The organism is Flavobacterium difficile (assembly GCF_011392115.1).
GTDB lineage: Bacteria > Bacteroidota > Bacteroidia > Flavobacteriales > Flavobacteriaceae > Flavobacterium > Flavobacterium difficile.
In genome coordinates this window covers 57,672-173,014 of record NZ_JAAJBT010000003.1, presented here as the reverse complement: position 1 = coordinate 173,014, position 115,343 = coordinate 57,672, and the positions used below count along the sequence as shown (strand labels likewise).

106 protein-coding genes and 4 tRNA genes (2 of these 110 cut by a window edge) are annotated in these 115,343 nt (G+C 31.9%); 58 read left to right on the top strand and 52 right to left on the bottom strand.

What is annotated here, in order from left to right; all coding sequences use genetic code 11:
• The 4 genes in view from G4D72_RS06860 to mraZ are tightly spaced (each overlapping or abutting the next) and all read right to left on the bottom strand, a layout consistent with a single transcriptional unit that may run on beyond the window.
• Positions 1-285, bottom strand: partial view of a penicillin-binding protein gene (locus G4D72_RS06860; protein ID WP_166076913.1) — the beginning only. 1,707 nt of this gene lie to the left of the window's left edge; 285 of the gene's 1,992 nt are visible here — the first part of the coding sequence; its start codon is at positions 283-285; the stop codon falls past the left edge of the window.
• Positions 276-635: an FtsL-like putative cell division protein gene (locus tag G4D72_RS06855; protein WP_166076912.1), complete on the bottom strand. Its 360-nt coding sequence runs from the start codon at positions 633-635 to the stop codon at positions 276-278. The genes G4D72_RS06860 and G4D72_RS06855 overlap by 10 nt, the downstream gene beginning before the upstream one ends.
• Positions 635-1,543, bottom strand: coding sequence for a 16S rRNA (cytosine(1402)-N(4))-methyltransferase RsmH (gene rsmH / locus G4D72_RS06850; RefSeq protein ID WP_207784877.1), 909 nt, complete (start codon positions 1,541-1,543; stop codon positions 635-637). Before rsmH ends, G4D72_RS06855 begins: the two co-directional genes overlap by 1 nt.
• Positions 1,518-1,988 (bottom strand): division/cell wall cluster transcriptional repressor MraZ, encoded by a 471-nt coding sequence (gene mraZ, locus G4D72_RS06845; protein ID WP_091314867.1) that lies wholly within the window; start codon positions 1,986-1,988, stop codon positions 1,518-1,520. The genes rsmH and mraZ overlap by 26 nt, the downstream gene beginning before the upstream one ends.
• 328 nt (positions 1,989-2,316) lie before the next feature.
• On the opposite strand from mraZ, the gene G4D72_RS06840 reads away from it, so the two are divergent.
• Complete coding sequence (locus tag G4D72_RS06840; RefSeq protein ID WP_166076911.1) at positions 2,317-3,072, top strand: alpha/beta fold hydrolase; 756 nt, start codon at positions 2,317-2,319, stop codon at positions 3,070-3,072.
• Between the two features lie 95 nt (positions 3,073-3,167).
• Positions 3,168-3,785: a ribosome biogenesis GTP-binding protein YihA/YsxC gene (gene yihA, locus G4D72_RS06835; RefSeq protein ID WP_166076910.1), complete on the top strand. Its 618-nt coding sequence runs from the start codon at positions 3,168-3,170 to the stop codon at positions 3,783-3,785.
• Between the two features lie 88 nt (positions 3,786-3,873).
• Here the strand turns inward: yihA and gpmI are convergent, their stop codons facing one another.
• Both gpmI and G4D72_RS06825 read right to left on the bottom strand, forming a co-directional pair.
• The gene (gpmI, locus tag G4D72_RS06830; RefSeq protein WP_166076909.1) at positions 3,874-5,382 is read right to left on the bottom strand and encodes a 2,3-bisphosphoglycerate-independent phosphoglycerate mutase; all 1,509 of its coding nucleotides are present in this window, start codon (positions 5,380-5,382) and stop codon (positions 3,874-3,876) included.
• A gap of 101 nt (positions 5,383-5,483) precedes the next feature.
• Positions 5,484-7,922, bottom strand: coding sequence for a DUF5916 domain-containing protein (locus G4D72_RS06825; RefSeq protein ID WP_166076908.1), 2,439 nt, complete (start codon positions 7,920-7,922; stop codon positions 5,484-5,486).
• 289 nt (positions 7,923-8,211) lie between these two features.
• Between G4D72_RS06825 and G4D72_RS06820 the strand changes: the two genes are divergently transcribed.
• Positions 8,212-8,961 (top strand): murein L,D-transpeptidase catalytic domain family protein, encoded by a 750-nt coding sequence (locus tag G4D72_RS06820; RefSeq protein WP_166076907.1) that lies wholly within the window; start codon positions 8,212-8,214, stop codon positions 8,959-8,961.
• A 62-nt stretch (positions 8,962-9,023) separates the two neighbouring features.
• On the opposite strand, the gene G4D72_RS06815 is transcribed toward G4D72_RS06820, so the two are convergent.
• Positions 9,024-10,745 (bottom strand): L,D-transpeptidase family protein, encoded by a 1,722-nt coding sequence (locus tag G4D72_RS06815; protein WP_166076906.1) that lies wholly within the window; start codon positions 10,743-10,745, stop codon positions 9,024-9,026.
• Between the two features lie 55 nt (positions 10,746-10,800).
• Entirely contained in the window at positions 10,801-11,250 is a 450-nt protein-coding gene (locus G4D72_RS06810) for a GNAT family N-acetyltransferase (RefSeq protein ID WP_166076905.1), read from the bottom strand.
• A gap of 118 nt (positions 11,251-11,368) precedes the next feature.
• On the opposite strand from G4D72_RS06810, the gene G4D72_RS06805 reads away from it, so the two are divergent.
• Both G4D72_RS06805 and G4D72_RS06800 read left to right on the top strand, forming a co-directional pair.
• A tRNA-Gly gene (locus G4D72_RS06805) sits at positions 11,369-11,441 on the top strand.
• A 32-nt stretch (positions 11,442-11,473) separates the two neighbouring features.
• A tRNA-Gly gene (locus G4D72_RS06800) sits at positions 11,474-11,546 on the top strand.
• A 38-nt stretch (positions 11,547-11,584) separates the two neighbouring features.
• On the opposite strand, the gene pepE is transcribed toward G4D72_RS06800, so the two are convergent.
• A complete protein-coding gene (gene pepE, locus G4D72_RS06795; RefSeq protein WP_166076904.1) occupies positions 11,585-12,292 on the bottom strand; it encodes a dipeptidase PepE in 708 nt (235 codons plus the stop codon).
• 120 nt (positions 12,293-12,412) lie between these two features.
• Between pepE and G4D72_RS06790 the strand changes: the two genes are divergently transcribed.
• The 6 genes from G4D72_RS06790 (at position 12,413) to G4D72_RS06765 (ending at position 17,798) form a co-directional block, all read left to right on the top strand.
• On the top strand, positions 12,413-13,108 hold the full coding sequence (locus tag G4D72_RS06790; RefSeq protein ID WP_166076903.1) for a hypothetical protein: 696 nt from the start codon (positions 12,413-12,415) through the stop codon (positions 13,106-13,108).
• Between the two features lies 1 nt (position 13,109).
• Complete coding sequence (locus tag G4D72_RS06785; RefSeq protein WP_166076902.1) at positions 13,110-13,946, top strand: hypothetical protein; 837 nt, start codon at positions 13,110-13,112, stop codon at positions 13,944-13,946.
• A complete protein-coding gene (locus G4D72_RS06780; protein ID WP_166076901.1) occupies positions 13,939-14,442 on the top strand; it encodes a DUF6702 family protein in 504 nt (167 codons plus the stop codon). Before G4D72_RS06785 ends, G4D72_RS06780 begins: the two co-directional genes overlap by 8 nt.
• A gap of 56 nt (positions 14,443-14,498) precedes the next feature.
• On the top strand, positions 14,499-16,772 hold the full coding sequence (locus tag G4D72_RS06775) for a M1 family metallopeptidase (RefSeq protein ID WP_166076900.1): 2,274 nt from the start codon (positions 14,499-14,501) through the stop codon (positions 16,770-16,772).
• A 136-nt stretch (positions 16,773-16,908) separates the two neighbouring features.
• Complete coding sequence (locus G4D72_RS06770) at positions 16,909-17,241, top strand: Sec-independent protein translocase subunit TatA/TatB (protein ID WP_166076899.1); 333 nt, start codon at positions 16,909-16,911, stop codon at positions 17,239-17,241.
• Positions 17,241-17,798, top strand: a complete 558-nt coding sequence (locus G4D72_RS06765) for a phosphatase PAP2 family protein (protein WP_166076898.1) — start codon at positions 17,241-17,243, stop codon at positions 17,796-17,798. Before G4D72_RS06770 ends, G4D72_RS06765 begins: the two co-directional genes overlap by 1 nt.
• A 1-nt stretch (position 17,799) precedes the next feature.
• Here the strand turns inward: G4D72_RS06765 and G4D72_RS06760 are convergent, their stop codons facing one another.
• Positions 17,800-18,441: an O-methyltransferase gene (locus G4D72_RS06760; RefSeq protein WP_166076897.1), complete on the bottom strand. Its 642-nt coding sequence runs from the start codon at positions 18,439-18,441 to the stop codon at positions 17,800-17,802.
• A gap of 157 nt (positions 18,442-18,598) precedes the next feature.
• Between G4D72_RS06760 and rlmN the strand changes: the two genes are divergently transcribed.
• The 6 genes from rlmN (at position 18,599) to dnaG (ending at position 25,573) form a co-directional block, all read left to right on the top strand.
• Positions 18,599-19,639 (top strand): 23S rRNA (adenine(2503)-C(2))-methyltransferase RlmN, encoded by a 1,041-nt coding sequence (gene rlmN, locus G4D72_RS06755; RefSeq protein WP_166076896.1) that lies wholly within the window; start codon positions 18,599-18,601, stop codon positions 19,637-19,639.
• A gap of 197 nt (positions 19,640-19,836) precedes the next feature.
• Positions 19,837-20,817 (top strand): polyprenyl synthetase family protein, encoded by a 981-nt coding sequence (locus tag G4D72_RS06750; protein ID WP_166076895.1) that lies wholly within the window; start codon positions 19,837-19,839, stop codon positions 20,815-20,817.
• A gap of 268 nt (positions 20,818-21,085) precedes the next feature.
• Positions 21,086-21,658 carry an RNA polymerase sigma factor gene (locus G4D72_RS06745; protein WP_166076894.1) on the top strand — a complete coding sequence of 191 codons (573 nt, stop codon included), beginning with the start codon at positions 21,086-21,088 and terminating at the stop codon, positions 21,656-21,658.
• On the top strand, positions 21,645-22,364 hold the full coding sequence (locus G4D72_RS06740) for a hypothetical protein (RefSeq protein WP_166076893.1): 720 nt from the start codon (positions 21,645-21,647) through the stop codon (positions 22,362-22,364). Before G4D72_RS06745 ends, G4D72_RS06740 begins: the two co-directional genes overlap by 14 nt.
• Positions 22,365-22,391: 27 nt before the next feature.
• Positions 22,392-23,435 carry a cell envelope integrity protein TolA gene (locus tag G4D72_RS06735; RefSeq protein WP_166076891.1) on the top strand — a complete coding sequence of 348 codons (1,044 nt, stop codon included), beginning with the start codon at positions 22,392-22,394 and terminating at the stop codon, positions 23,433-23,435.
• A gap of 158 nt (positions 23,436-23,593) precedes the next feature.
• Positions 23,594-25,573 carry a DNA primase gene (gene dnaG / locus G4D72_RS06730; RefSeq protein ID WP_166076890.1) on the top strand — a complete coding sequence of 660 codons (1,980 nt, stop codon included), beginning with the start codon at positions 23,594-23,596 and terminating at the stop codon, positions 25,571-25,573.
• Positions 25,574-25,689: 116 nt separating this feature from the next.
• Here dnaG and G4D72_RS06725 read toward each other — a convergent pair whose 3' ends face one another.
• Entirely contained in the window at positions 25,690-26,319 is a 630-nt protein-coding gene (locus tag G4D72_RS06725; protein ID WP_166076889.1) for a response regulator transcription factor, read from the bottom strand.
• A gap of 76 nt (positions 26,320-26,395) precedes the next feature.
• Positions 26,396-27,208: an NAD(+) synthase gene (gene nadE / locus G4D72_RS06720; RefSeq protein ID WP_166076888.1), complete on the bottom strand. Its 813-nt coding sequence runs from the start codon at positions 27,206-27,208 to the stop codon at positions 26,396-26,398.
• A 79-nt stretch (positions 27,209-27,287) separates the two neighbouring features.
• Between nadE and gldB the strand changes: the two genes are divergently transcribed.
• From gldB to G4D72_RS06670, 10 genes are all read left to right on the top strand, one after another.
• A complete protein-coding gene (gldB, locus tag G4D72_RS06715; protein WP_166076887.1) occupies positions 27,288-28,247 on the top strand; it encodes a gliding motility lipoprotein GldB in 960 nt (319 codons plus the stop codon).
• Between the two features lie 118 nt (positions 28,248-28,365).
• The gene (gldC, locus tag G4D72_RS06710) at positions 28,366-28,698 is read left to right on the top strand and encodes a gliding motility protein GldC (RefSeq protein ID WP_166076886.1); all 333 of its coding nucleotides are present in this window, start codon (positions 28,366-28,368) and stop codon (positions 28,696-28,698) included.
• A gap of 138 nt (positions 28,699-28,836) precedes the next feature.
• Positions 28,837-29,481, top strand: a complete 645-nt coding sequence (locus G4D72_RS06705) for a leucine-rich repeat domain-containing protein (RefSeq protein ID WP_166076885.1) — start codon at positions 28,837-28,839, stop codon at positions 29,479-29,481.
• Between the two features lie 2 nt (positions 29,482-29,483).
• On the top strand, positions 29,484-30,185 hold the full coding sequence (locus tag G4D72_RS06700; protein ID WP_166076884.1) for a TerC family protein: 702 nt from the start codon (positions 29,484-29,486) through the stop codon (positions 30,183-30,185).
• Positions 30,182-30,856: a TetR/AcrR family transcriptional regulator gene (locus tag G4D72_RS06695; protein WP_166076883.1), complete on the top strand. Its 675-nt coding sequence runs from the start codon at positions 30,182-30,184 to the stop codon at positions 30,854-30,856. The genes G4D72_RS06700 and G4D72_RS06695 overlap by 4 nt, the downstream gene beginning before the upstream one ends.
• A 3-nt stretch (positions 30,857-30,859) precedes the next feature.
• Positions 30,860-32,518 carry a peptidase domain-containing ABC transporter gene (locus G4D72_RS06690; RefSeq protein WP_166076882.1) on the top strand — a complete coding sequence of 553 codons (1,659 nt, stop codon included), beginning with the start codon at positions 30,860-30,862 and terminating at the stop codon, positions 32,516-32,518.
• 2 nt (positions 32,519-32,520) lie between these two features.
• The gene (locus G4D72_RS06685) at positions 32,521-33,888 is read left to right on the top strand and encodes an HlyD family secretion protein (protein WP_166076881.1); all 1,368 of its coding nucleotides are present in this window, start codon (positions 32,521-32,523) and stop codon (positions 33,886-33,888) included.
• 4 nt (positions 33,889-33,892) lie between these two features.
• Positions 33,893-35,278: a TolC family protein gene (locus G4D72_RS06680; RefSeq protein WP_166076880.1), complete on the top strand. Its 1,386-nt coding sequence runs from the start codon at positions 33,893-33,895 to the stop codon at positions 35,276-35,278.
• 72 nt (positions 35,279-35,350) lie between these two features.
• The gene (map, locus tag G4D72_RS06675) at positions 35,351-36,169 is read left to right on the top strand and encodes a type I methionyl aminopeptidase (protein WP_166076879.1); all 819 of its coding nucleotides are present in this window, start codon (positions 35,351-35,353) and stop codon (positions 36,167-36,169) included.
• Positions 36,170-36,240: 71 nt separating this feature from the next.
• A complete protein-coding gene (locus G4D72_RS06670) occupies positions 36,241-37,074 on the top strand; it encodes a class I SAM-dependent methyltransferase (protein ID WP_166076878.1) in 834 nt (277 codons plus the stop codon).
• Positions 37,075-37,114: 40 nt separating this feature from the next.
• On the opposite strand, the gene G4D72_RS06665 is transcribed toward G4D72_RS06670, so the two are convergent.
• On the bottom strand, positions 37,115-39,925 hold the full coding sequence (locus tag G4D72_RS06665; RefSeq protein WP_166076877.1) for a M16 family metallopeptidase: 2,811 nt from the start codon (positions 39,923-39,925) through the stop codon (positions 37,115-37,117).
• A gap of 189 nt (positions 39,926-40,114) precedes the next feature.
• Here G4D72_RS06665 and G4D72_RS06660 point away from each other — a divergent pair, with 189 nt between their 5' ends.
• The 3 genes from G4D72_RS06660 to pruA all read left to right on the top strand — a co-directional run bounded on the left by G4D72_RS06660 (position 40,115) and on the right by pruA (position 43,572).
• Positions 40,115-41,356 (top strand): type IX secretion system plug protein, encoded by a 1,242-nt coding sequence (locus G4D72_RS06660; protein ID WP_166076876.1) that lies wholly within the window; start codon positions 40,115-40,117, stop codon positions 41,354-41,356.
• A 74-nt stretch (positions 41,357-41,430) separates the two neighbouring features.
• Entirely contained in the window at positions 41,431-41,817 is a 387-nt protein-coding gene (apaG, locus tag G4D72_RS06655; RefSeq protein ID WP_166076875.1) for a Co2+/Mg2+ efflux protein ApaG, read from the top strand.
• Positions 41,818-41,946: 129 nt separating this feature from the next.
• Positions 41,947-43,572: an L-glutamate gamma-semialdehyde dehydrogenase gene (pruA, locus tag G4D72_RS06650; protein WP_166076874.1), complete on the top strand. Its 1,626-nt coding sequence runs from the start codon at positions 41,947-41,949 to the stop codon at positions 43,570-43,572.
• A gap of 175 nt (positions 43,573-43,747) precedes the next feature.
• Here the strand turns inward: pruA and G4D72_RS06645 are convergent, their stop codons facing one another.
• Both G4D72_RS06645 and sppA read right to left on the bottom strand, forming a co-directional pair.
• Positions 43,748-46,321 (bottom strand): AsmA-like C-terminal region-containing protein, encoded by a 2,574-nt coding sequence (locus G4D72_RS06645; RefSeq protein ID WP_166076873.1) that lies wholly within the window; start codon positions 46,319-46,321, stop codon positions 43,748-43,750.
• A gap of 129 nt (positions 46,322-46,450) precedes the next feature.
• Positions 46,451-48,220, bottom strand: a complete 1,770-nt coding sequence (sppA, locus tag G4D72_RS06640; protein WP_166076872.1) for a signal peptide peptidase SppA — start codon at positions 48,218-48,220, stop codon at positions 46,451-46,453.
• Positions 48,221-48,425: 205 nt separating this feature from the next.
• Here sppA and folK point away from each other — a divergent pair, with 205 nt between their 5' ends.
• Positions 48,426-49,562, top strand: a complete 1,137-nt coding sequence (folK, locus tag G4D72_RS06635) for a 2-amino-4-hydroxy-6-hydroxymethyldihydropteridine diphosphokinase (RefSeq protein ID WP_166076871.1) — start codon at positions 48,426-48,428, stop codon at positions 49,560-49,562.
• 1 nt (position 49,563) lies between these two features.
• On the opposite strand, the gene G4D72_RS13535 is transcribed toward folK, so the two are convergent.
• From G4D72_RS13535 to G4D72_RS06620, 3 genes are read right to left on the bottom strand one after another with little or no spacing between them, the layout of a single operon-like run.
• Positions 49,564-50,415, bottom strand: a complete 852-nt coding sequence (locus G4D72_RS13535; protein WP_317165233.1) for a T9SS type B sorting domain-containing protein — start codon at positions 50,413-50,415, stop codon at positions 49,564-49,566.
• Entirely contained in the window at positions 50,394-51,626 is a 1,233-nt protein-coding gene (locus G4D72_RS13530; protein ID WP_166076869.1) for an Ig-like domain-containing protein, read from the bottom strand. The genes G4D72_RS13535 and G4D72_RS13530 overlap by 22 nt, the downstream gene beginning before the upstream one ends.
• 38 nt (positions 51,627-51,664) lie before the next feature.
• On the bottom strand, positions 51,665-52,198 hold the full coding sequence (locus G4D72_RS06620) for an RNA methyltransferase (RefSeq protein ID WP_166076868.1): 534 nt from the start codon (positions 52,196-52,198) through the stop codon (positions 51,665-51,667).
• Between the two features lie 223 nt (positions 52,199-52,421).
• Between G4D72_RS06620 and mutS the strand changes: the two genes are divergently transcribed.
• From mutS to G4D72_RS06600, 4 genes are all read left to right on the top strand, one after another.
• A complete protein-coding gene (gene mutS, locus G4D72_RS06615) occupies positions 52,422-54,989 on the top strand; it encodes a DNA mismatch repair protein MutS (RefSeq protein ID WP_166077052.1) in 2,568 nt (855 codons plus the stop codon).
• A gap of 145 nt (positions 54,990-55,134) precedes the next feature.
• Positions 55,135-55,207, top strand: a tRNA-Gly gene (locus tag G4D72_RS06610).
• Between the two features lie 41 nt (positions 55,208-55,248).
• Positions 55,249-55,334 (top strand) — tRNA-Leu (locus G4D72_RS06605).
• 124 nt (positions 55,335-55,458) lie between these two features.
• Positions 55,459-55,824, top strand: coding sequence for a DUF1508 domain-containing protein (locus tag G4D72_RS06600; RefSeq protein ID WP_166076867.1), 366 nt, complete (start codon positions 55,459-55,461; stop codon positions 55,822-55,824).
• 229 nt (positions 55,825-56,053) lie between these two features.
• On the opposite strand, the gene G4D72_RS06595 is transcribed toward G4D72_RS06600, so the two are convergent.
• The 5 genes from G4D72_RS06595 to G4D72_RS06575 form a co-directional block, all read right to left on the bottom strand.
• Positions 56,054-56,272, bottom strand: coding sequence for a PG1828 family lipoprotein (locus G4D72_RS06595; RefSeq protein WP_166076866.1), 219 nt, complete (start codon positions 56,270-56,272; stop codon positions 56,054-56,056).
• Between the two features lie 138 nt (positions 56,273-56,410).
• On the bottom strand, positions 56,411-58,573 hold the full coding sequence (locus tag G4D72_RS06590) for a S46 family peptidase (RefSeq protein WP_166076865.1): 2,163 nt from the start codon (positions 58,571-58,573) through the stop codon (positions 56,411-56,413).
• Between the two features lie 33 nt (positions 58,574-58,606).
• Positions 58,607-59,050: a GNAT family N-acetyltransferase gene (locus tag G4D72_RS06585; protein ID WP_166076864.1), complete on the bottom strand. Its 444-nt coding sequence runs from the start codon at positions 59,048-59,050 to the stop codon at positions 58,607-58,609.
• On the bottom strand, positions 59,047-59,814 hold the full coding sequence (locus tag G4D72_RS06580) for a hypothetical protein (RefSeq protein WP_166076863.1): 768 nt from the start codon (positions 59,812-59,814) through the stop codon (positions 59,047-59,049). The genes G4D72_RS06585 and G4D72_RS06580 overlap by 4 nt, the downstream gene beginning before the upstream one ends.
• On the bottom strand, positions 59,811-61,064 hold the full coding sequence (locus tag G4D72_RS06575; RefSeq protein WP_166076862.1) for a 3-deoxy-D-manno-octulosonic acid transferase: 1,254 nt from the start codon (positions 61,062-61,064) through the stop codon (positions 59,811-59,813). Before G4D72_RS06575 ends, G4D72_RS06580 begins: the two co-directional genes overlap by 4 nt.
• Before the next feature lie 97 nt (positions 61,065-61,161).
• On the opposite strand from G4D72_RS06575, the gene G4D72_RS06570 reads away from it, so the two are divergent.
• From G4D72_RS06570 to G4D72_RS06560, 3 genes are all read left to right on the top strand, one after another.
• Positions 61,162-62,292: a DegT/DnrJ/EryC1/StrS family aminotransferase gene (locus G4D72_RS06570; RefSeq protein ID WP_166076861.1), complete on the top strand. Its 1,131-nt coding sequence runs from the start codon at positions 61,162-61,164 to the stop codon at positions 62,290-62,292.
• Between the two features lie 81 nt (positions 62,293-62,373).
• Positions 62,374-63,387 (top strand): UDP-glucose 4-epimerase GalE, encoded by a 1,014-nt coding sequence (gene galE / locus G4D72_RS06565; protein WP_166076860.1) that lies wholly within the window; start codon positions 62,374-62,376, stop codon positions 63,385-63,387.
• Positions 63,388-63,465: 78 nt separating this feature from the next.
• A complete protein-coding gene (locus G4D72_RS06560; RefSeq protein ID WP_166076859.1) occupies positions 63,466-64,359 on the top strand; it encodes a DMT family transporter in 894 nt (297 codons plus the stop codon).
• 66 nt (positions 64,360-64,425) lie between these two features.
• Here the strand turns inward: G4D72_RS06560 and G4D72_RS06555 are convergent, their stop codons facing one another.
• From G4D72_RS06555 to G4D72_RS06540, 4 genes are all read right to left on the bottom strand, one after another.
• Positions 64,426-64,677, bottom strand: a complete 252-nt coding sequence (locus G4D72_RS06555) for a hypothetical protein (protein ID WP_166076858.1) — start codon at positions 64,675-64,677, stop codon at positions 64,426-64,428.
• Positions 64,678-64,761: 84 nt separating this feature from the next.
• Positions 64,762-65,547: an anti-sigma factor gene (locus tag G4D72_RS06550; protein WP_166076857.1), complete on the bottom strand. Its 786-nt coding sequence runs from the start codon at positions 65,545-65,547 to the stop codon at positions 64,762-64,764.
• A 2-nt stretch (positions 65,548-65,549) separates the two neighbouring features.
• The gene (locus G4D72_RS06545; protein ID WP_166076856.1) at positions 65,550-66,080 is read right to left on the bottom strand and encodes an RNA polymerase sigma factor; all 531 of its coding nucleotides are present in this window, start codon (positions 66,078-66,080) and stop codon (positions 65,550-65,552) included.
• A gap of 248 nt (positions 66,081-66,328) precedes the next feature.
• Positions 66,329-66,511 (bottom strand): hypothetical protein, encoded by a 183-nt coding sequence (locus G4D72_RS06540; protein WP_166076855.1) that lies wholly within the window; start codon positions 66,509-66,511, stop codon positions 66,329-66,331.
• 116 nt (positions 66,512-66,627) lie between these two features.
• Here G4D72_RS06540 and G4D72_RS13480 point away from each other — a divergent pair, with 116 nt between their 5' ends.
• The 7 genes from G4D72_RS13480 (at position 66,628) to G4D72_RS06510 (ending at position 72,613) form a co-directional block, all read left to right on the top strand.
• Positions 66,628-66,762 carry a hypothetical protein gene (locus tag G4D72_RS13480; protein WP_262887220.1) on the top strand — a complete coding sequence of 45 codons (135 nt, stop codon included), beginning with the start codon at positions 66,628-66,630 and terminating at the stop codon, positions 66,760-66,762.
• 116 nt (positions 66,763-66,878) lie between these two features.
• Positions 66,879-67,028, top strand: coding sequence for a hypothetical protein (locus tag G4D72_RS06535; RefSeq protein ID WP_166076854.1), 150 nt, complete (start codon positions 66,879-66,881; stop codon positions 67,026-67,028).
• Between the two features lie 313 nt (positions 67,029-67,341).
• A complete protein-coding gene (locus G4D72_RS06530) occupies positions 67,342-67,674 on the top strand; it encodes a hypothetical protein (protein WP_166076852.1) in 333 nt (110 codons plus the stop codon).
• Between the two features lie 154 nt (positions 67,675-67,828).
• The gene (locus G4D72_RS06525) at positions 67,829-68,479 is read left to right on the top strand and encodes a DUF4331 family protein (protein WP_166076851.1); all 651 of its coding nucleotides are present in this window, start codon (positions 67,829-67,831) and stop codon (positions 68,477-68,479) included.
• Between the two features lie 20 nt (positions 68,480-68,499).
• Positions 68,500-69,048, top strand: coding sequence for a DUF4331 family protein (locus G4D72_RS06520; protein ID WP_166076850.1), 549 nt, complete (start codon positions 68,500-68,502; stop codon positions 69,046-69,048).
• Between the two features lie 65 nt (positions 69,049-69,113).
• Positions 69,114-70,406 (top strand): tetratricopeptide repeat protein, encoded by a 1,293-nt coding sequence (locus G4D72_RS06515; protein WP_166076849.1) that lies wholly within the window; start codon positions 69,114-69,116, stop codon positions 70,404-70,406.
• Positions 70,406-72,613 carry a TonB-dependent receptor gene (locus tag G4D72_RS06510; protein ID WP_166076848.1) on the top strand — a complete coding sequence of 736 codons (2,208 nt, stop codon included), beginning with the start codon at positions 70,406-70,408 and terminating at the stop codon, positions 72,611-72,613. The genes G4D72_RS06515 and G4D72_RS06510 overlap by 1 nt, the downstream gene beginning before the upstream one ends.
• Before the next feature lie 67 nt (positions 72,614-72,680).
• On the opposite strand, the gene G4D72_RS06505 is transcribed toward G4D72_RS06510, so the two are convergent.
• The 7 genes from G4D72_RS06505 to fabD all read right to left on the bottom strand — a co-directional run bounded on the left by G4D72_RS06505 (position 72,681) and on the right by fabD (position 78,269).
• The gene (locus G4D72_RS06505) at positions 72,681-73,517 is read right to left on the bottom strand and encodes a hypothetical protein (RefSeq protein ID WP_166076847.1); all 837 of its coding nucleotides are present in this window, start codon (positions 73,515-73,517) and stop codon (positions 72,681-72,683) included.
• 19 nt (positions 73,518-73,536) lie between these two features.
• Entirely contained in the window at positions 73,537-74,376 is an 840-nt protein-coding gene (locus G4D72_RS06500) for a hypothetical protein (protein WP_166076846.1), read from the bottom strand.
• 7 nt (positions 74,377-74,383) lie between these two features.
• Positions 74,384-75,202, bottom strand: coding sequence for a hypothetical protein (locus G4D72_RS06495; protein ID WP_166076845.1), 819 nt, complete (start codon positions 75,200-75,202; stop codon positions 74,384-74,386).
• 216 nt (positions 75,203-75,418) lie between these two features.
• A complete protein-coding gene (locus G4D72_RS06490; protein ID WP_166076844.1) occupies positions 75,419-76,087 on the bottom strand; it encodes a peptidoglycan DD-metalloendopeptidase family protein in 669 nt (222 codons plus the stop codon).
• Between the two features lie 10 nt (positions 76,088-76,097).
• Complete coding sequence (locus G4D72_RS06485; RefSeq protein ID WP_166076843.1) at positions 76,098-76,481, bottom strand: DUF3037 domain-containing protein; 384 nt, start codon at positions 76,479-76,481, stop codon at positions 76,098-76,100.
• Positions 76,459-77,247: a HipA family kinase gene (locus G4D72_RS06480; protein WP_166076842.1), complete on the bottom strand. Its 789-nt coding sequence runs from the start codon at positions 77,245-77,247 to the stop codon at positions 76,459-76,461. Before G4D72_RS06480 ends, G4D72_RS06485 begins: the two co-directional genes overlap by 23 nt.
• Positions 77,248-77,396: 149 nt before the next feature.
• Positions 77,397-78,269: an ACP S-malonyltransferase gene (gene fabD / locus G4D72_RS06475; protein ID WP_166076841.1), complete on the bottom strand. Its 873-nt coding sequence runs from the start codon at positions 78,267-78,269 to the stop codon at positions 77,397-77,399.
• Positions 78,270-78,377: 108 nt separating this feature from the next.
• On the opposite strand from fabD, the gene G4D72_RS06470 reads away from it, so the two are divergent.
• Positions 78,378-80,006 (top strand): hypothetical protein, encoded by a 1,629-nt coding sequence (locus G4D72_RS06470; protein ID WP_166076840.1) that lies wholly within the window; start codon positions 78,378-78,380, stop codon positions 80,004-80,006.
• A 75-nt stretch (positions 80,007-80,081) separates the two neighbouring features.
• On the opposite strand, the gene G4D72_RS06465 is transcribed toward G4D72_RS06470, so the two are convergent.
• The 12 genes from G4D72_RS06465 to G4D72_RS06410 form a co-directional block, all read right to left on the bottom strand.
• Positions 80,082-80,612 (bottom strand): YceI family protein, encoded by a 531-nt coding sequence (locus G4D72_RS06465; RefSeq protein ID WP_166076839.1) that lies wholly within the window; start codon positions 80,610-80,612, stop codon positions 80,082-80,084.
• A 134-nt stretch (positions 80,613-80,746) separates the two neighbouring features.
• Positions 80,747-81,268 (bottom strand): NADPH-dependent FMN reductase, encoded by a 522-nt coding sequence (locus tag G4D72_RS06460; protein ID WP_166076838.1) that lies wholly within the window; start codon positions 81,266-81,268, stop codon positions 80,747-80,749.
• An 11-nt stretch (positions 81,269-81,279) separates the two neighbouring features.
• The gene (locus tag G4D72_RS06455) at positions 81,280-81,489 is read right to left on the bottom strand and encodes a hypothetical protein (protein WP_166076837.1); all 210 of its coding nucleotides are present in this window, start codon (positions 81,487-81,489) and stop codon (positions 81,280-81,282) included.
• A gap of 2 nt (positions 81,490-81,491) precedes the next feature.
• Positions 81,492-81,899, bottom strand: coding sequence for an AtaL-like protein (locus G4D72_RS06450; protein WP_166076836.1), 408 nt, complete (start codon positions 81,897-81,899; stop codon positions 81,492-81,494).
• The gene (locus G4D72_RS06445; protein WP_166076835.1) at positions 81,899-82,126 is read right to left on the bottom strand and encodes a (4Fe-4S)-binding protein; all 228 of its coding nucleotides are present in this window, start codon (positions 82,124-82,126) and stop codon (positions 81,899-81,901) included. The genes G4D72_RS06450 and G4D72_RS06445 overlap by 1 nt, the downstream gene beginning before the upstream one ends.
• A 2-nt stretch (positions 82,127-82,128) precedes the next feature.
• Positions 82,129-82,536: an OsmC family protein gene (locus tag G4D72_RS06440; protein ID WP_166076834.1), complete on the bottom strand. Its 408-nt coding sequence runs from the start codon at positions 82,534-82,536 to the stop codon at positions 82,129-82,131.
• A gap of 54 nt (positions 82,537-82,590) precedes the next feature.
• Positions 82,591-82,875, bottom strand: a complete 285-nt coding sequence (locus G4D72_RS06435; protein WP_166076833.1) for a GNAT family N-acetyltransferase — start codon at positions 82,873-82,875, stop codon at positions 82,591-82,593.
• 56 nt (positions 82,876-82,931) lie between these two features.
• Positions 82,932-83,648, bottom strand: a complete 717-nt coding sequence (locus tag G4D72_RS06430; RefSeq protein ID WP_166076832.1) for a pirin family protein — start codon at positions 83,646-83,648, stop codon at positions 82,932-82,934.
• Positions 83,649-83,768: 120 nt separating this feature from the next.
• Complete coding sequence (locus G4D72_RS06425) at positions 83,769-85,640, bottom strand: peptidase U32 family protein (protein ID WP_166076831.1); 1,872 nt, start codon at positions 85,638-85,640, stop codon at positions 83,769-83,771.
• Between the two features lie 312 nt (positions 85,641-85,952).
• The gene (locus G4D72_RS06420; RefSeq protein WP_166076830.1) at positions 85,953-86,528 is read right to left on the bottom strand and encodes a Crp/Fnr family transcriptional regulator; all 576 of its coding nucleotides are present in this window, start codon (positions 86,526-86,528) and stop codon (positions 85,953-85,955) included.
• Positions 86,528-86,851, bottom strand: coding sequence for a DUF6370 family protein (locus G4D72_RS06415; RefSeq protein WP_166076829.1), 324 nt, complete (start codon positions 86,849-86,851; stop codon positions 86,528-86,530). Before G4D72_RS06415 ends, G4D72_RS06420 begins: the two co-directional genes overlap by 1 nt.
• Complete coding sequence (locus G4D72_RS06410; RefSeq protein ID WP_166076828.1) at positions 86,852-86,998, bottom strand: hypothetical protein; 147 nt, start codon at positions 86,996-86,998, stop codon at positions 86,852-86,854.
• A gap of 272 nt (positions 86,999-87,270) precedes the next feature.
• Between G4D72_RS06410 and G4D72_RS06405 the strand changes: the two genes are divergently transcribed.
• The 8 genes from G4D72_RS06405 (at position 87,271) to G4D72_RS06370 (ending at position 97,213) form a co-directional block, all read left to right on the top strand.
• A complete protein-coding gene (locus G4D72_RS06405; RefSeq protein ID WP_166076827.1) occupies positions 87,271-87,816 on the top strand; it encodes a phage tail protein in 546 nt (181 codons plus the stop codon).
• 23 nt (positions 87,817-87,839) lie between these two features.
• Positions 87,840-88,394 (top strand): phage tail protein, encoded by a 555-nt coding sequence (locus G4D72_RS06400; RefSeq protein WP_166076826.1) that lies wholly within the window; start codon positions 87,840-87,842, stop codon positions 88,392-88,394.
• Between the two features lie 86 nt (positions 88,395-88,480).
• On the top strand, positions 88,481-89,629 hold the full coding sequence (locus G4D72_RS06395) for an ABC transporter substrate-binding protein (protein WP_166076823.1): 1,149 nt from the start codon (positions 88,481-88,483) through the stop codon (positions 89,627-89,629).
• A gap of 3 nt (positions 89,630-89,632) precedes the next feature.
• The gene (locus tag G4D72_RS06390) at positions 89,633-90,565 is read left to right on the top strand and encodes a methionyl-tRNA formyltransferase (protein WP_235922465.1); all 933 of its coding nucleotides are present in this window, start codon (positions 89,633-89,635) and stop codon (positions 90,563-90,565) included.
• Between the two features lie 40 nt (positions 90,566-90,605).
• A complete protein-coding gene (locus G4D72_RS06385) occupies positions 90,606-94,160 on the top strand; it encodes a T9SS type A sorting domain-containing protein (RefSeq protein WP_166076822.1) in 3,555 nt (1,184 codons plus the stop codon).
• A 78-nt stretch (positions 94,161-94,238) separates the two neighbouring features.
• On the top strand, positions 94,239-94,646 hold the full coding sequence (locus tag G4D72_RS06380; protein ID WP_166076821.1) for a hypothetical protein: 408 nt from the start codon (positions 94,239-94,241) through the stop codon (positions 94,644-94,646).
• A gap of 82 nt (positions 94,647-94,728) precedes the next feature.
• Complete coding sequence (locus tag G4D72_RS06375; RefSeq protein ID WP_235922463.1) at positions 94,729-96,474, top strand: tetratricopeptide repeat-containing sensor histidine kinase; 1,746 nt, start codon at positions 94,729-94,731, stop codon at positions 96,472-96,474.
• Positions 96,467-97,213 (top strand): LytR/AlgR family response regulator transcription factor, encoded by a 747-nt coding sequence (locus tag G4D72_RS06370; protein ID WP_166076820.1) that lies wholly within the window; start codon positions 96,467-96,469, stop codon positions 97,211-97,213. The genes G4D72_RS06375 and G4D72_RS06370 overlap by 8 nt, the downstream gene beginning before the upstream one ends.
• 2 nt (positions 97,214-97,215) lie before the next feature.
• Here the strand turns inward: G4D72_RS06370 and G4D72_RS06365 are convergent, their stop codons facing one another.
• Together G4D72_RS06365 and G4D72_RS06360 are read right to left on the bottom strand one after the other, a co-directional pair.
• Complete coding sequence (locus G4D72_RS06365; RefSeq protein ID WP_166076819.1) at positions 97,216-97,833, bottom strand: response regulator transcription factor; 618 nt, start codon at positions 97,831-97,833, stop codon at positions 97,216-97,218.
• Between the two features lie 2 nt (positions 97,834-97,835).
• Positions 97,836-99,827, bottom strand: a complete 1,992-nt coding sequence (locus G4D72_RS06360) for a tetratricopeptide repeat-containing sensor histidine kinase (RefSeq protein ID WP_166076818.1) — start codon at positions 99,825-99,827, stop codon at positions 97,836-97,838.
• Positions 99,828-99,943: 116 nt separating this feature from the next.
• Between G4D72_RS06360 and lnt the strand changes: the two genes are divergently transcribed.
• The 3 genes from lnt to G4D72_RS06345 all read left to right on the top strand — a co-directional run bounded on the left by lnt (position 99,944) and on the right by G4D72_RS06345 (position 110,654).
• Positions 99,944-101,470, top strand: coding sequence for an apolipoprotein N-acyltransferase (gene lnt, locus G4D72_RS06355; RefSeq protein ID WP_166076817.1), 1,527 nt, complete (start codon positions 99,944-99,946; stop codon positions 101,468-101,470).
• Positions 101,471-101,487: 17 nt separating this feature from the next.
• The gene (locus tag G4D72_RS06350; protein WP_166076816.1) at positions 101,488-104,193 is read left to right on the top strand and encodes a LamG-like jellyroll fold domain-containing protein; all 2,706 of its coding nucleotides are present in this window, start codon (positions 101,488-101,490) and stop codon (positions 104,191-104,193) included.
• A 137-nt stretch (positions 104,194-104,330) separates the two neighbouring features.
• Positions 104,331-110,654 carry a LamG-like jellyroll fold domain-containing protein gene (locus G4D72_RS06345; RefSeq protein ID WP_166076815.1) on the top strand — a complete coding sequence of 2,108 codons (6,324 nt, stop codon included), beginning with the start codon at positions 104,331-104,333 and terminating at the stop codon, positions 110,652-110,654.
• Positions 110,655-110,707: 53 nt separating this feature from the next.
• On the opposite strand, the gene purT is transcribed toward G4D72_RS06345, so the two are convergent.
• From purT to G4D72_RS06330, 3 genes are all read right to left on the bottom strand, one after another.
• A complete protein-coding gene (gene purT / locus G4D72_RS06340) occupies positions 110,708-111,874 on the bottom strand; it encodes a formate-dependent phosphoribosylglycinamide formyltransferase (protein ID WP_166076814.1) in 1,167 nt (388 codons plus the stop codon).
• A gap of 231 nt (positions 111,875-112,105) precedes the next feature.
• Complete coding sequence (locus tag G4D72_RS06335) at positions 112,106-113,293, bottom strand: pyridoxal phosphate-dependent aminotransferase (protein ID WP_166076813.1); 1,188 nt, start codon at positions 113,291-113,293, stop codon at positions 112,106-112,108.
• A 60-nt stretch (positions 113,294-113,353) separates the two neighbouring features.
• Positions 113,354-114,451: a fatty acid desaturase family protein gene (locus G4D72_RS06330; RefSeq protein WP_166076812.1), complete on the bottom strand. Its 1,098-nt coding sequence runs from the start codon at positions 114,449-114,451 to the stop codon at positions 113,354-113,356.
• A gap of 108 nt (positions 114,452-114,559) precedes the next feature.
• On the opposite strand from G4D72_RS06330, the gene rsmG reads away from it, so the two are divergent.
• Complete coding sequence (gene rsmG / locus G4D72_RS06325; RefSeq protein WP_166077049.1) at positions 114,560-115,189, top strand: 16S rRNA (guanine(527)-N(7))-methyltransferase RsmG; 630 nt, start codon at positions 114,560-114,562, stop codon at positions 115,187-115,189.
• Between the two features lie 50 nt (positions 115,190-115,239).
• On the opposite strand, the gene G4D72_RS06320 is transcribed toward rsmG, so the two are convergent.
• Positions 115,240-115,343: the 3' end of a T9SS sorting signal type C domain-containing protein gene (locus G4D72_RS06320; RefSeq protein ID WP_166076810.1), read on the bottom strand. 3,577 nt of this gene lie beyond the right edge of the window; 104 of the gene's 3,681 nt are visible here — the last part of the coding sequence; its start codon lies beyond the right edge, outside the window — the gene reads right to left on this strand; its stop codon occupies positions 115,240-115,242.

The following is a 115,343-nucleotide window of genomic DNA, read 5'->3' as shown; positions in this document are numbered from 1 at the left end:
ATATTTTTCAAAATTCTCTTCAGTTGGCGCCACCGCATCGAAACGGATTGAATATTCTGGTATGGAAGTAGCTAATAAACTACCATCTGATGAATAGATATTTCCTTTATTAGCAGGAATATCAAAGTTTTTAACCGTACGTTGTTTGGCTAAGTTTCTATAATATTCACCGCCAACCCACTGAATATTAAATAACTTTACGGCAATGGCAATAGAAAACGCAAAAACACAGACTACCACAAAAGTAAGTCTGTATGAAATTAAGTTATCTTTTTTTACTGCCATATTTTTAATTTATCAAAAAAGCTTTTTTCTTCTGGTTTGCGTATTACAATTTTTTTTGGTGGAACGGATGAAGGTAAAATTTGTCTTGCTTCCATTTTTTTTGAAATGGTCGATTCCATTTTGAGTTTCATTAATTCGGATCGTGTATCTACAAAACGGGATCTTAACTCTTTTACTTCATTAGTTAATTTGGTAATCTTATAATTTTTTTCATCGTATTTATGATTAAAATAAATCATTAACATAGCCAATGAAAATAAGAAAATGATGAATTTCCATGTTTTAAGCGCATCATCATCAATTAAGAATTTCGCTTTCAAAAGGCTATATATACTACTTTCTTTTGCCATTATTTTTTTTCTGCTATTCGTAATTTAGCGCTTCTTGCTCTGTTATTGCTTTCAATTTCTGTGGCAGAAGGCACAATTAATTTTCCTATACTTTTGAAAGGCACTTCAAAATTTCCGAAGAAATCTCGCTCTGGCTCACCTTCAAACATTCCGTTTCTTATGAATCGTTTCACCAATCTATCTTCTAAAGAGTGATAAGAAATTACACTTAATCTTCCTCCAGAAACTAACAATTCTTCTGTTTGTGTTAAGAATTCTTTTAGCACTTCAATTTCTTGATTTACTTCAATACGAATGGCCTGGTAAATTTGAGCTAAAATTTTATTTGCTTTATGTCCGGGTAAAAACCTAGCCAAAACCTCTTTTAATTGTTCTGAATTCTTAATTTTCTTATCGGCTCTAGCGGCTACGATAACATTCGCCATTGCGCCACCATTTTTCAATTCACCAAAATCAACAAAAACGCGTTTTAGTTCTTTTTCTTCATAATCATTAATCACTTCATAAGCAGAAAGCGAATTGTTTTGGTTCATTCTCATGTCTAAAGCTCCATCAAAACGAGTAGAAAAACCTCTATCTGCCACATCAAATTGATGAGAAGAAACTCCGAAATCTCCTAAAATTCCATCTACTTGTTTTATGCCATGAAAGCGTAAAAACCTTTTTATAAATCGGAAATTTTCATTAATCAAAACAAATCTTTCGTCTTCAATTGCGTTAGCTAACGCATCTGTATCTTGATCAAAACCAAACAATTTACCGTTTGGCCCTAAATGTTTCATAATTTCTCTAGAATGCCCTCCGCCACCGAAAGTTACATCTACATATATTCCGTCAGGCTTAATATTTAAACCTTCTACCGTTTCCTTTAAAAGTACTGGATTATGATATTCCATCTTCGTCTTCATTTTGATTACCCATTACTTCTTCTGCTAAATCTGCAAAATCTACCATTGCATTATCTAAAGCTGATTCGTATAAATTTTTATCCCAAATTTCAATAATTGAAACCGCAGACGACAATACAATGTCTTTATCAATCTTAGAAAACAGCACCAAATCCTTTGGAATTAATAACCTGCCTGTTGTATCAATCTCAACCATTTTCACACCAGCAGTAAACGCTCTAATGAAATCATTGTTCTTTTTTACAAAACGGTTCAGCTTATTAATTTTTTGCATGACTTTGTTCCATTCACTCATTGGATACAATTCCAAACAAGGCTGAAAAACAGAGCGCTTCAACACAAAGCCTTCCTCAAGATTGCCTAATTGCTTCTTGAGAGGCGCAGGCACCATTAGCCTTCCTTTTGCATCGACTTTACACTCGTATGTTCCTAAAAATGTATTCAACTTTATCGAATGAATTAATAATGAGACAAATTTAAAAAATATTTTACCACTTTTTACCACAAAATACCACTTTGTTAATAAGTTTTTACTCAAAAAAGGTTGAAAACCCACTTAACATCAGAAAACACACTTATTAACGAAGATTTGAAGTTTTTAACTTCATTTTATACGTTTTGAAAATACTTGTTAATTACATTGATTTTTGGGGAAACAATTTGAAATATAGCCATTTAGGTCAAAAAGAATATAATAATGTGGCATAGTGAACAAATGTGAAAAATTTGTGTATTTTTGTACTTAATGATTATTTGAATTCGATACAGCATTTATGATAAAGAAAGAAAAAAAATACACCTATTTTGAAGCTGGAGAAGGCACACCAATTGTGGTTTTACACGGATTAATGGGTGGTTTAAGTAATTTTGATGGTGTGGCTAATTTTTTTCCAAAAAAAGGATACAAGGTTATTATCCCAGAATTACCAATTTACACACAGAGTTTATTGAAAACAAATGTGAAAGCATTTGCTAAATATGTAAAAGATTTTGTGACTTTCAAAGGCTACGAACGTGTTATTTTGGTTGGAAATTCTTTAGGTGGACATATTGGTTTATATTTTACGAAACAATATCCAGAATTAGTTAGAGGATTAGTAATTACCGGAAGTTCAGGTTTGTATGAAAGCGCAATGGGTGAAAGCTACCCAAAACGTGGTGATTATGAATACATTAGAAAGAAAGCAGAAGATGTGTTTTATGATCCGAAAGTAGCCACGAAAGAAATCATTGACGAAGTATTTGCAACAGTAAACGACAGAATTAAACTATTAAAAACGTTAACGATTGCTAAAAGTGCGATTCGCCATAATATGGCTAAAGATTTACCAAAAATGCACGCTCCAACTTGTATTATTTGGGGAAAACAAGATAAAGTAACGCCACCTGAAGTGGCTGATGAATTCAACAAATTGTTGCCTAATTCCAATTTATATTGGATTGATGAATGTGGTCACGCCGCGATGATGGAAAAACCAGACGAATTTAACGAGTTGTTATACGGTTGGCTAACTGAAAAAAAATTATAGCTCACACCAACCCTCTCCAATAAAAGGAGCAAATGAAAAAAATATTATAATATAAAGTCATTCCTTAAAGAGTGACTTTAAATTTTTTGAATAGTATGAAAATTAATACAGCCGAATTTGTAATTAGTAATTCCGAAGTGGAAAAATGTCCGAAAGACAGAATTCCGGAATATGCTTTTATTGGAAGATCTAATGTTGGTAAATCATCGTTAATTAACATGATTACCAATCATAAAAACTTAGCTAAAACTTCTGGAAAACCTGGAAAAACTCAGTTAATTAATCATTTTTTAATTAACAAAAACTGGCATTTAGTTGACTTACCTGGTTATGGTTATGCGAAAGTATCTAAATCAACCAAAGCGAAGTTTCAACAATTTATAACCGACTATTTTGAAACTAGAGAACAATTAATTTGTGCCTTTGTTTTAGTGGACATTAGGCATGAACCACAAAAAATTGACACTGAATTTATTGAATATTTGGGCGAAAGTGAAATTCCGTTTTGTATTGTTTTTACGAAGGCTGACAAGTTAGGAAAAACACATATTCACAAACATGTGGAAGCCTATAAGAAAAATTTATTAGCGAATAATTGGGAAGAAATGCCTCAATATTTTGTGACTTCAGCCGAAAGCACTTTGGGTAAAGAAGAAATTTTAAATTATATTAACGAAGTGAATCAGAGTTTATTCACGGGTTCTGATTTTTAATTTTGGCTTACAAATTATAAGGATTCCACTTATAAAAAAAACCCTCCAAGCGTTTTGAATTCTTGGAGGGTTTTTACTTTATTTTATATTATTTCACTAACAACGAATGCTGTGTCATTACTTCTGGTTGTGCAATTCCCATTAAATCTAAAATGGTTGGCGCTACATCTCCTAAAACACCAGATTCAATCTTAATTTTATCGTTATCTACTAGTATCACTGGAACCGGATTGGTAGTATGAGCAGTATTTGGTGAACCGTCTGGATTAATCATAGTTTCACAGTTTCCGTGATCAGCTATAACAATAGTTGTATAATTATTCGCTAAAGCAGTTTCTATAATTTCTTTAGCACAAACATCTACCGCTTCACATGCTTTAATGGCTGCTGGCATACTTCCGGTGTGTCCGACCATATCGCCATTGGCAAAATTTAAGCATACAAAATCCACTTCGCCTTTTTGTAATTCTGGCACCAAAGCATCTTTTAATTCAAAAGCACTCATTTCTGGTTGCAAATCGTAAGTAGCTACTTTTGGTGAATTTTTTAAGATTCGTGTTTCGCCAACAAAAGGTTCTTCTCTTCCTCCAGAAAAGAAAAAAGTAACGTGCGGATATTTCTCTGTTTCAGCAATTCGGATTTGTTTTTTTCCTGCTTTAGAAAGCACTTCACCTAAAGTTTCTGTAATATTATCTTTATCGTAAATTACATGAACATTTTTGTAAGTGTCATCGTAATTGGTTAGCGTAACATAATATAAAGGTAATTTGTGCATGTTTTGCTCGTGGAAGTCGGTTTGCGAAAGTGCTTCTGTTAGTTCTCGACCTCTATCGGTTCGGAAATTAAAGAAAATCACCACATCATTTGATTGAATGGTTTGACCATCAACGGCAAATAGCGGTTGAATGAATTCATCAGTTACATTTTCATCGTAACTTTTTTGAATGCTTTCCGCAAGATTAGTCGATTTTTCACCAATTCCGTTAACCAACAAATCGTAAGCTAATTTAACACGTTCCCAACGTTTGTCTCGATCCATAGCGTAATACCTCCCGATAACAGAAGCTAATTTGGCTGGAGTATTTGAAAGAAAATTTTGTAAATCTTGGATGTATTTTTTTCCAGATTTAGGATCTACATCACGACCATCTGTAAAGGCATGAACAAACATATTTTGAACACCATTTTCTTGCGCTGCTTCAATTAATCCGCGCAAATGAGAAGTATGAGAATGCACTCCACCATCTGAAACCAGACCTAAAAAGTGAACGTTTTTATGGCTTTCTTTAGCATAATTAAATGCATCTAGTAAAGCTTTTTCGTTTTTTAAGGTGTGATTTTGAACAGCTAAATTGATTTTAGCTAAATCTTGATATACAATTCTCCCTGCGCCTAAATTCATGTGTCCAACTTCCGAATTTCCCATTTGTCCTTCAGGCAAACCTACATGAAGTCCGTCTGTTCTTAATTCGGCATTTGGATAATTTTTATATAAAGAATCTATAAAAGGTGTATTGGCATTATCTATTGCTGAAACTATTGGGTCTGGCGAATGTCCCCATCCATCCAAAATCATTAAAATTACTTTTTTGTTCATAGCTGTACGAATTAAAGTACGAAGTTAGTCATTTTTTAAGGTTGACTTAAAAAAAAGTATTAACGAAAAGGTTTTCTGGAAATATTTTTATTGAAATTCACTTAAACTTTCGGTTTAAAAACATTTTTTGCCTGATTATAGTCGATAAAATATCGAACACTAATTGAAAAAATATGATTTAACTGTTCGTGATTAAAAACTTGTTTGGCATTGTAACTAAAATCTTTATCAATTTCATTTTCAAAGATTCCAGAAGAATTTCTATACAAAACAGACATTTGACTTCCAGGAGCAAACCACCAACTATATGTCAAGTCGAAATTCCATAAATTAAGATTTTGATTGGCGTTATCTGTATAATTATAAGCCTCTACATATCCATTTTCCAACAACCTGTGATACGAATTATTTTCGGAAAAAGACCAATAATGTCTTAATTTTAGTCCAAAATTCATTTGAGAATTCACAGAATATTTTCCTTCTAAACTAGTTTCTAACGTTTGATTGTCTCTTTTTGCGAAAACAATATCGTTTCCTACACGATCAACTCTACCTAAATCTTGGTATTCGTTGTTAAAATTATTTCTATAAATTAAAGTAAATTTATCATTAAAACGGTATCTTGGACTAACAGAAAATCCCCAATACCACCAACCCTTTGTTTCTGTAAATCCTACATTTGGCTCTACATCAAAGGCAAATTTATTGTTATAATTGGTAGAAATCCACATCCAAGTTCCGTAGTTCTTAGGGAAGATCACATATCTTCCTTCTACTTGTGGGTTATAAAAATTATGTCTTTCAAATGGATTAATATTAATTCCAAAGCCAGCAGCATGATTTTGTTTCGTTGTTAAATTTCCGTTGATGTTAAAATTTTGTTCTTGTAAATAATTCGTTCGCACATCGTATTGTGTGTAAGCATTGAAATTAATACGAAATGAGTTTAATTTATTAGTAGGCTTCAGCGTTCTGTAACTTGCATTTCCAGAAAAAGAATAGTAATTGGTTTGAAAATTAATCCCTAAATCGTTATTATCATAATCATCCGACACGTATTCCCCACCAAAAGAAAATCTTACGTTACCAGATGTTTCGGCAAAATATAAATTCGTAGATATTCCTTTTTTATCCTCTAAATTTTTAAAACTGTTTACGTAACTGTATTTGAAATTACCGTTTGTATTAAAAGTATTTTTTTTATTGTTTAAATTGAATGCTGTTGCCGTTACGTTCGCGTCTCTAAATTCTCCATTTCTAGTAACATTCGTATTGATTAATGATACTGACGAATTTCCGTTGAAACGTTGATCTAATACCAAAACATTGTAATTAGCAAGAGGTTCTACGGTTTCAACTCTTTCATTTCCTGTTACTACATCTCTAATAACAACATCTGTTTTTTTAGTTACTGTATTTAAAAACCCAACACCTAAACCATCTTTAGTTCTTCCTGAAATTTTTACAGCATTAACTAAGTCGATCGCGTTGGGAAGCTCTACCACTTCCTCTGTAGCGGTTAATTTAGGAAATGTACTTGCGCGTTGACCAATTCTTCTGGAATAAAACAAATCGCCTTTGTTAAATAAGTCGGTTCCTTCAGTAAAAAAAGGTCTGTTTTCGTTAAAAACTTGCTCAAATGGTCCGAGATTTAAAATTGTGTTATCAAATTTGGTTTGTCCAAAATCGGGAATCAACACCATATCTAGAGTAAACGCATCGGTTAAACCGTACTTTAAATCTAAACCTCCTTTTAAGGTTCCAAATGTTTTTTCTTTTGCTGGACTATTAAGATAAAAAGAAGAATAGGGAATTAGAAACAAACGAGTTGGAGTATTGATATTTTCGATACCTTCCAAAATTCCAGCTTGTTGTGTAAATGCACCTTTTCGATTGTCAACAGGATTCCAAGTAAATTTCTGACGTAAACGGCGCACTTCTCTAAAAAACTGAATACCCCAAGTTTGTTGGTCTTCTTTAGAAAAACGTAATGCAGCATATGGAATTTTGATTTCCACGTGCCAGCCTTCACTGGAAATTTTTGTTTGACTGTGCCAAATAGCATCCCACGTATCATCTTCACCATTTGGCGTTCGAATTAAATCTAATTGTCCATTTGAAGCTGTTACATTGAAACTATATTCTTGTTGTCCGTCGTTAAAACCATTAATAAAAACACCAAATAAATCTGCTGTTCCTAAATCGTCTCTTTCAGATATTTCTTTTAAAATTTTATTAGGTTCGTTATCATACAAAGTCGCACCAATATAAACGGCATCATTATCATACAACACTTTCACCTCAGTTCTTAATTCTTTTGCTTCTGGTCTTCCGTTATCGGGATCAAACATTACAAAATCTTTTGCAACTGGGGCGTTTTTCCACTCTATATCATTTAAATCACCGTCAATTTTAATGGTCGAGTTTAATTTTACAGCTTGGATTTTTTTCTTAACAAACGCAACATCCTCGTTTTTTTCTTGAGCAAAAGAAAAATGAGATACAGCTATAAAAAAAAAGAAGTATTTAAATAAATTCATTAAGTAGTTTTTACAGAATTGCAAAATTAGACATAACATACCCATATTTGTTTCAAAAAAAAATGTTAAATTTTTAATTATGAAAAAAAATCACAAATTTACAGCATCTTGTTGCAAATGTTGAACGTATTTATTTTAGTGACTTTACGGCCGAAGCACACCACCATTAAGTCAAAATAATCGACGAAACGCAAAAAATAACCGTTAAAAAACATTTTGAAATTTTTTTTTCTCAAAATAACTTCTATATTTGCGCCCTTAGCAACAACATTTAACAAGAAGATTAACAATGAGTTACAAGTTTTTACCTTTAGTTTTTTTAGGATTTATTTTAAATTTATCGAATAATAAAACTACATTTAAGACTACATCTAAATCAGAATCAGTAAATACTGAGATCGCAAAGCCAACAAAAATTGCAGAAAATAAAGTACTTACTTTTGAAGAAAAAACAGCACTAATTTACAATTCTATTGAGGCTGGTTTTTACTCGTTACCAAAGTTAGAAACTTTTACAAAAGCATTTGAAGGATATTCAGCATTAGAAAACCAAGGTAAAATTAAAAATAGCATTTTAACTATTGTCGATTTTAGTTTTTCTTCTACCAAAGAAAGAATGTGGGTAATTGACATGGAACAGAAAAAAATACTTCTACAAACGTTAGTTTCTCACGGTATGAATTCTGGAAAAGAATTTGCTAAATCATTTTCTAATCAAAATGAATCTTTCAAAAGCAGTCTTGGATTTTTCATAACAGGAGAAACCTATACTGGTAAACATGGAATTTCTTTAAAATTAGATGGTCAAGAATTCGGATTAAATGATAATGCGAGAGAAAGAGCAGTTGTTATTCATGGTGCAGAATATGTTTCCAAAAAATTAGCAAATAAACAAGGTTACATTGGAAGAAGTCAGGGTTGTCCTGCAGTTGCTCCAGAAATTGCTCCAAAATTAATCAATACAATTAAAAACAAATCGGTTTTGTTCATTTATCATCCTACAAGAATGTATGTAAACAAATCGAGATTAGTTTCATAAAATATTTTTTTTTGAAATCAAACAACCACTATGAAATAGTTTAAGGACAAGGAAATAATTTATTAATTCTTAACGTTTAACTTATCGAATAAGATTTTGTCTAAGTTATAAATATCTTCTCTAAAGTGTAATCCGTTTTTATCGGACCAACTGGTCCAATACAATTGGTGAATGAAAACAGGTTTTTTAACCTTAATATAATATGTTTCTTTGTCTGCAATTATTTGGTCTATTGCGTCTTTTTCTTCAGCCAATCTTTTTTGATTTTCAATTTCTTCTTCTGGAGTTAATTTTTTCGGCTTGTAATTTTTGTTAGCTTTTAATTTAGCTTCTTTTTCAGCACGTTCCTTTCGAATAATTTCTAAGCTTTTCCAACGACCGTTATCTTGGTCTTCTAACACTTTTTTGGCAAGTTTTACAGGGTTTTCGACTCGAACACAACCCGAACTTAAAGCTCTATATTTTAAATTAAAATAATCTCTATGATTGGTATCATGCAAATAAACCAAATGATGATTAGGGAAATTAAACTTCACTACACCTAACGAATTGTTATAACCTGGTGTTTGAACATACCTGTAGCTTTCTGCTTTTTCAACATCCCATTCTGCAGGGGAAACGACTGTGTTTTTTCCTTTATAGATCGTGATTCTATTTTTATAAAAATAATTTCTATTTGCAGCCGCTTCTACTGACAAATCTTCTTTAATAATTGTGGGTGGAACTGTCCAAGTCGGATTAAAAACAAAATTAGACAACTTAGAAGATAAAATTGGAGTCATACGTTGTGGCCTTCCGCATACAATTTTATGAGTGGCAACAGTATCATTTTCAATTACATAATCTAACTGATAATTTGGCAAATTAATTAAAATATACTCCTCTCCTAAATTTCTAGAAAACCATCTCCAACGCTCTAAATTTGCTAGAATTTGATTTTTTCTTGTTTCCTTATTAGTATTTAAGGCTTTAAGTGTTCCAACTCCAATTACACCATCTGCAAATAAACCATGTCTCTTTTGAAATTTCTTAATACCTTCAAGCATGCTTTTATCAAACTTTTTAGACAACGTATCTTTTCCTTGCAAATCATTCCAATATACCAATCGTCTTTTAATTTCTTTGACCACTCGTGTGGTATCGTTAAATTTAATTTTAAGATTTTTATTTAAGGAATCGAAAGTTTTGTTTGGTAATTTATTGACAAGAACTAAAGCTTCTTTGAGGGAAAGATAAACTGGATGTTTTGGTAATAAATTTTTTAAAGAAGCGGCAACTTTTTTGGAATCAATTGCCTCTTTTAACAACTTTCCGATGGATATTTTCTTGTCAAATAAATCCCAATTTTCATAGACATCATTAGGATTTAGCTTCCCTTTATAATAGTGATTACAAAGTTTTTCATAAGTTTGAGTTAATAGAATATCGTAAGATAATTTTTCTTCAAGCTCTAAAGAATCAAGTCTCAATTCTAATTGAAAAATTTTATTAATGTTATAGTCTTCTGGATATAAACCTTCTTCTTTAGCCTTTTCTATTTGAAAAATCAGATCTTCTCTATTTTCGCGGTCGACCCAAATTTCATGATTTTCAAACAAACTGTAATAACTTTTAATACTATCCGATTTATCAGCTAATAAATCTTCAGGCATCGCATGAATAGTTATTTTTCGGACTGTATCGAAGTAATCTTCGCTTTCTTCAAAAGATTCTTTTCTGCTATTTTTACATGACATAAAAACAACAAACAGTAAAACGATAAACAAGCAAATCTTTCTCATCATATACAAATTTAACAAATTATGCGTGCCTATTAAATTTTATCGACAAGAAACTCTTTTACCCGACAAAAATCTTAAACATAACAAAATGTTTCCCAATATTTGGAATTTCAAAGGCATCTCCAGAAACTAAAAATCCAAAATTTTCATAAAATCGCACCGCATTTTCTCTAGCATTACACCACAAGAGTTGTCCTTTTTTTTCTTCTACAAAAGTACAAACTTCTTTAAGAATATGCTGGCCATAGCCTAAACCTTGATACTCACTTAACACCGCCATTCCTCGTAACTGAAATTGTTGAACTTGCTTAAAATTTTCATTAAATGCCAAGTAAACTGAAGCCACACCAATCAAATTATTTGTATGAAAGAGTCCAAAATGTGTAGTATCTACTGCATCATCTCCAACAAAAAAGCAAGTTTCAATTGGTTTTCCTTGTCTCAAAACTGCACTTCGAACAGGAAAAGTTTCCAAATAAGTAATTTTTTTTACTTTTATTTCATTCATAAACAATTATAAATTAATAAATTAGAAAGTTAAAATTTAAAAAAGATATTTTTTTTATAAAAAAACTTGCATTTAACGAGTTTTTCATATTATATTTGCACTCACCAAAATTAAAAATGCGAAAGTAGCTCAGTTGGTAGAGCGTCAGCCTTCCAAGCTGAATGTCGCGAGTTCGACCCTCGTCTTTCGCTCTAATATTTATTGAATTTTAAAATTCTACCATGCGAAAGTAGCTCAGTTGGTAGAGCGTCAGCCTTCCAAGCTGAATGTCGCGAGTTCGACCCTCGTCTTTCGCTCAAAAGCCTCAATTTTTTTTGAGGCTTTTTTTTTGAACTTATCTCAAATCACTTAAATCAGAACCCGTTTCTAGCTCTACAGGCGCTTTACCTTGCTGAAACAATCTTGCAGATAAATTTCCTTTCAAAGTAATTTTACTATCTACAACTTCCAACCAACTTCCTTCTCTTAAACCCAAAACCGATTGCGGATTATAATGATGAAACTCTTTTATTCGCGTTTCTCTTGTTTCACCCATATGTTCTAAACCTTCGATTGGATCTAAATAATGTGGATTCAAATTAAACGAAACCAGTCCTAAAGTCCTAAAACTTGGTGGATAAACAATTGGCATGTCATTCGTAGTTCCCATTGTTAATCCACAAATGTTACTACCGGCACTTGTTCCTAAATAAGGCACACCATTTTCAACCGCATGCTGAATCGCATCTAACAAATTATATTTATAAAGCATATCAACTAAAACAAAAGTATTTCCTCCACCAGTGAAAATAGCTTCTGCATTAGTTATTGCCTCAATAGGATTTTCAAATTCATGAATCCCTTTAACGTTAATATTTAATTGTTGAAAAACTGGTTTTATTTTTTCAGTGTATTCCTCATGAGTAATTCCACCAGGTCGTGCAAATGGAATAAAAATTAAATTGGAAACGGTTGCAAAATGTTCCGCTAAAGTTGGGAGCAAATAATCTAAATAAGTACCGCCAAAAACCGTTGATGTACTTGCAATAATGACCTTTTTCATAAGTTCTTCTAAAATTTACTTTATTCTTAACAAAATTTTATATGGATTGTTGTTTTGTTCTCTTATTTTTACAAACAAAAATAAAAAGCTATTAAAAACTATTTACACATACTAATATTTTTGGTTTCACAATTTGTTGTTTCACAAAATGATTCCATCATTAAAGGAAAAATAGTAGTGGAAACAAACATCAATGAAGCCGTTACTATTGTAAATATTTCTAACAAAACTAATACAAATTCTGGAAATAGTGGTTATTTTGAAATAAAAGCTAAAGTGAATGATACATTAATTTTCTCTGCGCTACCTTATGATGTTATTCAATTACGGGTAACCGCAAAAGATTTTGGACCTGATTTACTTTTTGTAAAAATGTCACCTAGATCTAAATTAATTGAAGAAGTATTAATTTCTAATGCTACTGTAATTACTCCAGAAAATTTAGGTTTGGTTCCGAAAAATCAAAAAAGATATACGGTTGCTGAAAGAAGAATTAAATCTGGAGAAGTTGGGAAAGTGTCAATTGGAGCCTTAATAAATTTAATTACGGGCTACGATAAAGAATTAAAAAAAAATCTAGAAACAGAGAAAAAAGAAATGTTTCAAGAAAAAATTTTAAATGAATTTGGAGAAGAATATTTTATTAAAACCCTAAAAATACCAGCAATGTATTTAAAAGGATTTTTATTTTATATTAGTGAGGACAAAGCTGCAGTTGAGATACTTAAAAGTGAAGATAAAACCATAAAAATGTTTCAATTATCAGATTTAGCTACAGCATATTTAAAAACAATACCAAAAGAAATTTCAAAATAACTTGAAAAACTATTTATACATATTACTATTGTTATTTACTCAATTTGTTGTTTCGCAAAACGATTCCATCATTAAGGGAAAAATTATTGTTGAAACTAACGACAATGAAGGGGTTACTATTGTGAACATTTCAAACAAAACCAATACTACTTCTGGAAATGGAGGCTATTTTAAAATAAAAGCTAAGGTTAATGATACGATAATTTTTAGCGCACTTCATTTGGTAGCCAAAAAACATATTGTTACGAAAAAAGATTATGGTAAAGATTTACTATTTATCAAATTAGACATTTACACCAAGCATATCAAAGAAATAATGATTACAAGTGATAGTCGCATCACATCTGAATCACTTGGTTTAGTTCCAAAAGGCCAAAAACAATACACTCCGGCTGAAAGGAGAGTCAAAACCGCGGGTGATTTTGACGGACAATTTGGACTCAATACAGCCTTTAGCGTAGATCCAATTATTAATGCGATTACAGGCCGAACAAAGCAATTAAAAGCTGAATTAGAAGTCGAAAGAAAAGAATTTTTACAACAAAAAATCAACACCAATTTTGACGCTGAATACATCATGAATCAATTACACATTCCTGAAGAATATGTAGAAGGATATGTTTTTTACATCGTAGAAGATGAAGAATTAAAAGCTGCTGCGAAAGCCAAAAATAAAACATTACTCTCATTTAGAATGAGTGCTTTGGCGGCTGAATATTTAAAAATTAAAAACCTTCAACCTTTTTATGCTAAAACGGAAACTACCGAAAAAGTTGAGGGTAAAACCGAAAACAACACACTTCCTAAACCTGAAACAGAACCCAAAAAAGATGAATAAAATTAAAATCAGTTGCTTACTTCTGCTCTTCGTTTTTTTAAGCTCGTTTTACCTACATAAATTTTATGTAGGTGTATTTCAAGTAGACTATATTAAAGAAAAAAAAGCCGTTCAAATTACCGCAAGATTATTTATCGATGATTTAGAAAAAGCATTATACAAAAAACACAACAAACATTTTTATATCACGACCAAAGAGGAAATTGCTGAGAGTAACAAGTACATTGCGAATTATTTAGAGGAAAAATTAAAAATTAAAATTAACAACAAAACACAAATCTTTCAGTTTTTAACGAAAGAGCAAGAAGACAATGTTATAATTTGTTATTTAAAAATTAATTGTAAAGAAAAAATAAAAGATCTTGATATCACTAATAATGTTTTAACTGATATTTTTAATGAACAACAAAATTTAGTACATTTGAATATTGATGGTAACAAAAAAACACTTTTGTTTACTAATTCGGAAAACAATCAGAAATTAAAATACAAGTAACTAATAAATAAACAAATATTTAACTTCAAAACAACCTAAACCATAATTAAAACCATATGAAAAAGTCTATTTCGATTGCTTTATTGTTTTTTGCTTCTTTAACAACTTATGCACAAGAAGTAAAAAAAGAAGAGGCAAAAAAAGAACTTCAAGGTCATACAGACATCAATAAGTTCAGTCAAATGTATGCTGAAATGGCAACACCAAACATGTTCAGAACAGCTTCTGGAGCGCCAGGACCTGCTTATTACCAACAACAAGCCGATTATAAAATTAATTTAGAATTAGACGATAAGCTTTCTAAAATATATGGTAGTGAAACGGTAACCTATTACAATAATTCTCCAGAATCTTTAGATTATTTATGGGTGCAATTAGACCAAAATATCGCAAGAAAAGATTCTCAAACACCTTTAATTGACAATGAAACCATGCCTACTGCAACTTCGCCTGAGAACTTTGCAAAAAATTATATGGGTAACGGATTTGACGGTGGATTTAATTTAGAATACGTTAGAGATGAAAAAGGTAACGCAATGAAATACACCATCAATCATACTATGATGCGAATTGATTTGCCTAAATCTTTAAAAAAAGGAGAAAAAGTTGTTTTTTCCATCAAATGGTGGTACAATGTGAACAATTACATGAAAGATGGTGGAAACGGACGTTCTGGCTATGAACTTTTTCCTGATGGGAATAAATTATATGTAATTGCTCAATTTTATCCAAGAATGTGTGTTTACAATGATGTTGAAGGTTGGCAAAATATGCAGTTTTGGGGAAGAAGTGAATTTGCTTTAGTTTTTGGAAACTACGATGTGAAAATTACGGTTCCTGCAGATCATATCCTAGACGGAACTGGTGTGCTACAAAATAGAAACGAAGTTTACACACCAGAACAAGTGAAAAGATGGCAATTAGCAGAAAATTCATTTGAAAAACCAGTAATTATCGTAACGCAAGAAGAAGCAACTGCTGCAGAAAAAGGATTTTCTAACGCCAAAAAAACTTGGCATTTAAAAGCTGAAAACGTAAGAGATTTTGCTTTTTCAACTTCAAGAAAATTCATCTTAGACGCAATGGCTGTTAAAGTAGGAAACAATAAACCTATGGCCATTTCTATGTATCCAAAAGAGGCTAATCCATTATGGGAAAATTTATCAACTTTAGCTGTAGCACATACGTTAAGAACATACTCAAAATACACATTTGACTATCCTTATCCTAAAGCGATCTCGGTTTCTGCTGAAGATCAAGGAATGGAATATCCAATGATTTGTTGGAATTATGGTCGTCCAGACGATAAAGGTGTTGTTAGCGACAGAACAAAATACGGCATGTTAGGAGTAATTATCCATGAAGTAGGTCATAACTTTTTTCCAATGATTGTAAATTCAGATGAAAGACAATGGACTTGGATGGACGAAGGTTTAAATACTTTTTTAGAATATCTAACAGAACAAGAATTCGATAAAAACTTCCCAGCAAATAGAGGTCCAGCTAAAACTATTGTACCTTACATGAAAGGAAACCAGCAATTTTTAGAGCCAATTATGAGTCATGGTGATGTCATTTATAACTTCGGTTCTAATGCTTACGGAAAACCAGCAACGGGATTAAACATATTGAGAGAAACAATTATGGGTCATGAATTATTTGATCACGCATTTAAAACCTATGCCAACCGTTGGAAATTTAAACACCCAACTCCTGAAGACTTTTTTAGAACAATGGAAGATGCTTCTGCAGTAGATTTAGATTGGTTTTGGAAAGGCTGGTTTTATTCTACTGATGTGGTAGATTTAGGAATTAAAAATGTTAAACAATATTATATTACTGAAGATCCAACCAAAGAAGCAACTGCATCGTTTAACAGAAGAGGTAGAAAAATATCTGATTCAGGACCAATGCTTTACATTGTAAATAGTGACAGTCCAGATTTAAAACCAGAAGCTAAAACGGCTTTAGAAAATGAAAAAGTAGTAGCTTTAAAAGACTACTTATCAAAAAACTTTACTGCGGAAGAAAAAGCAGCTTTAAAAAATCCAAAATACTTTTATGAAGTAGAATTTGAGAAGCCAGGAAGTTTAATGATGCCAATAATTGTACAACTAATTTATGAAGATGGTACCGCTGAAATTCAAAAATTCCCTGTGCAAATTTGGAGAAGAAACAATAGTACAGTGAAACGAGTTTTTGCTACTGAGAAAAAAGTTGTCAAATTGCAATTAGATCCAAAATTAGAAACTGCAGATATTGATGTTACCAACAACACTTGGCCAAAAGAAGCTGTTGTAGACAAATTTGAGCAGATAGAAAAAAAATAACAAAAAAACGTTATTCTTAAAACCATTAAGGCTTAAGTAAACTAGTTACTGATAACTTACTACTTATTTCCTTAATGGTTTTTTTCGTATCACAATATCTTTTAATACATTTGTAAATCATTTAAACTTCAAGATTATGTTTGGAATTGGCGGCGGAGAAATATTTTTTATTTTAATTGTAATACTTATGCTTTTTGGTTCAGACAAAATTCCTGAAATCGCAAGAACTTTAGGAAAAGGAATGGCGCAATTAAAAAATGCAACTAACGAAATCAAACACGAAATCCAAAAAGGTGCTGAAGATAACGGCCTAGACATGAAAAGTCTTACTGGCGGAATTTCCGATGAAATTGCCAACGCAAAAGAGAACATGAACAAGGCCATAAATCCCACCGAAATAGCAAATCCGATTACTGAAATTAAAGAAGATTTAGAAAATTTAACCGGACCAATTAAACGCCAAATGTAATGTTAGAAAAAATTATTGACGCAGATAAAAGTCTCTTTATTTTCTTAAACAACCTAGGATCTGAATCTTTCGATGGCATTTGGAAACTACTAACCAATCAATTAAATTGGATTCCGTTTTTTCTTTTACTTTTGATTTTACTTCGAAAGAAGATTGAAACCAAGAAACTTGCTCTCATTTTAATCACAATCACTGCATTAATTACATTCACAAACGAATTAACAGATGTTGTAAAACATACAGTTGCAAGAATCCGACCATGCAACGATACAGAATTGAAGGGTTTAATTAGAGTCGTTTTGCAAAGAAATTCTTTTAGCTATTTTTCTGGTCATGCTTCTAATTCAATGGCCACGATGTTATTTTTGTTTTTGATTTTAAGAAAACATTACAACTACAGTTATTTCATTTTCTTATATCCACTAATTTTTGCTTACAGCCGAATTTACCTAGGATTGCACTTCCCTTTAGATATCATATCTGGTTATATTTTTGGTTGCTTAACAGGATTTTTATTTTATACCATTTATCTAAAAATCTTATCAAAAATAAAATAATTTATTTCACTCGAGTAACCGTTAATCCATCACGAATTGGCAATAAAACGGTTTCTACACGATCGTCTTCATTAATAATTTTATTATAATCTAATAAAATCTGTGTGCTTTTGTCGTTCGCTTTTACTTCTTCTAAAACTTTTCCACTCCACAATACATTATCTGATAAAATAATGCCACCTTTATTCATTAACGGTACAATCAAATGAAAATAATTGATGTAATTTTCTTTATCCGCATCAATAAAAACCAAATCGAATTTTTTATTTAAAGTGGGTATAATTTCAATTGCATCACCAATATGCTGAAAAATTTGATTCGAATATTCAGACAAATCAAAATATTTTTGTTGAATTTCTTCTAATTCTTCATTAATATCAATCGTATCTAAAGTCCCATTTTCTTGCAAACCTTCTGCCAAACACAAAGCAGCATAACCTGTATAAGTTCCAATTTCTAAAATCGTTTTTGGATTGATAATTTTAGACAACATACTCAACACTCTACCCTGAAAATGTCCACTTAACATTCTAGGTTGCAAAATTTTCTGATGGGTTTCTTTATTCAATTTCACCAATAATTCTGGTTCTTGTTGGGAATGAAGGGCTACATAATTTTCTAAATCTTCGGATATAAAGTGCATAATTAGGATGTTTTCGAAGTACAAAAGTACAAATTTCAATAGCAATGACAACTCCAAAAAGCAATAACAATTGATCAATTATAACATCGGCTTATTGACAAATTGATAAATTGACATAACTTGTCCCGAATTTCGGGATTAATACTATCTTTGCACCATGCAAGCAGACAAAAAAGACATCAGAGCTTTATCTAAAGAGCAATTAAGAGATTTTTTCGTAGCCAACGGTGACAAAGCCTTTCGTGGGAACCAAATTTACGATTGGTTATGGAGCAAAAGCGCTCATTCTTTTGAAAACATGACCAACATTTCAAAAGAAACTCGAGCTATGTTAGAAGCTAACTTCGTTATCAATCACGTAAAAGTCGACACCATGCAACGCAGTGAAGACGGAACAGTAAAAAACGCGGTTCGTTTGCACGACGATTTAATTGTAGAAAGCGTATTAATTCCTACTAAAACAAGAACAACAGCCTGTGTTTCAAGTCAGGTAGGTTGCAGTTTAGATTGTAACTTTTGCGCCACAGCTCGTTTAAAACGCATGCGCAACTTAACACCTGGCGAAATTTACGACCAAGTGGTGGCTATCGATAATGAAAGTAAACTGTATTATGACAGACCGCTTTCTAATATCGTTTTTATGGGAATGGGCGAACCACTTATGAATTACCCAAACGTAATGAAAGCCATTGACATGATTACTTCTAATGAAGGATTGGGCATGTCTCCAAAACGCATTACCGTTTCGACTTCTGGAGTATCAAAAATGATTAAAAAAATGGCCGATGATGACGTAAAATTCAACTTAGCAGTTTCTTTACATTCTGCAATTGAAGCCACAAGAAATCAAATCATGCCATTTACGAAAAGTTTTCCATTACCCGAATTACGTGAAGCTTTAGAATATTGGTATGCTAAAACAAAAAGCAAAATTACCTACGAATATGTAGTTTGGAAAGGAATTAACGACGACAAAGCTTCCATCGATGCATTAGTAAAATTTTGCAAATATGTACCGTGTAAAGTCAATTTAATTGAGTACAATGCAATTGACGATGGTGATTTCCAACAAGCAAGCGAACAAGCTACTAACAATTACATTGCTGCTTTAGAAAAAAATAATATTGTTGTAAAAGTTCGTAAAAGTCGTGGTAAAGATATTGATGCCGCTTGCGGACAATTAGCCAATAAATCTTAAACCAATTGGTCATTCTGAATTTATTTTAGAATCTAATTCTTGCATTTTTTTGGAGCTATATCCTGCTTTCCGCTATATCTTTATATAATTTGTAACTTAAAATAGTTTCAAATTATATAAAGGATGCCGCTACAATCAGGGCTAAACTTCTTAGCAATCTTTTGGCGAAACTACAAGTTTTCACTACTTTTGTGTATATGAAAATTACCGAGCAAATAAAAGAGCCTATTGCCTACGAAATGGAACTTTTCGAAAAAAAGTTTCAATTGGCTATGTCTTCTAAAGTGGCCCTTTTAAACCGAATTACCCATTACATTGTAAACAGAAAAGGAAAACAAATGCGTCCGATGTTTGTATTTCTTACAGCAAAAATGGTATCCGGCGGAACAGTAAACGACAGAACCTATCGCGGCGCTTCGGTAATTGAGTTGATTCACACGGCGACTTTAGTTCACGATGATGTAGTAGACGATAGCAACAAACGTCGCGGATTTTTTTCTATCAATGCGTTGTGGAAAAATAAAATTGCAGTTTTAGTGGGCGATTTCTTACTTTCAAAAGGCTTACTACTTTCAATAGACAATGGCGATTTCGATTTACTAAAAATTATTTCCGTTGCCGTAAGAGAAATGAGTGAAGGCGAATTGTTACAAATCGAAAAAGCCAGAAAACTAGACATCACTGAAGCCATTTATTACGAAATTATCCGACAAAAAACAGCCACTTTAATAGCTGCTTGTTGTGCACTTGGTGCTTGTGCAGTTGTTCCAGAAAAATCGAAAACGGTTGAAAAAATGCGAAAATTCGGCGAATTAATCGGAATGGCTTTTCAAATTAAAGACGACTTATTCGACTACACCGAGGATGCTATCGGAAAACCAACCGGAATTGACATCAAAGAACAAAAAATGACGTTGCCTTTAATTCATACTTTAAATAATTGTTCACCAAAAGAAAAAAGCTGGCTGATCAATTCCATCAAAAATCACAATAAAGACAAAAAACGTGTGAAAGAAGTCATCACTTTTGTAAAAAATAACGGCGGACTTTCCTATGCCGAACAAAAAATGATTCAATTTCAACAAGAAGCGTTACATCTTTTACAAGACTTCCCTACTTCTATCTATAAAGATTCCTTAATTTTAATGGTGAATTACGTGATTGAAAGAAAGATTTAATCAATGTGCCAATTGTTCGATTTTCAATAAGTCAATTATTGACACAACCTTTTTAATACCAAAAGCGTCTATAAAACTAGAACATTAAATTGGCTTATCGACAAATTGACTAATTGCCATGCAACCTTTTTAAAAACAAAATCGTCTATACTAATAGAAACGTTTAAAATTTAATTTTTGAAAGTTTTTTAAAAACTAATGCAACCATTTACAAACAAGAATCGTCTATAGTAATAGAAGCTTAAATTTGAATTGACAAATCAACTAAATGAAAGTAATAGCATTACATAAAAACGAACAACAACTAATTGCTGAAGCGATTGCAAATAATCGTCAAGCGCAACAGCAGTTGTATGCTAAATATGCTTCAAAAATGTTAAGTGTTTGTCGTCAGTACATAAAAGATGTACACCATGCCGAAGATGTCATGATTACTGGTTTCATGAAAATGTTTACCAATTTAAAAAAGTTTGAACAAAAAGGAAGTTTTGAAGGTTGGATCAAACGCATCATGATTCATGAATGTATTGATTATTTAAGAGTTAAGAAAAATAGCTTCAATCACAAAGATATAGAAGATGTAATTTATTCGGAAGCAGAAGACAATTACGAAATGGAAGGCGATTTTTCTATAGATGACATTCAATTATTAATAGATAATTTGCCAGATGGATATAAAATGGTTTTTAATTTATATTGTATAGAAGGCTACAAACACAATGAAATTGCCGAATTATTAAAAATTTCAGAAGGCACATCAAAATCGCAACTGTCTCATGCTAGAAAAATGTTGCAAACCCAAATTACCGAATTAAAAAACAAAAGCAATGGCACCAAATAATTTCGACAATAAAATTCAACAGCAATTCAATTCTAGAAAAATTGAACCTTCTGCGCAGGCTTGGGACAGATTAGATGCCATGCTTACCATTGCAGAAGAAAAAAAACAACCTGTAAACTATTTTTGGTTAAAGATTGCAGCTGCTTTCGTTCTGTTTACTGGAATAGGTTATCTTTTTTTTCAACATAACCAGAAATCAGAAGTTTTACAACAAAGTAATGAAGTAGTCATTTCAAAAGAAACTCCAACTAATGAAGTTGAAAACAGTGATGATTCTGCAAGAGTAATTTCCACAGAAAATCAAAAAGAATTAGCTGTTGCGACACCAAAAACAACACCTTCTATTGGTAAAAAAGTTTCTAAACAAAATGATAATTCAAAACATCAATCAAAATTAGATTCTTATTTAGCTGTAATAGAAAAACAAAACGAATCAAATACCAATAACGAAAACAAAACCACAGCACAAGAGCAATTAAATCAAAAACCTACGTATAAATATGTAAATCCAGAAACTTTACTTGCCGAAGTACAAGGTAATAAAAAGTCGAACGGCACTACAAATACGTACCAATCTACTTTAAAGGTAGACCCTAATGATTTGTTGCATTCGGTTGAATCAGAGCTCGATCAATCGTTTAAAGACAAGGCATTAAACAAATTAAAACAAGCAAAATCAGCTTTTGTAAACAGAAACTATAATTAAAAAAAAAACTTTAAAAAACTAGAAATCATGCAAAAAATTATTTTATACGTTAGTATAGCACTAGTAACATTAGTAAATACTGTAAGTGCTCAAGAAAAAACTTTCGAGCAAAGCGCTAAGCAAATTGGTGTGCAAATAAAAACCATAGCAGAAGAAGAAAAGAAAGCTTTAAAAGCAGAAGTTGAAGCTATAGACAAAGCATTAGAGTCTGGAAAAATGACGAAAGAAGAAGCCGCAAACGCAAAAGCAAAAATTGCGGAAGAACGTGCCAAAAACATTGAAACTAAAATAGCTGAACAAGAAGCTGCCTTAAGAGCCTTAATCAACGGAAAACTAGATTTTGAAGAAGCTAACGATACAACGAAAAAAAATAGTTTTTCAATTCCTGGTGGATACAGAAAAAATAAAGAAAACGAAAACAAATCTGAAAACAGAACAACAAGTCAGTTTGTATTTGCTACAGGTTATAACAATTTAGTAACAGACGGTGCCGTTGCCAATTCAGAATTTAGCTATACGCGTTCAGGTTTTTATGAGTGGGGCGTAACTTGGAATACACGTTTATCTAAAAACAGTAACTTATTACATTTAAAATATGGTGTTGGTTTTATGTACAACATACTTAACGCAACAGACAACCGCGTATTTGCAGATGTTAACAACCAAACTGTTTTGGTTCCGTTTTTCACCGATTTAAGACCAAGAAAAACATATTTTAAAAATGTATATTTTGTGGTTCCTGTACATTTAGAATTTGATTTTTCTAAAACCAAAACTGTAGATGAGAAAAAAGTATTCAAGTCTCACAAAGGAGCACGTTTCGGAATAGGAGGATTTGTAGGTGTAAACACCAATTCAAAACAATTTATTTCTTACAAGCAAGATGGATATAAAATTTCTGAAAAACAAAAAGGAGATTTCAACGTAAATGATTTTACGTATGGTTTAAGTACTTACATTGGTTACAAACAAACGTCTTTATATTTAAAATACGATTTGAATCCAGTATTTGAAAACAACGCAATAGACCAAAACAACATTTCACTAGGAATTCGTTTCGATTGGAATTAGTAAGTAGAATTACATTTTTTTTGAGTTATATTTTCATACTTTTTTCTAAAGCCTACAGGATTTTCTTGTAGGTTTTTTTATGCCTTTTTGTCTTAATACACTTGTTTCAGAATCACTAAAATTATTGTATTTTTACCAGCTAAAATTAAAACAAGACATTGATATCTAAAGAAACCATAGAAAAAGTATTTGACCAAGCTCGTGTAGAGGAAGTCATTGGCGATTTCGTTCAACTGAAACGTTCTGGAAGTAATATGAAAGGACTTTCGCCGTTTGTGAATGAAAAATCGCCTTCCTTTATGGTTTCGCCAGTAAAGCAAATTTGGAAGGATTTTAGCTCGGGAAAAGGTGGAAATGCCGTAACTTTCTTAATGGAGCATGAACATTTCACGTATCCGGAAGCCATCAAATATTTAGCCAACAAATACGGAATCGAAGTTGAAGAAACCATCGTAACCAACGAAGATATCGAACAAGCTAACGAAAAAGAAAGCATGTATTTGGTTTCGGAGTTTGCAAGAGATTATTTTCACAAAACGATGCTACAGACAGATGAAGGTCAGGCCATCGGTTTATCGTATTTCAAAGAACGTGGTTTTACAAAAGAAACTATACAAAAATTTCAATTAGGATATTCTCCTGATGTTTGGGATGCTTTTACCAAAGAAGCCTTAGGAAAGGCTTATAAACTCGAATATCTTGAAAAAACAGGTTTAACCATCGTGAAACAAGAAGACGGCAAAACATTTGATCGTTTTAAAGGCCGCGTCATGTTTCCGATTCAAAGTATGAGTGGCCGAGTATTGGGTTTTGGAGGTCGAATTTTAACCAACGATAAAAAAGCAGCCAAATATTTAAACTCGCCAGAAAGTGAAATTTATCATAAAAGTAAAGTTTTATACGGAATTTTTCAGGCCAAACAAGCCATTGCCAAACAAGACAATTGTTATTTAGTAGAGGGTTATACCGATGTGATTCAGTTCAATCAAAGTGGTATAGAAAACGTAGTGGCTTCCTCTGGAACGGCTTTAACACCAGACCAAATTCGTTTAGTCAATCGTTTAACGAATAACATTACCGTTCTTTTTGATGGTGATGCGGCGGGTTTACGAGCCTCTATTCGTGGAATCGATTTAATTTTGGAAGCAGGTATGAACGTAAAAGTTTGTAGCTTCCCTGATGGAGAAGATCCAGATAGTTTCGCCAAAAATAATTCGTACGATGTTTTAAAACAGTATTTAGAGGAAAACAGCAAAGATTTCATTCAGTTTAAAGCCGACTTATTAGTAAAAGAAGCTAATAACGATCCCATAAAAAAAGCCGAATTAATTAGAGATATGGTAAACAGTATTTCTAAAATTTCAGATTTCATTAAACGTGAAATTTACATTAAAGAATGTTCGCGTATTATGGACATTACGGAAGATGTAATTCGAAGTACTTTAGCCCAAATAGAAAAAAAAGACCTTTCTGATGCCAATAAAAAATTTACGGAAGAAAAAAAAGCATTTGAAGTTCATAAGAATAACGAGGAATTAAGACCCGAAAAAATTGACAGTCAGTATATTTTCGAACAAAAAATTATTGAAATTTTATTAACTAATGGATTAAAAACAGAAACCTTCACAGAAATTTTTCAGACTGAAGATGAATCGGGAAATTTAGTAGACATTAAAGAAACCAATTCTTATAAAATTTATGAAAAAATATATTTGGCACTTCAAGAGGATGAAATTGAATTAGCCAATCCAATATTCAGAAATATTTATACCGATATTATCAATTATTATAATCAGAATTTAGAATTCGAAATTGACAAATACATTTCACAAACAACTCCTGAAATAACAGAAAAAATTACATCTATTTTAATGTTAGAAGAACGTGATGCTTTACATAAGTGGCACCTTAGAAAAATTGTTGTAGAAGATAAAAACATAACTTTAGAGCAAAATGTTTCTGAAACTATATTATCTTATCGCTTTTTATTAATTGATAAAATGATTGCAGAAAACATGAAAAACATTTCACCTGATGTAACTATTGATAATTCAGAAATATTATCGAACAGTAAAGACTTAATTACTTTAAGAAATGTAATTGCAAAAAATTTAGGTAGGGTTTTAGTGCGGTTTTAATTTCTGTTTTCTTCATTCTAAGGGAAAAAGAAAAGCGTACTATTACTAACTTTTTTGAAAACTTACAAAACATAAAAAAACGAAGCTTAACTTCGTTTTAAATCAATTTATTTTAATTAAATAATCTCCAACTGCTTCGCTTTGTTAATCAAATCTAACAAGTTAGTAACACTTAATTTTTGTAGTAACCTTAATTTGTATGTACTAATTGTTTTTTCGTCTAACCCTAATATTTTGGCTACTTCTTTGTTCTTCTTACCATCACTAAAATAACGAAGTACTTCAATTTCTCTAGTAGATAATTTTTTGAATAATCGATCCGATTTTTTGGTTTTATTTAAAATTTCAATAGCTTTTCTAACTTCTGAACTAAAAACATACTCTCCGTTATTTACTCGAATGATGGTGTTTTCTAATTCTGCAAGCGTTATATTTTTGGAAACATAGGCTTTCACACCACATTTAATTGCTGGTGGCGCATACAAAGTATCAGAAACGTTAGAATAAAAAATTACATGCAGTTTAGAATGTTCTTGCATGATTTTTTTTATTTTTAGTATGCTATTTAATCCTGATAATTCGGCATCTAAAACTACACAATTAATTGAACCGGTTTCAATTTTAGCCAATAAATCATCAAAATTAGATACAACATCAGTAACCTTAATAGTAGCACTATTCTTAAAGTAAGTCTGGATTCCCAAGTGAACCACCGGAGAATTATCTGCTAAACAAAGTGTAATCATACTTTACTAATCTATTTTAAAATGTTAGCAATAATTTTTACACAAAATTAACAAAAAAAATTAAAAAATACGCTATTTATCTGATTATAAATTCTTTCGGGATTTCGCAAACCGGAATTGGTTGCATTTTATGTTGATTAATTCTGTTCAATCTCTCATAAATTTTAAATACTTCTGCTTGTCTGCCTTCAAAATTTTCAACCGATTTGCCTTGTTCCATAGCTAACATTGCCCATTCTAATTCGTCATAACTTGCCCCTAATTGGTCTTCGTCACTTCTATCATCACCGAATAAACCATCTGTTGGTTGGGCAACTAAAATACTTTCTGGAACACCTACAAATTTTGCCAATTGTCTCACTTCACTTTTCATTAAATCGGCAATCGGACTAACATCTACACCACCATCACCATATTTCGTGTAAAATCCGACACCAAAATCTTCAACTTTATTTCCTGTTCCAGCCACCAAAAACCCGTGAATTCCAGCTAAATAATATAAAGTTGTCATACGCAAACGCGCTCTTGTGTTCGCTAAAGTCAAATTCAAAGCTTTTTCGTTTTCACAACTTGGCACACTCATTTTAAATGTTTCAAAACTAGGCGTCAAATCTACTCGATCATTAAAAACATTTGGAAAACGTTTTTTCAATTGATTGATGTGTTCGTTCGCTCTATTAACATGACTCGCTGCTTGATGGATCGGCATTTCTACACACAAAACAGGAAAGCCCGTTTGTGCGCACAAAGTAGAAGTTAACGCGCTATCAATTCCGCCAGAAATACCAATTACAAAACCTTTTACACCAGAATTTTCGGCATAAACTTTCAACCAATTTACGATATGATCGTTAATTCCTTTTAAATTTAATGTTGTTTTATTTGACATAATTTTAATAAATACTTTAGCGATATAATTATATATTTGCAGTTCAATAATTTTTGATAAAAATAGTAAATTTCACGCGATGAAAAAATTAATCTTAGTACTAATTTCATGTTGTTTTTTCTTACACTGTAAAAAAAATGATGCGGTTGAAATAGTTGATGTAAAAAAAACAATAGACCTTAACATTGAGCGTTTTGATAAATTATATGCAGCAGCAACTGTGAATAGTTTGCCAGAATTAAAAAATCAATATCCTTTTTTATTTCCTTCTCAATTTCCTGATTCTATTTGGTTTGCGAAAATAAACGACCCTATTTTTAAAGAATTAAACATTGAAGTAGGCAAACAATTTCCTGACAATTCAAAATTTGAAGACGGTATAGAAATGATGGTTTCTAGAGTCAAACATTATTTTCCGGAAGAAAAAAAACCAAGAGTAATTACTTTAGTAAATGAAGTATTAATTGATAAAAAAGCCTTTTATACTAACGATCTAATTTTAATTTCTTTAGATACGTATTTAGGAAAAAATCATAAATTTTACGAACCGTTTGCCGAATACCAGAAAGCCAATTTAGAACCTCATCAAATTTTACCCGATTTAGTTACCAATTTCGCTTTTAGAAAAATTGTCCCTTCACAAGACAAATCGCTCATTAGTGAAATGATTTATTTCGGGAAACTACATTACTTAAAAGACTTATTACTTCCTGAAGTTCCAAATTATCAGAAAATTGGCTATACAGAAATGCAAGAAAAATTTTGTATTGAAAATGAAGCACAAATGTGGAGTTATTTAGTAAATGAAAAATTATTATACGACAACAACATTAAAAACTACCAACGTTTTATTGAAGACGGACCTTTTACAAAATTTTACTTAGACATTGACAGAGAATCACCAGGAAGAACAGGCCAATGGTTAGGTTGGCAAATTGTAAAAAGTTACATGGAAAATAACGACGTATCGTTAGACCAACTTTTAAAAACAGAACCTTCAATAATCTTTAAAAATTCTGGATACAAACCAAAGAAATAGTATTCGATTTGAGATGTACGATTTGAAACCATAAAAAATAAAAAAAACAATTCATCTAGCGAATACAAAACAAAAATTAACCTTTAACTTACTCTAAAAAAGTAACCTATTTTTAACAATGAGCAAAACATCTGAAATTAAAGTAAACATAGAATTAGACCAAAATAATGTGCCTGAAAAATTAACTTGGACAGCACAAGACGGCGGCATAAACAACGAAGAAGCAAAAACTGTTTTATTATCTATTTGGGACGCGAAAGCAAAAGAAACACTTCGTATCGATTTATGGACCAAAGACATGCCCGTGGATGAGATGAAAATCTTTTTTCACCAAACTTTAGTTGCCATGACAGACACCTTTCAACGTGCCACAGGTGATGAAAAAATGGCCGGCGCAATGACAGATTTTTGCGACTACTTTGCAGAAAAACTTGAATTAAAAAAAATATAAAAATTAGCCATTTAACAGATGGCTTTTTTTTTGTACAAATATTAAATAAAAGTTAAAAACTCAAAAGTAATAGTATTACTATCAATATTATTAGTATGTTTGTTTCATAATTAGTTTCAATTGTTAAAACTTAAAATTATGAAAGCAACTTCTAAAATTATACAGCTATTTTTTGTACTTATATGTACATTTACTTCTGCGCAATCTGATACTTTAAAAATAGTTCCAGATTTTACAACTATTGAAGAAGCGCTTAAAAATCCTTTGCAAGTAAAAAGGTTAAACTTAAGTAATCAAAACCTTACATTCGAACCTAATTTTTTTCAAAAATTTGAAAACTTAGAATACTTAAGTTTAAAAAACGATCATTTAAAAGAACTTCCTAAAGAAATTGGAAACTTAAAAAATTTAAAAATTTTAGATATCAGTGGAAATGATTTCGAAAGTATACCGACGGAATTTAAAAATTTATTGCACTTAGAAGAATTATATCTGAATGATGAAGTAAATCTTAATTTAGAAAAAAGTATTTCAACACTAAAACAATTACCCGCTTTAAAAATATTACACCTTTCAAATGATAAGTTAGACCAACTACCTAAAGGCTTCGAAGATTTAAAAAACTTAGAAATGTTATATCTGGACGACAATAATTTTAAGTTTTTACCGAAACAAATCAAAGGTTTAGATCATTTGCAATATTTAGACTTAAGAAAAAACCCAATTCAACCTACAAGTACAGAATTACAAAATATTAATTTCGGATTTAAAATAAGACTATAAACATGACAGATTCTATTATTGCATTATTTTCTTTAATTGCACTTGAAGTTGTTTTAGGAATAGACAACATTATTTTCATTTCAATTTTATCAGATAAATTACCAGAAAACCAAAGAAACAAACTAAGATATTGGGGAATTGGTTTAGCAATGGTAATGCGTTTACTACTTTTAGCAGCAATATCGTGGATTTTAAAATTAGACACTACAATATTTTCATTCTCAGGTGTCGATTTTTCTGGAAAAGGCATCATATTAATAGTCGGTGGTATTTTCCTAATTTACAAAGCTACTAAAGAAATTTATCACAAAACTGAAACAGTAGCACCAGAGAAAAAAACAGCAACAAAAGCTACTTTTGGAAAGTTATTAGGAGAAGTAATTCTCTTAGATTTAGTATTTTCTGTAGATTCAATTATAACTGCTGTTGGAATGGTTGATGAACTTTGGATTATGTATACAGCTGTTGTAGTAACTGTTTTAATCATGTTAATAGCTTCTAAACCAATTAGCGAATTCATCAAAAAACATCCTTCATTTAAAATACTTGCGTTGTGTTTTTTAATGATGATAGGAGTTTCGTTAATTGCTGAAGGTTTCCAATTTCACATTCCAAAAGGATACATTTATTTTTCCATGTTGTTTGCATTTCTAGTAGACATCATCCAAATGAAAACAATTAACCAAGTAAATCAACAACAATGATCGATTTATTATCAAACATAAAAATACAAGTCAACCCAAAACTATATGTAAAAGATCCTGAAACGTCTGCTTTAGGAAAAAAAATCATTCAAAACAGCATTTTACTTATAGACGAAATTGGCTTTGAAGAGTTTACATTCAAGAAGTTAGGTGAAAAAATAAGTTCCAATGAAAGTTCTATTTACCGCTATTTCGAAAACAAACACAAACTTTTAGTGTATTTGTCTTCATGGTATTGGGCATGGATAGAATACCGTTTAGTGTTTTCAACTACTAATATCGAGAACAAACTAGAAAAATTAAAAAAAGCTATAACTATTGTCACGGAAAACATAGAAGACGATTATTCAACCGCACACGTTAACGAAGCTGTTTTAAATAAGATTATAATTGAAGAATTTACCAAAACGCTTCATAACAAACATGTTGACAAAGAAAACAAAGAAGGGTTTTTCTTAATTTACAAACAGGTAAATTATCGTATAGAAAAAATGATAGAAGAAGTCAATCCAGAGTATCCTTTTGCTAAAAGTTTAGTATCTTCGATCATTGAAGGTTCTTTGCATCAACACTTTTTAAAAAATCATTTAAAAACGATTACCAATTGTAATTCAGAAATCAATCCGACTTCTTTTTACCTTCATTTAGTAGAAAATCTTTTAAAAAAATAAGATATGTCACCATTAAAAAGATATTATAATTTATTACGCCTAGATAAAAAAGACATTATTCAAATTGTTTCATACGCTGCTTTTGCTGGAATAATTAGTTTGTCACTTCCACTTGGAATCCAAGCCATAATTAATTTCATACAAGCCGGTAGAGCAAGTGTTTCTTGGGTTGTATTAGTAGTTTTAGTAATAATCGGCGTGGCTTTTGTTGGCTTACTTTCATTAATGCAATTGCGTATAACTGAAAATTTACAACAAAAGATATTCATTCGTTCTGCTTTTGAATTTACTTATCGTATTCCAAAACTAAAATTTTCTTCAACATACAACAGACATTCTTCAGAATTGGCCAATCGTTTTTTCGATACTTTATCGATTCAAAAAGGAACATCAAAATTACTAACGGATTTTTCTGCTGCGCTATTACAAATTTTGTTTGGATTAATTTTACTGTCGATTTACCATCCGTTTTTTATTATTTTCGGAATATTATTAACTATTTTATTGTATTTCATTTATAAATTTTCATACGAAGCGGGTTTAAAAACAAGTTTAAAAGAATCGAAATTCAAATACAAAGTTGCAGGCTGGTTGCAAGAATTATCTAGAAATAGTTTTAGTTTTAAAAACCCAAATCACTTTGAATTTGCGCTAGAAAAAAACAATAAATTAGTTTCAGATTATATCAATTACAGAGAAGAGCATTTTCGAGTGATTAAAAGACAATTTTCGCAATTGATTGGATTTAAAGTCATTATAACTGCGAGTTTGCTATTGATTGGAGGATTTTTAGTATTAAACCAACAAATGAACATCGGACAATTCGTAGCTGCTGAAATTATCATTTTATTGGTTATCAATTCTGTAGAAAAAATAATTTTAGGTTTAGAAACATTTTATGATGTATTGACCTCTGTAGAAAAAATTGGTGAAGTGACCGATTTACAAATCGAATCAGAATCGGAAGTTACGGCTTCAAACTGCTACATTAATTTAACTTTAGAGTTAGAAGATGTGAGTTTTAAATTTGAAGACGACACCACAAATGCTTTAGAAGGCATAAATTTAAAAATAAATCAGGGTGAAAAAATTGTAATTGAAGGTGATAACGGTTCAGGAAAAACTACATTAATTAGAATTCTGTCCGGATTAATGCAACCTACACAAGGTCATTTTATCATTAATGATGACACGTTTAACAAAATGGATATCAATCAATATCGAACGCATTTTGGAAGTATTTTACAAGGCGAAACTTTGTTCGAAGGTTCTATTTTAGAAAATTTAACGTTTAACAACCCAAACATTTCAAATGAAGATATCAAATGGGCTTTAGATAATTTGAAGTTAACTGGTTTTATAAAAACCTTACCAAATGGTTTAAATACTCCAATTTTTCCTGATGGCAAACAATTATCATCGTCTAACATTCAGAAAATATTATTAGCAAGATGCGTATTACACAAACCTAGAATTTTATTTTTAGAAAATCCAACTGATAAAATGGATGTAGCCACTTCCAAAGAAATCATTGCATTTTTAATGGATCCTAGTCAAAAATGGACAGTAGTAGCCACATCTAACAACAAGCAATTTAGCAACAGTAGTAATCGAATTATTACTATGGAAAAAGGAAAAATTAGTAACATTTTAAATAAATAATTATGTTAAATGTTTCAGACAACAACAGAATTAACAATAAAACGCTTGAAAAATACAGCGCAATCGGATTATTAAATAAAGAAAAACACTATAAAATTTTAAATAAAATTTTTCTTGTTTTTGTGACAATTGCCGTGCTTTTTTTATTTCTTCCATGGACGCAAAACATCTCTGGTTCGGGAGCAGTTACTACTTTAAAACCCAATCAACGACCACAAACTATTCAATCTTTAATTTCAGGACGAATTGAAAAATGGTATGTAAATGAAGGAGATTATGTAAAGGCGGGCGATACTATTTTATTCATTTCGGAAATTAAAGAAGATTATTTGGATCCGAATTTAGTAGAAAATACTAAAAACCAAATGATCGCTAAAGAAGACGCTGTTGCTTCTTATGAAAGTAAAGTTGGCGCCTTAGATTCGCAAATGAACGCCATTAATAACGAAAGAAATTTAAAATCGCAACAAGCTAAAAACAAAATCCGTCAAGCTATTTTAAAAATAAAAAGCGACAGTATGGATTTAGAAGCCATTAAAACACAAATAAAAATTGCGAATACACAATTTAAGCGTGCGGTTCAATTAAACAAAGAAGGCTTAAAACCAGTAACTGATGTTGAAGAAAAACGTTTAAAACTTCAAGAAATTGAAGCTAAAATTATCACTCAAGAAAACAAATTGTTAAGTAGTGAAAACGAATTGATAAATGCACGTGTTGAAATAAGCAGAATCAATGCCGAGTATTCAGAAAAATTCTCCAAAGCACAAAGTGATCAATACACTGCTCAAAGTAGCAAATATGACACAAAAGCTCAAGTAAATAAACTGGAAAACCAATACAACAATTATAAAATCCGAAACGGAATGTATTACATAAAAGCGCCGCAAAACGGATATGTAAACCGAGCTTTGAAATCGGGTTTAGGAGAAAACATAAAAGAGGGAACTCCAATTGTAAGTATCATGCCTGCAAAATATGACATTGCTGTTGAAACTTACATTTCTCCAAACGATTTCCCTTTAATTCAAAAAGGCGAAAAAGTTAGAGTTTGGTTCGATGGATGGCCTACAATTGTTTTTTCAGGTTGGCCGAATTTATCATACGGAACATTTGGAGGAAAAATTGTTGCGGTAGAAAATTTCATATCTGACAATGGAAAATATCGTGTTTTAATTGCTCCTGATGAAGAAGACAAACACGACTGGCCAAAACAATTAAGTATAGGCTCGGGTGCTCAAACAATGGCTTTATTAGACAATGTGCCAATTTGGTACGAAATATGGCGAACCCTGAATGGTTTCCCTCCAAACTATTATAAACCCGCTACTTCAGCAGAAAAAACCAAAGAAGTTTCAGAAAAAAAATAAACCCATGAACAAGTATTTCTTTTTTTTATTTTTTGTGTTTTCGCTATCAAACGCACAAATATCCACAAATGAAATGTCATTTAATGAGTATTTGGGTATGGTGAAAAAATTTCATCCTTTAGTTAAGATTGCCGATTTAGAAATTTCTCAGGCTCAAGCGAATTTGATGATGGCTAGAGGTGCTTTCGATCCGAAATTAGAAGCCGACTTTAGCAGCAAGGAATTTAAAGATAAAAAATATTACTCTTTATTCAATGGCGGATTTAAAATCCCAACTTGGTACGGTATTGAAGTAAAAGGCGGTTTTGAAAATACGGATGGTACTTTTTTAAATCCACAAAACAACACACCCACTGAAGGATTAGGATATGCTGGAATTTCTATTCCAATTTTACAAGGTTTTTTAATCAATCAACGAATGGCCGACTTAAGAAAAGCCAAAATTAATATCAACTTAAGTGCCGCGGAAAGAAATTTACAAGCCATTCAAGTGCTTCATCAGGCAGCTATTGCTTATTTTGTTTGGAAAAAAAATTATGACGAATTCAAATTGTACGAAACCTATTTAGAAAACGCACAAATTCGTTTAAACGGAATTAAAAGTTTAATTGAGCAAGGTGACAAAGCAGCTATAGACAGTGTTGAGGCTAATATTACAGTAAAAAATCGTTTGTTAAATAAAGAAGATGCTTTATTAAAACTTACAAAAGCCCGATTAGAGCTATCAAATTATTTATGGACTACAAATGCCATTCCAATAGAATTAGAAGAACAAATGTATCCTGAAATTAATTTATTTAAAAACATACAAGATTATTTAAGTACAAATGAATTAAATTTAGTGAGCTTTTCGACTGAAAATCATCCAAAAATCAACTCGCTGAACCTTAAAATTAACATGCTTGAAGTAGATAGAAAGCTCAAGGCCAACATGTTACTACCTAAAATAGATTTAGGATATAATTATTTAGCAACACCTAATCAGTTTCAGGAATTTCAATTTCAAGATTATAAATTCGGAGTTAATTTTGCGATTCCACTTTTTTTAAGAAAAGAAAGAGGTAGTTTAAAATTAGCCAAGCAAAAAATTGAAGTCGAAAAATTTAACGTTTCATTTGAAAGAGAGCAGCTTAACAACAAAGTAGCCTCGCAACAAGCAGAAATTATATCTTTAAAAAAACAAGAAAATATTATTTCAGATTTAGTAAAAGACAACTCAACATTATTAAATTCTGAAGAACGCTTATTCGAAATGGGTGAAAGTTCTTTGTTTTTAATTAATACAAGAGAAAACAATTTAGTTGCTGCACAATTGTCTAAAATTGCAATTGAAAACAGATTCTATATTTCTAATGCCGATTTATACAAAACTATTGCTAATCCGAATTAATTTGCAGATGCAAAAATGAGACGTGCCATTTATTAAAAGAATATTGTATTTTTGCACTCTCAATTTCAGATTATGATCATTATAAAAACAGCTGAAGAAATCGAATTGATGCGCGAAAGTGCTTTGATTGTTTCTAAAACTTTAGGAATGCTTGCCAAAGAAATTCAACCTGGAGTTACAACTTTACATTTAGATAAATTAGCAGAAACCTTCATTAGAGATCATGGAGCAGAACCTGCTTTTCTTGGCATGTATGGTTTTCCAAACTCTTTGTGTATGAGTCCGAATACTCAAGTTGTTCATGGAATTCCAAACAATACACCACTAAAAGATGGCGATATCATTTCTGTTGATTGTGGAACTTTAAAAAATGGATTTTATGGCGATCATGCTTACACCTTTGAAGTGGGTGAAGTAGCAGAAGAAACCCGAAAACTATTACAAGTTACAAAAGAATCCCTTTATGTTGGAATTCGAGAAACTAAAGTTGGTAATCGCGTTGAAGATATCGGTTATGCCATTCAAACCTATTGTGAAAAACACGGTTATGGCGTAGTTAGAGAATTATGTGGACACGGCTTAGGTAGAAAAATGCATGAAGATCCGGAAGTTGCCAACTACGGTAAACGTGGACATGGAAAAAAACTAGTAAACGGAATGGTAATTGCCATTGAACCTATGATAAATTTAGGAACCAGAAACATCATTCAACACAAAGATGGCTGGACGATTACAACTGCCGACAACAAACCTTCTGCTCACTTTGAACACGATGTAGCTATTGTAAACGGAAAACCAGAATTACTTTCCACTTTTGCTTATATTTATGAAGCTTTAGGAATTGTAAGTAATGAAGAAGAGGGATTGAGAGAGAAACCTTTGGTTTTATAATTCTTACTAGCTAAAAACAAAAACCCTTCAAGAGTTTCGAACTCTTGAAGGGTTCAACATAAAAATAAAAAATGAAGAAAATTTTCAAATTTATACTAAACACAATCCCTCGTCCTATTTTAATTAGATTGAGTATTGTGGCACGACCAATTATTGCATTCTTATTAAAAGGAAATAAATTTACGGATCCAATCGATGGCAATAGTTTCCGAATGTTTTTACCTTACGGATATGGTACACAACGAAATAACGTTTTATCACCAAGTACTTTATCTTTAGAAAGACACCGTTTGTTATGGTTGTATCTTCAAAATGAAACGAATTTTTTTCAATCTGAACTTGATTCAGATGCTGTTGATTCTAACCCAAATCGCATTAAAATAGGAGATACTAAAACTAATTCAAAATTAAAAGTATTGCATTTCGCACCGGAACAAGAGTTTTATAAACGATTTAAAAAGCAAGCGAATTTAGACTACACTACTACGGATTTACTATCGCCATTAGCAGATGTAAAAGCAGATATTTGCAATTTGCCTTTTGAAGACAATCAGTACGACATGATTTTGTGCAACCACGTTTTAGAACACATTCCTGATGACACAAAAGCTATGCAAGAATTATACCGTGTAATGAAACCTGGCGGAATGGGTATTTTTCAAATTCCACAAGATTTAAAAAGAGAAGTTACTTTTTCTGATGATTCTATAACTGATCAAAAAGAACGTGCCAAAATATTCGGACAATATGATCATGTTCGCGTGTATGGAAGAGATTATTTCAATAAATTAAGAAGTATCGGTTTCCGTGTAGAAGAAGTAGATTACACCAATACAATTCCAGCAGATTTAGTAGAAAAATACTGTTTAGCAAAAGGAGAAATTATTCCTGTAGTTTATAAATAAAAAAATCCCGACTCAAATGAGTCGGGATTTTTTAGTTAGATTATTTTGTTTCTGGCATTAAAACACCAATTTTCTTTTCCTGAGTTAAATATTTTTTTGCTACTTCTTGAATTTGTTTTGCGGTAACCGCATTTACATTTTCTTCATACTTTAAAACATCCTCAAGATTTCCAGAGTTCATATAAACTTTTGTAAAGTTAGACATCCAGAATCTATTTTCTTTACTGTTTTTCTTATACTCTAATAAATTGGTTTCTTTTACTTTTAAAACATCTTTTTCCTCCGGACCATTTGCTACTAACTTTTCCATTTCTTGCAAAGCAGATTGTGTTAATTTATCTGCATTATCAGGACCACATGGAAAAGAGATATTAAAATTATATGAGCCATAAGGTACTTTCGAAACCGAACCACTAGAACGAACCGTATATACGCCACTTTCCGCTTCACGTAGTTTTTCTGTTAATTTAATGTTTAAGATTTCTCCTAAAAACTGCATTGGTAGTATTTCATTGGCATCATAAGTTGACTCACCACTAATTAAAATGGTAACATTACTTTTTGGATCTGTTCCTTTGTTAATTACTTTTTTCACATCGCCTTTAATCATTCTGTAACCTAAATCTTTATATGTTTCTTTAGATTTTGTGCTTGGTAAAGAAGCAATATATTTCTTAACTAAATTTTCAAATTGCGTTTCATCAATATTTCCAACAAAGTAAAATTCAAAATCTCCTGCATTAGCAAATCTTTCTTTATACTTTTCGTAGGCTAACTTGTAATCTGTATAAGCCCACTCTTTTTCTAAAGGCACTAATCCTAAAAATCGTGGGTTATTCTGATTTAAATAGCTATAAAACTCTTGACTAAAATAAAAGTTAGGCTGAGAAGAAATATTCGAATACATAGAATTTTGTTTTTGCTTAAACGCTTCAAACGCTTCAACATCGTAATTTAAATCTGTAAAATACGCATACATCATTTGTAGCATATATTCGAAATCTTTTGGTGTAGACGAACCTCTTAAACCTTCTGTCATTCCAGAAATATACGGCGAAACACTTGCTATTTTACCCGACATAAACTTAGTAATATCATTGGTTTTTAAACCCGAAATTCCAGCTTCGGTTAAACCACCATTTGCCCAATTTACCTTTTTGAAATCTTCATTCGAATACATATTTGAACCACCAAAACTTACCGCTTCAAATAGAATCTCTTCATTTTTAAAATCAGTTTTTTTGTATTTTACAACTGCCCCATTTGATAATTGAAATGTTTTTACTCCTACTTTATCGTTTGTTGTTTTAGCTGTTATTGTACCTTCTTTAATAGAACTTCTAAGTAATGATGTTGCAACTGCTTTATCTTCGTAATCTTTAATTGAAGCTGCATCGTTATTAATTACTGCTAAAACTTCTTGTTCTGTAGCTTTTTTAATGCCCTCTTTTTCTGGACTTGTTAAAATTACTACACGATTTTCATCTCTAATTAATTTAGAAATTTCTGCATTAACATCTTCAATAGAAATTGTTGGAAGTACTTTTGAAACAAAGTTATAAGACCATTCGATACCCGGAGTTGGGTCATTATTTAAGAAATAAGATTGCAATTCATTTACATACATTTCAGAATTTTGCTTGTCTTTTTCTTTAAATTGTTTGTCCATAGCAGCTAAAATTTCTGCTTTTGCTCTTTCCAATTCAGCGGCTTTAAAACCGTATTTTTTCACTCGGTTATTTTCGTCTACCAAAACTTTCAAAGCTTCTAATTGCTTATTGTCTTGCGACATAGCTACAGACTGATATGCTTTTTTAGTTTTAGCAAACGTTTCTCCATGATACGAAAATCCATATAAAAAAGGTGGCGTTGTACTGTTTGCATACTCATCTAAACGTGCATTAATCATACTAGTAAACAAACCTTCGACCATTTCGCTTTTTAAATCTTTAACGGTAACACTTTTCTTAGGCGCATCTAAATCTTTGTACAATAATTGAACGTCTGAACTTGTCGCTTCTTTGTCTGATTCAATCGCAATGAAAGTTTCTTTATGATTTGGTACTTCAAATTGTTTTCTTGGTTTTTCGTTTTTCGGGTTTTTATAAGAACTAAAATGCGCTTTAATTTTTTGTTCCATTTCATTTACATCAATATCACCAACTACTATCACCGCCATTAAATTCGGACGGTACCAATCTTTGTAAAAACTAGTTAATTTATCGTAAGTAAAATTTTCTAAAACTTCTTTTTGTCCGATTGGCAAACGATTTGCATATTGTGAATTATACATCATTTTAGGCATAAATCTTCCCATCATTCTTTTATCTGCTCCTAAACCCAAACGGTATTCTTCCAATACCACACCTCTTTCTTTGTCTACTTCTTCAGGTGTTAAAGTTGTATTAAAAGCCCAATCTTCTAAAATATTAAATCCGTTTTCAATTTTTTCAGGGCTATCTGCTGGGATTGGTAAGAAATAAACCGTTTCATCAAAACTTGTGTACGCATTTAAGTGTTGTCCAAATTTTACACCGATACTTTGTAAATAATCTACAAGTTTGTTTTTTGGAAATCTTTTTGTGCCGTTAAAACACATGTGTTCCATAAAATGGGCCAAACCTTGTTGCGCATCTGTTTCTAAAATAGAACCTGCTTTGATAACAAGTCTTAAGTCTACTTTCTTTTCTGGTTTTGCGTTTTTCCTAATAAAATACGTTAATCCATTTGGTAAAACTCCAGTTCTAACATTTGCGTCAAATGGAATTTTTGCAGACAAACCTACATCTTGAGCCAGCATACTCAATGGCAACACAAAAACCGCTACCGATAATTTTTTGAAATAATTCATAGTTTAGTTGATTTAATTTTTTACAAATAAAAACGATTAAAAAGTATGTTTATTGTATTTTAACATACTATTTAGTACATTTTTAAATTATTAACTATTTTTAACACAATACAAAATACTGTAGATATGGGATTAAAATAATAGTTTTTGGCATAGTTTTTATATCTTTATATTTTGAAAATATAATTTATGAAGCAGTTATTCCAAATCTTAGCGTTATTACTTACTACACTTGTTATTTCTCAAGAAAAAGAAGTAATTCCTCCATACAACATTAAAACAATTACCTTTTCTCAAAATGTAAACAATACGATTCCTTTTTTTAGATTGGGTGAAAATTTTGATTTACAATTTGATGATTTGTATGGTAATGAAGCTGATTACTATTACACAATTGAACAATATAATTATGACTGGACACCCACTCAATTACTTAAAAACGAATATTTAAGTGGTTTAGACAATCAGCGCATACAAAACTATCAGAATTCTTTAAACTGCTTGCAAATTTATTCGCATTATACCTTGAGTTTTCCTAACAAATTCAATCAAATTATTAAAAGTGGTAATTATATTGTGAAAATTTTTGATGAAGATCAAGAAATTGTATTTTCAAAAAAATTCATCATTTATGAAGACAATACGGCTGTGGGTATTACAGTGAGACGTTCGAGAGATATGGAAACTGTAAACCAAAAACACAATATAGAATTTTTTATAGATTTTAAAGACAAACTATTACAAAATCCAAAAGAAAATGTAAAAGTATCTATCTTTCAAAACGGCAAGTTTAACAATGCCATTCATAATATTAAACCGCAGTACACCATTGGCACTCAATTGATTTACAGATACAATAAAGAAACTCAATTTTGGGCAGGAAATGAATATTTAAATTTCGAAAACAAAAATATTCGAGGCGCTTCTAATACCGTATTTAAAGTAACTTCGGGAGATATCTACAATACATTTTTGTATACTAATGAAGCTAGAAAAAATAAAATTTACACGTTTTTTCCAGACATTAATGGCAATTTTTTTGTCAACAATCTAAACACGACTCAAAACACTATTGAAGCGGATTATTCGTGGATCTATTTCAGTTTAGTTTCAGATATAAATCCATTAGAAAAATCGATTTATGTAACAGGGATGTTTAATAATTATCAACTTTCAGATGAATTTAAAATGGAATACAATACTAAAACTAAAACTTTTGAAAAACCGATTTTATTAAAACAAGGTTTTACCAATTATATGTACACTGTTGTAGATAAAAATGGTAAAATTGATGAAAAAAATGCGGTTGACGGTAACTTTTATCAAACCGAAAACGAATATATTGTATTGGTCTATTATAGAGGTGGCGTTGAGCGTTATGATCGAATTATTGGTATCGGACGAGCCAATAGTACAGATATCATAAATTAACAATACTTTAAAATTTTTATTTCTCAACTAAACTATTTTATTAGTAAATTTGAATTTACTTAAAAAAAAAGCAGATGAATACTCAAATCACCAGTGGAATAAAAATATCTGTTGCCACTAATTTCGAAGGTAATTACTATAAAGATTATGCGATTCTTTATGCTTTTTCATATGAAATTACTATCGAAAATTTGAGCACTGATATCGTACAATTACAATCGCGTCACTGGGACATCTTCGATTCCTTAAATTTTACCGAATCTGTTGATGGCGAAGGTGTAGTTGGACAAACTCCAATTATTATTCCTGGTGATAAATATGTATATTCTTCCGGTTGCATGTTGCATTCTACAATTGGCGCCATGAAAGGTTTTTACACCATGCTAAATTTCACTACTTCTGAAAACTTTGAGGTACAAGTTCCAACCTTCAAATTGAATGTACCTTTTGCGATTAATTAAATCAAATCCTAACTTTTCTGTTCAATAATTTATTTTAGAATTCAATTAATCCTTTGTACTTTTACGTCAAATTATGACAAACTAAAAATTGTCTAGTTGTCTTATTGTCTAATTGTCAAATTAAATACAATGTTAAAAGGATTTTTTAATATACCTAAAGCGGTAAACGAGCCTGTAAAAGGTTACGCACCCAATTCTCCAGAAAAAACAAGAGTTTTAGACGCTTATAAAGCGATGTGGAATTCGAAAATTGATGTGCCATTATATATTGGTTCAGAAGAAATTTTCACAGGAAACACTAGAAACATGACTGCTCCACATGATCACCAACATATAGTTGGAACGTATCATTTAGCTGAAAAATCTCATGTAGAAAAAGCCATTGCTAATGCTTTGGAAAGCAGAACAAAATGGGCGAACATGGCTTGGGAACAACGTGCTGCTATCTTTTTAAAAGCTGCGGAATTAATCGCTGGTCCTTACCGTGCTAAAATTAATGCCGCAACAATGATTGCGCAATCTAAAACCATTCATCAAGCAGAAATTGACGCTTCTTGTGAGTTAATCGACTTTTTACGTTTCAACGTAGAGTTTATGACACAAATTTATGCGGATCAACCAACCTCTAATTCAGACATGTGGAACAGAGTAGAATACAGACCTTTAGAAGGTTTTGTATATGCTGTTACGCCTTTCAACTTTACGGCAATTGCAGCAAATTTACCTGCAAGTGCGGCATTAATGGGTAACGTTGTCGTTTGGAAACCAAGTGATAGTCAAGTTTTTTCTGCAAAAATCATTATTGATGTTTTCAAAGAAGCGGGTGTTCCAGATGGTGTAATTAATGTTGTTTTTGGTGATCCCGTAATGATTACAGATACGGTTTTAGCTTCTCCTGATTTTGCAGGAATTCATTATACAGGTTCGACTTTCATCTTCAAAGAAATTTGGAAAAAGATCGGAGAAAACATTCACAATTACAAAACATATCCAAGAATAGTTGGTGAAACGGGTGGAAAAGATTTCGTTATCGCACATCCATCTGCCAATGTAAAACAAGTTACTACTGCAATTACACGTGGTGCTTTTGAATTTCAAGGTCAGAAATGTTCAGCGGCATCCAGAGCTTATATTCCACAAAGTTTATGGCCAGCGGTAAAAGAACAATTAATTGCTGATGTAGCTACCATGAAAATGGGGTCTCCGGAAGATTTCTCAAACTTCATTACAGCAGTTATCCATGAAGGCTCATTTGACAAATTGGCTAGTTATATCGACCAAGCTAAGAAAGATACTGATGCAGAAATTATCATCGGTGGAAATTACGACAAATCGAAAGGATGGTTTGTTGAACCAACAGTTATCGTAACAACTAATCCAAAATACGCTACAATGGAAACTGAACTTTTCGGACCAGTAATTACCATTTATGTATACGAAGATGCGAAATGGGCTGAAACGTTAACTTTAGTAGATCAAACTTCTGAATATGCTTTAACTGGAGCTGTTTTAAGCACAGATCGTTATGCCATTGAAGAAGCAACTGTAGCTTTACAAAACGCTGCTGGTAACTTCTATATCAACGACAAACCAACTGGTGCTGTTGTAGGCATGCAACCATTTGGTGGAGCAAGAGCTTCTGGAACCAATGACAAAGCAGGTTCTGCACAAAACTTATTGCGTTGGGTTTCTCCAAGAACTATAAAAGAAACTTTCGTGACACCAGAACATTATAGCTATCCGTTTTTAGGATAATCAAATAAACTTGACAGATTTTTGAAACCTGTCAGGTAAAGTAAATAAAAAATGCCGAGTGAGAACTCGGCATTTTTTATTTACTTTATTATTGTCAAACTGAACTTTTTTCAGCTTTTTGGATTTTATCTTTGTTTAGATTCTGTACCAATTTCAGAATGAAAAGAACGGGTTACTATTTTTTCTTTTTACCAAATAAACCTTTAATTCCGTCTTTTACTGCATTACCAACTTGTTCTTTTGGCGTAGCCGTTTTTGTAGTATCAGTTGGTTTTTTTCCACCTAAAATATTTGTTATCGCACCTGTTCCTTGTTGTACTAATTTATCTTTTTGCATTTTCACTAATTGAGATGCCACATTTTTAGTTGCGCTTTGTAAATCGGTTGTGATTTTAGGCGATTTAAAATTCCCACTCATTGACGCATTAACTGGAACGTTTTCTAATTTCTTAGCATCAGCTGGAGTTAATTTTGCAATTAAATTATTCACATCTTTGCCTAAATATTTAGCTGGAACATCAAATTTTAAATCATAACTCATGTTCTGATCAAATCCATGAGAACCTGCTATTTGAACAGCTACATCTTTATGTTTTACCGTAAATGGCTTCACCGAAACTTTTCCATTTTTAAAAGAAAGTGCTGCTTTGACATCTTTTAAATTAATATCTTTTAAATCTAAAAATGTTGCTTTACTGCTTAATTCAGTTAGTAAAGTTGATTTGCTTTTATTTAAGGAACCTTGTAATATACTTGCAAATAAATCTCCAGAAAGACTTTTAATATCTGGCAACATGGCTTGTGTTAAATTACCATTTAATTTTATGGTAGAATTCATTTTACCATTGATAACCTCTGCAATAGGCGTTATAGTTTTCAAGGTGTTTAACATAGAAAAAGTTTGACTTATATCAACTGTACTCAAACCTAAATCCATATCGAAAGTTGGAATTTTTCCTTTCGTAGAAACCAATCCGTCTAAACCAATTTTTCCTCCGAAAACATCCATTTTTAAACCTTTCAAGTTTACTGCTTGATCGCGAATGATTAACGTTCCCACCACGTTTTTAAGATTTAAATTATCATAAAGTACTGTCGTAGCTTTCGCTGATAATGTACAATCTAAGAAGCTTGGAATTTTAACTTGCTCAGTTGTTTTCTTTCCTTCTTCATTTGTAGTGGTAGTTGGCGCCATAAAATCTGACACCGCAAAAAGAGACGAATTTAAGTTGAAATTCCCTTTTAAGATTTGGTTCTTAAATAAGAATCCGTAAAAATTATCTAAACTTCCCGAAACATTAATATCAGATTTTCCGGTTTTAGCTGCTAACTTGTTCAAATTAATTTTAGTTGGATTAAAAGTCAAATCAGCAACAGAAATACTAACAGGTTTGGCCATTTCTGGACCTGAATAATTGAAACCGGTTAAATTTATATTTCCTGAATTCTTAATGTTTTGATATTGACTTGTTTCTACCGATTTCATGTCGAAAGCGGTTTTTACATCGGCTCTTAAAATTCCATTTAAAGGCTTTTCTAATTTTACGGGATACGCTTTAGAAACATTGGCTAAATTTATAACACCCTTTAAAGCAGCGTCAATATTCGGATTTTCAGTCAAGTTTTTAACATGAGCACTTGCGTTAAAAACGTCTTGATCAATTGCAAAAGATAATTTATCTAAATCTACAAACGTATCGTTCATTAAACCTGTTTCATTTACAATATGCGTGTCAATTGAAATGTTTTTTACCGATTTTGGTAAGTCTTTATATTTGAAAGATGCGTTATTTGACAACATTTCAATATTAAAAGCTGGAACAGTTGTCTCTGTTAAATTACCTTTTACTTTCCCTTTTACTTCAAATTTTCCAGTAGTTTCTACTCCATCTAAACTTCCAGCATAAGCGGCAGGAATTAGGCCTAAAAAGTTTTTAAAATCAGATGATGGAGTATTAAAAGTTAAGTCGTACACCTGAGCTTTTTCAGCCATTTGAATAAATCCATTGAAATTTAAAGGCAACTGATTGATTAACGCTTTGTTTTCTTTGAACGTGTATTTGCTGTTTTTTAAATCGATTCCTAAAATAGCATCTAAAGATATTTTTACGTTACGCATAAAATTACTTTTATCCATATCGAAAGTTAAGTTCGCTGTAGTTTTTGTTTCTAAATCTAAAACATCTTGCTCAAAATTTCCTGTTCCTTCGTGATTGATACTATCTAAAACCATTTTCATTTTAGAAGCTTCATCTTGGTAAGTAAATTTTAAGTTTTCTACTTCATAATTCTGAATGCTTAAGGCGAAAGGTTTTGCTTCTTTTGCAGCTTCTTTCTCATCAGTTTTTAAAGCAATATCATAATTTCCAATACCATCTTTATTGAAAAGAATATTTAATTTGGTGTTTTCTGTACTGATAGATTCTATTTTCATCGGCTCATCTTCACCGTTGAACAATTCCATCATACTCATTTTTAGACTTATTTTATCGGAATATACTAAGGTATCGCCCTCAAATGGTGCTTTATTAACTACACTCATTTTATCTAAAGTAACATTTGCGTTTGGAAAACTTGTAAATAAATTTAAAGACACATCTTCTAATCCTACTTTAGCATTTACACTTTCGTTAATAGTAGCTAATACTTTTGTTTTAATTTTTTCTTTAAACAAAAAAGGAACAGCAGCTAAAACAATTACAAGCAATAACACTGAAATTCCTGACCATTTTAAAACTTTTTTCAACATAAGACTGATTTTTGAAGATTTTCTAATAGACTACAAAGTTAATACCAAAGAATACATTTTGATTAATTTATTGTTAAAAAAAACGCCAAACTTAAAAGGATGGCGTTTTTACTTTATTTATTTTTTCTTTTACAAGCTCAAATCGAAAGGCAATATCATCTGTACTCCTTTTCTGTTTTGCATTACTTTTATTTTTTTTAAAAGATTATAATTTTCTTCTCCAAGTTCTTCTTTCATGATCGTTTCTTTAGATTTATAAATACTTGCACCTGCAAATGCTTCTAGAAACTCATTGAAATTTTTCTTGTATTCTGGATAATTCTCTGTTCTGTAGCTTTTTGTTTTTCCTAAACCAGCTGCATGAGCAATAGCAGCGTCTAAATTTCCTAATTTATCTACTAAACCATTTTTAATCGCATCGGAACCTGTCCAAACTCTACCTTGTGCAATAGCATCAACTTGGTCGAAAGTCATTTTTCTTCCTACTGCTACTCTATTTACAAAAGTTTTATAAATTTGATCTACACCTTCTAAAGCTATTGCTTTATATTCTTCTGAAATAGGTTCGAAAACACTATAACCGATGGCATTTTTGTGCGTTTGTACTTGTTCTGCATTCACACCATATTTCGTAGCAAATCCGTGTGCATTTGGCAACATTCCGAATACTCCAATTGATCCTGTTATTGTTGTTGGTTCTGCAAATATGGTATTTGCGTTACAAGCAATATAATAACCACCAGAAGCCGCTAAATTACCCATAGAAACTACAACTGGTTTAACTTTTTTAGTCAATTCAATTTCTCTCCAGATTAATTCAGATACTAAAGCACTTCCACCAGGGCTGTCAACACGAAGTACAATTGCTTTCACATCTTTGTCTTCTCTAGCTTCTTTAAGCGAACGATTAATTGATCCTTCACCAATATAATCTACATCACCTTCACCGCCAGTAATTTCTCCTTGTGCATAAATTACAGCTATAATATCATCTTTTGTATAATCTTCTGATTTTAATGATACAGTACTAACATAATCTGATATTGAAATAGCTTCTACTTCTTCATCTTTAGCAACTTTTAATTTTGTTTTCAACATAGCATCAAACTCATCTACATAAGCCACTTTATCTACCAATTTTTGTTGTAACGCCATTTGTGGAGTTCTCGCCAACAAACCATCAGCTATAGTATTTAATTGAGCTACAGAAACCTTTCTGTTTTTAGCTATATCTGTAACAATGGTCTGCCAAACTGATTGTAATAAAACAGTCATTTGTTCTCTATTTTCTGGACTAATTTCTTGAGCTAAATAAGGTTCTACCGCACTTTTAAACTTTCCGTGACGGATAATTTCCATTTTTAAACCTGTTTGATCTTGGAAATTTTTAAAGAACAACAATTCCGATCCTAAACCTTTAAAATCGACTTCTCCGGCAGGATTTAAATAAACAGCATCAGCAACAGAATTGATATAATATTCTTTTTGAGAAAAAATATTGGCATAAGCATAAACAAATTTTTTCGATTTCTTAAAATCTTCTAATTTATCTCTCAATTCTTTACTTTGCGCTAACCCTAAACCAGATTGATTATTTACTATAGTAATTCCTTTGATTTTATCATCTGTTTTTGCTGCATCGATAGCTTTTAAAACTTCGATAAAACCAATATTTTCTTTAGTCATTAACGCACTAAATGGACTATCCGACTCGAATTTTCCAGCATAATCAAAGTTTATTTTTGCTAAATCTAACTCAATAACCGAATTGTCTTTGACCTCTACTTTGTCTTCTCCGCTTCCTAATAAAGCTCCTAATCCAATCAACAAGAAAAAACTAAGCAACATAAATAAAAAAATCCCTACAACAGTAGCAAATACACTCTTAAAAAAATTCATAATAATTAATTTATATGATAATAGGTAGGTTTTTGGACGAATTTGTTACATGTTCATAAAAAAATATTTTTTGTAAAGTATAAGTCTAAAATTGTTTGTTAATTTGTTGTCAGATGAAATCGCTAAAAAGAACAGTTTGTTGAAAACAAAATCAAATGAAGATAAAGCGATACCATTTGTCATTTAATAACAGTAGTATCTTCAAATGAAATTACAGAACACAATTATACTTTCTTTAGGCACCAATATGGGTAACAAATTGGAAAATTTGCAAACCTGTATTTCGACATTACACACCAATATAGCTACTGTTATTCAAGTTTCAAAAATATATGAAACTCCGGCTTGGGGTTTTGAAGGTGAGGCGTTTTACAATTGTGCAATTACCATTCATACGCATAAATCGGCACAAAAAATATTAACTCAGATTTTAAAATTAGAAAAAGAATTAGGTCGCATTAGAAGTCATTCTGAAAATTACGAATCTAGAAAAATTGACATCGATATTATTTCTTTTAACGATGAAATTATAGAAACCGAAAACCTAATCATTCCACACATCCATTTGCAAAATAGAAAATTTGTGTTGTTTCCCTTGCGAGATGTTGCTCCTAAATGGAATCATCCCAAATTAAACAAATCGATTTCAGAACTCATAATCACTTGTGAAGATTTGTCTGAAATTACTGAAATTGGTTCTTTAAAAAACCCAATAGAAAATTTAAACTTCCAATCGTTAAACTACATTGCCATAGAAGGAAATATTGGCGCAGGCAAAACCACTTTAGCTACTAAAATAGCTGAAGATTATAATGCAAAAACAGTTTTGGAACGCTTTGCAGACAATCCGTTTTTGCCTAAATTTTATAAAGACCAAAGTCGTTATGCGTTTCCGTTAGAAATGTCTTTTTTAGCTGATAGATACCAACAACTTTCGGATGATTTGGCGCAATTTGATTTGTTTAAAGATTTCGTAGTGGCCGATTATCACATTTTCAAATCGATTATTTTTGCAAAAGTTACACTACAAGAAGATGAATTTCGTTTGTATAAAACTATGTTTGACATCATGTACAAAGACATGCCAAAACCAGATTTATATGTGTATTTGTATCAAAATACAGAACGTTTATTATCTAATATTAAAAAGCGCGGTAGAACGTACGAACAAGAAATTCCTGCAGCTTATTTAGAAAAAATCAATAAAGGCTACTTAGATTATATCAAATCGCAAACCAATTTAAACGTTTTAATAATTGATATCTCTGATTTAGATTTTGTAAAAAAACAACAAGATTATGTTTACATTTTGAACGAAATAAACAAGAAAATTATAAATTAATTTATCTTTTTAATGTAAAATGTCCTTTATATTCTGGAAATCCATCACCTAAATTGGCTACAAACCAATAATCGGTTTCTGGCAGCATTTCACTATTAAATTTTCCATCCCAATACCTTTTTCTTTGGTTTAAAACGGTTATTAATTTACCATATCTGTCGAAAATACTAACTACGGGTTGTGCTACGAAACCAATACCTTTAATTTCCCAAAAATCATTAATTCCGTCTCCATTTGGTGTGAAAAACTTAGGATATTCAATCACAACAAAAACTTTTATATCAAACCCACAATTGTTACCCGTTTCCCTTACATAACAAGTATATACTCCACCCACTGCAAAATTAAAGACAGGAGAACTTTGAAAGTTTATATTGTCTATAGAATACTCGAAAACACCTGTACCAGATATCATAATTTCTGCTGTTAAATCGGTGACTTTTACCTCAGTTATTTCAGGTTGAGTATATTCAATAACGGTGAAATTTTTAGTTACAGTGCAATTTTGAGCTGTAGTAATCCATACACTATAATTTCCAGGATTTGATACTACAATACTAGGTGAAGTTACACCGGTTGACCATAAATAAGTAGCGCTAGACACACCAGCCTGTAAGGTTATATTTGTATTTTGACAAATTACAAGGTTTTCATCCGTAACTATTGGTATGGGATTAACCGGCACAGTTACTGCCATCCTATTTGAAACACATCCACTATTCGTAGCTTCAAAGTAAAATGTGGTATTGGCTGATAAAATTGGTGTAATAAAGGAAGCACCTGAGGCCAAAATTGTTGTACTTGTAGCTGTTGCAAACCAATTTATACTTCCTACAGAGGTTGTAGCATAAATTGTTGTATTTGTATTTTGACAAATTGCATTGGGTGCTGTAAAACTAATTGTGGGATTTCCCTTATGGTAGCAGTAACTGGCGTTCTATTACCTGAAGTACACGAGAATGAGAAAGCATCCACATAATAAGTTGTTGTTGTGTTTAGGAATGGCGTATTAAAAGAAGAGCCAGAAAAAATCGGAGTGCCGCCAGTTGGATTCGAATACCAGTTTACAGTACCGTTATTTGAAGAAGCTTGCAAGGTTAACGAGCCACTTCCACATCTTGAATTATTAATGATATTTGTAATTTGTGGAATTGTAATCGTAGAAGTTGTTGAAATTTGTAGAACAGGATCGCCCGGCATTCCGCCATATTCTACAATATAACCTTTAGGTTGATAATCTCCATTAACTTCTCCGTTTAATTTCAAATCATTCCAAGAACCGGGTTGACCAACTCCCGGAGCAGTTACATGCGCATAATCTTCTTCACCCTGATTATTAGGTTCGTTGGAATTCCAAAAAGCAAAATTAGGTGTAGTTCCGTTGATACCGCCATTCCAAAAAATTGTACCTGCTTCTGGTCCGGTTACCCATTTCCACACACCCTCAGCATCAGCATCTGAACCACCAATCCAACCAGCACCAGAGGCCTGAACGCCTGAAATTTGAACTTCAGCCATGGAAGTAATAGTTGCTAAATAACCTTGTAATCCGTAATACGTTGAAGCTGCTGCTGCATTTTTGGCGTTGGTCCAATTGATACCTACATTTGGAACATATTGATAATAATGTCCCGTAGATTCTAAGTAATTGGCTTGACCCACCGTAATAGAAAAAACGCGTTGACCACTAGGATTTGGAGATGAATTTGAAAACACAACTGCTTCTATTGCTGCAATAAATTGTGTATAAGTTGGATTTCCAGCGCTACCTGTTAGAGTTAGCTTTCCTTCTGTAGGATTCCATGATGAAAGTATAGTAGGATGACTTCCCGTTAACGTTAACACATCTTGACCCAAAACATAACCCGAGGAAATTTGAATGTACATAGCTGCAATTCCTACATCATCTGGATCTACTATTGTCATATTAGTTACAATAGGTAAAGAAGTTTGTGGACAATAAGTTTGGTTTCCAGTTGCCGTTAAAATTGGCGCAACATTTTGTGCAGATAATCCGTTGGTAAGAAAGAAAAGTAAAAGAAATATTTTTTGTAATGGTCGCATTTCACAAATATACGACAAACAAAAACACCAAAAAATTGTTATTTTGTGATAATTTTCTGAAATAAATCCCAAATTACAATTCCAGCACTCACAGAAATATTCAACGAATGTTTACTTCCTAATTGTGGAATTTCAATCACACCATCGGATAAATTAATCGCTTCCTGAGACACACCTTTAACTTCATTACCAAATATCAACGCATATTTGGTTTCCGTTTCGGGTTGAAAATCATCTAACATAATTGCATTTTCAGTTTGCTCTATAGCATAAATTTTAACATTTTCTGCTTTCAATTTCGCTACTACTTCCAACACATCTTTAGCGTATTCCCAAGCTACGGTTTCTGTAGCACCTAAAGCCGTTTTATGAATTTCCTTATTTGGCGGAACAGCCGTAATACCACATAAATAGATTTTTTCTATCAAAAATGCATCAGAAGTTCTAAACACAGAACCAATATTATGCAAACTTCTAATGTCGTCTAACACAATAATTAAAGGTGTTTTTTTTGCTTCTGCAAATGCTTCTTTACTAATACGATTTAATTCGGCGTTGGCTAATTTTCTCATGCAGCAAAAGTAAGATAAATATGCAAATATTTTAAAACACAGATTGGAGAAATTTCCATAATTTTTATAATTTCTCCAATCTGTGTAGTCTAACTTTTTGCATTGAAATTGAATTTTGAACTTGAACTTGAATTTCCTAACTTCGCCAGCACTAAAATTTTACATTGTGGCTAAAAAATCAGCATCCGAAATCAAAGAATCGACTCCAAAAGTTTCTCCATTAATGCAACAATACAACACCATTAAGGCAAAATATCCTGATGCCTGTTTGTTGTTTCGAGTGGGTGATTTTTATGAGACTTTCGGTGATGATGCCATTCGCGCCTCAAGAATTTTAGGCATTACCTTAACCAAGCGTGGCAATGGTAGTGAAAGCGAAACCGCATTGGCAGGATTTCCACATCATTCTATTAATACGTATTTACCAAAATTAGTAAAAGCCGGACTTCGAGTAGCCATTTGCGATCAATTGGAAGATCCGAAAATGACGAAAACGATCGTGAAACGTGGTGTTACGGAATTAGTGACGCCAGGAGTTTCTTTTAACGATGACATTTTACAATCGAAATCCAATAACTTTTTAGCAGCAGTATTTTTAGGTAAGAAAACCAACGGAATTTCATTTCTAGATGTTTCCACTGGTGAATTTTTAACTGCAGAAGGAAACGAAGAATATATTGACAAGTTGTTGCAAAATTTTAGACCAAGTGAGGTTTTGGTTTCGAAACAACAAAAAGCGGATTTCAAACAACATTTCGGAGAAGATTTTCATGTTTTTTATTTGGAAGATTGGATTTACAAAGAAGATTATGCCTTTGAAAGTTTAACCAAACATTTTCAAACCAATTCGTTAAAAGGTTTTGGTGTAGATGATTTCAACGAAGCGATTATTTCTTCTGGTGCGATTTTATATTATTTATCAGAAACACAACACAATAAAATTCAGCACATTACCAACATTCAACGTATTGCAGAAGATGCTTATGTTTGGATGGACCGCTTTACGATTCGCAACTTAGAATTATACCACAGTTACAATCCGAATGCGGTGACGTTAATCGATGTAATTGACAAAACGCTTTCGCCAATGGGTTCAAGATTACTGAAACGTTGGTTGGCTTTACCGTTGAAAGACAGTAATAAAATCAGAGGTCGTCATGAAGTAGTGGCTTATTTAAAAGAAAATTGGGAAGAATTAAACCAAATTCAATATCAAATTAAACAAATCTCCGATTTAGAACGTTTGATTTCGAAAGTGGCCACTGGAAAAGTTTCTCCAAGAGAAGTCATGCATTTAAAAGATTCATTAGATGCGATTATTCCAATTAAATCTTTGGCATTACAATCGAAAAATGAAGCTTTAAAAACCATTGGCGACAGCTTACATGCTTGCGAATTGTTACGAGAAAAAATTGGTTCAACTTTAAATCCAGATGCTCCAGTTGCCATAAACAAAGGAAATGCGATTGCTACTGGCGTGAATGCTGAGTTAGACGAATTACGAACGATTTCTTCAACTGGAAAAGGGTATTTAGAAGCTTTAGAAAAACGCGAAAGTGAAGCGACTGGAATTCCATCTTTAAAAATATCATTTAATAATGTTTTCGGCTATTATATTGAAGTTCGAAACACACACAAAGATAAAGTTCCAACAGAATGGATTAGAAAGCAAACTTTAGTAAACGCTGAAAGATACATTACAGAAGAATTAAAAGAATACGAGTCGAAAATTTTAGGTGCAGAAGATAAAATTTCGCAACTAGAAAGCATGTTGTACGAACAATTGGTGAATTGGATGGCAACTTATATCAAACCCGTACAATTAAATGCTAACTTAGTAGCTCAAATTGATTGTTTGCAAAGTTTTGCCCAAATGGCGATTGAAAACAAATACGTACAACCCGAAATTGATGCTACTTTCGATTTAGAAATTAAGGAAGGTCGCCACCCAGTAATTGAAAAACAATTACCAGTTGGAACACCTTATATTTCTAACGATGTCTTTTTAGATCGAGAAAGCCAACAACTCATTATGATTACCGGACCGAACATGTCTGGTAAATCGGCGATTTTGCGACAAACCGCTTTAATTGTGCTATTGGCTCAAATGGGAAGTTTTGTTCCAGCGGAACAAGTAAGAATGGGTGTTGTAGATAAGATATTTACTCGTGTGGGCGCAAGTGATAATATTTCTATGGGCGAATCTACTTTTATGGTAGAAATGAACGAAACCGCTTCGATTTTGAATAATATTTCAGATAGAAGTTTGGTATTGTTAGATGAAATTGGAAGAGGAACCTCAACTTACGATGGCATTTCGATTGCTTGGGCGATTGCCGAATATTTACACGAACATCCGAGCAAAGCCAAAACGCTTTTCGCTACACATTATCACGAATTGAATGAAATGGAAGCTATTTTTGATAGAATCCAGAATTTTAATGTTTCGGTAAAAGAATTAAAAGACACGGTTTTATTCATTAGAAAATTAGTCAAAGGCGGAAGCGAACATAGTTTTGGGATTCACGTGGCGAAAATGGCCGGAATGCCACAAACAGTCATTCAGAAAGCACAAAAAATATTAAAAAAATTAGAAAAAGACCATTCTGGAGAAGCATTAAACGGAATTAAAGCTGAAAAAGATGAAATGCAATTGAGTTTTTTCAATTTAGACGATCCGTTATTGGAAGACATCAAGCAAGAAATTATGAATATCGACATCAATACCTTGACTCCAGTTGAAGCTTTGATGAAATTAAACGAAATTAAACGAATGATTAGCAAAAAATAATTTGTTATAACATTTTCAATTTCAAAAGATTAAAGAAAAGATTAAAAAAAGATTAAATATTTTTTCAAAAAGTGCTTGTGAAAATAAAAATATGTTTTATATTTGCACTCGCAATACGGAAGTACTGCCAACGTTCATAAAAATCGCGAAAATAGCTCAGCTGGTAGAGCGCGACCTTGCCAAGGTCGAGGTCGCGGGTTCGAGCCCCGTTTTTCGCTCAAAGATAAAAAATATACCAAGGTTTTTATTTAAACCAAATGCTTGAGTGGTGGAATTGGTAGACACGCTGGACTTAAAATCCAGTGAGCAGTAATGTTCGTGCGGGTTCAAGTCCCGCCTTGAGTACTAAAAGCTTCAAACTATGTTTGGAGCTTTTTTTGTTTCTATAAGTTGGAGAAGCTCTTCTCAAAATTTCAAATTTAAATTTCGCAATTAAATACTATCTTGCACTAAAATACACCCTTAATTAATGGCAACCTTTGTAATCAGTAAAAAGCCTAGTGGACATTACAAATACGAACTGACTTCTCGTAGAGGAAAAACCATTTTCATAAGTAACGCATTTGAATTGCGTTTCGAATGCGAAGACGAAATTGAATTGCTTAAGAAATCCATTGATCAATTATTTTTTATGCGTTTTCGCTCACCAGCAGGAAAATTTTACTTTAAAATCATTTTAAACGATAAAGAATTGGCCGTTAGCAGAAAATACTCTACACAATTAATGCTTGAAAAAGGAATTAATGAAATTGTAAAGTACGGCGCAAGAGCCGAATTTTTAGATTTTTCGAAATCGGAAGATATATTTCCGCCTGCAGAAGATGTTTTTAGGTAATTTTAGCAATTCCAAAGCGCTTCAAAAAGAAAGTCAAAACCACTCAAAGCTTCCATTTACGGATTTTAAAATATCAACCACCTAAAGAAGATACTTATTGCATAACAAGCTTGTATTTAGAAATACTATTTACTAAACCAAAACCCGTATTCGTTATTTGTTCAGTTTAGTGCAAAAAAAATCCCGACTTACATCGGGATTGATTTCTTTTCGAAAAGAAGGTCAAATATTATTTTTTAACTTCTTCTTTAACTTCTTCAACTTTAGCAGCAGCAGAATCAACTACAGCAGCAGCTGAATCAACAGTAGCAGCAGCAGAATCAACAACAGCAGCAGCAGAATCAACTACAGCAGCAGTAGAATCAGCAGAAACTTCTCCTTCAGCTTTCTTGTTACAAGAAACTAATACTGCAGCAACGAATGCAATGCTTAAAACAACTTTTTTCATCTTAATTTTATTATAAAGGTTAATTATTTATGGAGCAAAGATATAAAAAAATTTAAATGACAAATACTTTTTTGTATTTTTTTTAAATAATTTTTTCTTTGTTGTCCGAAATGCAACTTGCAACTACCGTGCCAAACTTTATTTCTTACTTTTTTTTGTTGTATTAGGTTGATTATAAATGATTTTCATTTCATCTATTAAATTTTTCGCACCTGCAAATTTATCAATAATAAATAAAATATAACGAGAATCAACCATAATATTCCTACAAATATCCGGAGAATAATACACGTCGCTCATTGTACCTTCCCAAACCCTATCGAAGTTCAAACCTATCAAATTTCCATTCGCATCTAATGCTGGACTACCAGAATTTCCACCAGTTGTATGGTTCGTTGCAATGAAAGCTACAGGCATCTTTCCGTTTTCAGCATATTTACCGTAATCTTTGGCATTATAAAGATCAATTAACTTTTGTGGCACGTCAAATTCATAATCACCTGGAACATACTTTTCCATTACTCCATCTAAATAAGTAAACGGCGTATAAACTACTGCATCACTTGGTTTGTAACCTTTCACTTTTCCGTAAGTAACTCTTAAAGTTGAATTTGCATCAGGGAAAATTCGAGCAGATTTCGGACTTAATTCTAAAATCGCTTTCATGTATGTTCTTTGAGTTGCGATATTTTTCAAGTTGATTTCATCGTATTTTGGCGCAACATTTTTATTATAAGCTTCAGCCAATGTTTTCACCAAGGCAAATCCTTTATCTTGATTCAACCTTTCTATAACTGTCTTCACATCACCTGCTAACAATTCTTTTAAACCAGCATAAGAAGTTAATTTTGAAGATTTGAAGATGTCTGATGACACTTGAGCGGCATTAATTCCTTTTATACTTTCCGGTAAAAATTGTTGTGGTGATTTTTTACTGTAAATATCAATTAATTTTTCGAACACTTTTTCATCAACTTGTGCATTGAAATCTTTATACAAGGGTTCGAAACTCTCGATTAAATTCTTTTTTCTATCATTAAAAGCTTGTTCACCTTTTGAATTGTACACTTGCTCCAATTGAAACAAACGGTATCCGAAAGATAAAATTTCTGTATTTCTCAATACAATTTCAGTATAATAATCTCTTGCAATAGCATATTCTTTAATTTCAGCATAGTTTTTACTAAAATCTGACAACAAGTTACCATACTCAGCTTGTTTTCCTGCTTTTGTAACTTTATTTAAAAAATCTTTTTCAAATTTTTGCTTTTCACCAACTGCATTAGCTTTAATTAAACCTTTACGTTCTCCAATCCATTTTTTCCAATAATTTGCTACTCCAGCATATTTTGAAGCATATTGAATTTTAATCGCTTGGTCTTTTCTCATGAAACCATCTTGTATTTTCAGAGCAGCATCACGCACTTCAATACGCGCTGGATTTAAATCATTTACCATTTGTTCTACAGCATAAGAAGGTAAATATTCTGTAGTTCTTCCAGGATAACCTAAAACCATAGTAAAATCATTCTCTTTTATCCCTTTTGCAGAAACTGGAAAAAAGTGTTTTGGTGTATAAGGCACATTGTCTTTTGAATATTCAGCTGGACGATTGTTCTTATCTGCATATACTCTAAATAAAGAGAAATCTCCCGTATGACGAGGCCAAACCCAGTTGTCTGTATCTGAACCAAATTTTCCAATTGAACTTGGTGGCGCACCTACTAAACGAACGTCTTTAAAGTTTTCTGTTACGAATAACAAATACTGATTTCCATCATAAAAAGAACGAACCAAAATGTCTTGCCAAGCTTCTTTTTTGAAAGTTTTAGAAATTTCTCCAATATTTTGTTGAATTTTCTTTTGCTTGTCTGCTTCTGCTAAAGATTCAGTTCCTGATAAAACTGTAGTTGTAACATCATTAATACTTACAATAAAAGTGACAACCACTCCTGGATTAGGCAATTCATCTTCCATTTTATAGGCCCAAAATCCGTTCGCTAAATAATCGTTTTCCACTGTAGAATGACTTTGAATATTATCGTAACCACAGTGGTGATTGGTTAATAATAAGCCTTTTGAAGAAATCATTTCCGCCGTACAACCTCCATCAAACTGAGGAACAGCATCTTTTAATGAAGATTTGTTAATAGAATAAATTTGTTCCGCAGTAAGTTTAGAACCTAAAGCTTTCATTTCGTTTTCGTTCATTCCTTTCAACAAAGAAGGAATCCACATGCCGCCTTGTTGGGCATTAACTTGAATGATAAATAATAGTAAGAATAATTTTAAAAATTTCATTTGCATGTATTTATGGTTATTGGATATAAGCTATTATAATTTATGTTTTAATATTTTTCGATTATGAATTTCAAAATCGTGAGCAAGATACAATTTTTGTGCCTTTTCATTATGCTCTTCTACTTCTAAGTAAAGCATTTTAACATTTAATTGTGAACTTTCTTTTTGAATAAACTGAACCGCTTGCTTTCCGAATCCTTTCCCTTGGTATTCCTTTTTTATATATAATTCATCTAAAAAAGCCAATATTCCTTTGTATTCAAAGCTAAAAATAAAGGTTAAAATTACATATCCAATTACATCTTCATCTTTAAAAATCAGCCAAGCTTTTCCTAAATTAGAATTTGCAATGAAGGTTTCAAAAAGTTGTTTCGATAGTTTACTGTCAATCGGATAATTATCAATCGCATAAAAATCTTGCATCATACTAACAACTTCCTCAATTTGATTTTGTTGTATATCTTGAAAAGTTATCATTTTGATTTTAGTTTAAAATAAGTATGCTGTAACATTTCCGTTTTTTCTTCAATCACAAAGCCTAAAAACTTCATTTCTTCCAAACACTTCTCTAGTGAAGAAACATCAATATTGATATCATATAAATGTTCCTCATCGCTATTTTCAATTAAGAAAATTTTACTGGGAAAGAAACCGTTTAAAGCGTTTACAAATTGCTTAATTTTACCAGAGAAATAAAGTCTATTTTCTTGCTGATCAAAAACATTTTTATAATCTCTTTCCACAGATTTTATCAATAAAGAATTAATAATTGACACATTATATGTAGAAAATTTTTCAAGTTGTATTACTTTTTCCAACTGTAACTTGTTGAAGAGTTTCTTTTCAAAAGTTTTAATTCCTTCTTCACTTTTTAAATTTCCTTTGTAAAAAACATAATACAATTCGTTTTTAATTGCTTCATCAATACTTGCATGTAGAAAATCATAACCTAATGCTTCCAAAATACGTTTCAAATCAACATAATTTCCAAATGTATATTTTGGATATACTCTATAAAAATAAGAACCAATAGCTTCATTGGCCTTTTCTAAAACCAACTTATCTTTAACAAGAGAATCATTAACTATAGCTTCAAAATTCATGGTTAAACTATCGTAAACTTGATTTCTTCTTTTTGCCAATTCTCTTCCTTTTATCTTATTTTTTTCTGTGACTATATTTTCTTGTGAAAAAGTAAATTGCAACCAAAAAACACAAAACAAAACAAAAAACCTCATCATACAACTGCTTTTAAAATACTAGCTGTAGCGCCTTTATTCATTTGAACAAATGTGCTACAAATATGACCTTTTTCGTAGCGTTCGTCTTCATTTTGCAACAATAAGTCAAAGGCTTCATTTAATTCTGTTTGATTTTTAACTGAGATACAACCTTCTAAACCAACTAAAGCTGTAGCTTCTGCAAAGTGAGAATAATTAGAGCCAATTACTATCGGAATGCCAAAAGTAGCGGGTTCTAAAATATTATGCACACCCGGATTTCCAAAACCACCGCCCACATAGGCAATATCAGCGTAAGAATAAATTTTGGTTAAAATACCAATGGTGTCGATGATGAAAACGTTATAATCTTGTAAAGACGCGATTAATCGCGTCTCTACATTACTTGACGAATATTCCGAAAACAGAATCGTTGGTTTTGTAATGGATTGTTTCAAATTCTGAATTTGTTCCGATTTAATATTATGTGGTGCGAGGATAAATTTTACATGTTCCGCAGCTTGATTGATAAAATTCACCAACAACTCTTCATCTTTAGGCCAACTGCTACCAATTACAATTGTGGTTTGGTTATTTTTAAATTGTTCGATAAAATCTAGAGTATTGTCTTTTTCTAAAATCGCCACTACTCTATCAAAACGGGTATCTCCTGAAACTTTCACGTTGGTAAAACCTATCGATTGCAATAAAGTTTTTGATTTTTCATTCTGAACAAAAAAATAATTGAATGACTTCAAAGCCTTTCTATAAAAACCGCCATACCATTTAAAAAAAACTTGATTTTCTCGAAAAATTCCTGAAATTAGATAAGTAGAAATATTTCTTTCTTTCAACTGATTTAAATAATTTGGCCAAAATTCGTACTTAATAAAAAATACCTTTTCTGGATGCACTAAATCTAAAAATTGTTTAGCATTGGCTTTTGAATCTAAAGGCAAATAAACGGTAACATCTGCAATTGCATTATTTTTTCGGACTTCATAACCCGAAGGTGAAAAAAAAGTAATAACAATTTTATGATTTGGAAATTGCGCTTTAACGTTTTCAATTACGGGTAAACCTTGCTCGTATTCACCTAAAGATGCCGCATGAAACCAAAAGACTTTATCTTCAGCATGAATGTTATTTTTTAATGTAAAAAAAACAGACTTTCTACCTGCTACAAATAATTTCATTTTAGGACTAAAAAGCGCTAAAACTCTTAAAATTTGACTAGCAAAAAGCACAATAAGGTTATAAATAAAAAGCATAAAAATAATTTATGTGGCTAAATTACGTTTCTTTTATGTAACTCAAAATATGTAAGCAGAATTTCTTACTTTTGCTACACTTAATTATATTAGGATTATGAAAAAACTACAAATGGTTGACTTAAAAAGTCAATACGAAAAAATAAAAGACGAAGTTAACGCTTCCATTCAAGATGTTTTAGAAAACAACACCTATATAAATGGCCCTTTAGTACATCAGTTTCAAGCTGATTTAGAAAATTATTTAGGCGTAAAACATGTCATTCCTTGCGCTAATGGTACGGATGCGCTTCAAATTGCCATGATGGGATTAGGATTACAGCCTGGTGATGAAGTAATAACTGCAGATTTTACATTTGCAGCTACAGTTGAAGTGATAGCTTTATTACAATTGACTCCAGTTTTGGTTGATGTTGATAAAAATAATATGAATATTTCCCTTGAAGGAATTAAAAAAGCAATTACTCCAAAAACAAAAGCTATCGTACCAGTACATTTATTTGGTCGTGCTGCCAATATGGATGCGATTATGGAAATTGCCAACGAACATAATTTATATGTAATTGAAGACAATGCACAAGCTATTGGAGCAGATTACACAAATAAAGATGGCGTAAAAAAGAAAGTAGGAACGATCGGACATGTGGCGGCAACATCATTTTTCCCTTCTAAAAATTTAGGTTGTTATGGAGATGGTGGAGCTATTTTTACTAATGACGACAATTTAGCTCATATTATCCGAGGCATCGTAAATCATGGAATGTACGAAAGGTATCATCATGATGTGGTAGGTGTAAACTCTCGTTTAGACAGTATTCAGGCTGGTGTTTTAAAAGCCAAGTTACCTCATTTGGATACATATAACAAAGCCCGTCAAGATGCAGCCAGAAAATATAGTTTAGCTTTAAGTGTGAATCCTAATATTTGGGCACCATTTATTTGCGAAACTTGCGATTGTCATGTATTTCATCAATACGTAATTCGAATTACAAATGGAAAACGCGATGGATTATTGGCTCATTTACAAGAGAAAGGAATTCCATGTGCCATTTATTATCCAATTCCTTTACACAGCCAGAAAGCTTACGCGGATGTTCGTTATAAAGAAGAAGATTTTCCAGTAACCAATCAGTTATGTAAAGAAGTGATTGCATTACCTATGCATACCGAATTAGACGACGAACAAATAAAATTTATTACCGATACGGTTTTAAATTTTTTAAAATAAAATGAATCTGTAGAGACGTAATTCATCACGTCTTTTTATTAAAAATATGACACGCGATAAATTGTGTCTTTGCGAAAGAATATGAAAATAGTAGTTACAGGAGGTTTAGGTTTTATTGGTTCACACACAGTTGTTGAGCTACAAAATGAAGGTTTTGAAGTTATTGCCATTGACAATTTATCCAACTCTTCCATTGAAGTTTTAGATGGTATTGAGCGCATTACAGGAAAAAAACCGATTTTTTACAATATCGATTTGAGAGAGAAAACAGTAGTTCAAGATTTCTTTGCAACCCATTCTGATATATCTGGAGTAATTCATTTTGCAGCTAGTAAGGCTGTTGGTGAAAGTGTTGAAAACCCGTTATTGTATTATGAGAATAATATTAACACTTTAGTTTATGTGTTGCAAGAAATCACAAAACTAGAGCAATCAAATTTCATTTTCAGTTCTTCTTGTACAGTTTACGGTCAAGCCGAAGTGATGCCGATTACAGAAAATGCTTCGGTACAACCGGCAATGTCACCTTACGGAAATACGAAACAAATTGGTGAAGAAATCATTATCGATACAGCTAAAGTGTCGAAGTTAAACTCGATACTTTTAAGATATTTCAATCCGATTGGCGCACACGAATCGGCTGAAATTGGTGAACTACCTTTAGGAGTACCACAAAATTTAGTTCCATTTATTACGCAAACTGCTTTTGGTTTGAGAAAAGAACTTTCAGTTTACGGAAACGATTATCCCACACCAGACGGAACTGCAATTAGAGATTATATTCATGTAGTCGATTTAGCAAAAGCTCACGTTATTGCGATGCAACGTTTATTAAATAAAAAAAATATTGAAAAAGTAGAAACTTTTAATTTAGGAACGGGAACTGGTAGTTCGGTTTTAGAAGTGATTACATCTTTTGAAAAAGTTTCTGGAGAAAAATTAAATTATAAAATTGTTGGTCGACGCGAGGGCGATATTACAGAAGCTTATGCGAATACAGACAAAGCCAACAACATTTTAGGCTGGAAAGCTGCCTCAAGTTTAGACGAAAGTTTAGCAAGCGCTTGGAAATGGGAACAAAAAATTAGGAGTTAATTTTTGAGTCTCTGTTTTCAGTCTCAGTCCCAGTCACAGTTTTCAGTTTTCAGAAAAATACTTATAAAAAAATATAAAATGCCTAAAAATATTGATTTCAAACTAATGCTCTCTATGCTTATTGTAGGAATAGTTTGGGGAACCACATTTTTAGGCATTTCTATTGCTGTTGAAACCATTCCACCGTGGTATTCTACTGCCATTAGAAACCTACTTGCAGCAGTAATTGTACTTCTAATTTTATTATTTAAGAAAACATTTAGTTGGATTGGTTGGAAATCATTACAACAACAACTTACTTTATCTGTTTTAATGTTAGTCTTTGCAAATGGATTTACAACAATTGCTGAACAATCCTTACCGTCAGGATTAACATCTATAATTAGCGCCATTAATCCCGTAGTTATCTTTTTATTAAGTATTGGTTTTCAATTACAAAAACCAACTTATAAAGGATTTCTGGGAGTTTTACTTGGTTTTTCTGGAGTTCTTTTTATTTTTAAAGATGGTTTAGGAGATATTTTAAACCCCAACTATAAAACGGGTGTATTATTTTTAAGTATCGCTATTTTAAGTTGGGGCTTAGGCACTATTTACTCTAAGAAAATTAACAATCAACCTAATAATTTAACCTTAAACTTATTTTATCAATTTTCATTAGCTGCAGCACTACAAATTATTTTATCACTTGTATTTCATGATAAATCAAATATTGAAAACTGGTCTGCTGCAAGTATTGGTTCAGTTGTTTATTTAGCTATATTTGGTTCAGTTGTTACTTTATTTTGCTATCAATATGCATTACAAAAAGTTACTCCTATTCAGGTTTCTATATTAACATATGTAAATACTATAATCGCCGTTTTTTTAGGTTGGTTTTTTAAAAATGAGGTAGTTACGAAAGATTTCCTAATAGCTGTAGTTTTGATAATAATTGGCGTTTTTGTCATTAATTACAAAGGAAAAAAATAGAAAGCATTCATTTGTATGAATAAAAAAATCCCAATTTACATTGGGATTTCATTGTTTTAAAAAGAATTACTTTTTTGCAGCTTCTTTCAATTTGTTTGCGGCTTCATCTAACTTTTCAGCACCTTTCTCTAGAGCTTCTCCAGCTTTTGCTTGTGTAGAATCAACAGCTTTTTCTAATTTTGCAGCAGCAGTATCAATTACTTGTTCTGTTTTAGCTTCCAAAGAATCTACTTTGTTTTCTACTTCTTTTTTGTTTTTGTCCTCGCAAGAAACTAAAACGGCAGCAACGAATGCTAAACCTAAAATTGTTTTTTTCATTTTGGTTGTGATAAATAAGTTAATATATTTTTGAACTTATAAACCGATATTCAAATTGCGTGCCAAAAAATAAAGGCTGCTATTTTATACTTTTCCTAAAGTATATAATTGTTCCATTGTTGGTGTTTTACTTCCACCTGCCGGCTCTAAAGTAATACCAAAACCTTCCGCTCCAACAGTACCATCCACTTCAATTAAATATTTCATTTTATCTTCTGCATTATCAATTAAACCAATACTTGTTGGTGTTAATGTTGGCGCTAATTTTAACGACCAAACTTGATAAACCATTCCGTCTGGTGGAGTTGGTAAACTTGAAGCATCTATAAAAACTTTATTCGTTTTATTGTTCCAGTAAACTTTTGCAGAGGAAGTTGGTGAAATTGCTTGACCCGCTAATTTAACCACCACATTATTCTCGTCCTTAATAACAGAGTATGATGTATTTATTTGATTGTTTAATTTTTCTTTTGCAGAAACTGTTTGTTCTAAAGCACTTTTCTGGTTTAGTAATTCATCAATTTCACTAACACCATTTTGTTGTAAATTAAACAAATAACCACAGCCTAATAAAAATACTGCGGCAGCCATCCAACCTATATATTGACTAATATTAGATTTCGGTTTAAACTGTACAACTTTCGTCTCAATGTTTAATTTTTGCTTTATTCTATTATAATTTTCAGCAGACAATGAAGGTGCAAAACTAGAAGATAAAGCAATTACAGATTTCTCTATAGATACTATTTCTTTGTTTACCTCATCATCTTCCGATGCTATCTTTGCAACTTCAGCAGTTTCGGTCTCAGACAATAAACCAAACACATACAACTCTAAATTACCAGACTCAATTAATTCTTTATTTTTCATAATTACACTTGTAAATAAGTTCTTAAATCGTTGATACAAGTTCTATTTAAAGTTTTTACTGTACCTAAAGGCATTTCCAATTCTTCAGAAGTTTCAGCCTGAGTATATCCTTTAAAAAACAACAAATCTATAATTTGAATACACTTTGGTTTTAGCTTTTTAATAAACTCACTAACTCCAATGATATCAATTTTATTTATAAATTTATTCTCGTTATCTATCATACCTACGAAATTATCTATGTCTTGGTTTTTTAATGACTTATTATATCCCTTAGACCGCATTTTATCAATGGTTGTATTCCTAGTAATATTTAACATCCAAGTGTATAATCTTCCTTTTTCAGTATTATAAGACTCAATATTTGTCCAAATTTTCACAAACACATCTTGCAATACATCTTCAGCTTCCTCTCTATTTTTAATTAGATTAGAAATTACGGCAAATAAACTTTTAGAATACATATTATACAGATAGGTATATGCTTTCCCATCTTTTTTTTCAATTAGGCTTAATACTTCTTCTTGACTCATTAGATTATAATTTATAGTTTTTACAAATTTATGCAAAAAAAACCAAAAACTCTTCTATTTTAAACAATTAGCATTCGTTTTTGTCCACTAATATTTTTTCAAAAAAATAAAATTGAATTTTAAGTAATAAAAGTGCTTAAAACCAAAACTTTTTTACGAAAGTGAAAAAATATAACCTAAAAATAAAAATCTACATGAAAAAAATTATTATTTATTTCAGCAATATTCACTTTAAATTTTTCATTTGCTTAAGTTGATATTGGAACTCCAACTTTTGAAAATGGTGTACAATTACAAATAGAATCAAATAATAAAGTCTTACTTATACCTAGAGTATCTTTAACTACATCATTACTTGCAACACTATTACCAACAGCACCAGCAACTAGTGTTTTGGTATACAAAATCGCTACACAGGGATTGTATTTCACTTTACATCTGAACAAAATTGGAGTTTAACTAGAAATGCTGAAACTTCCTAAGGACAAAATATATTGGAACTTCTAATAACTAAAACCTTCAAAAAAGGACAAATGCCACTCTTAGAATGACTGTTGAAAATGATGGCCAAGTTATTGTTGGAACTGCTGCTACTCAAGCAAACACCTTCACTACAATAAATACTGGATCTGCACAAGTTGACTTATCTGTAAATAGCTCAAAATCAACTAGAATCATTTAAAATTTAAATCCTACCGGTACTCTATTTGTTATAGACAGAGGAAATTTAGATGCAAATGGTGGTGAGGGGTTATCGGTATAAGTGCTGTATCTGCTGCAAGCTCAACTACAATTGTTGTGGGAATTTTAGGTATTGGAGGTAGAACAACTTTCACAGAATTGCCCGTAGAATCTATTGAAATATCTAGACAAGGAAACATAGGTGTATTTGCTCGTGGTGTGGGAAAAGGTAAGGAAATAGATTATACTGCCGTATATTTTGAATAGGATCAAGATGGTAATTTACATACAAATAACGGGCCATTTGCCAGAATTACATGAAAAGACATTGACTATTTTACAGGTGGAACTGATTCATGAAGAGATGTAGCATCTGGTAGACATATTGATGTCAATACCTCAACAACAAATTTTTGTTTTTATGGGCGCAAGAAATAATGGAACATCATTCTAAGTTTTAAGTGGTGGGTCTTTATAAATAAGGGGGAAAGATGAACAAGGTAATAACAGAATTTTACATGCAACCGAAACACCAGAAACTTTATTTGAAGAGTTCGGAACAGGAAAACTTATAAATGGAGTGGCTTATATTGTAATTGATATGCTGCTAAGCAAACTAACTCAAAAAGATGAAAAACACCCTTTGAAAGTTTTCATTCCACTAAAAGGTGACTGCAATGGTGCTGAAACTGAAATAACAATAAACGGCTTTAAAGTTAAAGAATTAGACAACGGAAAATCAAATGTTTTTTTTTCATGGAACCTAGTAGCTTATAGAGCTAATGTTATTGATGTCAACCGAAAAATTCAATCGAAGCATGTAGATATCCGTTTTACTATCGGACCAAACCAATTAAATCCGGAAAAACAAACAGATGCAAAACATGAAACTGATGAAAGAAAACTAAAATAACTCGTATCTTTTTTATAAAATACTCTTAAACATCTTAATACCACAAGTTAAGATGTTGCTTTCCAAGAACTTCATCACTTTCTCTAACTTATTGAAAACCAAAACACATCCTTTCTACGTAGGTTAAAGTATAATCAAATTGATATAAATTAAAATGAAAAAAACAAAATTGTATATAAGCCTTTCGTTAATTGCTTTAACAGGTTTATTATTAGTAGCGGCAGATCATATCGATTCGCCAGGTGTATCTAATACAGGAAACGACATTACAGATGTATATGCATTCCAAGGAGCAGATACTAACAACTTAGTATTTGTTGTAAACTCAGCTGGATTACTAACTCCAGGGACCACAGGAGCAGCAACATTTAAAGAAAATGTATTAACGGAAATTAACATCGATAACAATGGTGACAATGTTGAAGATTTAGTAATTCAAGCGATTAAAAGAGGCAACAAAATGTTCTTTTTCGGTCCGGTTGCTCCAGGAACACCAGGAATAAGCAGTACAATTAAAACAGCTAACGCAGCTGGCTCAGTAGAAATTTCTCAATATGGTAGCCCAGCAATCATTTCAACTTCAGGAGGAATGAAATTTTTCGCAGGACCAAGGGATGATCCATTCTTTTTTGACCTAGGGAGATTTCAAGCCATTTTAGGTGGAACTGCATCAGGATTCAACAACCCAGGGACAGATACTTTTGCAGGAACTAACGTTTTATCTACAGTAGTAGAAGTTCCAAAATCCATGCTAGGCACTAGTACTTCAATTAATGTTTGGGCTGAAACAAAACAAAAACAATAATAATTCATAAAATGAAACAAATGAAAATAAATTCAATAAAATTTCTGACTTTATCAATTCTTGCAGTAACTACATTTGTAAGTTGTAATAATGATGATACTGTTACTGCTGAAGAACAAACAGATTTCTCAGGAACTTATGTGCAAAAAGACCAAATGGCACGTCCTGCAATTAATACCGTATTTATTGCATCGGGAGCACCAAAAGACGCATTCAATACTACAACGCCATCTGCAATGGGTGCTAATTATCAATCGGTTTTTCAATCGAGATTATTGGCCTTAAACCCTGGTTATACAACTAATGCTTTAGGACAGACTGCTGCAGCATTTACAAGCTTATTAGCAACAGATGTATTAGGAGTTTCAAAAACTGGAACGACAACATTTTTTGACGGAACAAACGTTTTAACCGGAAGAGCTTTAGCTGATGACGTAATAGATGTAGAATTACTTTTAATTTTCGGTGGGCCAACTGGTGGTTCAAACCCAAACTTAACATCAGATCATGTTAATGCAAATGACAAACCTTTTCTACCAGCTTTCCCTTACTTAGCTGCTGCATGGTAAAAATATTCTAGTGTGCACAAGTAATATTGTGCATACTATTTTTAAAAAAACTAAAAAACTAAACAATGAAAGTAGCTAATCTTTTAAAAATAGTACTTATTACAACTATTATCTATGGTTGTTCTAAAGAAAAAAACAAAATAACTAATGCTTCAGACTATAACAGTTACCTGAATATTTCAGAAGATAAAAACATAAAATTAGCGGAATCAGAAATTAATTTTTGGCAAAAAAAATACAATGCAGATTCGAACCAAACAAGCTATCTAAGTCAACTCGCATTCTATTATACTTCTTTGTTTGAGGCTACTTTTGAAGTAAATCATTTGTATAAAGCAGAAGAATTATTATTAAAAGCTAATTCCGAATTAAAGTATTCAGAAGTGCGTGCTATTCGTGCTTTAGCAAAAAACTACATTACGCAACATCGTTTTAAAGAAGCGCTAATTTTAGCCAACAAAGCCCTAAAAATCGGTGAAGGATTCAAAGAAACACAAAAGTTGCTTTTTGATGTAAACATGGAACTTGGAAATTATACCGAAGCTAAAAAAAACCTATCCAAATTTTATAATCCGGAAGACTTCGATTATTTAATTAGAATGGCCAAATGGAATGATCATATAGGAGATTTACCAACAGCCATAACTTTAATGGAAAAAGCTACCCAAAAAGCAGAATTGAGTGAAGATAAAACTTTAAAAATTTGGTCGTATTCAAACTTAGGCGATATGTATGGACATGCTGGAAGAATTGAAGAAAGCTATGCTTTTTATTTGAAAACCCTAAAAGAAGATAAAAACTATTATTATGCATTAAAAAGGATTGCTTGGATTGCTTTTTCGCATGAAAAAAACACCAAAGAAGCCAACCGAATTATCGATGCAATAGCCCAAAAACATAATTCGCCAGATTTTAAATTATTTAAAGCAGAAATGGCAGAATTTGATAAAAATGAAGCAGATAAAACTAAGAATATAAACGATTATTTCAATGCATTAAAAAGTAGAAATTACGGAGTAATGTATAATAAATATAACGCCATACTTTATGCAGACAACAAGAAAGATGCTGCAAAAGCTTTAGAAATTGCTTATGAAGAAATTAAGAACCGACCAACACCTGAATCTTACGATTTATTAGCTTGGGCCAACTTTAATTTAGGAAATACCAAAAAAGCGTTAGATATTTGTGAAAAACATATTATTAACAAATCATTTGAACCCGACATAAATTATCACTTGGCCGAAATATATAAAGCCAACAAAATGAATGATAAAATTATTCCAATTAAAGAAGATTTATTGTCAAGTATTTATGAGTTAGGTCCGAATATGAAAGAAAAAATTGAAAAACTATAATGAATAAAACTTTTCAAATCATTTTATTTTTACTGAGCACTTTAGCTTTTTCCCAACAAAAAGAAGGTGTAGTCATGGATACTTTGGGAAATATCATTGAAAATGCTTACGTATACAACGAAACTACAAAATCACACGCACATACGAACGAAAACGGAAAATTTATATTAGATAAAACTTCAAATAATGACATTTTAACCATTACAGCTTTAGGTTTTAAAAAGAAAACACAAGTCGTTAATGGTGAAGAAAAGAAAATAGTTTTATATAGTTCATCTTTTAACATTGAAGAAATTGTAATTTCTAAAAAAAACAATGCTATTTCTCAAATTATGAAGTTAGATTTACAAAATTCACCCGTAAATTCTTCACAAGAAATATTGCGTAAAGTTCCTGGTTTATTCATCGGACAACACGCTGGTGGTGGAAAAGCAGAACAAATATTTTTACGAGGATTCGATATTGATCACGGAACTGACATCGCACTTTCTGTAGATGGGATGCCTGTAAATATGGTTTCTCACGCTCACGGACAAGGTTATGCAGATTTGCATTTTGTCATTCCAGAAACCTTAGATAAAATTGATTTTGGCAAAGGAAGTTATTATGCAGATAAAGGCGATTTTGCCACAGCTGGTTATGTCGCTTTCAAAACTAAAGAAAAAATTGACAACAATGCAATCAGTTTAGAAGTTGGTAAATTCAACACTATTAGAACGCTTGGAATGTTCAATTTATTACCAAAAAACAACAACCAAAGTGCTTTCATAGCAAGTGAATACATCACTTTTGACGGACCATACGTTTCTAGTCAAAATTTTAGAAGATTGAATTTATTTGGAAAATTTACCAATGTATTTGAAGATAAAAGTAAGTTTTCTGCAACTGCTTCTCAATTTTCAAGTGAATGGACAGCATCAGGACAAATTCCGCAACGTTTAGTTGACGCTGGAATTATCTCAAGATTTGGTGCTGTAGATGATACGGAAGGTGGAAAAACATCTAGAAGTAATTTGAATTTCGAATATTATAAGCCTATTTCTGAAAATTTATATTTCAAAGGAAACACGTATTATAATAACTACCAATTCGAATTGTATTCAAATTTTACATTTTTCTTAAATAATCCAATCGATGGAGATCAAATCAAACAAAAAGAAAACAGAACAATTTACGGTTTCAATGGAGAATTCAACAAAAAAATTGACAATTCTAAAAGCACTTATCAAGTTGGATTTGGATTAAGAGCTGATGAAACGAAAGACAGCGAATTAGCTAATACTAAAAATAGAATCACAACAATTAATCAGTTGAAATTAGGAAACATCAATCAGAAAAATTATTTCAGTTATATAAATACAGATATTGAATTAGGAAATTTTACCATTAATCCAGCCATTAGATTAGATTATTTTCAATTTTCCTATTTAGACAAATTAGCTCCAAAATTCCAAATTAACAATGAAGAAAAAGTGAAAATCTCGCCTAAACTAAACTTCCTTTTTGCCCCAAACAACAAGGTACAATTTTTTGTAAAATCTGGTTTAGGCTTTCACTCTAATGACACACGTGTAATTGTTTCACAAACCGACAAAAAAACCCTACCTACTTCTGCAGGAGCGGATTTGGGAACGATTTTCAAACCTATGAATAACTTAATTATTAATAGTGCGTTGTGGTTTTTACACCTAGATCAGGAGTTTGTATATGTTGGTGATGCAGGAATTGTAGAACCAAGCGGAAAAACAAAAAGAATGGGAATCGATTTTGGATTTAGATACCAAGTGTCAAAATTCATCAATTTGAATTCCGATATTAATTACACCTATGCCAGAAGCACGGATGAACCTGAAGGACAAAATTATATTCCTTTAGCTCCAGATTTAACGTCAACTGGAGGAATTAGTGTAACCAATTACAAAGGATTTTCTTCAAGTTTAAATTACAGATATTTAAAATCGCGTCCCGCAAATGAAGACAATTCGATTGTTGCAAAAGGCTATTTTGTGTCAGATTTTAACCTGAATTACCAATACAAAAAAATGAATTATGGAATTATAATTGAAAATTTATTCAACACCAAATGGAATGAAACCCAATTTGCTACCGAATCTCAATTACAAAATGAAACGCAAGCGGTAGAGGAAATTCACTTTACACCAGGTACGCCCTTCTTTATAAAAGGAAAAATAACGTATACCTTTTAATTTAATATAATTGTTGTTTTTTTAAGTTTGAAATCTCGTCTTGTTTTACTTGACGAGGTTTCTTTATTCATTCGCCTAAATAAATAAAAACATTTGTTACTATGTGTTTAGGTGTTGCTTCAATTGGCACATCCAATCCACCAGAATTAACATTGACCGTATGCGAATGATCACCAGATGACGTTGAGGAAAATAAGGTTGCAGTAAGATTTTCTGGTCTTCCAACATTCACATTTATAATTGGAAGTAAAGCTAATACATTTGTTGCTAAACCTAAAGATTGTATTGGACTATATTGATCGCTATATTCATGATGATGATTTCCAGCAAGAGCTGTTATTCCTGAAAAATTCACATTTGGCAGATGTGCTTGTGTTAAAACAATTTGATTTGAGCCTGTTATGTTTCCCATATTATCCGTAGGGGTTTTGGTCTTAATGAAACTATCATCCATATTAATTAAATTTCCACTTAGTCCTATAGAAATAGCATTACTTTGGGCTGTTGTAGGAAGCAATGCAATGGATCTTCCATCTAATAAATACCAACCATTATGATCAGTAGTTGCTAAAGAATGCTTAATATCACCAAACATAATAGCATTGGGACCCGCCATATTCCACTGCGCTCCATCATTATAATATAACCCATCATGAACTGAAACTGGAGTATAAGTTTGCGATTCAAAAGTATTATAAGTTATCATAGCTGGACTATGCTGAGAAAGTGGATTTGGCAAAATAGTTTGCACCAATACACTGCGTGTGGGCAAAAAACCTTGATTTTCACTATAAATATCTAATATAGCATTTATGTTTGGTGTTATTGTACCAATACCAACATTTTGTGAAAATCCATTCAAACAAACGTAAAAACAGATAATGAAATAAGAATTTTTTTTCATCTTTAATGGGATTACAAGATTATTCACCTAAATATACAAATGTGTTGGTAGCCATTTTTTTGACGCTTGGTAACGGCATGTTATTTCCTCCACTTTGGACCGTTACAGTATGAGTGTGATTACCAGAACTACTTGAATTGGAAAGTTGGGTTGCTGGCGTTTTATTACCAATATTTGAATTTAAAACATTTAAAGCTACTCCTGACAAAATACCTAATAAACCGTAAACAACATTTATATTTTCAATTGCTGAATTATGTTGGTCTACATAGCCATGATCGTGTTCTCCATCAGAAGATGTAGTACCAGAAAAAACTATATTAGGTAAATTGGCTTGTGAAATAATAACCGTATTAGAACCACCAGTTTGAATTAATGATTCAGACAATGATTTACCTTTTAAAATTTTATCTGTAGCGTCTGGCAGATGAGTACTAAAACCTAAACTAGTCCCGTTAACTTGAGCAAGAATTGGTAAGGTGCTTAAAGATCTACCATCTAACATATACCAACCTAAGTGATCTTCAGTAGCTATACTATGCTTTATGTCACCAATCTGAATTGAAATAGGCTCTAGTCGTACCCATTTAACACTATTATTGTAATACAAACCCGGAGTTACTGCTGTATCACCACTTCCAGCGGTATTTGTATTGTAGACAATCATTCCTGCTACATGAGTAGTCAATGGTTTTGACAAATTCGTATTCTCTAAATTAACTTTAGTAATTAAGATAGTTTTATCTGTACTAAAAACTTCTAAAGCAACATCATCATGTGGAGTTGTAGTACCAATTCCGACTTGACCATTTGATTCAACAAAAATTAAAACAAATAGATAAATATAATTTTTCATCATAGTCCAATTATTTTCCTAAATAAATAAAAACATTTGTCGCCATATAAGATGGCACTCGTTCCACAGGTACATTTAAACCATTAGAAGAAACAGTAACGTTATGTACATGATCCCCCGAATTACCTGTAGTTTTATTAGTAGTATGAACTTCATCTTTTGCTACTTGTTCAATGGAAAAGAGAGTTAAAATACTTGTGGAAAGTAAACCTATACTTTGGAAACCTATGTAGCTATCTACTAGATGTGTATGCGAACCGCCATTACTAGTTGATCCAGTAAAAGTAACATTAGGTAAATTGGCTTGAGAAATCAAAAAATCTTTTGAACCTGCTAAAGATCCGACAACATCAGAGTTAGCTTTGCCTTTTAAAAAACGATCAGTTGCATCAATTAGTTGGATAGTTTGACCTAAACTACTTGCGTTTAATTGTGCATTTGAAGGTAAAGTAGCAATTAACCTTCCATCTAGCAAATACCAACCGTCATGATCAGTAGAGGAAAAACTATACTTTATGTCACCAATTTTTGTAGAATTGGGCACAAATAAAATCCATTTAGCCCCATCATTATAATACAAACCTGAGACTACTCGGTTTACACCAATTCCATTTGCCATTTTATTGTAAACAACAACTCCTTGAACATGAACTGACAAAGGTGATGCATCCATTACACTTGTTAGCAATACCCTAGGAACAAGAAGTCCTTGAGAGGAACTTACTAATTCTAACTGAGCATCTTTATGAATTTGAGACCCACCGATAGCAACCTGTGAAAATAATTTTACAGAAGATAAAATCAAAATCAATTTAACTAATTTACACATAGATTTAAGTTTAATAAAAAATTATTGGGTGTTATAATCTTTAAATTACTATGTATAGTTTTTTTTTTTATAAAGTTAATCAATTTTTCTTTTAAAAATTAAAATTAATAAAAAATTAACTAAAATATTACATTATACTTTATAAATGACTTTATATTTTATGAATTTAAAAATACAGATGTGCCAGGAAACTGGTTTTGTTTAACTTATAAAATATTAAACAATTTTTAATAACCCATTCGGATCTGGACAATTCTGTTTATAAAAAGCTAGCGTAGTTTCACTACAAACGCCAGGATAATCACCAAATTTCTCTTGCATATCTATGATAAGTTGGAAGTGTAAATGAGGTGCGTAATCGCCATTAATTGGCGGCAAGCCTAAAGTTGCAATTTGTTGTCCTTTTTGAACCGTATCACCCACTTTTTTTCCTTCCAAACTGACTTCACTCAAATGTCCGTACAAAGTATGAAATTTGAAATTATCAATTTCATGTTCTAAAATTATAGTCGGACCATAATCGCCTAAAGCGGTATTGTTTTGAAAACTGTGAATTTTCCCTTCCAAAGCTGCGAAAATTGGTGCTTGTTCGTTAATCCACAAATCTAAACCAATATGAATGTTTCTTTCTTCTACATTCGGATTTTTAAAAACGGTACTTCTTTTGTATAAATTTCGCGTTTCGATATAACCACCATACATGATTTTTCCATTATGGGCTTCCAATTGATTTTGAATAAAAACTTCGTAATCTTGAGCGGTTTCTAATTTATGATTTTGTAAATCTGAATTCGTAACGGATAAATCTAACGCTACATATTCCGAATACTCAATTTCGGGTGAAATAACCTTAGCGGCTTGAATATTTTTAAAAAACTGTTCCATTATTATGTATTTATAAAACTAATTCTGCATATAATTTTTCAAACGTTTCATCCAAATCGGAACTGAATCCAGAATGCGGTCGAGACGTTTGAATACTTGAGCTTTTTACAGCTGTTAACCATCTAAAACGTTCTTCAATTTCGAAAGTAGCGATGGGTCCGCCTTCTGCTTTTCCTTCACAAATCTTCACAAAAGAAGCTAAGTTACATTGCAATTGTTCGAGATCAAATTCTGGACAAAAAGCCGTGATTTTTTCAGTAGGAATTTGATAGTTAATTCGTAAATATTTCTGACGCTTGCATAAAAGCATCAAACCTACATTGACAAATTCTTCGCGCTCCACCTTTGGTACGACACGAAGTACAGCATAATCATATAAGTGTTTTTCGTGCATCTTGCGCTTCTTTTAAAAATAGTTCTGAGTGGGCTAATCGAATCGATAAAAATTGAGCATAAACTGCTTTAATTTCTTCTGGAGTTATTGAACCATCGTCCCAAAGTAACCAATCTTCAGGAATTTTATTGACAATTTCTCTCAAAATCGTATCGTTTAATTTAGATGTAAATTCTTGATGCGCTTCTTGCAATAAACTAGCTTTTGGTAATAAAACGTGATCTTTTATTAATGAAAAAGGAGTCACCGCACTTTTTTCCCAATTGGTCCAAGAATGATGAAAATAGAAAGAAGCGCCATTATCAATTAGCCATAATTCTTTCTTCCAAATTAATAAATTGGTGTTTTTAAAAGTTCTGTCGACGTTTGTAATAAAAGCATCAAACCAAACTATTTTGGATGCCAACATTGGTTCGCAATCATTCGCCGCAGCATCATAAGTTATCGAACCTGACAAATAATGTAAGCCTAAATTTAAACCTTGACTAAACTTTAATAAATCCTGAATTTCTTCATCGCCTTCTGTTCTTCCAAAAGCTTCATCTAAATTCGCAAAAACCAATTCAGGAATCGGCAAACCTAAATATTTGGCAATTTGTCCGCCTAAAAATTCGGAAATCAAAGCTTTTACACCATGTCCTGCACCGCGAAATTTCAATACATATTTAAAATCGTCATCAGCCTCAGCCAAAGCGGGTAAAGAGCCGCCTTCTCGCAGTGGTGTAATATATCGGGTAACGTTTACCGTTCGTAAATCTAAATTCATGTTATGAGAATCTTTTACCAAAGATAGCAAAAAAAAACTCCGATAATTATCAGAGTTTTTTTGTTTCTTTTCATTTGAACTGTGAAGTACATAACTCTCAATCGCTAGTCATTTCAATGTAAACTGAAAACTGAGACTGAAAACTAAATTTATGCCGAAATCGTTGCTACTTCTTTATTGATTTTATTTACCAAACCAACCAAAACTTTTCCTGGTCCAACTTCTGTAAAACTTGATGCACCATCTGCAATCATTTGATTTACCGATTGTGTCCATTTTACTGGAGCGGTTAATTGAATGATTAAGTTTTTCTTGATTTCATTCGCATCCGAAACTGCACTTGCCGTTACATTTTGATATACTGGGCAAATTGGTTGTGAAAAAGTTGTAGCTTCAATTGCAGCAGCTAATTCTTCACGAGCGGGTTCCATCATTGGTGAGTGAAATGCGCCACCAACTGGTAAAATTAACGCTCTTTTCGCACCTGCTTCTTTCATTTTTTCGCAAGCAACTTCTACCGCTTTGTATTCACCAGAAATTACTAATTGTCCGGGACAGTTGTAATTCGCTGCTACTACTACTCCATCAATAGAAGCACAAATATCTTCTACAATTTTATCGTCTAAATTTAAAACGGCAGCCATAGTTGAAGGTGTAATTTCACAAGCTTTTTGCATCGCTAAAGCACGTTGAGAAACTAATTTTAAACCGTCTTCAAAAGATAAAGCTCCATTAGCAACTAAAGCAGAAAATTCTCCTAAGGAATGTCCGGCTACCATTTCTGGTTTAAAATTGTCTAAAGTTTTGGCTAAAATTACAGAATGTAAAAAAACAGCTGGTTGCGTTACTTTTGTTTCTTTTAATTCTTCAGCTGTTCCTTCGAACATAATATCTGTAATTCGGAACCCTAATATTTCGTTTGCTTTTTCGAATAATTCTTTGGCTAATTCCGAATTTTCATATAAATCTTTACCCATTCCGGTAAATTGAGCGCCTTGTCCAGGAAAAACGTATGCTTTCATAGTATTTTGTTTCGAGTTTAATGTTTCAAGTTTTGAAAAACAAAAATACTTATTTTGTAACAATCTTATCAAATAAATGACTAATATTTAAAACTAAAACCTTTCAAAATGAAAAAAATTTTACCAATTGTCTTTGTGCTTTTTATAAGTGTTATTTATTTTTATGTAACATTACCAGTACTTAGTTATGGTTTTGCTGGAATTACCATACTGCTTTTTATAATAGCGGCTTTATTATTTTTCTCTTTTTCAAAATTCACCATATCCTCTGATGGAAAAAGTTACAAACCAATAACTGTGTTTTGGAAACTTCCTGCTGTATTAGTCGGAATTGCTGTTTTGTATGCATTTGTATTACCTTTTATTACATCGAGTCCAATTTTTAGAAATCAGGATTACAGAAACTTAATTGGAAAAGTAAAAGATGGTGATAAAATTACCAATCAAATTGCGCCAATTTCTATGAATGAAATTCGAGTGGTAGATGAAAGTTTAGCGTATTTATTGGGTGAAAAAATATTAGGTTCGCAACCCGCATTGGGAAGCCAAGCACATTTAGGCGAATTTTTCATTCAGAAAGTCAATGGCAAATTATTTTGGGTGGCTCCTTTAGAACATTCTGGTTTTTTCAAATGGCTAAATAACAAACAAGGAACAACTGGATATGTAATGGTTTCTGCAACCAATGAACGTGATGTAAAATTGGTTCAGGAAGTCAACGGAAAACCAATTTTATTAAAATACCAAAGAGAAGCCTATTTTGGGAGTAACTTACACCGTTATCTATATTTTAACGGCTACAACACTGTAGGTTTAACGGATTTTTCATTTGAAATTGATGATGCTGGTGTACCGTATTGGGTTGTTACAAAATATAAGAAAAAAATTGGTTTTTCTGGAAATGATGCAACAGGTGTAGTAGTGGTAAATGCACAAAATGGCGCTATTAAAGAATACAATATTAAAAACACACCAACTTGGGTAGATCGAATTCAACCGATTTCATTCATTAAAGATCAGTTGAACGATTGGGGTGAATATGTAAAAGGCTATTGGAATTTCTCTAACGAAAACAAACTTCAAATTACAGAAGATTTGACATTAGTTTACGGAAAAGACAACAAATCGTATTGGTATACTGGAATTACTTCTGTTGGAAAAGACGAATCGGCAGTTGGATTTGTGTTAGTAGATACTAGAACAAAAGAAACTACTTTTTACAAACAAAGTGGTGCAACAGAATATGCAGCACAAAGTTCGGCACAAGGTAAAGTTCAAGAAAAAGGTTTTGCAGCATCGTTGCCTATTCCGTATAACATTAATAACATTCCAACTTACGTGATGACCTTAAAAGACAATGGTGGTTTGGTAAAAATGTATGCGATGGTTTCTATTGCAGATTATACCATTGTTGGAACAGGAAATACTATGCGTGAAGCGCTTACAGCTTATAAAACTGCTTTTAATTCTTCTGGAAATAAAATTAATGTAGATAGTAAATCCACAAAAAAAGTAACAGAAGCGGTTGTGATAAGAATTCAAAATGATGTGAAAAACGGGAATAGTTTTTATTATTTCATGTTAAAAGACAATGCTACTATTTTTGTAGGATCGTCTCAAATTTCGAATCAATTGCCGTTAACGGCTGTGGGCGATGTAATCAAAATTTCTTATGATGAAGAAAATGAAGAAACCATTGATGTTTCCTCATTTGAAAATATAAGTTTAAAGAAATAAGCATTAAAAAACACTAAACAAAAAAACCTGAACTCGAAATGAATTCAGGTTTTTTTTATTTCAAATAGAACTTATTTATTGTTTTACAAGTTGTAATTCGATGTTTAATTTCACTTCTTCACTTACTAAAACACCACCTGTTTCTAAAGCAGAATTCCAATTTAAACCCCAATCTTTACGGTTAATTTTCCCTTCGATATTTAATCCTACTTTGGTATTTCCCCATGGATCTTTCATGGCACCACTAAATTCAGATTTTAAAGTCACAGGTTTTGTAACTCCGTGTAAACTTAAATCACCTGCAATTTCGTAATTTTCCTCATCTATTTTTGTAACAGATGAAGCAACGAAAGTTAACTTTGGATGATTTTCTGCGTCAAAGAAGTCGGCACTTTTTAAATGTGCATCTCTGTCTGCGTTTTTGGTGTTTATGGAATCGATATTTGCAGAAAACTCAATAGCTGCAGTTGAAAAATCATCTTCTTCTGTTGAAATAGTTGCATCATATGTTCCAAAAGAACCAGAAACATTTGTAAACATCATGTGTTTTACTTTAAAACCAATTTCTGAGTGTGTTGGGTCTATTGCCCATGTAGTTGTTGCCATACTTTTATTTTTTTTTATTAGTATTAATTTGATAGTTCAAAGATACTTCGTCTAAAAAGAAGGAACACTTAACCTAGATTAAGAAATAAAAAAGGGAAGTTTCTTAATTAAAACTTCCCTTTACTTTTTAAGTACTAAATACTTTTTATAATTTCTGCTAATTCTTTTTTCAAATCTTCATTTGTAATGCCTTTTTCTGCATTGAAATTATCGTTGAAATTGGGTAATGAAAAAACACCTTTTACGACACCGCCTTGAAACGGAAATCTTTTAGCAGCACTATCTAAAACTGTACTTCCACCACGAGGTCCAGGTGAAGTCGCCAATAAAAGCAGCTCTTTTTCTTGGAACGTTTTGGCATTTATTCTTGACGTCCAGTCGAGAATGTTTTTAAAAGCTGCAGCATAAGCACCGTTATGTTCTGCAAAGGAAATTACAATTACATCTGCGCTTCCTAATTTTGCATAAAAATCGGTAGCCAATTTAGGAATACCGTTTTCATTTTCTTTGTCTACCGAATAAATAGGCATTTCGTATGCATTTAAATCTAAAACCTCAACAGAAGCATTTTCGAATTGATTCGCCGCAAAAGTGGCCAACTGTTTATTAATTGAAGTTTTACTTGACGAGGCTCCGAAAGCAATTATTTTTCTCATTTCTTTTTTGTTTATTTATTTAACCAGTTTCCTAATATTTTCCTTAAAAAAGGAAGTAAAACATACACCATTAACGGAACTAAAATTCCTGTCATAATTAATGTACGTATGGGTAAAGGTAAACTTAATAATTGGTTTCCGATTAATAATTGCACTAATGTGATACTTGGATAAATGGCTATCCAAACCATCAAGGCAAATTTCCATTTTGGTGGTTGCATACTTAATTTTCTTCTATATATTTTTTTGTTTTCAAAACGGCATTTTTTACCATTTCTTGATTATTCATTTCAGTCTGAGTGGCTTTATCTTTCCAATTTATGGTAAAAGTCATTTCTGTTTCATTTTCCGAAATAAATTGAATATCGTTATCCACATAACCTTCAAATTTTGGATGTTCAACTAGTAAAAACCTAACTTTGTATGGAATGAAAGTAATTTTCTCCACCAAAGTTGTCACGGTTTCTGGAGTAGTTATGGTCATTTTTCTGGTTACGAAATTCTCATTTTTCTCCAAAATAAACACATCACTTACACCCGGAACAAAGTTTTCTGGTTTTTCAATTTTAAAAATTAAATGTTGCCAAACTTTCTCTAATGAAGCGTTTACTTGCGTAGTAAATTGAACCATTATTTCGAATTCAAATAATAAGATAAAGCTCCAGATGGACATTTATCTATGGTTTCCATAATTTTTTCAGTGGTTGCATTTTCTGGATGTATCCAAGGTTGTTCTTTGGGTTTAAATACATCTGGAGTATTTCTTACGCAATTTCCAGAATGTGTACACTTTCCTGATTGCCATACAATGGTAACTTCACCATTTGTATATTCTTTTTTTACGTTTTTTGGATCCATACTTAAATAGTTGTGTTGATTAAAATGTTGTTTTTAAGCATTTTAGAAACAGGACATTTTTCTGCAATAACTAATAACCTGTTTTTGATAGCTTCATCAATATCATTTGAAAAAGTAATTGCTCTTGAAATAGTAGTTGTTAAATCTGGATTATTTTCTTGAGACATGTTTAGCGAAATATGTATTTCAGGAATATCCCAACCTTTTCTATCGATATACATTCGTAAAGTCGACAACGTACAACCTGCCAAAGAAGCCAAAAGTGTAGTATACGGATCCGGACCCAAGTCTTTTCCTTCAATACTTTCTGGTTCATCCATTACAAAAGTTCCGTTGCGCCAAGAAATGGAACACAAATATTTCTGTACACCGATTGTTCCTGTTATGTTATTTTCTAAAAGATTTGTCATGATTTTTTATATAAATACCTGCAAGATTTTGAAAACCTTGCAGGATAATCTTAATTACAAAACGTCTCTAAATTCTGGAGTTTTATCGAAAACACTTTTCGCAAACGGACAAAGTGGAATAATTTTAATACCTTTTTCTCTAGCGAATTCAACCGCTTTAGCCACCATTGCTTTACCAAAACCTTTTCCGTTATTTCCTGAATTGACTTCCGTATGGTCAATAATTATTTTATCATCACCAGCAAAAACAAATGTCATTAAAGCTTGTTGTTTCCCATCTACTTCAATGAAAAAAGCACCGTTTTTATCATTGATTTTTAATTGAACTTCTTCGATCATAATTTATTTTTTACTGCGACTGAAAACTGCGACTGAAAACCGTAACCATTCACTAATTAGTGCTCCATTGGAATTTCCATTACTAAAAACTTAGCCTTAGAATTCGCTTTAATTTCAATTTCATTAGCATCCCAAATTCCGATGGCATCTCTTGTTTCTAGTTGTTCTCCAGCTACTTCAATGTTACCTTCAATGTTCATGATATAAAAGCCATTTCCTGTTCTTTTCAAAGCTAATTTTTTTGTAACATCTTTATCGAAATCACTTAAATAAAACCAAGCATCTTGATGGATCCAAACTCCAGCATCATCTGGATTAGGTGATAAAATTTGTGCGAAATCGTTTTTTTGTAAAGAGGCATCCAAAGTAATTTGTTGGTAACGAGGTTCCACGTTTCTCACTCTAGGAAACAACCAAATTTGAAATAATTTAGTGTGTTGATCAGCATTTGGATTGAATTCACTATGTTGAATTCCGGTTCCAGCGCTCATTACTTGTACATCACCAGTTTTAATTGTTGCAGCATTTCCCATACTGTCTTTATGTGCCAAATCACCTTCCAAAGGAATTGTGATAATTTCCATATTATCGTGTGGATGCGTTCCGAAACCCATTCCTGCTGCAACAGTATCATCGTTTAAAACTCTTAAAGTTCCGAATTGCACTCTTTCTGGATTGTACCAACTTGCAAAACTGAAACTATGGTAAGCGTTTAACCAACCGTGATTGGCATGACCTCTAGTATTCGCTTTGTGTAAAACTATATTGCTCATATTGTATAAATTTAGTAATTATTAGAATACAAATTTACAAATGCCATTAGTAAAAACCTCTTAATGTAGATTAAGAAACAAAAAACCGATGCCTTTTTAGCAAAGCATCGGTTTTAATAGTTAATGAATGTGATCTTCTTCGATTTCAAATTCGGCATCTTTTTCCCAAATTTCCATTTCGCAAGGTTTACAATTGAATTTTAGTTTGTATTCTAATTCACCTTGTTTTAGCACCAAAGGTTCTTTTAGTTTTTTGTCCATATTTTCACGATGGTATTTCGGACAACGTTCTAATTCGTATTTGATGCAATATTTTGTTGTCATTACACGTGATTTTCCTGGATCCCATTGCAATTCGAAAGCCTTTTCAATTTCAGTTACACCATGACGTTCATAGAATTTACGCGCTTGTTTATTGGCTACATTGTACATAAAATCCAGTTTTGTTTCCGGATAAGGATGTGATGTTTTTACCATTTGATGCTCTTTTCGAACATAATTTTGCAAACGAATTTCTGATAATTGTTCGTAAACTGTTCTACGCAATTCGTTAATTTTTGAAATAGGTAAAAACCAATTTTGAGAAAACTCAATCGTAATTTCATCAGCAGTATAAGGTGTAAAACCCGTTTTTGCTAAATTAATTTTGAAGTTTTCTGCTATAGATTCGTTATTTTTAGTAAGTTCTTTTGGATGTACTAATTTCGCTACACTTACATTTCCATCTTCATCCGTTGCGATTAATTCGAAACCCGTTTCGTTTTCTTTCAATACTAAAGTCGAACTAATTTTTCGAACCGCACTGTCTTCTCTTTCTACAATTTTAATGAAAGCGGCATCGTTATTTCTGTATATGAAAGTACCTTCTTTGATTTCTTTCAATACGTTAGGATATACGATTCCGTTTTCAACTTTATTTACGTAAATTCCTTCCGCTTCATTATTTTCGTTGATGAAACACAAACCGTCACCGTTGTTTAAGTACTGACCGTTTTCAATTTCATAAGAATTTCCAACAGTTCGGATTAATTTTCCAATATATTGTCCTTTAGATTTTGGACTTTCCCAAGAACCAATCGCTTGATGTCTTTCGTTAACGAAATAATCGGTATAGCCACGATTAAAACTTCTGTCTAAAGAAGGGTCGAAAATATAAGTACATTTTCCTGAAGAAGCTTTAGTATATTTTTCAGGATTTTCAGCTAAGAAAGCATCTAATTTCTGACGTAAATACGACACGTTATTTTTCACGTAGACGATATCTTTTAAACGTCCTTCAATTTTAAAAGAAGAAATACCCGCCTCTACTAAATTTGGAATTTGATTAGAAACATCAAAATCTTTGATAGAAAGCAAGTGACTATTTTTGATTAAGGTATCGCCGTTTCCATCAATTAAATTATAAGGCAAACGACAATTTTGAGCACATGAACCTCGGTTGGCTGAACGTTCACCATTCGCCACACTCATGTAACAATTTCCGCTAAACGAAACACAAAGCGCACCAGTTACGAAAAATTCTAGTTCAACGTCAGTTGCTTCACTAATTTCTTTAATTTGATGCAAATTTAATTCACGTGCTAACACCACACGTTTCATTCCGGCATCGGCTAAAAATTTAATTTTATCCGCATCACGATTATTCGCTTGTGTACTTGCATGAAGAACAATTGGAGGCAATTCCATTTCCATAATCGCCATATCTTGTATGATTAAAGCATCCACATTGATATGATACAATTTCCAAATCATTTGACGACACGATTCTAATTCATTATCATACAAAATGGTATTGATAACTACAAATACTTGAGCGTTAAACAAATGCGCATATTTTACCAATTCGGCCACATCTTCAATAGAATTTGTAGCATTTGATCTTGCTCCATATAAAGGCGCACCAATATAAACGGCATCCGCACCTGCATTAATAGCTGCAATTCCTTGTATTAAATCTTTTGCCGGAGCTAAAATTTCAATCTTCTTCTTCATTTTATATATGCATTTTATTTTGAAGCGGTTATATATAGAATCACTTTTACTTAAGGTGTTTGCTATCACAAACAAGTTTTTATGGTGATTTTTAAAACTTTAATTCTTCAGAAATTACCGAAAAAAGTATGCAAAGTTCTTATAAAAAATCCAAGATTTCTAATTCTGACTCAATTTTTTATGAATTACAGATTTTTTAACCACGAATTCTGGAATTTTTAAAAATCGTTACGCTTAAATTTATCTTCATCGAAAATTCCTAATAAATCGAATCAAAAACAAATACCATTGAAAAATTTATTGATCAGAAAGTTATTTTTTCAACATTTTACTTTTCATTTTGCTGAAAAATTCGGGTGTGACACCAATATAAGAGGCGATATTTTTTTGAGAAACCTTTTGAATTAAAGTGGGATATTTGGTACAAAATTTTTCGAAACGTTCTTCCGCGGTTAAGCTTAAATTATCCATTAATCGTTCTTGATGTGCGACTAATGAATTTTCGGCTAAGATTCGGAAAAAACGCTCTAGTTTTGGAATTTGAAGATATAATTGTTGTTGATTTTCTTTGGATATGATTGCTAATTCTGCCTCTTCTAAAACTTCGATGAAAAGATGTCCTGGTTTTTGAGAAATATAACTATACATGTCGCCAATCCACCAGCCTTCACAAGCGAAGTGCAAAACATGTTCTATGATGTTATCGTTAATTGTAAAACTTCGTAAAATTCCAGAATTTACAAAAAAAGTACAATTGGCAATCTGACCTGGACTTAATAAAATAGTTTTCGTTTTATAAGTTTTAATTTCAATTTTAGACAAGAATAGAATTTCTTCATCGGAAGTTAAAGAAACATGTTTTGAAATATTTTGGAGAATAGAAGTCATTACTTCGTTGGAGTTGGAAGTAATTTAAAATAAGTCACCACGAATTTGTTGTCTTTAATTTCGCCAACTACTTCTGCTTTTCGAATGGCGGAACAAAATCCGTCATCAGCATGCGCATCACCATGATCATCTATGGAAGTTCCTTCAACAAAATAGGACTTTCCGTTGATTCTAACTGCTAAATCACAACCTTTTTTATCAGTCATGGCAAACTTACATTGTCCGCAAGAGACTTCAACTATTTTTTTATTTTCTTTCTTATTTTCTTGTGCAAAGGTTGTACAAAAAAACAGAAAAGCGAGAATGGTAAACAATTTTTGCATTTATGAAACTTGAGTTTTATTTATTTCAGAATTTACTTTTGTTGGTATTTTCACTTCACATCTTCTGTATGGACCACAACCCATTCTTTTTGGACCGCAAGATGCTAAGAATAAAGCACCACAAGCAAGCAGAACTATTTTTTTCATTTCCCTTTGAATTAATTTAAGTACTAAAATACTATTTTTTTACTCAAATAACAGTTTTATGACAAGAAATATCTGTTTCGTAACATTTTAATCGAAAACTAATGGTGTAAATAATATTTTTGAGTATACAATTTGATTTTAAAAAACATTAAAAACTATAAATTCTATACAAACCAACAAAGTTATCAAATACAATCCACTGTTATTTCATAATTAAACAACAACATTACAATAATTTTCAAATATTTTTTTAACTAACTAAATTCAAAATTATGTCATTAGAACCATTTATCGGAGAGATTAAAATTTTAGCTTTCGACTGGGCACCGAAAAACTACCTATTATGTGCTGGACAAATATTACCTATCAATTCTAATGCTGCCTTATTTTCGCTTTTAGGAGTTGCTTATGGTGGAAATGGATCTTCAACATTTGCATTACCTGATTTGAGAGGAAGAATGCCTTTGGGTCAAAACCCTTCAAGTGGACAACCAATTGGATTAAAAGCAGGTACGCCGAATGTAACTTTAACAACAGCAAACATGCCTGCACATGCACATTCAGCTTTAGGAATTAATGTAAATATTCCTGTAGCAACCAATAGTGGTGATACCGATTTACCTAGTGGTGCTTACTTAGCTCAATCACAAGGAGATTTTTATTCCTCTTCACTTAGTCCAGGAGCAAACTATGGAGCTTCAACTGTATCTGGTCAAACTGCATTAGCAGGCTCTGGAACTTCATTTTCAGTGATGAACCCGTATTTAGCAGTTAACTATTCCATTGCAACTTCTGGTATTTTTCCTAGTCGTAATTAATATAAATTTAATACATCTAAACAATGTCAACAGAACCTTTCATTGGAGAAATCAAGATTTTTGGTTTTAATTTCTCACCAATTGGTTACGATTTTTGTAACGGACAATCGTATTCTATCGCACAAAACACAGCCTTATTTTCACTTATAGGAACATCTTATGGAGGCGATGGTCAGGTTACATTTAACTTACCGAATTTACAAAGTAGAATTCCTATAGGACAAGGAACTGGACCAGGTTTACCGACATATGGTATAGGAGAAAGTGGAGGTACTTCAAATGTAACTTTAGCAACATCAAATATGCCACCTCATGCTCATGTAGCAACAGGAATTAGTGTAAACATTCCTGTTGCAACTGGTGGTGGAGATACTGAACTTCCAAATGGCGCCTATTTAACACAATCACAAGGAGATTTTTATTCATCTACTCCAACTTCAGGATCAAATTATGGTGCTGTAGCTGTATCAGGACAAACAGCAATGACTGGTTCTAATGTTCCTTTTAGTGTGGTAAATCCATTTTTGTCACTAAATTATTGTATCGCAACTGAAGGGATTTTTCCTAGTAGAAACTAACAATATTAAATCGTAATATATTTTAAAGTCAAATGAGAAAAAAGCAACTTATCTTATTTGGCTTTAACCTATTTAAGTAAAAAATCATGAATACAATTGGAATTTTATTACCTAGATCTACTTTCTACACTAGTATTGGATTTGATTTATTCGATGGTCTTAAGTATGGCTTACTTGAATTAGAACGCGAAGACATTAAAATTACAACTGAAAATATCGGCTTCGGAGCAGACAAACAACAATGTTACCGAGCTGCAGAAAAATTATTGTTAGAAGAAAATGCAGACTTAGTAATAGCGTACATTAGTCATAGAACAGCTGAACTCTTAAAACCCTTGTTTTTAGCAGCTAATAAAATGTTACTAGTTTTAGATTCTGGCGCAAGCTTACCTACCGAATGGCCAAGTTGTCCGAATATTTTTTATCTGTCATTACACAATGCTTTAGGTGCATGGATTGCATCTAAAAAAGCTACAACTGATGGCTTTTTAAATGGTGGAATGGTTAGCGGATATTATGATGGTGGATATTTACACACATATAGTCTTTCTGAAAACTTTGTAAACTCAGGTGGAACAATCAAATTTAATCATGTTACAGGATACAAAGAGGATGATTTTACAATTTCTCCTTTAAAAAATTATTTAGATAAATATCCAAAAAGTGCGCTTTTGAGTCTTTTTAGTGGTGATTTTGTACAATGGTATTTTAAAGGAATTCAAGAAGAATTTCATAACGAGAATTTACCTATATACTTATCACCATTTGGCTTAGAAGAAACCATGCTTGAAAATGCTGTTTATCCGAGTAATTCTGTAAAAGGCGTTGCATCTTGGTCGAAAAAAATAGATAATATAAGAAATAAAGCATTTGTCACAAAACTTGAGTCATTAGGAAAAAAACCTAACCTTTTTTCTTTATTAGGTTGGGAAAGTGCTCAACTTGCTGTACAAATTATATCATTATCTAAAAAACACTCTAATAAAATTAGTGATATAGCTAAAGAATTCCAATCTCTAAAATTTGAAACCCCTAGAGGAAAAATTCATTTTGACGTTAAAACAAATACTTCTATTTCCACATTATATAATGTTTCAGTTATCGAAAAAAATGGCATGTGCGAATTAAAACTAGACAGTTCAATAGAAAATAGTAAAGAAGAATTTGAAGAAATGTGCAATCTACCTTTAGAAAACTCAACTTCAGCTTGGTTTAATAGTTACACTTGTATTTAGTAAATGGAAAATAAGAAAAAGATATTGATTCTTTGTGGAGGAAAGTTTGCTTTTAGAACTATCCAATTGTTAGCGTATGAGAAATTCTTGTATGCAATTGGCATAGGAAAAGGAAATGACATAATCGTAGATGCTCTTGAAAAGGAAACAGAAGAAAACAAGATGCCTTTTAAGTCCTTTCCAAATAAAAAAAGCATGTCCGAAATGAAAGATTGGATTTTTTCTATTCAACCAGACTATGTTTTTTCTATTTCTTTTCCTTTTTTAATTCCAGAAGATATTCTTGCATATGGAAATCATAAGTTCATCAATTTTCATCCAGCACCATTGCCACAATATAGGGGTGTAATGCCCATTTTTGAAGTATTAAAAAATCAAGAATCTCAAACAGCAATTTGTGCACATTTTATGAATGCTGAATTTGATGAAGGTGATATTATTTTTAATGACCCAATAAATATTGAAGAAGGAGATACTTATGGTAAACTAACAGTTAAATTAAGTCATAGATTGTCAAATGTTGTATTAAACGTTGCAAATATGATTCAATTTGGAAGTAAAATACCAAGCATTCCACAAGATGAAGAGAAAGCATATTTTTATGAAAAACCCCAATATTCAGACACCTATATCAAATGGAAAAGAATGAGTGCAAATGAAATAAACGCTCTTGTAAACGCCTGTAATCCATGGAATATTGGCGCAGATACTACTTTAATGGGTGAACAATTGAAAATTATAAAAAGTAATGTTTTACCAATGTCACATGACAACTCTGTTCCTGGAAAAATTTTAAAAATAAATGAAGAAAGTATCATTGTCGCTTGCGCAGATAATCAACAATTAGAAATTGAAATTATATGTTCCGATGAAGGTATTCTTAAAATTAAAGATTGGAAAACAAAAGAAAAATTAATTGGAATTATTTTTAATTAATCTCTATTACGAATATGCATATTAACTAAATACTTACAAAATGAAACAAAAAATTACATTACTAACACTGCTTATTCTTTTTGCAATAAAAGGACATACGCAAACTCAGTTTTGGGCTGATACTTTTGATACAGCGCCCACTAGCGGAACCAGAACTCCTGAAGAAAACGGTGGAACACCAACCTCGTATTTCAGATTGACAGACGGAAGTAACATTAATCAAGTGGTACCATTTTCCGGAAGACAAGGTACTAGTTTTTGGGCAGGTGAGGATCACAATGGCACAGGAACAGGCTTTACAGCTAGTGGAGCAGAAGGTGCGCTTCCTGCAAGTAACCCTGCAAACGAATTACATATTAACTGGACAGGAATTAACATTGCTGGAAAAAGTAATTTGAGTTTTAGAGGACTCATTGCAGCTGCAAGCACAAATGAACCATGGGACAACCAAACTGCTTGTATAAGTGGCGTTGCAACAACCAATACCGACTATATTATTGTAGAATACAGTATTGATGGAGGACCGTTCGTAAATATCATCAGATTTTATAACAGAGGAAGTGCTACTAATGGTGTTGATAAATATTTGTTTGAAGATACAGATAATAATGGTTGTGGTGATGGAATACAATTGACAAATACTTTTGGAGAATTTACAAAGAACATTGTAGGAACAGGAAATACAATGAATTTAAGAATTAGAGTATTTTCAGAAGGAAATAACGAAGAATGGGGAATTGATAATTTCAGATTATTTGAAGTGGCAGCTTGTACACCACCAACTATAACAGCTAACCCACCAAACAGAACTATTTGTAATGGAACCAATACAACTTTCACATCATCAGCATCCGGAGCAACAACCTATCAATGGCAAGTGAATACGGGTAGTGGTTTTACAGACATTACAAATGGTGGGGTATATTCTGGTGCAACCAGTAATACATTAACAATTACAGGTGCAACAGCAGGAATGTCGGGTTATTTATACAGAGCAGTAGCCATAAACGGAGTTGCATCTTGCTTTACAAACTCAAATTCAGCAACTTTAACTATATCAAATATCACATCAACAGAAATCGTAACGAATGTTTCTTGTAATGGTAGCAATAATGGTTCTATCGCTATAACTCCTAGTGGAGGAATTGGACCTTACACTTACTCTTGGTCACCCTCTGGCGCAACAAGCGCTACTATTACTGGCTTAAGTGTAGGATTATACACAGTAACCATAACAGATAATGTAGGTTGTCAAATTACAAGAAACTTTACGATTACTCAACCAACGTCACTTTCTCTCAATCCAAATTCACAAACAAATGTTTCTTGTAATGGAGGTACAAATGGCGCTGCTTCAGTAAATCCTGCCTCTGGAGGAGCCGGTGGATATACTTATAACTGGACACCTGGAAACCCAAATGGTGATGGAACAACTATTGTAACCGGTTTATCTGCAGGGACTTGGACGTGTACTGTAACTGATGCTAATGGATGTTTCACAACTCGTAACTTTACCATTACACAACCTGCATCTGCTGTTTCTGGAACTACAGCAGTAACCAATATAGCTTGTAACGGAGGAACAAACGGAGCAATCAATTTAACTCCAACTGGAGGTACTCCACCCTACACTTTCAATTGGGGAGGTGGGATCACAACGGAAGACAGAACAGGACTTTCTGCTGGAAGTTATTCTGTAACAATTACAGATGCTAATGGATGTACCGGAACTATTAATGTAACTGTAACACAACCAGCTTCAGCAGTTTCAGGAACAAGAACAGTAACAAATGTTTTTTGTTTTGGAGGTACTAATGGTGCTATCAACTTAACTCCAACTGGAGGTACTCCACCCTACACTTTCAACTGGGGTGGCGGAATCACTACAGAAGATAGAACAGGACTTTCTGCTGGAACTTATTCTGTAACAATTACAGATGCAAATGGATGTACTGGAACTGTTAATGTGACTGTAACACAACCTGCGTCAGCAGTTTCTGGAACTACAGTAGTAACAAATGTTGCTTGTTTTGGAGGTTCTAATGGTGCTATCAACTTAACTCCAACTGGAGGTACTCCACCCTACACTTTCAGTTGGGGAGGTGGGATCACAACGGAAGACAGAACAGGACTTTCTGCTGGAACTTATTCTGTAACAATTACAGATGCTAATGGATGTACTGGGACAGTATCTGGAATTACAGTAACGCAACCTGCATCTGCTGTTTCTGGAACTACAGCAGTAACCAATATAGCTTGTAACGGAGGAACAAACGGAGCAATCAATTTAACTCCAACTGGAGGTACTCCACCCTACACTTTCAGTTGGGTTGGCGGAATCACTACAGAAGACAGAACAGGACTTTCTGCTGGAAGTTATTCTGTAACAATTACAGATGCTAATGCATGTACTGGAACTGTTAATGTAACTGTAACACAACCAACAGCTATTTCTTTAGCTTCAGGTGCTTTGACTAACGTTTCTTGTAATGGTGGTTCGAATGGTTCAGCTTCTGTCTCTCCTACTGGTGGTGCTGGTGGATATACTTATTCTTGGTCGCCATCTGGTGGAACAGCGGCAACTGCAACTGGACTTTCAGCTGGAACTTATACTGTAACCGTGACAGATGCGAATGGTTGTACTGCAACTCGTAACTTTACTATTACTCAACCAACAACTATTTCTTTAGCTTCAGGTGCTTTAACTAACGTTTCTTGTAATGGTGGTTCGAATGGTTCAGCTTCAGTTTCTCCTACTGGTGGAGCTGGTGGATATACTTATTCTTGGTCGCCATCTGGTGGAACAGCGGCAACTGCAACTGGACTTTCAGCTGGAACTTATACTGTAACGGTAACAGATGCGAATGGTTGTACTGCAACTCGTAACTTTACTATTACTCAACCAACAACTATTTCTTTAGCTTCAGGTGCTTTAACTAACGTTTCTTGTAATGGTGGTTCGAATGGTTCAGCTTCTGTTTCTCCTACTGGTGGAGCTGGTGGATATACTTATTCTTGGTCGCCATCTGGTGGAACAGCGGCAACTGCAACTGGACTTTCAGCTGGAACTTACACTGTAACGGTAACAGATGCTAACGCTTGTACTGCAACTCGTAACTTTACTATAACACAACCAACAGCTATAGACGCAACTGTTTCTCAAAATGCTGGAATACTTACTGCTAATCAAACTGGTGCAACGTATCAATGGTACCAATGTCCAAATACTGTTATTGCTGGTGCAACTAATCAAACATTTACCCCTACTGTTGTGGGCGATTACAAAGTTGAAGTTACTATTGGAGGATGCTCTATTACATCAACTTGTGTGACAGTTACAACTTTAGGAAATACTAGTTTTGATGCTTCTAATTTCATGTATTATCCTAATCCCACATCAAATATATTATACATAAAGAATGGAAATTTAATTGATGATGTTGAGGTTTATAACCTGTTAGGTCAGCAAATATTATTTACTAAATCTACAAGTAAGGAAATTGAGTTAAATTTAGCCATGCTTCCATCTGGATCTTATATGATAAAAGTAACCGCTGAAGGTAAATCAAAAACAATAAAAATTTTAAAACAATAAGTAAAAAAAGAAACAGTTTCAAATAAAAAGATTATTTTTATCTGTAAGATATTTTTTAACAAAAAAAACTAAATTATTATGAGTACAACTAATTCAACTGGTACTATAGTACCACCAGGAGTAAAAATTTCTTCAAATTTTATTTGCTTAAACAGCGAAATTGAATTTACAAGACCAAGACCTACAGAACCTTTACCTCCATTGGTTCAAGCTTTTTATGAAAATGGAACGTTAGAAGTAAGTGCTGTTGCTTTTATAGATGCATCAGAAAAAATTGAATCCATAATTGTGTATTATGATGATTCACAAGACGTGCCGAGATTTTATTTAACTTATAATGCGCCTGAAACAGAAGCCAGTAAATTTATTGCTTACCAGGTAAACTTCACAATTGAGTTCGCAAACCAACCGGAACTTATAGAGTCATTTGTTTGGGATGAAGATCCGAGAACATCAAGAGGAACGTATACAACAGTTCAATCTTAAAAGGTAATATTAAAAACTTATAAAAAACAGAGGCAATCCCTCTGTTTTTTTTTATTTTCAATGTATATTTGAAAAAAAAACATTGAAAACAATACCAATTAAAATACTATTTTTTTTAATTTTCTTTTTTTGTGTAAATGTTATTTTTTCACAACACACTTATTCTGCTTTGTTTGAAAAAAACATTAAAGCATCTTACAATAAATTTACTAGAGAAAAAAACTTTCAAAAAGCTCAATTGGCCTTTTTTAATAAGAAATGGGATTCTACTTTAGTATATTCCATGAAGCAATTAAGCACTAAAAATAAAATTTCAGAGTTAGATAATTACTGTTACTTTTTTAGAGGTATTAGTTTCAAAGAAAAAGGCATCTTTAATGAGGCAAAGAACTCTTTTAACAAAATTTCTAAAAGATTTAAATTTTACAAAACAGTAGAAAATTATTTAGGTCAAATTGCTTTAGAGCAAAATGAATTTAAAAAAGCAATTAGTTATTTTAAAGAATTTGAATATTTAGAAACTGCTAACTATTTTAATATTGATCAAGGAAAGGTAAATCATAATTTAGGAATATGCTATTTACATTTAGACGACTACACTAAAGCCGAATATTATTTATTAAAAAGTACTGAAATTCAGGAAAAAGAAAATGATACTTTAATGCTAATTGGCGCTTACGGTGATGTTGCTAATTTGTATTACAATCAGTTTAAAGATAATTTAGCCTTACCTTATTTTGAAAAAGCTTATCGTTTGTCAAAAAAAGTTAAGCGATATGATTTAAAAAAAATAGCGGCATTAAATTTAGCAGTAGTAGAAGAAAATAATAAAAATTTTGAAAAAGCTATTGAGTATAGAAAAGAAGCCGAAAAATGGAACGACTCTTTAACCGACCAAAATAAAATTTGGGCTGTAGCTGATGTAGAAAAAAAATTCGCTATCAAACAGAAACAAAAAGAAATTGAGGTATTAGAAATAAAAAATGAAATTCGTGAAACACAAAGAAATGGGCTATTTATAATTGCGCTTTTATTGTTAAGTATTTTTGGAATTGGAGTTTATTTTTACCGACAAAAAATCAAACGAAACAAAATCATTTTAGCTCAAAAGGAAAATTTAGATGAATTGAATGCTACAAAAGATAAACTTTTTTCAATTGTTAGTCACGATTTACGATCTTCTGTTAACGGATTGAAATCTAGTAATTCGAAACTAATGTTAAATCTAAAATCTAATAATTATGAGCAATTAGATGAATTAATCCATCAAAATGCAGTAGTTGCAAATAGTACGTATAATTTATTAGACAACCTTCTAAATTGGGCCAACCAACAAACCAATCAGATTTTTTTTCAAAAAGAATCGTTGCATTTGTTTTCCATACTTAAACAGGTAGAATACAATTACAAACCTTTAGTTGCTGAAAAAAATATTGAATTAAAAATAGAAATTGATAAAAATGCATTTGTTTTTATGGATTTAGATTCTTTAAAAATTGTATTGAGAAATCTTCTAGACAATTCCTTAAAATATACAAATGAAAAAGGTATGATTTCGATTTTTACTCAGAATAATACCACTGAAACTATTCAATTAATTATTGAAGATACAGGAATTGGAATGAGTGCTCAAGTAATTGTTGAATTACTACAAGAAAGCACAAAATTATCAAAGAAAAACAATAAAGAAATTGTAGGAACAGGTTTAGGGATGCAACTTTGCAAGTCGATGTTACAAAAAAACGGAGGAAAAATAAATATTCAAAGTCAAGAAGGAATGGGAACCACAATTATACTAACTTTACCAAAACAACCGACAAATGAATAAAATTAACATTCTTATTATTGAAGACACGAAATTTGAAAGTGACGCATTAACGGAAATTTTAACTGCGAATGAGTATAATATTGTAGGAATTGCCACCAGTTATACTGAAGCATTAACCTTATTTTATCAACATAAAATAGATGTTATTATTATTGATGTATTTTTAAACGGTCAACCAGAAGGCATTACTTTTGCCGAAACCATAACAATTACACCAAATATAGCCAAACCATTTGTATTTCTAACCAGCTCAAAAGATCGTCAGGTATTTGAAAGAGCCAAGCTTACCAAACCATTTAGCTTCCTATTAAAACCTTTTAATGAACTTGAAGTTTTATATGCTATTGAAATGGCTGTTGAAAAATTTTACGAGCAAACTAATGTGTATTTAAGTGAAGATGAAGATACTGTAATTGGTAACAATCATTTGTTCATAAAAAAGAAAAATGCCTTAAAAAAAGTAGCCATTGAAGACATCGTTTATATTGAAGTTGAAGAACGTTATTGCAATATCACTACAGTAAACGAAAAATATTTGGTAGCTTTATCTCTAACTAAAATTACAGAATTTTTAGATACTGACACTTTTGCTAAAACACATCGAAATTATATTGTGAATACGAATAAAATAACTGAAATAATTTTATCAGAAAATTTAATTATTCTTGAAGGTAATCACAAAGTAACGTTAAGCGACAAGTACAAAGACTTTATTCATAAATTTAAGATACTAAAATAAAATTATAAATTTTGCTGCATGGCCCATTTAAGCAAAATGTTTTTTTCTTTTGGCAACCCTAATTTCTCAATAATTTTACTTCGATGACCTTCTACGGTTTTTTCAGATAAAAATAAAACTTCTGCAATTTGTTTACTTGTTTTTTGTTGTGCTACAAGCTCTAAAATTTTTCTTTCAGAAAGAGATAAATCAGCCAGTTCACCAAAATTAGATTTTGTATTTACAATTAAATCCTCTTCTAAAAATTCACTTATATATTTATTGCCTTTGGTAACTTCTTGCAAACATTTTTCTAGTTCAGTTTGTGCGTGTTCTTTTAAAATATAACCATAAATACCGTATTCATTTGCTTTTTTAAAAATAGTCAATTCTTTATGCATGGTTAGCAGTATTACTTTTGTTTTTAGTTTTAATTCTTGTATTTTTTTGGCTACATCCAGTCCGTCTAAGCCTGGCATATTTATATCTAAAATTGCAATTTCTGGTCGATGTAAAGTAATAAGATTTAAGGCAGAAATTCCATTAGAACTTGTATCTTGTACGGTATAACCATAAGATTCCACAAAACTTTTTGTCCCTTGAAGCGTAAATGGATGATCGTCTGCAATAAGTATTTTCATTATTATTTCTTTATTTCTATATTTATAATGGTTCCATTTTTATCGGAATGAATTCTTGCCTCACCACCAATAGCTCTACTTCTCTCTATGATGTTATGTAAACCGAATGCATTTTTTCCATTCAATTTTTCTGCTACATTAAACCCTTTACCGTTATCTTTTATTTCAATAAATATAGTATTATTTTTTTCAAGAATTGTAATTTTTGCAGCAATTGCATTGGCATATTTGATAATATTTGATAACGCTTCCTGAATAATTCTGTACAATTGCAATTCATCAGAGTTTGATAAAGAATTTGCATATTCTACTTCAGCGGTTACCATAAAATCGTTAACAGATTGTGTTCTTTCCACTAATTGTTCCACACTTCCTTTTAATCCAATTTTATCAAACATAATTGGGTGTAAATTTCTACTTATGATGCGAATATCATCAATAATAGCATCAATTTTTGTATTGGTAATTTCTGTTTTTTGTTCAAAAGAATTTTTCAAACTTAATAATTCATGACTCACACTATCATGTAAATCACTAGCAATTCGTTTGCGTTCTTCTTCTGTTTTCTCTAATAATTGTTTGGTATATTGTTGGGCATTTTGTTTTTCTAACTTTAACTTTTTTTGTTTTTGACGAAATACATAAACCAAAACAATTAAAAACATCCCAATAAATAATGAAGCTAACAAAGCAATAGTTGTATTTTTATTTAAAATAACTGTTTTTTGAAGTTCAATTTGTTGCTCTTTTTTTTCAGTTTGATATTTTGTTTCCAATTCTGCAATTTTGACTCTTTCAACAACATTTCCAATACTGTCATCTATCACTTTTTTTTCTTTTTCATATTGTAAGGCACTTTTATAATCTTTATTTTCAATCGCATCCTTTTGTAAGACACCTAAAAACATATTCGCTTTTTCGTATTGTTGATTGGTTATCAATTGCGGAAGCGTATTTTTTATATCGCTAATATTTGAATATTTTGCTGTTTTTTTCAACTCGTATAAAGCTTGAGTAACAATATATTCTTTTGTTAAATCTTCAGAATTTATTTCGTCAACAACTTTTTTCAATTTATCAAGCATAATTTTAGCATCCTCCAACTTATTTTGATTGACTAAATTTTCGGCTTTAAAATTATAAATCTTCATTTTTAAAACCGCACTTTGGTCTTTGTCGTTAACAAAAGCTTGATATACTGAGTCTACCAAAACTTCTTTTCGGGTATCACCCAAATATTCATAAATTGAAATTTTATTGATTAACCCAATATAAACATTATATATATTATCAATCTTTTTATAGGATTCAATAGCTTTATCAGCATTTTCGATTGCTTTTTTCTTGTCACCAATAGCTGCATATATATTCGTATAATTAGAATATACAAAAGCTAAACCTTTAGGATTATTAATAGCATTAAAATATTCAAAAGCCTTTTGGTTAGCCTGTAAACTAAGGTTTTGTTTTCCAGTTATATAGTACACATAAGACAAGTCGTAATAGGCACGAGCAATATTATAACAGCTTGCATAATCGTTAGGTTCTAATACGGTAATTTTTTTAAAATAGGTTTCAACTTTTTTTAAATCATATTTATCGTAATAATAATTAGCAATAAAAGAATCTACAAAAGTGGTTTTTAATACAGGTAATTTCTCCCTATATTTTTTGTCAAACTCATATAAAGTAGCCATAAATTTGTCATTGAAGTCATATGAGTCCGCTAAATACATACACACAAAATCAAGAACCTCTGCTGCTTCTAGATATTTTTTTTTCTGTAGTAACTGGTTATAATACGGATAAAAAACCGTCATGTAATTTTTATCCTTCTTATAATTCTCTACTTTGTGTAACCAAGCTCTGGTAGCATCTTCTTTTGGAGCTATTCCTTCTTTAAAAGACAAATTAGTATCCTTTTCTTTATTGCAAGAAATAAAAATACTGAAAATAAGCAAGATAAATAATTGCTTTTTTACGAATGAAACCATATTGTTTTTTTTTACAAAAGTATTTAATTAAAATTCAAAAAAATAGCATTTTGTTTATTTCAGGGGTTTCCCCTTGTTTCAAAAGATTTTAAAAATTATTAATTTTGTAAAAAACAATGAAATTGAAAAGTAGAACAAAACAACTTATTTTACTATTTCTCTCAGGAATAATAGTTAGTATTGCAAATGCAAAATTGTGGATACTATTTTCATGTTTAGGTTTAATCCCATTATTTGTAATTCAGATTCGAAGTTCAAAAAGAGAAATAGCAATAAATGGTTTTACATTTGGATTTGGTGTTGGACTAGGGTTATTCCATTGGATGATTGAAGGTACAAATAATTACACTGGAAACAGCCAAGCATTTGGTTTGCTAATAACTTTAATAAGCACCTCATTCACGGGAATTTATTACGGCTTTTTAAGCTGGTTAACCTCATTTTTTTGGATTAAAAGTACCACTTCAAAATTTATTTATTTTATTAATAGATTAAGTATTGCCGCAGTATGGGCTCTAATAGAATTTATGATGTCTCACGCTCTTGAAGGATTTCCATTGCACAATATTAGATTAGGATTTTCTTTTGCTAGTAGTTTGTATCTCATACAATTAGCAAGTTTAGGAGGTTTACTTGTATTAAGCTTTTTAATGGTTTTAATTAATCTTTTTCTTGCTGAATTTTATATCACTAAAAACATAAAGTTTCTTTTTATTAGTGTCGTGTTACCTATAACCTTGTTAATATTCGGAGCAATAAATTATAATTTTTACAACCCTAAGAAAACAGAAAAATCTTTCAAAGTAGCCATTGTATCGGATAATACGAATCCTGAAATTAAGTGGGATTCTAAAAATGGAAATAATTTAGCCACTACCTATTTTGAACTTTGTAAAGAAGCTGCTTCCATGCATCCTGACTTCATAATTTGGCCAGAATCAGCATTGCCTTGGTCGTATTCTAAAGATGATGATTTATTAAATGAATTAATAAGTATTAGCAAAAAAAATGAAGCTATACATGTGATTGGAGTGAACCAGGAAAATAGTTTAACTCAAAAAACACACAATGCAGCTTTTTTCATTTCCAATACAAATAAAGTCGAAGGAATTTACCAAAAACAAATTTTATTAAAAGGTATTGAACAACCTATTGGTAATTTCATAGTCCCTTTTTTAAGTCAAGATGGATTTGTTTTGTCTGATGGAAAAAATCAAAAACCAATACCAACTAATTTCGGGAAAGTTGGAAATTTAATTTGTAATGAAGTTGTGAATGAAAAATGTAGTGCCGAACAAGTGAAAAATGGTGCAAACTTTTTTTTCAACCTTAGCAATGATGGCTGGTTTAAAGATACATATATTTCTGATTTACATTTTTATTATGCACGCTTACAAGCTGTAGAAAACAGAAAAGATATTTGTGTTTCCAACAATTGTGGAATTAACGGAATTATTAGTAGTGATGGCACCATAGTTTCTGAAAAGAAAGACAGTAAAGCTACTTGTATTTCAGGATACATTCAACCCAACAACAACTTTTCTTTTTTCACGAAATACTCTTACTTTTTTCCCTTACTTTTTTCTTTACTAATTTGTATAAATCTTTTTATCAATTATAAACAATTTAAAAATCAATTCTAATCAAAATCAATTTAACAATGAAAAAAATTTTACTTTTCACACTGTTTTTGGCTTACGCACTTGTTGCAAATGCCAGCACAAAAATGTCGGCCTACAGATGGCGTAACGATGATGGTAACGAAACAACAGCAACATGGAAAGCTGCTGTAAATACTCCAATTACACATTCGAGTTCAAATAAATTACGTTTAAGAGTAGCTATTGATGAAGTATCTTCAGGTTTTGTAGGCGCTACAGAAGCAAATGCTATCATTTCATATTCAGAAAACGGAGGCCCTTGGATTAATATTACCGCTTCAAGTTCGGCATTTGTTTTGGTTAGTTCTAGTTTCGTTACAGATGGAGTGAATACCACACAACAAATTGCAACTGGAAACTCCTCTAATTTCGTAGGTGGTTTATTTAAAAGTACGGAGGCTAATACCGGATTTTCAATTCCTACTGGAACTTCTAAATTTTGTGAACATGAATTTTGTATTCAACCGACAGCTGCTTATGTTTCTACCAATACTTATACTTTTAAGGCAGATGGAATTAATACTGGTAACACTAACGAATATCCAACCATTAATGCGATTCCTGCAGGAGCCTCATTAAGTTTTGATGGTAGTAATGATTTCGTGAAAGTAAACGATAATCCATTGTTAGATTTTGGATCAAACGATTTTACGGTAGAATATTGGGTATATAAAAAAAACGCAAACGTATATGGTGGAGTTAGTAAATGGAATACTAGATTATCTCCAACAACGAATGAGTGGGGTTTATTATTAAATGCAGATGGCGCAGGAAGCAATAGACCAAATTTTATTATAGAATCTGGTTCAACTTCTTATGATTGTCCTGGTTCAACCAATTTAAATTTAAATACTTGGTATCATCTTGCTGGTGTTAGACAAGGAACAAATTTAAAAATTTACGTTAACGGAATTTTAGAAAATACGGTGCCAATTGGTAACATTACGATTAATAATTCAGGAAGAGATTTGTTAATTGATAGGCTTTTATCAGGTTATTTTGGAGGCGCAATTTACGATGAAATTAGAATTTGGAACCGAGCATTAAGTGCTTGTGAAATTCAATATAATAAAGATGCAGAATTAGCAAACGGACAATCAGGATTAGTAGCTTACTTTAAATGTAATCAAGGAATTGCCAATTCAAACAATAGCGGAATAATCGATTTAATTGATGAAACACCAAATGGATTTGAAGGAGAAATTACAAACTTTCAATTAAATGGCTCAACCTCAAATTTTGTTTCACCTGGTAGTCCTGCAAGTGCAGTTTCTGGTACAATATACAATTTGTTGTCTGTTAACAGTACGCAAGATTTTTGCTATGCAGCAGAAGTTTCAGATTTAGTTGCAACAGGAACTGGTACCATAAATTGGTATAATGTTAGTACTGGCGGAACTCCTTTAAACGATACTCAAAACCTTACTTCTGGAACGTACTATGTTTCTCAAACTACAGGCACATGCGAATCAGAAAGAAAAGCGGTAACGGTAACTGTAACTATTTTGGCTGCTCCAACTGCCAATGCGAATCAAACTTATGAAGCGAATGCTACTGTAGCAAATTTAGCAGCAACCGGTTCTAACTTAAAATGGTATGTAGCAGCTAGTGGAGGTACAGAATTAACTCCTTCAACTCCATTATCTACTACTACATATTATGTTTCACAATCGAATAATGGATGTGAAAGTGAAAGAACAGCAGTGAACGTAACAGTTAATGGTGGTTCTTTACATTTTGATGACACTGATGATAGAGTTGTTTTAAATACTGCAATTAACAGTGTACTTGATCCTATAAATACTTTTTCAGTAGAATCTTGGGTGTACAATACAGCATTTAATAACGGTTTAGGAAATAATGTTGGAATGATAGTAGGAAATTATAATACCTCTGCTGTAGATATGCAATTTATGTTGCGTAGAGAAGGAACCAATTATCAATTTTGGGTTAATGATAGTAATACTACAGCATTTAAAGCTGTTACAGCCACTAACGTAGCAGTATTAAACCAGTGGCAACATGTTGCTGGAGTTTGGAATGGATCTGATTTAAAAATATATATTAATGGAAATTTAGTAGCCACTACAACTGGAGTTACTGGAGCAAGCTTTAAATCTCAATTAACTAATTCTATACAATTAGGTACTAATTTGTCTAACGAAAAATTTGTAGGTAATATCGATGAAGTTAGACTGTGGACAAAAGCTTTAACAGCTACAGAAATTATGAACAATATGAATTGCGAATTAAGTGCTTCAACAACAAATTTATTGGCTTATTACAAATTTAATCAAGGTGTTGCAAATGCAAATAATTCAGGAGTAAATACATTATCAGATAGTAGTGGAAATAATTATAATGGCGCTTTGAATAACTTTGCTTTAAACGGAACCATTTCTAACTGGTCTAATATCGCTGCGGTAACAACAGGAAACTCTTGTTCTCCAATATTATCAAATGCAGACTTTAATAAATTAAGCGTAAGTTTTTATCCAAACCCAACTTCAGATGTACTTCACATTAGTAATAACAAAGAGATTACAGAAGTTATGGTTTATAACTTATTAGGGCAAACCGTTTTAAACCAAAAACACAACGCAACAGAAGTAAGTATCAATTTAAGTACGCTACCAACAAATACATATCTAGTAAAAGTAGTATGTGGCGACGAAAGTGATACCATAAAAGTAATGAAAAAATAATTTTTTTATGTTTAGTAGTAAGAATGGACTAGCCTTTTGGTTGGTCCATTTTTTTATTGATTTAATTTAGGGGTTTCCCCTTGTTGGATTATAAAATAATTATAATGACTTTTGTAGATAATTTTAAAAATTAACCTATGAAACTTAAGTTAGCAATTTTTGTATCAACTAGCACTATTTTTTCAAAAGTTGTGCTAATGGTGACATTCTTAACTCTTTTAAATTCGACTAAAAGTTTTGCACAAGCGGGTGCGGCATTAAATTTTGATGGAGTTGATGATTTTGTACAAGTTAATGATAATTCTTTGTTAGACTTTGGATCAAATGATTTTACCGTAGAATATTGGGTATTTAAAAAAAACGCAAATGTATATGGTGGAGTTAGTAAATGGAATACTGGATTAACTCCAACATCGAATGAGTGGGGTTTATTATTAAACGCAGATGCAGTAGGAAGTAATAGACCCAATTTTATTTTAGAATCTGGTTCAACCTCATATGCTTGCCCCGCTTCAACCAATTTAAATTTAAATACTTGGTATCATCTTGCTGGTGTAAGACAAGGAACAAATTTAAAAATATACATCAACGGAATTTTAGAAAACACTGTTTCTATAGGTAATATATCGGTTAATAATGTAGGGAGAAACTTATTAATTGATAGATTATTAGCTGGGCATTTTGGTGGCGCAAATTATGATGAAGTAAGAATTTGGAATACTGCAAGAACGGTAAGTCAAATTAACATCAATAAAGACTGTGAATTACAGGGAAATGAATCAGGTTTAATAGCCTATTATAAATTCAATCAAGGAACTAATAATGCTAATAATTCAGCTGTAACTACTTTAGTTGATGCAACCGCAAATAATAATATAGGAAATTTAAATAATTTTGCTTTAAATGGCACATCCTCTAATTGGATCGCTGGTGGCGGTGTACTTGCTGGTAATAGTTGTAATACTATAACAAATAATGTTACTACAAACGGCGGTTCGGGTTTAGCATTGGCCTATCCAACATTAGCGGATGCCATAAACTCATTAAATTTTACTGCAATCACATCTCCAGTAATTATTACTTTAAACGGAAACGAAACTGCTCCAGCTGGTGGGTATCAAATTACAGCTCAAGGTTCTGCTGCAAATACCATTACCATTCAAGGAAATGCTAGTACAATTACTGCAAGTAGTAGTCATACTATAGGCTCAAGAACTGATGCTATTTTTAAATTAATTGGTGCCGATTATATCACTTTGCAAAATTTTACCATGCAAGAAAACCCAGCTAATACGGTAAATCCTGTAGCATCAAACAGCAGAACAGAGTTTGGCATTGGCCTATTTTATGCTTCCACAACTAATGGTTCACAAAATAACATCATACAAAATAATACTATTTCATTAAATAGATTGTATCCAAACTCATTTGGTATTTATAGTACTACCAGACATACCTTTACAAATGGAAATACAGTTGCTGATATTATAGCATTAAGTGGCTCTAATAGTAATAATAAATTTTATGGCAATATTATAAACAATGTAAATAATGGAATTACGTTAATAGGATCTAGAACGGCATCGTATATGGATGAAAACAATGAAATTGGCGGAAGCACACCTATTTTAGGAAATACAATTACAAATTGGGGAAGTAATTCAGTATCAGACGCCAGTTTAATCTCTAATTCTGTAAGCATACAAGGCATTTTATGCAACCATCAAAAAGGGTGTACGGTAGCAAATAATAGTTTGATAAGTGCCAATGGAATAAATACATCAGCATTAAGAGGAATTTACCAAACTTATACCATCACTTCACCAACAGGAATATTTACAAATACCATTACAAGCAATCAAATCAGTTTAAATGCTGTAGCTGCAACTACTTTTCAACATATTGCAGTTACAGTTGGAGCTTCAACAGCTACACTTAACATTACCAATAACACCATGTATAATAGTGTAGTTTCTGGTGTAGGTTCTTCAACAACAATGGATGGAGTTAATTATACTTGTTATGGAACTACTAACGTAAATAATAATGTTATAAAAAACTGGACATCGACAGCAACAACAGGTGGATTTACAGGATTCACAAACACTGCAGGCGTCTTTACAACGCTAAACATTAATAATAATAAAATTGGTGAAGATACCACAACAGCCATTACCTTTAGTGCCGCAACATCTGGTAATATTATAGGAATATCAAATAATTCGTCAAGTACTTCAGGAACAGTTAGCATTTCAAATAACGATTTTAGAGGTATTGTACAAAACAATATGGGTTTTGGCACACATACTTACATTCAAAATAGTGTAGCGGTTGCTAATCTTAACGTATCAGATAATACCTTCACCAATATTACTGCAAATACAATGGGTACAATTAACTTTATACTTCACAATTATAATATACCTGCAAATGGAACTCAAACTTTTAACAACAATAGTATTGTAACAGGTTTTAATAAACAGGGAAGTACTGGTAGCGTTATACTATTTAACTCTTCAGGTGCATCACCTAATGGAACTACAACGACTTATACCAATAATAATTTTTCAAATATAACCGTTTCTGGCAATTCAACTATTTCCGGAATAAGTAACAATAATGGAATAGTAACCTCTAGTCCAAATAAAATTGTTACTGGAAATATATTTAACAATTGGACAAGTGGTCCAGGAACAATAACAGGCATTTCAGTTAATCATTTTGGTGCTACTTCGACCATTTCAAATAATACTATTTCAAACTTTAGTAACCTATCTAGCATAAATGGATTATTACTGGGTAATAATTTTGGAGGAGGAAACCCACTGGAAATAAAGAACAATTCAATTACTAAATTAAGTTCTACGGGTTCAGGAAGCGTAGTAGCTATATCAACGGGAAATAATTCGCCAAGTATAACTATTTCAGAAAATACTATTTCAGAAATTAAAGGAGCTGGAACTTCAATAAAAGGAATGGCTATATCAGGGGGCTTAAACAGTACTATAAACAGAAATAAAATAACTAATCTGGAAGGATTAGATGTAAACAGTGTTGTTATAGGTATGGATTTATCAACTTATTCAAACACTTCATTAAATATAAAAAATAATTACATTGGGAACATTAGTAATCTTATTGCCAGTAATACAGGAAATGCAGTCACAGGGATAAATATAGGAAGTGCAACTGCTACAAGTAGTATTATCCTTCAACATAATACCGTTTATCTAAATGCCACCTCAACAGGTACGAATTTTAGCACATCGGCATTGTTTCACAATACAAATACTACAGCAACTTTTGGAGCATTAAATATTCAAAATAATATTTTTATAAATAATTCAGTTGCAAATGGTACGGGTACATCTGTTGCTTATAGAAGATCAACATCAAGTCTTGCTAATTATGTGTCTACATCAAATAATAATAATTTTATAGCTCCATTTATTTTTGCCGATGGCACCAATTTTGAGACTTCAATAGATGCTTTCAAAGCACGAGTTTCCCCAAGAGAAAACAACTCCATATCAGAAACTGTAAATTTTTTAAGTACCAACCCAGCAGATGCTACCTATTTACATATCAATCCAACAATTCCAACTGCTATAGAAAGTAGTGCGCTCCCAATTGCAAGTGTTACTACAGATTTTAATTCCGATATACGTCAAGGACAAATTGGTTATACGGGAACAGGAACAGCACCAGATATAGGTGCGGATGAATTTGATGGAATTGTTTGTGCTTTAAAACCTTCGGCAAATACCAAAATTACATATAATTTAAATGCTACGGCTGTTCCTCTTACTGCATCAGGAAGTAATTTACTTTGGTATACTTCAGAAACAGGCGGAACAGGAACAACTATTGCACCTACTCCTAGTACTTCAGTTGTAGGAACTACTTCGTATTGGGTTTCTCAAAATCCATTGGGATGTGAAAGTAATAGATTGAAAATTGAAGTAATTGTTGGAGAAATAGCTTCACATTTAAATTTTGATGGAAACAATGATTATGTTGAAATAGTAAAAAATTTCACCTCAAATTTCACCATAGAATTCTGGATGAGTACTACTCAAGTTGGCGCAAATGGCACACAGTGGTATCAAGGAAAATCAATAGTAGATAACGAAGTAGGTGGAGTAACATCAGATTTTGGAACTTCTATCATAAATAATAAATTAGCGTTTGGAGTGGGAGCACCAGATGTAACTATTTTTTCAACTTCAGATATAAATGATGGAAACTGGAAACATGTTGCTGTTTCTTGGGAACAAACTTCAGGCAATATGCAATTGTATATTAATGGTGTGTTGGAAAGTTCTGCTGTTGGTAGCACTTCTCCAAGAGTAGCATCAAACCTTATTAAGATAGGCACCTATTTTGGGCTATCCAACTTTTTTAATGGTAATTTAGATGAACTTAGAATTTGGAATACCGTAAGAACAATAGATGAAATTAACAACAATAAAAATTGCGAATTACAAGGTAATGAAAGTAATTTAATTGCTTATTACACTTTTAACCAAGGCTTTAAAGCTGCCAACAATACAGATATTACTACTTTAATTGATAAAACTTCAAATGCTTTAAATGGTACTTTATATAATTTTTCTTTAAATGGAAACGTATCAAATTGGTTATTAGGTTCACCTGTCATTAACGACGTTATGAAACCAACTGCACCGGTTGCAAATAATCAAACCTTTTGTAATGGTACAATTTCTAATTTAATACCTGCTCCAAGTACTAACATTAAATGGTACGCAACTGCTACCGGCGGCATGGCACTTCAACCAACTGACATCCTAACATCAGGTACTTATTATGTAGCTGCAATAAATACAAATGGATGTGAAAGTGATAGAACTCCCGTATTAATAACTTTAGGAGGAATTATTACTGAATGGACAGGAAGTAGTTGGACTAATGGATTACCAACTGCAGTTAATAAAGCTGTAATAAGTAGTAATTATTCGGGAGTTGGATTTACAGCTTGTACGTTAGATGTAACAGGTAGTGCAATTGTAACCATTCCATCTAATGAAACTATATTTATTGATGGTATGATTAATGTAGCTCCAACAGCAAGTGTAACTTTAAGCAATAATGCGAATTTAGTACAAAACCAAAACGTAACGAATGTTGGAAATATTACGTGTTTAAGAGATAGTTCACCCGTAATTCGGTTAGATTATGTAGCATGGAGTTCTCCTGTTTTAAATCAGAATTTATTGAATTTTTCTCCTGAAACTTTATCCAATCGTTTTTACAGATACGAACCTTCAGGTACAACTACTGCAACATCTTGGATTGCTATTGACCCAGCGACAAATAGTTTTTCACCAGCAATAGGAAATTTAATTAGAACCCCAAATACTTGGAGTCCAACAATATATTCTGCTTATTCAGGAAACTTTACAGGAATCCCAAATAATGGTAATTATGCTCCAGCTGTAACGTTAGGCTATAATTTATTAGGAAATCCATATCCGTCACCACTATCTGGAACTACTTTTATTGGAAACAATGCTGCTATAGGCGCTACAACATTATACTTTTGGACACACGTAATTCCAGCATCAGCAGGAACATACGCACAAAACAATTATGCAAGTTATACCACTGCTGGTGGAGTAGCCGCAGCAGCTGGTGGCGCACAACCAGATGGAACTATTCAAATAGGACAAGGTTTCTTTACCAATGTAGCAACAGCTGGAAATGCGAATTTTAATAACACACAACGTGTAACATCAAGTGCAGGACAATTTTTTAAAACGAATCAAAGTGAAGAAAGACACCGACTTTGGTTAGATTTAACTAGTCCGAACAACTTACACAATCAAATGATGTTAGCTTATATGACTAATGCTACAAATACGATTGATGCTTCAGATGGAAAATTATTCGGACATACAAGTAGTGTCATTTATAATGCTTTAGAAAATGACAAATATGTAATTCAAGGAAAAGCATTGCCGTTTTCAGATACCGATGTTGTTTCAGTAGGATTTATAGCAGCCAACGCTGGTGAATTTACCATTTCATTGAGTCAATTTGATGGATTATTTGTAAATCAAGACATTTATTTAAAAGATAATCTTCTAAATATAACGCACAATTTGAAAAATACAGCCTACACCTTTACATCTAATGAAGGTGAGTTTACTGATCGATTTAAAATTGTGTATGTACCTTCAATATTGAGTAATCCTACAAATGAATTTAATGAAAATTCGGTAATTGTGTACAAAAATAACAGTAGCCTTGAAATTAATTCTGGCAACAATTTACTTTCAGAAGTTCGCATATTTGACATACGAGGAAGACAAATTAGTTCAAAAACAAATCTTAGTGCCTCCTCAACTCGTTTTGACAACCTAAACATTCAACAAGAAATTGTATTAGTTGAGGTTATCGATTCAAACGGAAATAAAGTAACAAAGAAAATTATTTTCTAAATCAATCAAATATAATAAAAAAGGTGCTAATTCATTTTTAGCACCTTTTTTATTTATATAACTTTTACCCAACTCGCTATTGCTTTGGATTTCTCCACAATTTCTTCTATTGGAGTTTCTAAAGTATCATAATTTAATACTACACCCATTCTTCTGTAAGGTCTAGAAGTGGGTTTTCCGAATAATCTAAAATCAGTTTTGGGTTGAAAAGCTACATTTTCAATTCCTGTGAAAGTTGGATTTTCTGAATGTTCTGATGCTAAAATTACAGCACTTGCTCCCGCTCTTTCTTGTGTGATTTCGAAAATAGGTAAACTTAAAATTGCTCGTAAATGCAATTCAAATTCGTTGAAATTTTGAGTATTGGCTAACGTTACCATTCCAGTATCGTGTGGTCTTGGAGACAATTCTGAAAAATAAACGCCTTCATTTGTTAAGAAAAATTCTACTCCAAAAAGTCCGGCACCACCTAAAGCTTCAGTTACTTTTTTGGCCATATTTTGTGCTTCCAAAATTGCTGCGTCTGAAACACGAGCGGGTTGCCAACTTTCTTGATAATCGCCACGTTCTTGTCGGTGACCAATTGGCGCACAAAACAATGTAGGTAAATTATTATTTTGAGTGACAGTTAACAGTGTAATTTCGGAATGAAAATTAACGAAAGCTTCTACAATTACTTCTACAATATCGCCACGAGAACCTTCAACAGCATACTTCCAAGCTTTTTCAATATCTTCTTGAGATTTTATGGTAGATTGCCCTTTTCCAGAAGAACTCATTAGAGGCTTTACCACGCAAGGCATCCCGACTGCTTCAACCGATTTTTGTAATTCTTCGAAAGAAGTGGCGTAACGATATTCAGCAGTTTTCAAACCTAATTCTTTCGCCGCTAAATCGCGAATGGCTTTACGATTCATAGTAAAATTAGCTGCTTTTGCAGAAGGCACCACTGTTATTCCTTGTTTTTCATACTCATAAAAACGTTCCGTTCTGATGGCTTCAATTTCAGGAACGATGAAATCCGGTTGGTGTTTGGCTACGATTCGATCTAATTCGGCACCGTCTAACATATTGATCACTTCAAAACCATGCGCCACTTGCATAGCTGGTGCGTTTTCATAACTATCAACCGCAATAACCGTTTGTCCGATTCGCTGTGCAGCGATTACAAATTCTTTTCCTAGTTCTCCTGAACCTAATAGTAGTATTTTTTTATTCATCTTTTGTTGTGTTATTACTTCAAAATTTGTTTTTCTAAATTGAATATTCAACATGTTTAAAACTTGGAATATTGAAGTACGAATGTTGAATATTGAATTGGATATGCGTTAGGGAGTGCAGTGAAAATCCTTTTATTTTTCATAAAAGATTGTAACGGAAAGCCCGACCTGAAAGGGAACGCCCAAAATATTTAAATTAAAAAAGCCCCAAGTTTCCAAGGGGCAAATATATTAAGACACAGCGTCTTTGATTCTTTTGATGGCTTCAATTAGCTGCTCTTCGCTAGTAGCATATGAAAGTCGTAAACAATTTGGACTTCCGAAGGCATCACCCGTTACTGTTGCCACATTCGCTTCAGCCAATAAATACATAGCAAAATCTGTAGCATCTTTAATTTCAGTTCCTCTCAACGTTTTTCCGAAATAATCTGAAACATCTGGAAAAACATAAAAAGCGCCATCAGGATTATTTAATTTGAAACCTGGAATTTCTTGCATCAATCCGAATACTAAATCGCGACGTTTGTGAAACGCATCCACCATATATTTAATTTGAGAAGGATCAGCTTCCACAGCCGCTTTTGTAGCACGTTGCGCGATAGAATTCGCCCCACTAGTGACTTGACCCTGCATTTTTGTACAAGCTTTTGCAATAAATTCTGGAGCGCCGATATAACCGATTCTCCAACCTGTCATAGCGAAAGCTTTTGCCACTCCATTTACTGTAATGGTGTTATTCTCCATTCCTTCTATAGAACCGATTGAGCAGTAACTTCCAGTATAATTAATGTGTTCGTAAATTTCGTCTGAAACTACGTAAATGTTTGGATGTTTTTTAAGAACGGCAACTAATGCTGTTAATTCTTCTTTACTATAAACAGAACCTGAAGGATTACATGGTGAGCTAAACCACATCATTTTTGTTTTAGGTGTGATAGCTGCTTCTAATTGTGCTGCAGTAATTTTGAAATTAGTCTCTACAGAAGTTGGAACTTCAACTGGAATTCCGCCTGAAAGTTTGATGATTTCGAAATAAGACACCCAAAAAGGTGCTGGAAGAATTACTTCATCACCCTCGTTTAGCATGACTTGAGCAATATTGTATAACGACTGCTTTGCTCCTGTTGAAACAACTATCTGATTTGGGGTGAAATTTAAATTATTATCTCGTTTAAATTTGGTACAAATCGCTTCTTTTAAATCTAAATACCCATCTACTGGTGGATAAGTAGAATAATTATCATCGATAGCTTGTTTGGCCGCTTCTTTGATAAAATCTGGCGTATTGAAATCAGGTTCGCCTAAACTTAAACTAATAATGTCTTTTCCTTGTTGTTTTAACTCTCTAGCTAATGCTGCCATGGCTAAAGTTTGTGAAACTGCAAGATTGTTAATTCTTTCAGATAAAATGTTGTTCATGCTATGTAGTTAAAAAAAATTATATAAATAAAGAAACGCGATAAATCGCGTTTCAACAAATTATGCTAATTGTGGTTTCTGACCTAGTTCTTTCAAATGTTTGAAATGTGCGATTACGGCACTTCTCATCGTTTGGTATTCAAAATATGGTAAATCACATTCAGCAGCAGTTTGTTTTACAAATTCTGCAATTTTACCGTAATGAATGTGACTAATATTTGGAAAAATATGATGTTCAATTTGATGATTTAATCCACCAGTGTACCAATTAACGATCCAATTTTTTGGTGCGAAATTTACAGTAGTTAATAATTGGTGAATGGCCCAAGTATTTTCAATTTCTCCTTCTTCATTTGGATGCGGATTTATAGTATCATCTGTAATGTGAGCCAATTGAAATACAATACTTAAAATCATTCCCGCCGTATAATGCATAGCAAAAAATCCAAGTAAAATTACCCACCAACTTGCTACTCCAAATAATAAAGGTAAAACAATCCAGAAACCAAAATAAACAATTTTTGAGATAACTAAACCTGTCCATAAAGTAGTTGGATTTGGTTCGCTCCCGTAAGACAATTTTCTTTTTAAGTAACCACCCATTTGTTTAAAATCGGTAGTTAAACACCAGTTTATAGTTAATAAACCATATAGAAAAATAGAATAATAATGTTGAAAAGCATGAAATTTATACCATTTTGCTTCTTTTGTAAAACGAATTACACGACCTGCGTCTAAGTCTTCGTCATGCCCAGGAATGTTAGTATAAGTATGATGTAAAACATTATGTTGTACTTGCCAATTGTATACGTTACCAGCTAAAATATAAATACTTCCACCCATAATTTTATTTAACCATGTTTTAGAAGAATAAGATCCGTGATTTCCATCATGCATAACATTCATACCCACTCCAGCCATACCAATACCAATAACCACTGATGCTAAAAGATAAACTAGAATAGGTAATTTTATAAAAAATATAATAAAAAACGGAACAAAAAACAAAGTAAACATAATCACTGCTTTTAAGTGTAATTTCCAGTTACCTGTTTTCTCTATTTTATGCTCTTTAAAATAATCGTTTACTCTTTTATTTAAGGTTCTAAAGAATTGATTTTTGTCTGTTCTTGAAAAAGTTGGGGCCTTTATTTCCATATAATTTTTATTATTTAATTCACAAATGTACTAATATTTCTCTAAAAATAATTATGATAAATATCATATCATATAAAAATTGTATTTTTGCAAAAAATAAACAAGAATTTGGAACTGATTTTAAAATATTTCCCTGATTTAACGCCATTACAGATTGAACAATTCACAAAATTATATGATTTATATAATGACTGGAATTCGAAAATTAATGTAATTTCTAGAAAAGATATTGATGAGCTTTATTCTAGACACGTGTTGCATTCTTTAGGAATTGCAAAAGTTATTCAATTTAACCCTGGTACTAAAATTTTAGATGTTGGAACTGGTGGAGGTTTTCCTGGAATACCATTAGCTATCTTGTTTCCTGAAACACAATTTTATTTGATTGACATTATTGCTAAAAAAATAAAAGTAGTGAATGAAGTAGCGCAAGGTTTAGGATTAAAAAATGTAAAAGCAGAACAAAAAAGAGCCGAATTGGTAAAAGAAGAATTCGATTTTATTGTGAGTAGAGCTGTAACCAATATGCCTGATTTTGTAAAGTGGATTAAAGATAAAACGAAGAAAAATTCGACACATGAATTGAAAAACGGAATCTTATATTTGAAAGGTGGCGATTTAACAGAAGAATTGTCAGCATACAAAACAGTTCAATTATATGATTTATCAGAATTTTTTGAAGAAGACTTTTTCGAAACTAAAAAAGTAGTCTATTTGCCATTGAAATATAAAGGATAAAAAAAACGGATAGTGTGAAAGCTATCCGTTTTTTGTTTCTTGTGATGTGATTAGAAAATTATTTTTTTGCTTACCTTATTTCCTTTTTCATCTACAATATTTACTAGTAATACTGTATTTGATTTTTTAAGTTTTGAAAACGAATATTGTATTT

Excerpts from the sequence above, each read along its gene's own strand:
- G4D72_RS06855 (WP_166076912.1), bottom strand. The coding sequence starts at position 635 with ATGGCAAAAGAAAGTAGTATATATAGCCTTTTGAAAGCGAAATTCTTA.
- rsmH (WP_207784877.1), bottom strand. The coding sequence starts at position 1,543 with ATGAAGACGAAGATGGAATATCATAATCCAGTACTTTTAAAGGAAACG.
- G4D72_RS06840 (WP_166076911.1), top strand. The coding sequence starts at position 2,317 with ATGATAAAGAAAGAAAAAAAATACACCTATTTTGAAGCTGGAGAAGGC.
- yihA (WP_166076910.1), top strand. The coding sequence starts at position 3,168 with ATGAAAATTAATACAGCCGAATTTGTAATTAGTAATTCCGAAGTGGAA.
- gpmI (WP_166076909.1), bottom strand. The coding sequence starts at position 5,382 with ATGAACAAAAAAGTAATTTTAATGATTTTGGATGGATGGGGACATTCG.
- G4D72_RS06825 (WP_166076908.1), bottom strand. The coding sequence starts at position 7,922 with ATGAATTTATTTAAATACTTCTTTTTTTTTATAGCTGTATCTCATTTT.
- G4D72_RS06820 (WP_166076907.1), top strand. The coding sequence starts at position 8,212 with ATGAGTTACAAGTTTTTACCTTTAGTTTTTTTAGGATTTATTTTAAAT.
- G4D72_RS06815 (WP_166076906.1), bottom strand. The coding sequence starts at position 10,745 with ATGATGAGAAAGATTTGCTTGTTTATCGTTTTACTGTTTGTTGTTTTT.
- G4D72_RS06810 (WP_166076905.1), bottom strand. The coding sequence starts at position 11,250 with ATGAATGAAATAAAAGTAAAAAAAATTACTTATTTGGAAACTTTTCCT.
- pepE (WP_166076904.1), bottom strand. The coding sequence starts at position 12,292 with ATGAAAAAGGTCATTATTGCAAGTACATCAACGGTTTTTGGCGGTACT.
- G4D72_RS06780 (WP_166076901.1), top strand. The coding sequence starts at position 13,939 with ATGAATAAAATTAAAATCAGTTGCTTACTTCTGCTCTTCGTTTTTTTA.
- G4D72_RS06775 (WP_166076900.1), top strand. The coding sequence starts at position 14,499 with ATGAAAAAGTCTATTTCGATTGCTTTATTGTTTTTTGCTTCTTTAACA.
- G4D72_RS06770 (WP_166076899.1), top strand. The coding sequence starts at position 16,909 with ATGTTTGGAATTGGCGGCGGAGAAATATTTTTTATTTTAATTGTAATA.
- G4D72_RS06765 (WP_166076898.1), top strand. The coding sequence starts at position 17,241 with ATGTTAGAAAAAATTATTGACGCAGATAAAAGTCTCTTTATTTTCTTA.
- G4D72_RS06760 (WP_166076897.1), bottom strand. The coding sequence starts at position 18,441 with ATGCACTTTATATCCGAAGATTTAGAAAATTATGTAGCCCTTCATTCC.
- rlmN (WP_166076896.1), top strand. The coding sequence starts at position 18,599 with ATGCAAGCAGACAAAAAAGACATCAGAGCTTTATCTAAAGAGCAATTA.
- G4D72_RS06750 (WP_166076895.1), top strand. The coding sequence starts at position 19,837 with ATGAAAATTACCGAGCAAATAAAAGAGCCTATTGCCTACGAAATGGAA.
- G4D72_RS06745 (WP_166076894.1), top strand. The coding sequence starts at position 21,086 with ATGAAAGTAATAGCATTACATAAAAACGAACAACAACTAATTGCTGAA.
- G4D72_RS06740 (WP_166076893.1), top strand. The coding sequence starts at position 21,645 with ATGGCACCAAATAATTTCGACAATAAAATTCAACAGCAATTCAATTCT.
- G4D72_RS06735 (WP_166076891.1), top strand. The coding sequence starts at position 22,392 with ATGCAAAAAATTATTTTATACGTTAGTATAGCACTAGTAACATTAGTA.
- G4D72_RS06725 (WP_166076889.1), bottom strand. The coding sequence starts at position 26,319 with ATGATTACACTTTGTTTAGCAGATAATTCTCCGGTGGTTCACTTGGGA.
- nadE (WP_166076888.1), bottom strand. The coding sequence starts at position 27,208 with ATGTCAAATAAAACAACATTAAATTTAAAAGGAATTAACGATCATATC.
- gldB (WP_166076887.1), top strand. The coding sequence starts at position 27,288 with ATGAAAAAATTAATCTTAGTACTAATTTCATGTTGTTTTTTCTTACAC.
- gldC (WP_166076886.1), top strand. The coding sequence starts at position 28,366 with ATGAGCAAAACATCTGAAATTAAAGTAAACATAGAATTAGACCAAAAT.
- G4D72_RS06705 (WP_166076885.1), top strand. The coding sequence starts at position 28,837 with ATGAAAGCAACTTCTAAAATTATACAGCTATTTTTTGTACTTATATGT.
- G4D72_RS06700 (WP_166076884.1), top strand. The coding sequence starts at position 29,484 with ATGACAGATTCTATTATTGCATTATTTTCTTTAATTGCACTTGAAGTT.
- G4D72_RS06695 (WP_166076883.1), top strand. The coding sequence starts at position 30,182 with ATGATCGATTTATTATCAAACATAAAAATACAAGTCAACCCAAAACTA.
- G4D72_RS06690 (WP_166076882.1), top strand. The coding sequence starts at position 30,860 with ATGTCACCATTAAAAAGATATTATAATTTATTACGCCTAGATAAAAAA.
- G4D72_RS06685 (WP_166076881.1), top strand. The coding sequence starts at position 32,521 with ATGTTAAATGTTTCAGACAACAACAGAATTAACAATAAAACGCTTGAA.
- G4D72_RS06680 (WP_166076880.1), top strand. The coding sequence starts at position 33,893 with ATGAACAAGTATTTCTTTTTTTTATTTTTTGTGTTTTCGCTATCAAAC.
- map (WP_166076879.1), top strand. The coding sequence starts at position 35,351 with ATGATCATTATAAAAACAGCTGAAGAAATCGAATTGATGCGCGAAAGT.
- G4D72_RS06670 (WP_166076878.1), top strand. The coding sequence starts at position 36,241 with ATGAAGAAAATTTTCAAATTTATACTAAACACAATCCCTCGTCCTATT.
- G4D72_RS06665 (WP_166076877.1), bottom strand. The coding sequence starts at position 39,925 with ATGAATTATTTCAAAAAATTATCGGTAGCGGTTTTTGTGTTGCCATTG.
- G4D72_RS06660 (WP_166076876.1), top strand. The coding sequence starts at position 40,115 with ATGAAGCAGTTATTCCAAATCTTAGCGTTATTACTTACTACACTTGTT.
- apaG (WP_166076875.1), top strand. The coding sequence starts at position 41,431 with ATGAATACTCAAATCACCAGTGGAATAAAAATATCTGTTGCCACTAAT.
- pruA (WP_166076874.1), top strand. The coding sequence starts at position 41,947 with ATGTTAAAAGGATTTTTTAATATACCTAAAGCGGTAAACGAGCCTGTA.
- G4D72_RS06645 (WP_166076873.1), bottom strand. The coding sequence starts at position 46,321 with ATGTTGAAAAAAGTTTTAAAATGGTCAGGAATTTCAGTGTTATTGCTT.
- sppA (WP_166076872.1), bottom strand. The coding sequence starts at position 48,220 with ATGAATTTTTTTAAGAGTGTATTTGCTACTGTTGTAGGGATTTTTTTA.
- folK (WP_166076871.1), top strand. The coding sequence starts at position 48,426 with ATGAAATTACAGAACACAATTATACTTTCTTTAGGCACCAATATGGGT.
- G4D72_RS13530 (WP_166076869.1), bottom strand. The coding sequence starts at position 51,626 with ATGCGACCATTACAAAAAATATTTCTTTTACTTTTCTTTCTTACCAAC.
- G4D72_RS06620 (WP_166076868.1), bottom strand. The coding sequence starts at position 52,198 with ATGAGAAAATTAGCCAACGCCGAATTAAATCGTATTAGTAAAGAAGCA.
- mutS (WP_166077052.1), top strand. The coding sequence starts at position 52,422 with ATGCAACAATACAACACCATTAAGGCAAAATATCCTGATGCCTGTTTG.
- G4D72_RS06600 (WP_166076867.1), top strand. The coding sequence starts at position 55,459 with ATGGCAACCTTTGTAATCAGTAAAAAGCCTAGTGGACATTACAAATAC.
- G4D72_RS06595 (WP_166076866.1), bottom strand. The coding sequence starts at position 56,272 with ATGAAAAAAGTTGTTTTAAGCATTGCATTCGTTGCTGCAGTATTAGTT.
- G4D72_RS06590 (WP_166076865.1), bottom strand. The coding sequence starts at position 58,573 with ATGAAATTTTTAAAATTATTCTTACTATTATTTATCATTCAAGTTAAT.
- G4D72_RS06585 (WP_166076864.1), bottom strand. The coding sequence starts at position 59,050 with ATGATAACTTTTCAAGATATACAACAAAATCAAATTGAGGAAGTTGTT.
- G4D72_RS06580 (WP_166076863.1), bottom strand. The coding sequence starts at position 59,814 with ATGATGAGGTTTTTTGTTTTGTTTTGTGTTTTTTGGTTGCAATTTACT.
- G4D72_RS06575 (WP_166076862.1), bottom strand. The coding sequence starts at position 61,064 with ATGCTTTTTATTTATAACCTTATTGTGCTTTTTGCTAGTCAAATTTTA.
- G4D72_RS06570 (WP_166076861.1), top strand. The coding sequence starts at position 61,162 with ATGAAAAAACTACAAATGGTTGACTTAAAAAGTCAATACGAAAAAATA.
- galE (WP_166076860.1), top strand. The coding sequence starts at position 62,374 with ATGAAAATAGTAGTTACAGGAGGTTTAGGTTTTATTGGTTCACACACA.
- G4D72_RS06560 (WP_166076859.1), top strand. The coding sequence starts at position 63,466 with ATGCCTAAAAATATTGATTTCAAACTAATGCTCTCTATGCTTATTGTA.
- G4D72_RS06555 (WP_166076858.1), bottom strand. The coding sequence starts at position 64,677 with ATGAAAAAAACAATTTTAGGTTTAGCATTCGTTGCTGCCGTTTTAGTT.
- G4D72_RS06550 (WP_166076857.1), bottom strand. The coding sequence starts at position 65,547 with ATGAAAAATAAAGAATTAATTGAGTCTGGTAATTTAGAGTTGTATGTG.
- G4D72_RS06545 (WP_166076856.1), bottom strand. The coding sequence starts at position 66,080 with ATGAGTCAAGAAGAAGTATTAAGCCTAATTGAAAAAAAAGATGGGAAA.
- G4D72_RS13480 (WP_262887220.1), top strand. The coding sequence starts at position 66,628 with ATGACTGTTGAAAATGATGGCCAAGTTATTGTTGGAACTGCTGCTACT.
- G4D72_RS06525 (WP_166076851.1), top strand. The coding sequence starts at position 67,829 with ATGAAAAAAACAAAATTGTATATAAGCCTTTCGTTAATTGCTTTAACA.
- G4D72_RS06520 (WP_166076850.1), top strand. The coding sequence starts at position 68,500 with ATGAAAATAAATTCAATAAAATTTCTGACTTTATCAATTCTTGCAGTA.
- G4D72_RS06515 (WP_166076849.1), top strand. The coding sequence starts at position 69,114 with ATGAAAGTAGCTAATCTTTTAAAAATAGTACTTATTACAACTATTATC.
- G4D72_RS06510 (WP_166076848.1), top strand. The coding sequence starts at position 70,406 with ATGAATAAAACTTTTCAAATCATTTTATTTTTACTGAGCACTTTAGCT.
- G4D72_RS06505 (WP_166076847.1), bottom strand. The coding sequence starts at position 73,517 with ATGAAAAAAAATTCTTATTTCATTATCTGTTTTTACGTTTGTTTGAAT.
- G4D72_RS06500 (WP_166076846.1), bottom strand. The coding sequence starts at position 74,376 with ATGATGAAAAATTATATTTATCTATTTGTTTTAATTTTTGTTGAATCA.
- G4D72_RS06495 (WP_166076845.1), bottom strand. The coding sequence starts at position 75,202 with ATGTGTAAATTAGTTAAATTGATTTTGATTTTATCTTCTGTAAAATTA.
- G4D72_RS06490 (WP_166076844.1), bottom strand. The coding sequence starts at position 76,087 with ATGGAACAGTTTTTTAAAAATATTCAAGCCGCTAAGGTTATTTCACCC.
- G4D72_RS06485 (WP_166076843.1), bottom strand. The coding sequence starts at position 76,481 with ATGCACGAAAAACACTTATATGATTATGCTGTACTTCGTGTCGTACCA.
- G4D72_RS06480 (WP_166076842.1), bottom strand. The coding sequence starts at position 77,247 with ATGAATTTAGATTTACGAACGGTAAACGTTACCCGATATATTACACCA.
- fabD (WP_166076841.1), bottom strand. The coding sequence starts at position 78,269 with ATGAAAGCATACGTTTTTCCTGGACAAGGCGCTCAATTTACCGGAATG.
- G4D72_RS06470 (WP_166076840.1), top strand. The coding sequence starts at position 78,378 with ATGAAAAAAATTTTACCAATTGTCTTTGTGCTTTTTATAAGTGTTATT.
- G4D72_RS06465 (WP_166076839.1), bottom strand. The coding sequence starts at position 80,612 with ATGGCAACAACTACATGGGCAATAGACCCAACACACTCAGAAATTGGT.
- G4D72_RS06460 (WP_166076838.1), bottom strand. The coding sequence starts at position 81,268 with ATGAGAAAAATAATTGCTTTCGGAGCCTCGTCAAGTAAAACTTCAATT.
- G4D72_RS06455 (WP_166076837.1), bottom strand. The coding sequence starts at position 81,489 with ATGCAACCACCAAAATGGAAATTTGCCTTGATGGTTTGGATAGCCATT.
- G4D72_RS06450 (WP_166076836.1), bottom strand. The coding sequence starts at position 81,899 with ATGGTTCAATTTACTACGCAAGTAAACGCTTCATTAGAGAAAGTTTGG.
- G4D72_RS06445 (WP_166076835.1), bottom strand. The coding sequence starts at position 82,126 with ATGGATCCAAAAAACGTAAAAAAAGAATATACAAATGGTGAAGTTACC.
- G4D72_RS06440 (WP_166076834.1), bottom strand. The coding sequence starts at position 82,536 with ATGACAAATCTTTTAGAAAATAACATAACAGGAACAATCGGTGTACAG.
- G4D72_RS06435 (WP_166076833.1), bottom strand. The coding sequence starts at position 82,875 with ATGATCGAAGAAGTTCAATTAAAAATCAATGATAAAAACGGTGCTTTT.
- G4D72_RS06430 (WP_166076832.1), bottom strand. The coding sequence starts at position 83,648 with ATGAGCAATATAGTTTTACACAAAGCGAATACTAGAGGTCATGCCAAT.
- G4D72_RS06425 (WP_166076831.1), bottom strand. The coding sequence starts at position 85,640 with ATGAAGAAGAAGATTGAAATTTTAGCTCCGGCAAAAGATTTAATACAA.
- G4D72_RS06420 (WP_166076830.1), bottom strand. The coding sequence starts at position 86,528 with ATGACTTCTATTCTCCAAAATATTTCAAAACATGTTTCTTTAACTTCC.
- G4D72_RS06415 (WP_166076829.1), bottom strand. The coding sequence starts at position 86,851 with ATGCAAAAATTGTTTACCATTCTCGCTTTTCTGTTTTTTTGTACAACC.
- G4D72_RS06410 (WP_166076828.1), bottom strand. The coding sequence starts at position 86,998 with ATGAAAAAAATAGTTCTGCTTGCTTGTGGTGCTTTATTCTTAGCATCT.
- G4D72_RS06405 (WP_166076827.1), top strand. The coding sequence starts at position 87,271 with ATGTCATTAGAACCATTTATCGGAGAGATTAAAATTTTAGCTTTCGAC.
- G4D72_RS06400 (WP_166076826.1), top strand. The coding sequence starts at position 87,840 with ATGTCAACAGAACCTTTCATTGGAGAAATCAAGATTTTTGGTTTTAAT.
- G4D72_RS06395 (WP_166076823.1), top strand. The coding sequence starts at position 88,481 with ATGAATACAATTGGAATTTTATTACCTAGATCTACTTTCTACACTAGT.
- G4D72_RS06390 (WP_235922465.1), top strand. The coding sequence starts at position 89,633 with ATGGAAAATAAGAAAAAGATATTGATTCTTTGTGGAGGAAAGTTTGCT.
- G4D72_RS06385 (WP_166076822.1), top strand. The coding sequence starts at position 90,606 with ATGAAACAAAAAATTACATTACTAACACTGCTTATTCTTTTTGCAATA.
- G4D72_RS06380 (WP_166076821.1), top strand. The coding sequence starts at position 94,239 with ATGAGTACAACTAATTCAACTGGTACTATAGTACCACCAGGAGTAAAA.
- G4D72_RS06370 (WP_166076820.1), top strand. The coding sequence starts at position 96,467 with ATGAATAAAATTAACATTCTTATTATTGAAGACACGAAATTTGAAAGT.
- G4D72_RS06365 (WP_166076819.1), bottom strand. The coding sequence starts at position 97,833 with ATGAAAATACTTATTGCAGACGATCATCCATTTACGCTTCAAGGGACA.
- G4D72_RS06360 (WP_166076818.1), bottom strand. The coding sequence starts at position 99,827 with ATGGTTTCATTCGTAAAAAAGCAATTATTTATCTTGCTTATTTTCAGT.
- lnt (WP_166076817.1), top strand. The coding sequence starts at position 99,944 with ATGAAATTGAAAAGTAGAACAAAACAACTTATTTTACTATTTCTCTCA.
- G4D72_RS06350 (WP_166076816.1), top strand. The coding sequence starts at position 101,488 with ATGAAAAAAATTTTACTTTTCACACTGTTTTTGGCTTACGCACTTGTT.
- G4D72_RS06345 (WP_166076815.1), top strand. The coding sequence starts at position 104,331 with ATGAAACTTAAGTTAGCAATTTTTGTATCAACTAGCACTATTTTTTCA.
- purT (WP_166076814.1), bottom strand. The coding sequence starts at position 111,874 with ATGAATAAAAAAATACTACTATTAGGTTCAGGAGAACTAGGAAAAGAA.
- G4D72_RS06335 (WP_166076813.1), bottom strand. The coding sequence starts at position 113,293 with ATGAACAACATTTTATCTGAAAGAATTAACAATCTTGCAGTTTCACAA.
- G4D72_RS06330 (WP_166076812.1), bottom strand. The coding sequence starts at position 114,451 with ATGGAAATAAAGGCCCCAACTTTTTCAAGAACAGACAAAAATCAATTC.